This window comes from Proteus columbae (assembly GCF_002777965.1).
In the GTDB taxonomy this organism is placed as follows: Bacteria; Pseudomonadota; Gammaproteobacteria; order Enterobacterales; family Enterobacteriaceae; genus Proteus; species Proteus columbae.
On sequence record NZ_NGVR01000028.1, the window covers coordinates 1 to 115343 of the forward strand.

Consider the following 115343-nt stretch of genomic DNA (forward strand, 5'->3'; position numbering starts at 1 on the left):
TAGCGCCGATGGTAGTGTGGGGTCTCCCCATGTGAGAGTAGGGAACTGCCAGGCATTAAATAAGACGAGAAAGCCAACCCAATGGGTTGGCTTTTTTGTGTTTGGGGTTTTTAAAAGATCAAAAGTTAGTAAATTTTAAATATTACCCTAAATTCTGAATATAAAAATGCCCTAATTTAGGGCATTTTTTATGATCTTTTAACAAAAGTTATGACGGGAAAACGCGGCTAACACCGTCCTTTCTGAAATTTCTAAATAGTCTTCCATTGCTGCTGCGGCTTCTTGCGCTTTTCCATCCATCAACAGCATTAAAATCTGTTCATTTTTTTCAATATAAGGTGCGTGTAGTAATTGGGGATCATTTAGTAAGCCAAATGCTAAACGTAATTCTGCCAGAATAAGTTGGTATTGTTTAAACAATCTAGGGCTATCTGAAAGCTCAACAATCGCGGTATGAAAGTGCATATTACAGGTTCCTACACCGCTCCAATCTTGTTGTTCTTGAAAGATTTTTGCTTGATTAACACTATCTTGCATTCTAACAATAGCGGGATGCATAGGATAAGAATGTCGTAGAGCATCACATTCAATTAATCGTCTTACACGATAAATATCCATGATACTTGCCATATCTGGTACAGAAACAAAAACACCACGATTAGGTTTATAAGTCAAAAGCCCTTCTTGGGTAAGAACGCGGAAAACCTCTCTTAAAGTATTACGCGATATCTCTAGCGTTTCACTTAATGCAGTTTCTGACAATCTTTCACCAGGAGGTAATTCTCCAATAGTGATTTTTTGCCGAATAACATTTGCGACTTTTTGAGAAAGAATTTGTGGAGATGTTTTTTTCTGCATTATCTTCTGCTATTAGCTTAATAGAAGCGTCTATTCTATCAGTGTGTTTTGTAATATATAACCTCTATTATGTCACTCTGTCGTACTTCTCACTGTATCGAGTATGACTTTCTATTTATTTCCATCCAAAAAACTTAATTTTTTCTCGCCATATTTTAGTGATTAAACTTATTTTTCCTTCCATTTAGCGCACTATTTTTGTGCATCTGATCTTTTTATGCCTCATTTAAGTGCATATTCATGGCTAATTAATAGGTGATAATTGTCAATAAAATGTTAAAAATGCGATCTTCTTTGCACTTTTATCATCCCGTATTTAAATCTATTTGCTTATTTATTCATCTATTATTATTAATTGTTCAACAATCTAATATCAGGTGATTAACAATTACGTATTCATGCTCAACAATGGCACGCTAATTGCCTTAGTAATAATAATTAAAATAATGATGATAAAGGGGGTAGCTCATGGCTACACAAGATTCTGCAAATACAACATCAAGCTCGTTTATAAAAAATAGACGCTCTTCACTGATAGCTGCCATTTTTTTAATGGCAACGTCAGCAATTGGGCCAGGTTTTATTACGCAAACTGCAACTTTTACTGCCACTATGGGAGCTGCATTTGCATTTGGTATTTTGGCATCAATAATCATCGACTATGTTGTTCAGCAAAGTATTTGGCGAGTGATTACGGTTACCAATATGCGAGCTTCAGATATTGCTAACAAAGCAATACCCGGCAGTGGCTACTTACTTGCTGTATTAGTTATTTTTGGCGGTTTAGTGTTTAACGTGGGTAACATTGCAGGTGCTGGTTTAGGGCTTAATGCGATGGTTGGCCTTGATCCTAAATGGGGTGGGATCTTAAGTGCTTTACTTGCGATCTATATTTTCTCTTCACGCAAAGCCAGTAACTTTATTGATCGTATGATTATCGTTCTTGGTATCGTCATGATCTTACTAACTGTTTTTGTTATGTTTGCCTCTAATCCTCCAGTAGGCGAAGCATTAAGACAGACTGTTTTACCTGATGCGATTAACTTCGCTACGATCACTACAATTGTCGGTGGCACTGTGGGTGGCTATATTTGTTATGCGGGCGCTCACCGTCTTCTTGATAAAGGAACAACGGGTATTGAGAATATTGATGCTGTATCAAGCGCTGCAACCAAGGGAATTTTAGTGGTTGGATTAATGCGCTATATTCTGTTCCTTGCCATTTTAGGTGTGGTTGCCAGTGGCGTAACATTAGATATTTCTAGCCATGCGGCTAATCCAGCTTCTCAAGCATTTCAACATGCAGCGGGTTTAACTGGATTACGCATCTTCGGTCTTATTTTATGGGCAGCTGCATTAACGAGTGTGATTGGTGCTGCTTATACCTCAATGTCATTTATTACTGTATTTAAAAAAGGCGTTACTGAGCGTCAACGTAATATCGCAACCATTATTTTCATCGCTATTTCACTCGTCATTTATATGGTTATGGGAACTGCACCCGCTGCATTGTTAGTCTTTGCCGGTGGTTTTAATGGACTAATTTTACCTATTGGTATGACACTCTTCATTTTTGTTGCATGGCGTCGCCAAGATCTCATGAATGGTTATAAATATCCTGCATGGTTACTGTGGTCAGGTATTTTAGTCTGTGCGCTGACTTGGTACATGGGCATTATGTCCGTAGGTGCTATTTTTAACTACCTCAACATTGCTTAAGAGAATAATAACGATGATAAAAACAGTCGATTTAAACAGTGATTTAGGTGAGAGCTTCGGTCAATGGACAATGGGCAATGATGATGCAGTGCTTGAAATTGTCAGCAGTGCCAATATTGCTTGTGGCTTTCATGCGGGTTCACCTGATGGAATTTTAAAAACATTAAAAGCAGCAAAACAACACAATGTCGCGATAGGAGCACACGTTGCTTATCCTGATTTAGTGGGTTTTGGTCGTCGCAATATGGATATCTCCAGTGATGAATTAACTGCAGATATCATTTATCAAATAGGAGCTTTGCAAGGATTAGCGAAAGCAATTGGTATGAAAGTGACTTATGTTAAGCCTCACGGCGCGCTTTATAACACAATTGCCCATGATAAACGCCAAGCACTTGCTGTTATTGAGGCAATGCTGGCGATTGATCCTCAACTGATCTTAGTAGCTTTAGCCGGATCACCGCTTATCGCGCTTGCAAAAGAAAAAGGACTTCGTGTGATAGCGGAAGCCTTTGCTGATAGGGCTTATCATTCTGATGGCACGCTGGTTTCTCGACAAAAAGCGGGGGCTGTCTTACATGATCCTAAGCTTGTTGCACAACGTATGTTACGGCTTGTGCAAGATGGAGGCGTTGAGTCTATAGAAGGTATTTTTACCACGATACAGGCTGATTCTATTTGTGTTCATGGTGATAGCCCAGATGCTGTGGCTCTTGCTAAAAGTGTAAAAGAAATTTTAATTAATCATGGTGTTAGCATTAAACCTTTTGCACCTCTATCTCTTAACAGTGAGGTACAAAAATGACTAATTTAATGAAAGCAACCGCAGATGCAATTGCCAAAGCACAAGAAGCTCGATTAGCTATTCGCAATGGTTTAGCAATACCAACAGCAGGTATGGCTAAGGGAATGACACAAGCTAACATGATTAGTTTGCCTCGTGATTGGGCATTCGATTTTCTACTCTATGCTCAACGTAATCCGAAAAGTTGCCCAATATTAGATGTTTGCGGATCAGGAAGTTATCGTACTGTTCTAGCAAAAGATGCTGATCTGCGTACTGACATTCCTCTTTATCGTGTTTGGGAAAATGGCACATTAGTGGATGAAATTACGGATGCCACTGATATTTGGGCGCAACATCCTGATCTCGTTACGTTTCTTATTGGATGTAGTTTCACTTTTGAAGCACCCATGCTAGAAGCTGGCATTGAAATTCGCCATATCACAGATAACTGCAATGTACCGATGTATAAAACGAATCGCTTGTGTCGTCCTGCGGAACGATTAGAAGGCGAGTTAGTGGTTTCAATGCGTCCTATTCCTGCTGATAGAGTTGCTGATGCTGTGATGATCAGTGGTCGTTTCCCTTCTGTACATGGTGCTCCGGTTCATATTGGCTCGCCTGAAGCGCTGGGGATTAAAGATATTATGTCGCCAGATTTTGGCTCTCCAGTGAGAATTGAAGAAGGTGAGATCCCCGTATTTTGGGCTTGTGGTGTGACTCCACAAGCGGCAGTGATGCGTTCAGGTGTTCCTTTTGCACTCAGCCATGCTCCGGGGCATATGTTTATTACCGATGTGCCTGATGCAGCTTATCACGTATAAGGGAGGAAGATACTTTGCGCTTTTTACCCGTTAACTTATCTCATGTACTTGTCGAGCTTTCCTCTTTAAAAGAGACACTCGCCTTATATGAATCCGTTAAACAAGCAGATATTGCTGCTATTCAAGATATTGTGCCCGCAGCGAAAACACTCTTAATTCACTACACGCCGTGGTTAATCACGGCTGAAGAACTTGTGTTTCAGCTTCGACAATTAGAAGTCAAAGCGGTATCGGCACGTCAAACACAATCATTAACGATCCCTGTCCATTATCAAGGTGAAGATCTCAATGAGGTTGCTGAATTATTAGGGATCGCGATCAGTGAAGTGATCCGCAGACACACAGAACAAACCTATCAAGTTGCATTCACTGGTTTTGCTCCAGGTTTTGCCTATTTGATTACCGATGAAACCCAGCTTTATGTACCTCGCCGTAAAACACCTCGTACACGTATCCCAGCAGGCTCGGTCGGATTAGCTGGTGAGTTTAGTGGGATTTATCCGCAACAAAGCCCCGGTGGTTGGCAACTTATTGGTACCACAGAAATAAAAATGTGGGATCTCTCTCGTGAACAACCCGCCTTTCTCTTACCGGGTAATGAAGTGCATTTTGTCGATGCCCAAAAATCCCCAATTACAGTTTCACTACCTGAGAAAAAATCAGCAGTAGCTTCCCCGCTCTCGTTAAATGATAAAGGGTTATATGTGATTTCAGCAGGGCTACAAACTTTATTTCAAGATGAAGGGCGTATTGGTGCTGCATCAATGGGCGTATCTGCTTCTGGTGCACTTGATAAACCGGCTTTACATGCGGCTAATCGTTTAGTGGGTAATCCCACGACTTTTGTTGCACTTGAAATAACTCAAGGCGGACTGACTCTTAAAGCAAGACAAGATTGTGTGATTGCTTTAACAGGGGCGGATTGTTCTATTACGTTAAAACATGAGTTGGGTGAGAATGAATCTCTATCGGGTTATCAGCCTATAGATGTTCGCTGTGGCGATGAAATTATCTTAGGTATACCCCAAATGGGTGTACGTAGCTATCTTGCCGTGAGAGGCGGATTTAAATTACCAAAAGTGTTAGGTAGCTATGCGTTTGATACTTTGGCACAAATTGGTCCTAATGCTTTACAAGAAGGCGATGTCCTTCATCTAAATAATGAAAGCATCTCAAACGGTATTCTTGCCGATGAACAGCCAACATCAGTACTGCCAAAACAAGGTGATATCGTCACACTTGATGTCGTTTTAGGTCCTCGTACTGACTGGTTTACAACTGAAGCTATAAAGACATTAACCTCTCAATTATGGCAAGTGACACCACAGTCTAATCGTATTGGATTACGTTTATTGGGCGAAACACCTCTTACACGGGAACAACAACAAGAGTTATCGAGTGAAGGAACTTGCATTGGTGCAATACAAGTGCCGATTAATGGGCAACCTGTTTTGTTTCTTAACGATCACCCTTTAACAGGAGGATACCCTGTTATCGGCGCTGTTGCTGAATATCATTTACCACTCGCAGGGCAGATCCCTGTTAACGCTAAAATTCGCTTTAATCCAATTACCGAATTTCAAGAATATTGATAGGAGAATGCCACTCATGACAACAATTAACCAAAAACAACGAGTGAAGCATAGAGTACTGATTGCAAACCGAGGCGAAATTGCAGTTCGTATCATTCGTGCTTGTCAGGATCATGGAGCCACATCAATTGCCATTTATGCTAATGATGATATTGATGCACTGCACGTCCGTCTTGCTGATGAAGCTTATGGACTCAATGGTAATTTGCCGAAAGAGAGCTATCTAAATATTAATAAAATTATTGATATCGCCCATAAAGCCAATGCTACGATGATCCATCCCGGCTACGGTTTTCTTTCTGAGCGAGCTGATTTTGCAAAAGCGGTACAAGAGGCAGGGTTTATTTGGATTGGCCCTAACCCAGAAACGATTGAAGTGCTTGGCGACAAAGTGAAAGCTCGTAAAATTGCACAATCTGTTGGTGCTCCTCTTGTAAATGGTACGGCTGATCCCGTTAATGATGCTAAAGAGGTTCTAGATTTTGCTAAACAGTATGGTCTACCTGTTGCTATTAAAGCTGCTTTTGGTGGTGGTGGACGGGGTTTAAAGATTGCTCATAAAATGGAAGAGATTGAAGAGCTCTATCATTCTGCTGTACGAGAAGCCGTCACTGCATTTGGACGTGGTGAATGTTATGTCGAACAATTCTTAGATAAACCTCGCCATATCGAAGCGCAAATTATTGCAGATAAACTGGGTAACGTTGTGGTTGTAGGAACGCGAGACTGTTCATTACAACGTCGTAATCAAAAGCTTATTGAAGAAGCGCCAGCACCTTATTTAACTGAGGAACAACGTGAACGTATTCACCAATCAGCTAAAGATATTTGTGCTAAAGCGGGCTATGTGGGCGCAGGTACAGTTGAGTTTTTATTAAGTGAAAATGGCACTATCTCTTTTCTTGAAGTGAATACGCGTTTACAAGTAGAGCACCCAGTTACCGAAGAAACCGCGGGTATTGATTTAGTGATTGAGCAGTTACGTATTGCGGAAGGTTTACCACTAAGTATTGATAAAACCCCTGTTCCGCGCGGTCACTCTTTTGAATTTAGGATCAATGCAGAAGATCCCGCCAAAGGCTTTTTACCGACACCGGGTTTAATTACGCACTTTTCTCAGCCTTCAGGTCCAGGTGTTCGTGTAGATAGTGGTGTTGCTGAAAATAATCAGGTTTCCCGTCAATTTGATTCTATGATGGCGAAATTAATCGTCACTGGGGCAACCCGTGAACAAGCAATTTCTCGTGCTCGTCGAGCATTAGCTGAATTTAAAATTGAAGGTGTGGCAAGCGTATTGCCTTTCCATTGTGAAATGATGGAGCATACTGATTTTACTGAAAACTTTAAAGTGCATACCCGTTGGATTGAAACAGATTTTCAGGCAAAAAATACCCATTTCCCTCGTAGTACACCTGCAAAAAATGAAGAACTCGTTCGTACTTTTATTGAAATTGATGGTCGTCGCCATGAACTCGCTTTACCCGCTCAATTATTGTCACTCTCTGCGGTAATACCAGCAGCAATTAATGCCGGTCATGAGAAAGAAGAGAATGAAAAAGCAGTCACCGCGCCAATTTCTGGTGTATTACATAGCTGGATCTTATCTGATGGTGACAAAGTCAAAGAAGGTGATGTTATTGCCATTATGGAAGCAATGAAAATGGAAGTTCAGGTAGTTGCTTCTCGTGATGGTGTGTTACAGCAAAAAGCCAAAACAGGGGATTATTTCTCAGCAGAAACGGTCTTAGCTGAAATCAACTAATTGATTACTCATCAGGATCTTTATTTTTAATCTTTGTGCCTTAATATGAATAAACGTCATATTAGGGCACATTTTTATAATAACGCCATTTATATTCCTATTTGTTATATCTAATTCCTTTTGGTTATAAGTTATTTTGCCTATAATCGAAGCTTGTGAAATTTTAAGCAAAAAGGAAATAGGATGTTGCTTGTAACACAACTGCTTATTGGTGCTGCAATAGGGTTAGTTATTACAACGACGGGTGTAGGTGGTGGTGTTATTTTATTGCCTGTTCTTATTTATCTTTTTGGTATGAATGCATTAGCTGCGGTTGCAACAGCAAATTTACTCTCGATGCTAATGAAGCTCTCATCTTCTTATATTCATTTTCGGTTAGGCAATATTCCATTAAAACCCGCACTATTGATCTTAGGGATAATGTTTCCGGCAACATTCTTAGCAAGTTATGGTGTGACATGGTTGGGATCACAACCTCAATATTACGATTGTGTTGAATCTGGTATTAATATTTTAATGATCGTGGCTATCGTGTTTTCATTGATCTTGTTTTTACAGCGAATGGTAAGAAGAACAGCAATTTCAGATCCTTTAATTGCTTTACCACCTCCTTCTTCAGTGACTTTTTCTTCCTTATTTGTTCCGGGAGTAAGTGCTGGATTTGTGCTTGGTGCAACTGGAGTAGGAGGGGGATTAGTCGTGTTGCCTGTGTTAATGCGTTTTGCACAAATGGGTATTAAAGAGGCAATCGGTACTTCTATTTTTATTACTACGATCCTTTCTGGTGGATCAGCTATCGCTTATAGTGCTGGTGGTTATACCGATGTTCACACGGCACTTATTCTGTGCTTAGGCTCATTACTCTCCATTCCATTAGCCCGCTATTTACTTGTGTATTTATCAGAGCGTTTTTTCCAATATTTAACACTGTCATTTATTCTGATCAGCATCATTATGATGAGTTGGAAATTAATAAATTAACTTAATGTAATATCGAGTGAGTCAATCTTTCTCTTATTACCTTTAGTTAGACTAAACTTATTCTATCATCATTAGATTAACTATTAAGAGTAAGTAAAAACGAGATGAATATTAAAACAGGTGATGAGTTTTTAGTTTATATGGCGCTGGGTGAAGAGAGTTATATGAAAGAATATTACCGTGTAATTGAGATTGATCCAACGCTTTCTCAAGTGACAGGTAAATTACTAAGAAGAACAACGGCTGATGACAAAAATATTGGTTTAGGTCGTTGTGAGTTAGAAGGCGGTATTGAACAATTTGCGTTAGAAGATATCTATCCTGTTAAAGAGTGATCCGCTATTGAGATCACTCTTCTTACTTAATTTGTCGCTTAGGCAGCGGGCGCATTCTCCGGTAATGCCGATTTTGGCAAGCCAAACACTTTATCAAATATCCAGTTATAAACGAAGGTATAACAAGGGATGATGATGATCAGCGCAAAATCCATAACTAATGCTTGCCATAACGAAACATTAAGCCACCATGCTATTAACGGAATTAAATAGAGCACTAGCGTTAGCTGAAATCCAATCGCATGTACTAGACGGCGTCTAAAAGTTCGAATTCTTGAGACTTGCCGACTCTCCCAAAATTCAAATATGCAGTTATAAATAAAATTCCAACTCACCGCGATTGTTGTGATCACAAGTGCCAATGGGCCGGTTACTGCTGTTGAACTATCAGCTAAAAAGGCAAGCCCGACTGATGAAATAACCCAGCCAAAAATTTCATAAGCGGTCACGTAGACAATTTTTCGTTTGATACCTTGCATTGTGCTCTCTTTTTCTGTGGATCTGTGTCGTTAAGCATCGTAAGATAAATCAGTAAGAATGATAGAAAAAGTTAGCTAGTATCAATTTGACTGAAATATCAGGAGTGAACATGCAGTTCTCAAGTGAACATATTGCGATATTTTTAGCAGTGATGGATAAGGGATCTTTCTCTGCGGCTGCACGTTCATTAAAACGCGTTCCATCAGCAGTCAGTATGGCGATTGCTAATATGGAAGCTGAATTAGGTTATGCGCTTTTTGAGCGTTCATCACGCGAGCCTCAGCCAACTGAAAAAGCAAAAGCACTTGAGCCTCATGCCAGAATGATCGCAGAGCAATTAAAATTATTACAAGTGCATGCTCAAGAGCTTTCTATGGATCTCGAAAGTGTCTTAAATATTGGTGTTGCGGCTGATATTAATCCTGATTATTTATTACCTGCGTTATCTGAATTAACGCAACGTTATCCGTTACTTAATGTGAATGTGATAACCGCGGCACAAGATGACATTATTGAGATGTTGCATTCGCATAAAATTCAATTGAGCCTAGTTTATGGGGGCTTGTATGTGAATGGTGATGAGCAATTTCAATATCTTGGCTCTGAGTCATTGGTGGCAACAATATCTGCAAGTCATATTGCATTAGCACACCCTGCAAGTGTGTTTATTGAGGATCTTGTCAATGTGCGCCAAATTATGATTGCAAGTCATACCAAAGAGTTAAGAGATGAGCGCTCATTAGTGGCAACGAATTATTGGCAAACTGACAGTTTTCAAATGGCTCTGGGTATGGTTGAAGCGGGAATGGGATGGGGCAATTTACCGTATTCGTTGATTTATACTCAATTGCAAAAAGGTAAATTAAAACAGCTTCAGTTTAAAAATACGAAAAATGAGTTGCGATTGCCTATTCATGCCATGTGGCTAAAAGGAGAGTCGTTACAAAAAGGGGCAAAAGAGTTAGTTGAGCTGATGAGTACTCACCAGCCCATTGTACCTAACTTTAATTAATCGACGCGTTGTTGATGAACCCAAACAGCGACTTCAACACGAGATTTTAGCTTCATCTTTTTCAGTAGATGTTTTACATGCACTTTAACCGTACTTTCCGTGATATCAAGCTTACGCGCGATCATTTTGTTTGATAACCCTTGCGCTATCAGTTTTAAAATATCGCGTTCACGCGGGGTGAGTTGTTCAATATCACGCTCACCTTCAGAACGATCTTCACGTAATGATTCGGCTAAAATAGGGGTTAACGCAGGGCTGACGACCATTTTTCCGGCAGCCGCTTGTTTTAGAGCCGCAAGTAATTCTTCAGGCTCCATATCTTTTAAAAGATAGCCATCTGCACCACGTTTTAACGCTGTGACTAAATCATCACTATAATTTGATACGCTGAAAACAACGATCCGACCTGATAACGACTTTAATCGCAGTTGATCAAGTGTTTCAAAACCATTCATGCCTGGCATATTTAGATCGAGTAAGATTAAGTCAGGATCTAACTCTTCAGCTAGTTTCACACCTTGAATACCATCTCCCGCTTCCCCAACAACAGTGAGTGTTGTATCAAGACTTAAAAGTTGTTTTACACCATTGCGTAGCATCGGGTGATCATCAATGAGTAAAATTGTCGCTTTTTCTGTGGGGGATCCCATATTATTCATTACGACTTGCTCCAATTTAGACAGTGTCTTTATGAGTAGTTATTAATGGAAATTTAACAAACACTTGAGTACCGCCCTGTTCGCGTACTTTTATAGTATAAGAACCATTTAAGCTATTTGCGCGTTCACGCATAATAATAAGGCCATAATGATTTAGTTTTTCAGGGTTCGGGCTAATTCCTTCACCATTGTCATTAATTTTTAGTTCAATAATGCCATTATCAAGAGATAAAGAGACTTCAGCCCAATTCGCATTGGCATGTTGCAAAATATTGTTTAACGCTTCACGTACAATTTGAACGACATGAATACTTTGATGCGAATTTACGCATTTTGCAGGTAGTTGGTAGTCAAAATTAATCGTAAAACCAAGGCGCTGATTAAATTCATTCAGCGTACTTTCTAATGCGGCTAATAAGCCTGGTTCAGTGAGTTTTAAGCGAAATGTGGTTAATAATTCTCTTAGTTGGCGATAAGCGACATTAAGCTCCTCTCGCATCTCTTTGAGTAATTTTTGGCAATTTTCGGGCAAGGTTTCCGATTGCATTTGCAAATAGCTAACTTGCATTTTTAAACAAGAAAGTGATTGTGCAATGGAGTCATGTAACTCACGGGCAATTGCCGAACGCTCATCCATTAACAGTAGTTGTTGTTGTTGCTCATTTTGCTGTTCCATTGCCAGCATGGCTGAAATTTGTTTTGTCAGTAGCAACATTAAATTATTTTGCTCATCTGTTAGCGTTGTCTTTTCAGGTAATTGCATAACAAATAAGCCATAACGATGAATTTGATCCGCTAATTCCCAATGTAATAATTCATTATTTAGTGGTGTATCAATGGGGGGATTATCCTCACAACGCTCACATTGCTGATCAGGGCAATGATGGGGGCGCGATTGTGGTGCTAGGCTAACTTCATTAAACAGTGTGTGATGATTATCTTCATATAAACGTATTTGCAAATAGCTATCAGGAATAATTTGTTGAAGCTCAAATAATATCTGCCTTAATCGAGCGCAAAGAGGTGCAGGGGAGTGTAACTGTTGGCTTGAATGATAGAGATAAGAGAGCACTTTATTTTTTTGTTGTAAATCATGTGTTTTTTCAACCACTCTTTTTTCTAATTCACTATATAGCGTAGAAAGCTCTTCTGACATGGTATTGAGAGCAATTCCCAATGTGGCAATTTCATCATGGTGTGTACGTTGGTGGAAACGTGCTGAAAAATTACCATGACCAATGGAATTCGCCATCGCCATAAGTTGTTGCCAAGGGTGTAATAAACGGCGACGAAAATGCCAAACAGATCCAAACAGCAATAACAGTGTAAGTGCAGTGAAAATAAGCTGGGTATAAGCCACCAGCCTGATTTTTTGCTCTGTCAGTTGGTCGATACTTAATACGAGTTTATCGAGTTGAGAAACAAAAAAGATAACTTCTTGTTTGGCTTCATTACGCTGTTTTGCGGCTAATAATGCGGGTTTTAACGTGTTTTTCCAATAAGTATTGAGCTGGGTATATTGTGATTGTAACGAGGTATTAGTGAGCACTTGTAGCAACTCTTGACTGCCTAAGTCTTTCTCTAATTCTTGAATATAAGCACGATGTGGCTCATCAAGCGGCAAAGCAGATAATAAACGATAGCTTTGCATACGCAAAGAGCCTGATTTATTAATCGCATGGGCATTGCCTTGCACACTTAAAATAATGTGGTTAGAAATTGCCATACCCACAACACCCAATAAGGTGAAAAGTAACATTAATATTGCGATTTGATTAATAATTGAAAAACGGTAATGCCATTGGATTTTATGAGTGCTCATCGTTATTTTTCCAAATTTATTCAGGCGCTATCTTGCCTTAAAAAGGCATCAAATGTCATATACTACTAAAGTATTACCCCTAAATATCTAATGGAGGTAATTTCACTTGTAAATTATAGCGATTTTAATTTAACTTATTAATTTAAAATGAAAAAATAAGGATAATCCTATTAATACTTAGGTGTAAATTACGACTTTAGCTTAAAAATCAAACAAATCTTTGCTTGATGCAGATCATGACTAATTAACAATTCTAATCGTAAAAAGGTGCCAATCTAACCGTTAATCGAGGTTGTTATGGCACTCACTCAACACCCAGAAAAAATGAGAAAAGGGGTGATCGAAGATTGGCATCCTGAAGATAAAGTTTTTTGGGAAAAGACTGGTCAAAAGATCGCTTCACGCAATTTATGGATTTCTGTTCCTTGTTTACTTTTATCATTCTGCGTATGGATGCTCTTTAGTGCAGTTGCAGTCAATTTGAACAAAGTAGGTTTTAACTTTACCACAGATCAGCTGTTTATGCTGACTGCACTACCTTCAGTATCGGGGGCCATTTTACGCGTTCCTTATTCCTTCGTTATTCCTATTTTTGGCGGCCGTCGTTGGACAGCAATCAGTACCGTATTTCTAATCATTCCTTGTATTTGGCTTGGTTTTGCCGTGCAAGACACGACAACGTCTTACTCCACTTTTATTGTAATTTCACTGCTATGTGGTTTCGCAGGTGCAAACTTTGCTTCAAGTATGGCAAACATCAGCTTTTTCTTCCCTAAAGCACGCCAAGGCGGTGCATTAGGATTAAATGGTGGATTAGGTAATCTTGGCGTGAGCGTTATGCAATTAATTGCGCCATTAGTGATTGGTGTGGGTGTTTTTGCAATGTTTAGTGGCCCCGGTGTTGTTCAACCTGATGGTTCGCATTTATGGCTAGAAAATGCAGCATGGGTTTGGGTGCCTTTCTTATTGTTTTTTACCTTTGCTGCTTGGTTTGGTATGAACGACCTTGCCGCTAATAAAGCCTCTTTAAGCCAGCAATTACCGGTATTAAAACGAGGTCATCTCTGGCTATTAAGCATTTTATACCTGTGCTCTTTTGGTTCATTTATTGGTTTCTCTGCGGGTTTTGCCATGCTTTCTAAAACCCAATTCCCGGATATTGTCATTCTGCATTATGCCTTCTTTGGACCTTTATTAGGGGCTTTAGCTCGTCCTGTTGGTGGGGCGCTTTCTGATAAATTTGGTGGCATTCGAGTTACGCTGATTAACTTTATCATCATGGCAATATTCTCTGCATTACTCTTTTTAACGCTACCTGAAAACGGGGCTGGTGGTTCGTTTATCGCGTTCTACGGTGTCTTTATGGTGCTGTTTTTAACCGCCGGTTTAGGTAGTGGTTCTACATTCCAAATGATTGCAGTGGTGTTTAGAAAAATCACTGTTGAGCGCATGAAAGCCCAAGGCGCTACAGATGAAGCTGCTCAAAAAGAAGCGGTAACAGAAAGTGCCGCAGCGCTTGGTTTTATCTCTGCCATTGGTGCAATTGGTGGCTTCTTTATTCCTAAAGCCTTTGGTACATCGCTGGCTATGACGGGCTCTCCTGCCGGTGCCATGAAAATCTTTGTTCTATTTTATATCGCCTGCGTCTTGATCACTTGGTTGGTCTATGGACGTAAACACAATAAACAATAATGACGAATTATACGCAATGTGAGAGCGCTCACGCGCATTGGGAGAATATCTGATGAGTAAGTTTCTCGATAGATTCCGCTATTTCAAACAACTTGGTGATACCTTTTCAAAGGATCATGGCCAAGAGCTAAATGTTAACCGCGATTGGGAAGATGGTTATCGCAGTCGCTGGCAACACGATAAAATTGTTCGTTCTACTCACGGTGTAAACTGTACCGGCTCTTGTAGCTGGAAAATTTACGTCAAAAATGGGTTAGTCACATGGGAAACCCAACAAACAGACTACCCGCGTACACGTCCTGATTTACCGGATCATGAGCCTCGTGGTTGTCCTCGTGGTGCAAGCTATTCATGGTATTTATATAGCGCGAACCGCGTTAAATACCCAATGGTACGCAAACGCCTGATTAAATTATGGCGTGAAGCAAAAGCACAACATAGCGATCCCGTTGATGCATGGGCTTCTATTGTTAGCTCGCCAGAAAAAACCAAAAGCTATAAGCAAGCGCGTGGGCGTGGTGGTTTTGTTCGCTCTTCATGGTCAGAAGTGAATGAAATCATTGCAGCTTCTAACGTGTTTACAGCAAAAGAGTTTGGTCCTGATCGTATTATCGGTTTCTCGCCAATTCCTGCCATGTCGATGGTGTCATATGCGGCGGGTGCACGTTATTTATCGCTTATCGGTGGTGCGTGTTTAAGTTTCTACGATTGGTATTGTGACTTACCACCAGCTTCTCCAATGACTTGGGGCGAGCAAACAGACGTACCAGAATCAGCAGACTGGTATAACTCTTCTTACCTGATTGCATGGGGCTCTAACGTACCACAAACGCGTACTCCAGATGCTCACTTCTTCACAGAAGTTCGCTACAAAGGCACGAAAACTGTTGCGGTAACACCTGATTACGCTGAAATCGCGAAACTCTGTGACCAATGGTTAAACCCAAAACAAGGTACTGATAGCGCGATGGCAATGGCGATGGGACACGTTATTCTTAACGAATTCCATGTTAAACGCCAAACTGAATATTTTAGCAACTATGTGCGCACTTACACTGATATGCCAATGTTGGTGATGTTAGATAAACACGACTCAGGCAAGCTTGTTGCAGGTCGTATGTTGCGTGCTTCCGATTTAGTGAACAATCTCGATCAGGAGAAAAATCCAGAGTGGAAAACCATTGCCATTGATGAGAAAACACAGCAATTGGTTGCTCCTCAAGGTTCGATGGGTTTTCGTTGGGAAGGCGCAGCTAAATGGAATCTTGAGCCTAAAGACGGCAAAAGTGGCGAAGATGTCACTTTACAATTAGGCCTTTTAGATAATCACGATGATATTGTTGATGTGGCATTCCCTTACTTTGGTGGGATCAAAAGTGAATACTTTGAAGGTGTTGCTCTTGATGATGTGATTGTTCATAAACTGCCTGCTAAGCGTATTACACTTGCGAGTGGTGAAGAGAAATACATTACAACTGTCTATGATTTATTGTTAGCCAACTATGGTGTTGATCGTGGCTTAAATGATGAAAACTGTGCGTCAAACTACGATGAAATCAAAGCATATTCACCAGCATGGGCTGAAAAAGTCACTGGTGTAAGTCGTCAAGATATCGCTCGTATAGCTCGTGAATTTGCGGATAACGCAGAAAAAACACATGGTCGTTCTATGGTGATTGTGGGAGCAGGTATTAACCACTGGTATCACATGGATATGACTTATCGTGGCATTATCAATATGCTGATTTTCTGTGGTTGCGTTGGTCAAAGTGGTGGTGGTTGGGCACACTATGTTGGACAAGAAAAACTGCGTCCACAAACTGGTTGGTTGCCATTAGCCTTTGGTCTTGACTGGCAGCGCCCGCCTCGCCATATGAACAGTACGTCATTTTTCTATAACCACTCAAGTCAGTGGCGTTATGAAACCGTATCACCAACAGAGTTGTTATCGCCACTAGCGGATAAATCTCGCTTTAGCGGTAGTTTGGTCGATATGAACGTGCGTTCAGAGCGTATGGGGTGGTTACCTTCCGCACCGCAATTAAACTTAAACCCATTGTCTATTGCGAAAAAAGCGCAAGAAGCGGGTATTAGTGCCGCTGATTACACCGTTAATGCATTGAAATCAGGTGAAATCCGCTTTGCTTCAGAGCAACCTGATAACCCACAAAATTTCCCTCGTAATTTATTTATCTGGCGTTCTAATTTGTTAGGTTCGGCGGGTAAAGGACATGAATATTTACTGAAATATCTGCTGGGTACTGAAAACGGTCTGCAAGGTAAAGATTTAGGCGAGCAAGGCCAAGTTAAGCCACAAGAAGTGGAATGGCAAGATAAAGGCGGTGAGGGTAAAGTTGATTTAGTCGTAACTTTAGACTTCCGTATGTCAAGTACCTGCCTATTCTCAGATATCGTTTTACCAACAGCTACATGGTATGAAAAAGACGATATGAATACTTCGGATATGCATCCATTTATTCATCCATTAACCGCTGCGGTCGATCCTGCTTGGGAGTCCAAAACCGACTGGGAAATCTATAAAGGTATCGCTAAAACCTTCTCTAAATTGTGTGTGGGTCATTTAGGCGTTGAAACTGATTTAGTGACATTGCCTATTCAGCACGACTCCGCCGCTGAAATGGCACAACCTTTCGATGTAAAAGATTGGAAAAAAGGCGAATGTGACCTTATTCCGGGTAAAACAGCACCACACCTTATTCCTGTTGAGCGTGATTATCCTAATACTTATGCACGCTTTACCTCACTTGGCCCTCTAATGGATAAATTGGGAAATGGCGGTAAAGGGATCAGTTGGAATACACAAACTGAAGTCGATTTCCTGAAAAAACTTAATCGTGTTCGTCATGACGGTGCGGCAAAAGGGCGCCCAGCAATTGAAACGGCAATTGATGCAGCCGAAGTTATTCTTTCTTTAGCACCTGAAACTAACGGTCAAGTGGCTGTAAAAGCGTGGGATGCACTAAGCAAAGTGACAGGACGCGATCACACTCATTTAGCTAAAGTAAAAGAAGACGAAAAAATCCGTTTCCGCGATATCGTTGCTCAACCTCGTAAGATCATTTCAAGTCCTACATGGTCTGGTCTTGAAGATGAGCATGTCTCTTATAACGCTTGTTATACCAACGTTCATGAGATGATCCCTTGGCGTACTTTAAGTGGTCGTCAGCAGTTGTATCAAGATCACGAGTGGATGCGTGCTTATGGTGAAAGTTTAGTGGTCTATCGTCCACCTATTGATACTAAAGCCATTGATGCGGTTAAAGGTAAAAAACCAAATGGTTTCCCTGAGAAAGCGCTGAACTTCCTGACGCCTCACCAAAAATGGGGTATTCACTCAACATATAGCGATAACTTACTGATGTTAACGCTCGGTCGTGGTGGCCCTGTGGTTTGGTTGAGTGAAGATGATGCTAAAGAGATGGGAATTAGTGATAACGATTGGGTTGAAGCATACAACAGTAATGGCGCGCTAACGGCGAGAGCGATTGTCAGCCAACGTATTCCTGATGGCATGATTTACATGTATCACGCACAAGAACGCCAAATAAATCTGCCGGGATCTGAAATAACAGGAATGCGTGGTGGTATTCATAACTCTGTGACACGTGTTTGCCCTAAACCAACCCATATGATTGGTGGATACGCTCAGTTGGCTTATAGCTTTAACTATTACGGCACTGTTGGCTCTAACCGTGATGAGTTTGTTGTGGTGCGTAAAATGAAACAGATTGATTGGCTTGATGGTGAAGGTGATGCTTATCAACAGACCCTGAATGGACAGGAGAAGGCATAATGAAAATTCGTTCACAAGTCGGTATGGTACTGAACCTCGACAAATGTATCGGTTGCCATACCTGTTCAGTAACCTGTAAAAATGTTTGGACCAGTCGTGAAGGTGTTGAATACGCATGGTTCAATAACGTTGAAACAAAACCAGGAACAGGGTATCCACAAAATTGGGAAGACCAAGAGAAGTGGAAAGGTGGCTGGATCAAAAATATCAAAGGTAAGTTAGTACCAAGAATGGGCAACCGTGTTGGTCTATTATCTAAAATTTTTGCCAACCCAGATGTCCCTGCATTAGATGATTACTATGAGCCATTTGATTATGACTATGAGCATTTAAAAAATGCACCAGAAGGCTCTTTACCAACAGCGCGCCCTCGTTCGCTGATCACTGGTCAGCGCATGACCAAGATCGAAAAAGGCCCAAACTGGGAAGACGATTTAGGTGGCGAATTTAGCAAACGTGCTGCGGATAAAAACTTCGCCAATATGCAAAAAGAGATGTATGGGCAGTTTGAAAATACATTCATGATGTATTTACCACGTTTATGTGAACACTGCTTAAATCCTGCTTGTGTGGCGACATGCCCAAGTGGTGCAATTTATAAACGTGCTGAAGATGGCATTGTACTTATCGACCAAGATAAATGCCGTGGATGGCGCATGTGTTTAACCGGATGCCCATACAAAAAAATCTACTTCAACTGGAAAAGTGGTAAGTCAGAAAAATGTATTTTCTGTTATCCACGTATTGAAGCTGGTCAGCCAACACTGTGCTCAGAAACGTGTGTAGGACGTATTCGTTATCTGGGTGTGATGCTGTATGACGCAGATAAAATCTCACAAGCCGCCAGTGCGGATAATGAAAAAGATTTATACCAAAGCCAATTAGATATCTTCTTAGATCCGTTTGATCCTGAAGTGATTGTAGCCGCAGAAGAGCAAGGTATCCCACTAAGTGTGATTGATGCAGCGCAGCGTTCACCTGTTTACAAAATGGCGGTGGATTGGAAATTAGCATTACCACTGCACCCTGAATATCGCACCTTGCCAATGGTTTGGTATGTGCCACCTTTGTCACCTATTCAATCTGCTGCTGATGCGGGCGTGTTACCACATACAGGCGTCCTGCCTGATGTAGAAAGCTTACGTATTCCTGTTCAGTATTTAGCAAATTTACTGACAGCTGGGGATACAGCGCCTGTGTTATTAGCACTAAAACGCATGTTAGCGATGCGTCATTACAAACGTGCTGAAACCGTAGAAGGCAAAACAGACTTAAGCGCATTAGAGCAAGTGGGTTTGACTGAAGCGCAAGCACAAGAGATGTATCGTTATCTGGCTATTGCAAATTATGAAGATCGCTTTGTTATTCCATCAAGTCATCGTGAACTGGCAAGAGAAGCTTTCCCAGAACGTAATGGTTGTGGTTTTAGCTTTGGTGACGGTTGTCATGGCAGTGATAGCAAATTTAATTTGTTTAATAGCCATCGTATTGATGCGATTGATATCACATCAAGAACACCTCAGGATGAACGCCGTTCAGAGGAGAAAATATAATGATCTCTCTGAAAGTCATTTCTCACCTCTTAGATTATCCCACACAGGAGTTGTGGGATAACCGAGGCGAACTTATCGATGCATTACAGGAAGCTGATGAGCTTCCGGTGACTCAAGTTGCAAAATTAATGGCGTTTATTCATGCGTTAACGCAACAAAAGTTGTTAGATGCACAAGCCAATTACAGTGAGCTTTTTGATAGAGGTAGAGCAAGATCATTACTGTTATTTGAACACGTTCATGGTGAGTCTCGCGATCGTGGTCAGGCAATGGTTGATCTGCTCAATCAATATCAACAAGCGGGGATCACATTAAGTAGTCGTGAACTCCCTGACTATTTGCCGACTTACCTTGAGTACTTAACGCTTTTACCTACAACCGAATGTATTGAAGGGTTAAATAACATTGCGCCTATTTTGGCGCTGTTAGGTGAGCGTTTAAAACAACGAGGCAGTGATTATCACGCGCTCTTTGATGTGTTGCTCTGCCTTTCACAAAGTGGATTGGAAGCATCACAACTAACTGCTCAAGTCGAAAAAGAGCCTTTAGATGATACACCTGCTGCATTAGATGCTGTGTGGGAAGAAGAACAAGTGACGTTTCTTGGTGAAGGAACGCAATGTGGTAGTGGCAAAATCAGCCAACATCAGCGTCGTTTTGCACAAGAGACAGCAGTTCAATATCTCAACGTGGGGAATTCGTTGGATACGGGAGCACAAAAATGAATTACATCAATATGTTATTTTTTGATATCTATCCCTATATTGCTGGTGCCGTTTTTATTATCGGTAGCTGGTTACGCTACGACTATGGTCAATATACATGGCGTGCCGGCTCTAGCCAGATGTTAGACAAGAAAAACATGCGGCTTGCTTCTAACTTATTTCATGTAGGGATCCTCGGCATTTTTGCTGGTCACTTTCTGGGAATGTTAACACCACATTGGATGTATGAATCTTTCTTACCAATTGAATATAAGCAAATTATGGCGATGGTAGGTGGTGGTACTTGTGGGGTGTTAATGCTGGTTGGGGGCGTGATGTTATTAAAACGCCGTTTAACCAATCCACGGGTAAGGGCTACATCATCATTTGGTGACATCATGATCTTAACGCTTTTGGTTATTCAAGTTGCGTTAGGTTTACTGACTATTCCATTCTCTGCACAACATATGGATGGTAGCGAAATGATGAAGCTGGTGGCTTGGGCACAATCTATAGTGACCTTCCACGGCGGTGCTTCAGCAAACCTTGAAGGCGTTGCATGGGTATTTAAATTGCATATTTTCTTAGGAATGACGATTTTCTTATTGTTCCCATTCTGTCGATTAGTTCATATTTGGAGCGTGCCAGTTGAGTACTTAACACGCCGCTATCAAATTGTGCGTAACCGCCATTAATTGATACCCATCTCCTGATAGTAAGTTAGAGACCTTTTAGTTGCGCTTATCTCACCCCCGCCCGCGGGGGTTTTTTTACCTCTTTTTCTCCCCAAAACTTCAACAAATTTTTTGAATGGTTAAAACAATAATCTTTAGATTCATTTAAGAACGATCGTACTTATAATTCTTTTTAGCGAAATAAATGAATTTATATAAACCCGTGAAGAATTAATTAAATATCGTGATATTTAATTAAACTTAAACATTGAAAATATATTTCTTATTATTAATAAATATATCGAAATGTAAATCAGGCAAATATAAATATTGTAATTTGAATTTAGTGCTATGATTTAATTGAGCCTTACAATATTAAACTATTGGAGATTATTATGAGCTTTAAATACCATCGTGTTGACAAAGATAATGCCGCCGTTCTTTTGGTAGACCATCAAGCTGGATTACTCTCTTTGGTAAGAGATATCGAGCCAGATAAGTTTAATAATAATGTTCTTGCATTAGCGAATGCGGCAAAATATTTTAATTTACCTACCATTTTAACCACTTCTTTTGAAGATGGTCCTAATGGCCCTCTAATGCCTCAGCTCGTCGAAATGTTCCCAGATGCTCCTTATATTGCCCGCCCAGGTCAAATCAATGCATGGGATAACGAAGATTTCGTAAAAGCAGTTAAAGCCACAGGTAAAAAACAACTGATTATTGCGGGTGTTGTGACTGAGGTTTGTGTTGCATTCCCTGCATTATCAGCACTTGAAGAAGGTTTTGAAGTCTTTGTTGTAACCGATGCTTCAGGAACATTCAATGCTATTGCTCGTGACTCTGCGTGGGATAGAATGTCAAAAGCAGGGGCACAATTAATTAATTGGTTTGGTTTAGCTTGTGAGTTACACCGTGATTGGCGTAATGATATCGAAGGGCTAGGAACATTGTTTGCTAACCATATTCCAGACTATCGTAATTTAATGACTAGCTATAATACTTTAACAAAAAAGTAAGCGGTTAATTTAAGTTTTATCTAAAAATAGGGCTTATATTATTTTCGACAAGTATAGTTTAATTTAAATTTATTAAATTATAGATATAATCCCTTAATTAATAAATGGATCAAAAATGAAAAGCAAAATATTAAAAACAACCGCTATTGCGATGGCATTGAGCGTGGGTGTTGTACAGGCAGCTGAATATAAAGCAAGTACTGCTGAAGGCCCAATTAAAATCGTTAACTTAAAAGCCATGGAAGCACAAGTTCAAGCGAATATGGAGAAAGGCGCATTCGGCTATATTCGTGGTGGCGCTGAAGACGAAAATAATTTACGTTCAAACACGACTGCATTTGATAAAAAATATATTATGCCTCGTTCATTACAAGGCATCGAATTTTCTGACATAAATCTAAAAACAGAATTTCTAGGTATTAAATTAGATACGCCTATTATTCAGGCACCGATGGCAGCTCAAGGGCTTGCACATCAACAAGGCGAAGTTGCCACAGCAAAAGGTATGGCGAAAGCGGGTTCTATTTTTTCATTAAGTACTTATGGTAATAAAACCATTAAAGAAGTGGCTAATGCTCAACCGGGTTATCCTTTCTTCTTTCAGTTATACATGAGTAAAAATGATGCCTTTAACGAGTATATTTTATCTCAAGCAAAACAGTATGGCGCTAAAGGTATCATTATGACTATCGACTCTTCAGTGGGTGGTTATCGTGAAGATGACGTGAAAAATAATTTCCAATTCCCATTAGGTTTTGCCAATTTAGAAGCATTTGCAAAAATCAGTGATGATAAATCGAAGACAGGTAAAGGTGCAGGTATTAGCGAAATTTATGCTCAAGCTAAACAAGCCTTCACACCCGCAGATATTCAGTATGTGAAAAAAATGTCTGGCTTACCTGTGATTGTAAAAGGTATCGAATCACCTGAAGATGCAGATACTGCTATTAAAGCGGGCGCAGATGCAATTTGGGTGTCTAATCACGGTGGTCGTCAATTAGATAGCGCACCAGCAACGATTGATGTATTACCAGCCATTGCAAAAGTGGTGAACAAACGTGTACCTATCGTCTTTGACAGTGGCGTGCGTCGTGGTTCACACGTATTTAAAGCATTAGCCAGTGGTGCAGATGTTGTGGCTGTTGGTCGCCCAATTCTTTATGGATTAAATTTAGGGGGCGCTGAAGGTGTTAATTCAGTTATCCAACATTTAAATAAAGAATTAAAAATTAATATGATGTTAGGTGGCGCAAAAACTGTAAAAGATATTCAAGCAACACCTCTTTATACTGATGCAAGTTTTAATAAATAATTAAATACGTATTAAAAAATAAAATAAACCGCACTTAAATTAAATGTTAAGTGCGGTTTTTAATTCCCATTTAAACTATAACTTAAAATAATATAATGATGTTTTTAATAAAATTAATAAATTTTTATTTTTTTGACTTTTATATAAAAGAGAATTAATTTTACAGGGATATTTTATAATCAAGGAAAATTATTAATGGATAATGTAGGACAAGACTTTGGCCTTATAGAGCGTGATGAAATAAAAAATAAACATTACCCAATCGTGGATACTATAAAAGTAAATATTGCTCCTTCAGGTACTCTATATACAGATATTAAAAATCAAACGAGTAAGTCTTCATTTGGGCATGTCTGGGTAGAATTTAGGGGTGAGTCAATAGGCTGGGGTCTTGGTGATACCAAAATGGAAGGATAGCCGTCATACTGAAATTTCAGATATTGTATTTAATACTCATATTTCTTCCCAACAAAATAATACCCTACCTAATAACGGTGACTTATGGTTATCAAGCAGTAGGTACTGAATATTTTTTAGGACGTGATATACCGTTGGATTTTGAAAAAGCGAAATTTTATTATAAGAAGGCTGCTGAATTAGGATGTTATGAATGTCAATATTATATTGACAACTGGGATGGAGTTGTAAAGTTAAAAATGAAAGATTTAAAAATAGAAAAATAAAACAACATATATACTTATGATAATAAAAACCCCATGCTTGAGATTGAATTGAGCATGGGGTTTTGTCTATTGGTTATTACGAAAATTTAATTTTGGGTTGATGGTATATCACCAAAACAGAGGTTATTTTGATTATTAATGCCACCATCATGTGATGAATAACCCAAGCAACCTAACATCGAATCAAAAATATTGTGATGATAGAACGTGCGCTCTTGTTCTTGATTGCGTTTTAGATTATCAAATAATTGCTTATTTTCAGGCTCTGCTAAATAGCTATCTGACATCCACACTAAAAAAGGCACTTTAAATTGCTCTGGTGGAGCAATTTCTTTTGGTGTGCCGTGTAAGCCACCTTTTTCTGAAATAGATTCACCGTGATCGGAGGTATAAAACACTATCGCTTTTTTATCGCGTAATGTGTCAAGAATACCATCAATAAAGTAGTCGGTATAAAGAATAGAGTTATCATAAGCATTTACTAACTGCTCTTTAGTACACTCATCATCCACATTTAAACATTCAGGTTGGTATTTTTTGAATGATTCAGGGTAACGTTGTGAATACATAAAGTGAGAGCCTTTAGTATGCAAAATAACCAAATGATTTCCATTTGGATGCTGAGAAACCGTATTAGCCGTTTCAGCAATTAATAAGGTATCATCAAGCTCTTTACCAAAATTGCTATTTTTTGCAGTCATCATCTCTTTCATTGCGTAGTTATTTAAATCAAGTTTATTGTAAAACCACAACTCGCTTTGCATTGAGAACAGCTCTGATGACATACCTAGTTGGCTTAATACTGAGAAAATATTGTTCTCTTTTAATGTCCGTTGATCATTACTTTCTGTTCCGTTTTCTCGTACAAACATACATTTTAAAGAGAGCTTGGTTGCGGTATCACAAGATATACCTTTAAAGGCAACAAGATTTTTCTCTTGGCTTAATAGAGGATTTGTTTGACGTTCATATCCTAACAAGCCCATATGATCCCATCTTGCTGTTTCACCAATAATAAAGACAACATATACATCTTCATTAGCCTTTGAGGGCTGATAAGTGAAGTGATCGGCAGGATTAAAAATATTTTGGTTATTAAACGTATCGTCATACTGCGTTATTGCATATTGAAATAATGGGATAATCCAGTTTGTAGGTAAATACGCATAACTTAATCCACCACTATAGCTTGGCAGATCCAAGTTATTTTTTATTTCATAGGCTTTTTGTTTTGAATCAAGAGTTTTTAAATAGGCAAAAACGGCCAGTGCAATCACAAGCATTTTGGCGGTATTTTTTATCCAGATTTTTTTCTTTTGTTGCGTAGTTAGATTTTTCTCTGGTTTTTTACATCGCCAAATAAGAGCCAATGGCAAAATAGATAAGCCAATAATCCAAATAATCACATTTGGGCTAACTAGCTCTTTAGATAAATCTGTATCCGTGGTTAATGTTGAAATGATAATGCCGTATCCAATGACGACATCATAAAAAGAAATATAATAACTTGCACAAACACTCACGACGAGAATAAAAGAAGCCACTATTTTAAAGAATAGAGAGCCAAAGAAAGAGAGTAGTCGTAATAGAAAGAAGGTAAAGGCAATGTTAACGGCAACTTCGCCTAGAATATATAATGCATCAATGAGGGAATTGTTTGTATTCTGTGTGCCGTATCGGCCAATGTAAACGGAAAGATTAAGGAAAAAACCAAGATAGACAGCTAAAAAAAGGGCAATATTTTCTTTCGAAAACCTTAAAAACTTTAATTTTTGCATGTTCAGTTATTATCAGTTTATATGGTGTAGAGGTCTTTAAGACCGCGAAGTTGTTTTCAGGTTCAATATTATGTTCTTTTTTTATTGAAGTTTAAAAATTTTTTATTTGAATTATATTAATATCAAAATTATTAATTTTAAATAGTTCTACTAGATAGGAATATTGATAGAAATATTAGAAGGTTGTCATCATTATATACGGCAAGATCCCGATAAAGGCAGATAAGAATGTGTATTTATTATTTTGATTTTGCAGATAAAATGAATAAGTATTATTACGTTATAAGCGTTAATGTATAACGAATTTTGATAGAAATACAAATCGACATAAATATCGTCATTAGTGTCGAGCACTTCCTACTACTTTAGTTGCCATTGTTTTCTTACTCATTCAACGGATTTTATTTCTCTTTATTTTTCATTGTGTTGTAGAAAAATGAAAAAACGTGCTTATTTGGCACACTCTCTGCATAGATAGAGGAGAAGATCAGGTAATAACCTGAAAGTTGATGAACACAGGAGCAATGTTGATGAAAAAAGTCATCACGGTCTGTCCGTATTGCGCCTCAGGATGCAAAATCTACCTGAAGGTGGAAAACGGTAAAATCATTGGCGCTGAAGGAGCCAATGGTTTAACAAACCAAGGTGAGCTGTGTCTGAAAGGGTATTATGGATGGGATTTTATCCATGATACTAAGATACTGACTCCACGTCTTAAAACACCAATGATCCGTCGTGAAAGAGGCGGAAAATTAGAATCGGTTTCTTGGGAAGAAGCGATTGAGTTTGCGAGTAGCAAGCTTCTTGCTATCAAAGAGAAATACGGTGCTAAATCTATTATGACAACCGGCTCTTCACGAGGCCCGGGTAACGAAGCTAACTTCGTTATGCAGAAATTTGCTCGTGCAGTTATCGGAAATAATAATATAGACTGCTGTGCTCGTGTCTGACACGGCCCTTCGGTTGCAGGTCTGCAGCGTTCGGTCGGTAATGGTGCTATGAGCAACTCAATCGTTGAGATTGAGGATACCAAATGTCTATTTGTCTTCGGCTATAACGCCGCAGACTCGCATCCTATTGTTGCTCGCCGTATTGTTAAGGCGAAAGAAAAGGGTGCCAAAATTATTGTATGTGACCCTCGTTACATCGAAACAGCACGTTTAGCCGATTTACACTTAGGCTTAAAAAATGGCTCTAACATTGCGCTATTAAATGCAATTGCGCATGTGATTATTGAAGAAGGATTGCATGATAAATCCTTTATCGAAAATCACACCGAGCAATTTGAAGAATACTGTAAATTAGTTGAAAGCTATACACCTGAATCAGTTGAAGAAACCACAGGTTTAAGTGCTCAAATTATTCGTGAAGCTGCACGTATGTACGCGAAAGCAGAAACAGCAACAATTCTTTGGGGAATGGGTGTAACTCAATTCTACCAAGGTGTTGAAACGGTACGTTCACTGACTAGTTTGGCATTATTAACGGGTAATTTAGGTAAAAAATACGTTGGGGTTGGCCCTGTTCGTGGTCAAAATAACGTACAAGGTGCGTGTGATATGGGAGCATTACCTAACACACTGCCGGGTTATCAATACGTTACTGACGAAAAAGCGCGTGAGAAATTTGCTAAATTCTGGGGCATTGAATCCATGCCTGATGAAGTGGGCTATGCGTTAAGTGAAGTCCCACATAATATCGATCACGGCTTATTAAAAGCTCACTATGTAATGGGTGAAGATCCGCTGCAAACTGAGCCTGATTTAGCAACAATCCGTAGAACGTTTGAAAAACTAGATCTACTGATAGTGCAAGATATCTTTATGACCAAAACAGCAGCTATTGCTGACGTTATTTTCCCTGCAACATCATGGGGTGAGCATGAAGGTGTTTATACTGCGGCAGACCGTGGCTTCCAACGCTTCTATAAAGCTGTTGAACCTGTTGGCGATGTAAAAACAGACTGGCAAATTATCAGTTTGATGGCAACAGCAATGGGTTATCCAATGCATTACAATAATACCAAAGAAATTTGGGATGAGTTGCGTGAGTTATGCCCAATTTATTATGGTGCGACTTACGAAAAAATGGCGGACTTGGCTTATATTCAATGGCCTTGTCCAACAGAAGATAGCCCAGGTACACAATATCTGTACGAAGGTGGTAAATTCGATACTCCTAACGGTAAAGGTCAATTCTTTACTTGTGATTGGGCACCACCAATTGACAAACTGTCTGATGAATTCCCAATGGTACTGGCAACTGTCCGTGAAGTTGGACACTACTCTTGCCGTTCAATGACAGGTAACTGTAAAGCATTGGCGGCGTTGGCTGATGAACCGGGTTATGTTCAATTAAACACCGAAGATGCCAAACAGTTGGGTATTAAAGATCAAGAGTTAGTTTGGATACGCTCTCGTCAAGGTAAAGTCATTACGCGTGCTGCGGTCAGTGATAGACCGAATAAAGGCGCGGTATATATGACTTACCAATGGTGGATTGGTGCTTGTAACGAACTGGTTGCAGAGAACTTAAGTCCAATTACCAAAACACCTGAGTATAAGTACTGTGCAGTATGTGTTGAGCCAATCAAGGAGCAGGCTCAGGCAGAACACTATGTGAAAACGGAATATAGCAATATTAAACGTCGTTTAAGAGAAGCCGCCGAGGGTTGATCTTCGTCTGATTAATATTGTATTTCTGCCTTAGAACCGAGTTTATTGACCTTTGCGTCAGTAAGCTCGGTTTTTTCTATATAGTTCTTACTTAATTGTGATTTTCTCCCCCTTCGCCCATCGTTAAAAATGTCTTTTTATTTGTCTGAATATTCACCATGCGTTAGCTCACAATAAAAAAAGTAACATGTGACTTTTAACGTAATCCGTTTCTAAATCAAGTGGATAAATTGCTTTTTATTTAATGCCAGCGCAGGATGCTGTCATGGAAATGAGTGTAAGAAAACAACAACGAGATACCGTATGAAAAAACTCATTAATGCCCTACAAGCGTTTGGTAAATCCTTATATGGGCCAGTCTTGATATTGCCTATTGTCGGTTTATATATCGCTTTAGGTAATGTTTTTGGCAATGGCAATCTTGCGGAATATATTCCGTTTTTAAATCACCCGGTTATTCAAAGTATTGGGCAATTACTCGCAAAATCATCAGTGGCTATTTTAGTCAATTTAGCACTGATTTTTGCTGTGGGTATTCCCGTTGGTTTAGCGAAAAAAGATAAAGGCTATGCAGGCTTAATTGGTTTAGTGGTGTTTGTCATTTTCACAAATGCGATGAACATTACGCTAACACTACAAGGTAAGCTGGTTAGTACAGAAGAGATGCGAGCTGCTGGTCAAGGCATGGTGTTGGGTGTCCAAGTTCTAGAGATGGGCGTATTTGCTGGTATTTTAACTGGGGCAATCTCAGGGTGGCTTTATAACCGTTATTCGGGTCGTCAGTTTAACGGCATTATGGCTATCTATTCAGGTCACTGTTTTGTCGCCATTATTGCTATTCCATTCACCATTGCATTGGCTGTTTTAATGTGTGAAGTCTGGCCTTTTGCGCAGGCGGGTATTACTAAGATGGCGCTCGTTATTCATGATTCTGGTGCTTTTGGTGCGCTGATTTATGGATTTTTAGAACGTATTCTGATCCCAACTGGATTACATCATTTAGTTTACACTCCATTCTTGTATACCGAATTAGGCGGTGTTGCAGATGTTTGTGGCACAACTTACCAAGGTGCAAGAAATATCTACTTTGCTGAAATGGCATGCCCTGAAGTTAAACAACTCAGTAGCACAGTGATTTGGGATGCTCGTGGCATTGCTAAAATGTTTGGTTTAACTGCGGCAGCAGCAGCCATGATCTCTGTGGCTAAAAAAGAGAAAAAACAGATAGCGAAGGCGATTTTAATTCCGGCAGCCGCTACCTCTTTTTTACTAGGTGTAACAGAGCCTCTTGAATTTTCCTTTCTATTTGTCGCCCCTGTTCTGTTTTTGGTTCACGCCGTATTAACTGGTATTGGCATGATGCTGTTCTACCTATTAGGTGTTCATGCGATTGGTGCGAACGGTGTCATTGATTTCATTTTATATAACTTGCCGTTAGGTACTGAAAAATCAAATTGGCCGATGTATATCGTGGTGGGTTTGATTATGTCAGTTCTCTATTTCGTTATCTTTAGAACTTTGATTTTAAAACTCAATCTTAAAACACCCGGTCGTGAAGATGATGATGAAGAGACGCGTTTATACAGCAAAGAAGATTACAAGAAAAAATCAGAAGCAGTCACTAATGCTGAAGAAACGACTCAAACTATCAATGAGTTAGGTGAAGAAATTATTGAAGGACTCGGTGGACGTGACAATATTGAAGTGGTTGATAATTGTTATACCCGCTTAAGAGTCATTGTTAAAAATGTCGATGCAATTCATGAAGATATCTTGAAAAAAACCGGTGCTAAAGGCGTTGTGCGCCACGGTAATAACGTTCAAGTTGTTTATGGTTTGCATGTAAAAAAAATGCGTGAAGCGGTCGAAGCCGCACTTTAATAGGAGAAAGAAAGATGACTAAATCACCCTTTATCTTAAGTATTGCAGGCGGCGGAAGCACCTATACACCCGGAATTGTCAAAAGCTTAATGGTACGTTTAGAGGATTTCCCTCTGAGTGAAATTCGTTTATACGACATCGATCAAGAGCGCCAAGATACGATTGCACCCGTGGTTGAAAAAGTGATCCGTGATCATAGTGATACCATTAAATTTACGGTGACAACGGATGCAGAAACCGCGTTTGATGGCGCTCATTTTGTGTTTGCTCAAATGCGTGTGGGTCAATATAAAATGCGCGAGCAGGATGAAAAAATCCCATTGCGTCATGGTGTTGTAGGGCAAGAAACTTGTGGCCCAGGTGGGCTTGCTTATGGTTTACGTACTATTTTACCTATGGTTGAGTTAATTGATTTAGTTGAACAATATGCCTCTCCTAAAGCATGGATTGTAAACTATTCCAATCCAGCTGCGATTGTTGCTGAAGGTGTGCGTCGTTTGCGCCCTAACGCTCGCGTATTGAATATCTGTGATATGCCAGTTGCAGCGATGCGTAATATGGCTGCTGTATTAAAAGTGGATCGTCATGATTTAGATGTGGATTATTTTGGCTTAAATCACTTTGGTTGGTTTACTTCAGTGCGCGTAAAAGGTGAGGAAAAACTACCTGAATTACGTGAACATATCGCTAAATTTGGTCTTTTAACAGAAGATGCCGCTCAAACTGATCCACAACACTCTGACCCATCATGGGTAAAAACGTGGCGTCATATTCAACCATTAATGGAAGCATTTCCTGAATACATTCCAAACCCATATTTGCAGTATTACTTGATGCCAAATTATATCGTTGAACATCAAGATCCGAATTACACTCGCGCAAACGAAGTGATGGATGGTCGTGAAAAACGTCTGTTTGAAGCGGCGCGTGAATATAAAGAGACGGGTATTTTACCTGATGCTTTCCATGTCGGTGTACACGGTGCTTTTATTGTTGATGTGGCATGCTCTTTAGCCTTTGATTTACGCCAGCGTCATTTAGTGATTGTTGAGAACAAAGGTGCAATTGCTGATTTACCTTATGATGCAATGGTTGAAGTGCCTGCATATATTACCTCTCACGGGCCAGAGCCTATTCGTGTTGGTGATATTCCGCGCTTCCATCGTACTTTGTTAGAACAACAATTGGCATCAGAGCAATTGCTGGTAGAAGCAACGCTTGAAGGTAGCTACGAAAAAGCACTTGAGGCATTTACACTGAATAAAACGGTGCCAAGTGTGATCCACGCTAAGAAGATCCTTGATGATATGATTGAAGCAAATCGTGAGTATTGGCCTGAATTACGTAAAGCTTATGTCAATGGTAAGCGAGTTTGATCTCAAGACTTGCTGTTAACGAGTAATTGAATAAGAATGCTGTTCTATCACCAGAACAGCATTTTCCTTTTATGTTGGTAAGGACGATGTATCAATAAGGTAACAGGTATGTCGGCACGATTATCATCTTTACTATCAAGAGCAACAGAATTAACCCGTGCAGAATATCGCATTCTTTCCTATTTAATTGATAACCCAACACAAGTTGGCAAACTCACTATTAGAGAACTTGCACAAGCCAATTTTGTTTCAACAACAACCATCATGCGACTTTGCCAAAAATTAGGTTTTTCTGGTTATAGTGAGTTGGTTTATTACTGCAAACAGTTGTTATCCTCAGCTGAAAAATCTCATCAATTGAAATATGATGAAAACGAGGCAACAGAGCCTCTTTTTGATCAGTTTTTGGCAAATTATTTAAAAACTTTCACGTTAATTTCAGACGAACGAAGACAAGCTTTTGCTGATTTAATTAACAGTAAGAACTCATTTTTTATTTATGGTGCAGGTTTTTCTCATATATTTTCAGAATATATCAGTAAGCGATTACAGCTGATTGGTAAAGATGCTTTTCTGTCTGGGCTTAGTGACAGTAAGAATATCTTTATTAATAATGCCTCACGCTATACGGTTTTTATTGCGATATCTCGTAGTGGAGAGACAGAACAAGTCGTTGAAAAAGCGAAAATAGCAAAAAGTATTGGAATGAAGATTGTTGCATTTACTCGAGCAAGTGCCAATCCGTTGGCTGAACTTGCTGATATTCATTTCCCCATTTATGACGATGCAGTGAATTATCATTGTGACACTATCGAAAGCTCATCTTTTGAATCAAACCTTGTCTTGATTATTGATTTATTACTCAGCCGAGCTCAACGATTTTAATTTATGTGATAAGGCGTTATGACTAAGCGACTGACTGATTTAAATAAAGCGTTAAAGGCAAATCTGGATGCGGTTCCATCGAATCAAATTTATGTGATGGGTGAGAATTAACCGTTGGATAGCGAGAGAGTAAAACAATAAAATCTTGGTAAGCCTGCTTTTTATTATCATGCGTAAAAATAGGTGTACCGCTATGATTTAATTCATTATCTGCAATTAATAAAACATCAAGATATTGTGCATTATTGTGTTCATAAAGCACATTTTCAGGATCAATTTTTTGCCAAGGTGTTCCTATGGCTTCTTTCGGTGAGTGAACACGTAGAGCACCTGTATTATCTTTAACGTTATTCTTATTCATCATCACAATCATGGTGTGATCAACGCCATCTTGATGAACGCCTTCAATTGATAGTTCACTTAAAGAGTCAGGTTGGGCAATTAATCTTAAATGAAAAACCGTCGATATTGATTTTGGTGATTGTTGATCCGTTAAGTGACGGGGAGTAAACGTATTACCTTGAATTAATAACATCTTTAATTTTAATAACGCTTGATATGCTGTATTGCTCTGCCAGCGATCATCAAGTGCTCTAAAATGCCTTTGTGCGCCGCTGTCTTCACGAATAAATCCATCTTCTTCAGTGAGAACAAAAGGTTGATACTCTAGTCTGGAGATCGTTTCTATATCATTATCAAAAAGGTAGCGTCCTGTTCGAGAGTGACGAAATGAAAGCGTCGGATCTTGTGCTAAATAGTCACCATATTTCATTAGTGCATTAATATCTTTTTCTTCAGCACCTAATTGTTTTATTAAATTAATTACAATGTTTTGGGGAATAAAGACATATTTATTATTTTTGTATTCTTTTCTTATTTCACTAATTTTATTTATAAGCAGGCTATTCATATATAATATGCTCCATTGACGGTTTATATTATTAATAGTTAATAATGGGAAGTAGTTAATAAATTATAATCATTTAGATTATAGATAGAGATTAATAAGTTTCAAATGTACAAAAAAAGAGTGTAATAAAATAATTACACTCTTTTAGATAAGTAAGAAACTATTTTAGGATTAAAGTATTTCTGGAATTGAAATACCGAGACGTTGCATTCGTGATAATAACGTTGTTCGTTTTAACCCTAGTTTTAAAGCAGCACCTCTAGCGCCGGCAACCACACCATTGGTTTCTCTTAATGCTTGAATTATTCTTTCTCGCTCTTCATCATCGCTTTCTGGCGCATTCGTCTGCATGCGCTTTTCAATAGATGAAGGTTGAGTCAGTACCTGCTTTAAACGAGAGGGCTTATTAATGTGAAGCTCTTTTAACTGAAGGTTTAATGTTGAGCCTCGTGTTAAAATAACAGCTCGTTCAATAATATTTTCAAGTTCACGAACATTACCCGGCCATGGATAAAGTGTTAATTGCTCCAATGCGTTAGCAGGAATACAATCTATTTTTCTATCCATTCTACGCGCAATTTTTTGCGTAAAATGTTTAACCAAAAGTGGAATATCTTCAGGTCGTTCTCTTAGTGGTGGAATAATAATAGGAAAAACATTAAGACGATAATAAAGGTCTTCTCTAAATTCGCCCTCATCTGTTAATTCATGGAGATCTTTATTGGTTGCCGCAATTAACCTAACATCAACCGGGATCACTTTATTGCCGCCCAACCTTTCTATTTCTCGCTCTTGAAGAACGCGAAGCAATTTGGGTTGTAAGTCAATTGGCATATCACCAATTTCATCAAGAAATAGCGTACTTTTATCTGCCATTTCAAATCGGCCAATATGCGTATTGGTTGCTCCTGTAAATGCACCCTTATCATGACCAAAAAGATCACTTTCTAATAAGCCAGAAGGTACAGCGGCACAGTTCATTTTTATCATCGACTTACTTTTTCGCTGACTAAGGCGATGAATAGCGCGTGCAATTAATTCTTTACCGGTGCCTGTTTCACCTAAAATAAGTACGGTACTATCACTTTGTGCCACTAATTCAATCTGTTCGAGCACATTATGCATAGCATCGCTTTGATAAATAATCTCACTAAAACAGGCATTATTATCTATCTGTTCATTAAGCCAAATATTCTCATTCTTTAAACTGTCTTTTAGATGCGTTATCTCTTCATAAGCTGCCGCATTTTCAATGGCAATACCAATACGCGCCGCAATTTGTTGAAGTAACTGGCAAGTATCGTTAGTAAAAACGCTTCCTATTTCATGCGCTAAAATTAATAAACCGAGAGGTTTATGATTGAAAGCCAGTGGCAATAACAAAGCCGTCTGCATATTTTGCTTAACTAGACGCTTAATCAAAACATCTTCCTGATCTTCTTTACTAATATCAATTAAGACAGGTTTATTCTGATTAATAATTTCTTCTGCTTTGTTATTCGCGCTACTAAACTTACGTTGTTGGCGAATGACTGATTTTCCAGTCTGATAACGGCTAGAATAAAGAATACCTTCATGACTATTTTGTGATGAAGTACGGCATAACATTAGACTAATATGATTTAGTCCAAAAAAACGATGTATTTCTTTAGAGACTTCAGAAATAAGGCCATCCATGTCTAGATGAGCTAATACAGAATTTGTGATATCAACCAATATTCGATATTGGTTACGCTCATTACGAAGGCTTTCCATAGTTTCAGCATTGTTACTGCTTAATTTCATGACACCACCGATTGCCCTAAAAAATTAGCTATATTGTAGTAGGTTTATAATAAATTTATATCAATGACTGAATCATTTTTGATCCAACCCGCTATTTTTGTATATGTAATGAAACTTAAGAATATAAATGTATCAAAGCACTATATAATCAAATATATATCGATTTATTTTATCGTCAAATTTGTCGAATAATTTGACGAAGTGACTTATTTATTAATTAATAATCATTTTTATTTGAAAATTATTTAATTGAAAAATAAGGAATAGTTATATCAAAAATATATTGGCATGAACCGTGCTAGATTCATTCTATTGATACTCTAGTTATTACTCTTAATTAGAATAACTCGTTGCATTTATCGCCATATATAACGGCTATATATAACAGCTATATATAACAAAAAGCAGGAGAATATGATGAACCGTTTCATCATTGCAGACCCTAAAAAATGTATTGGTTGCCATACTTGTGAAGTGGCTTGTGTTGTATCACATCAGCAAGCAGACCAAGATAATTTAGCCATTGAGCAAATTAGTGAGCAGAATTTCCAACCCCGCATTCATGTGATCAAAGGATTTTCAATCAGTACGGCAGTTGTATGCCATCAATGTGAAGATGCCCCTTGTGCCAATGTGTGCCCAAATGGCGCTATCATTCATAACAAAGATTATTACTATGTCGATCAGGAAAAGTGTATCGGTTGTAAAACCTGCGTATTGGCTTGTCCTTATGGCACGATGGAAGTGGTTTCTCGTCCAGTTATGCGCAAATCAACCGCGCTTAATGCGATTGAAGCATTTAAAGCGGAAGCAAACAAATGTGACTTATGCCACCACCGTGAAGCAGGCCCTGCATGTATTGAAGTCTGCCCAACTCATGCTTTAGTGTGTATTGATAGAGATGCACTTGAAGAGATGGTTAAAGAGCGTCGTCGTAAAGCCGCTTTTGAAACCGGTGCTGAATTGTTGTTCTAAGATCAATAATAAAGCAACTATGTGCTGATACTATAGTTGCTATTATTTATCTTGCTTCAATAAGGTATCGACATGCACGAAATCACGCTTTGCCAGAGCGCATTTGAGATAATAGATTCACAAGCTAAATTAAATAATGCAAAAAGAGTAAAAAGCGTATGGATGGAAATTGGCGCACTATCTTGTGTTGAAGTTAGTGCACTTGAATTTTGCTTTGATATTGTTTGCAGAGACACCCTTGCTCAAGGCTGTGAATTACATATTGAGATTATCCCCGCGAAAGCATGGTGTTGGGATTGTCATCAAGTTGTTACTGTTTCAACCTTCAATGCAGGTTGCCCATCTTGTGGTAGCCAAAATCTGCGTGTTGAAAATGACGATGCAATGCGAATAAAGCAAATAGAGATCGAATAGAGGTTGTTATGTGTCTTGGTATTCCTGGTCAAGTTGTCGAGGTTGGAAAAACAATCACTGAAAATGCGATGGTCGATGTTTGTGGCGTTAAGCGAGAAGTGAATATTGCGTTAGTCTGTGAGGGTGAGCCTCATACGATGATTGGTAAGTGGGTACTGGTACATGTTGGTTTTGCCATGAGTATTGTTAACGAAGATGAAGCAAAAGAGACATTGGATGCTTTGATGGCAATGGGAGAAGTGGAAGATGATGTCTCTGCTTTTCTGTATGGTGAAGAGGGCGCGCCTAAGAAAAACTGAGTCAGTTTTGTACTATTGCACGATTTATTTCTTTTTCTTATACTAGAGCTTCATCTTTCGAAAGCTGGGACGACCCAGCTTTTTGTCTTTGTATTCAGGGGACGACCCCAACTTATCGAGTAGGGGAAGTTATGTCTTGGATTATTCTTTTTATCGCGGGTTTATTAGAAATCGTTTGGGCTGTCGGTCTTAAATACACACACGGTTTTACGCGTTTAACTCCCAGTATAATCACCATTAGCGCCATGGTTGTGAGCATGGGCATGTTATCTTATGCCATGAAAGGCTTGCCAGCAGGTACAGCTTATGCGATTTGGACAGGTATTGGTGCAGTCGGTACGGCAACTTTTGGTATTTTAGTTTTTGGTGAGTCTGCCAATATTTATCGTTTACTCAGTTTAGCAATGATTATTTTCGGCATTATCGGGCTGAAATTGGCGAGTTAATTGTGATAGGTTTGATTTATTAAAAAATTTTCTAATAAGATTAGCGTAATTAAAATCTTTTTACTTATGCTATTGTTCTAATGAAAATCATAAAAAATCAATTAGATAATGGTAATTAAAAGATCTTTGTTAAAATTTTGATAGTCAATAAGTGGTGATATTTAACCATAGAACCCCCCAAAATAGGCGTCCTATTTTGGGGGAGAATTTAGAGACTTTGATTTTTCTCTAATCAATTCGGTATGATATTTTCTAGCTTCTCCCATATCCTTTTTGCAGAATAAAAAAATGCAATCACCTAACTTTTTTTGTTTCTTGATTTTTAACCTAAGTGCTTAAAGAAACATTGATTGACAAAGTGGTACTGGTTACTATAGTACTCATTACTGCAGAGGGAGTGGCATGGGAATATATAAAATATCTTCTTTTAAGAGAAGTGTGAAGAAAACACCTATAACGGATAAGCAGTTATCTGTAGCTGCAAAAGAAGTTCAGCAAGGAAAATATGAAGCTGACTTGGGCGGTGGAGTAATAAAAAAACGTCTAGCAATACAAGGACAAGGTAAAAGCGGAAGTGTTAGAGTCATCATATTTTTTAAGATCAACAATCATCTTTTTTTCGCTGATGGCTGGGCGAAAAATACCGTTAATGCAAAGGGAAAAAAAGAAATAGAAGATGACGAATTGCAGGTCTATAAACATTTAGCAAATGAGTTTTTAAATTATGATGAAAGTACTATTAATCATTTAATTTCTTGCAGAATTTTAGAGGAAATAACTGATGAGTAACAAGCTAAATAACATGCTTGAATTGGCTAAAGAGCTAAATGCCGCAGGTACATCACCCGATAGCTTGGTTCAAGAAATTGAAAGTATTATTCACACTCGTGAAATTAATGACAAAATACAATGCGTATCGGCAATGAGTGGTGCTGAGATTAAAACTTTGCGCACTAAATTTGGAATGTCACAGGCTGTTCTTGCCCGAGCTTTAGGTATGTCAAAAGAGAGCGTATCTAAATGGGAAAGAGGTGAAAAGAAGCCAAGTGGACCAGCACTAAGAATGTTGCGTATTTTAGAGCGTCGGGGACCTGAAGTTCTAATAATTTAAGTGAGAGACAATGAGCCGTTAAGTGCTTTTTGTTTACTGTGGACGATATAGTTCAAATATAAAAAAGTTAATTATAGAAAATTTTTTTCATAAAAAAAGCCACTCATTGAGTGGCTTTTTATCTTACGTATTAATTAATTACAGTGTAAATACACCAATGATAGCGATAACGCTGATAATTGCTGCACCACCATAGAATACCCATTTGCTTGCAGGCACATGCACTTTAAAATCGTGCAGAGTATGGTGAATACGGTGTAATGCACACCAAACTGGCAGAACAATCATTAGCAGTAAGAAAAGACGGCCAATGATGCTTTGGCTAAATGCCATAATACGTTCATAAGTAAATGCTTCTGGCGCAATACCCATAGGGATTAGGATACCGAGCAGGATGATGATTGCTGGAGAAACAATCGCACTCCACATACCACCTGCACCAAATAATCCCCAGAAAATAGGTTCATCAGAGCGCTTAGGAAGTTGATTCTGATTCATTATTTCCTCCTGGGTTAAATTAACGCCACTGCCAGAATAGCAGCAGTAACAACGATAGTGACACCCCAGAAACCACGAACGATGGGTTCTTGTGGCATTTTTTCATCTTTAACAACGATAACCACTGCTTTTGGTGCAAGTTTGAACCAAGTCGCAGAGTGGAAGACGGTTGCAATAAGGGTCACAATGTTAATCAGCATTACAATTGGGTTGCTCAGGAATCCAACGAAACCTGCCCAACTTTCTGGTCCATTTTTCAGTGCGAATACACCAAACAGTACAACCAGACTGAACCAAAGTTGTGGAAGACAAGTCCCTTCACGGGTGATATAGAAACGATAGAATCCAAGTTTCGTCCACCAGTTTGGTTGCATGCCACGAACATAAGGCTTACGTTTTGTTGTCATGTCTTGTTTCCTCCTTAACGTGGTTTCAGCATCGCAATGACAAAGTCTTGCGCACTGGCTGCTTTACCTTGCTGAATAGCGGCAGCAGGATCCACATGTTTTGGACAGACTTCAGAACAGTAGCCAACAAAGGTACAAGACCAGACACCGTTCTCACCATTTAACTGAGGCATACGCTCTTTTGCCCCATGGTCGCGACTATCTGTGTTGTAACGTTGAGCTAATGTAATCGCTGCTGGGCCAATAAACTCTGGATTTAGACCAAACTGAGGACATGCTGCATAGCAAAGACCACAGTTAATACAACCAGAGAATTGGTGGTATTTCGCCATTTGAGCAGGAGTCTGTTTATTCGTCCCTTCTGAAGGCTTACGATCATTACCGATGATATAAGGTTTAATCGCTTCTAAGCTTTCAATAAAGTGAGTCATATCGACAACAAGGTCACGCTCAACTGGGAAGTTACCCAGTGCTTCAACTCTTACACCGTCTGGATATTCACGAATAAAGGTTTTACAAGCCAATTTAGGCACTTTGTTGACCATCATGCCGCAAGAGCCACAAATCGCCATACGGCAAGACCAACGATAAGAAAGATCAGGCGCTAAATTGTCTTTAATATAACCCAATGCGTCTAATAATGAGGTTTGCTCATCATAAGGCACATCATAAGTGACGAAATGAGGCGCTTCGTCCGTTTCTGGGTTATAGCGCATGACTTCCATTTTAATGTGCTTCATGTCATCAGCCATTCGCTTTCTCCTTATTCTGCTTGTCTTGTGCAGTCGCTTCACCACCATAGACACGTTTAGCAGGAGCAGATTTCGTGATCTTCACATCGCTATATTCTAAACGAGGGGCACCTTCTGGGTTATAGAACGCCAGAGTATGTTTCAGGAAGTTCACGTCATCACGCTCAGTACAACCTTCGTCAAGACGTTGGTGTGCACCACGAGACTCTTTACGATTGATTGCGGAATGAGCCATACATTCAGCGACATCTAAACCAAAGCCAAGCTCAATTTTGTACAGTAAATCAGTATTAAAGACGCTACTGGTGTCTTTAATTTCAACGCGTTTGAAACGTTCTTTTAATTCAGCCAGTTTATCAACGGTTTTTTGCATTAATTCAGGTGTACGGTAGATACCGCAACCTTCTTCCATTGATTCACCCATTTCATCGCGAATTTGTGACCAGTTTTCAGAACCTTTTTGGTTCATCAGCTTTTTCAGGCCATCTTCGATATCACGAGTGCGAGCATCTAATGCAGATGCGTTAGCTGGTGCGGCTTCTTGTGCACAACGAACCGCTTCTTCACCCGCAAGACGACCGAATACAACCAGCTCTGCCAATGAGTTAGAACCTAAACGGTTAGCGCCGTGTAAGCCAACAGATGAACATTCACCCACCGCAAACAGACCTTTAATACGAGTCTCAGTTTGTTGGTTAGTTTCGATACCACCCATAGTGTAGTGAGCAGTAGGACGAACAGGGATTGGTTCATTAACTGGGTCAACACCCACATACGCTTTTGCCAGTTCACAAATAAATGGCAGGCGTTCATGAAGTTTTTTCGCACCCAGATGACGTAAGTCAAGATGAACAACATCACCACGGTGAGTTTTGATGGTACGACCTGCGCGCCACTCATGCCAGAAAGCTTGAGAAACTTTATCGCGAGGACCTAATTCCATGTATTTATTTTCTGGTTTACCTAATGGTGTTTCTGGTCCTAGGCCGTAATCTTGTAGATAACGATAGCCATCTTTATTGACCAGAATACCACCTTCACCACGACAACCTTCGGTCATCAGGATACCTGAACCTGGTAGGCCAGTTGGGTGATATTGAACAAATTCCATATCACGCAGTGGAACGCCATGACGTAAAGCAATACCCATACCGTCACCAGTTACAATACCGCCATTGGTATTGTAACGATAAACACGTCCTGCACCACCTGTTGCCATAATGACAGCATTAGCACGAATTTGAACTTTCGTCCCTTCCATCATATTGATAGCAACAAGACCACGAGCGTGACCTTCATCAACCAAGATATCGAGAACAAAGTGTTCGTCGAAACGTTGAATTTGTGGATATTTTAAGGATGTTTGGAACAGGGTATGTAGCATATGGAAGCCGGTTTTATCGGCTGCGAACCAGGTCCGTTCGATCTTCATCCCACCAAAACGTCGGACGTTGACTGACCCGTCTTCTTTACGGCTCCAAGGACAGCCCCAGAGTTCTAGTTGAGTCATCTCTGTTGGACAATGCTCAACGAAGTAATCGACGACATCCTGTTCACACAACCAGTCACCGCCTGAAACGGTATCATTGAAGTGGAAATCATAGGAGTCGTGAGCCTGAGTCACTGCTGCTGATCCGCCTTCTGCTGCCACGGTGTGGCTACGCATTGGGTAAACTTTTGAGATCAGAGCAATTTTCAGTTGAGGATTCGCTTCCGCTGCAGCTATTGCTGCTCGTAAGCCTGCGCCCCCGGCTCCGATTATCGCTATATCGGCATTAAAGGTTTGCACTGCGCTTCTCCATTGTTCAAGTGAAAATTGGAATAATTGTCTAGAAATCAATTCACTGACATTATTAATTTGTAATGCTATTTTTTTAAGCTATCCGTAACGAAATTGTTTCACTGCCTTGTGACTGCGCTTGATAACATCTTTATTATCATTGACTGTAATTTTAGTATAACGAAATGTGGGGCACCGAAATTTGATATGAATGATGGTTTTCCCGTATTTCGCAAAAAAAGTGTGATCCACACCAAGAATTCTGGGTTTTGATAATAAGCCACCAGAGAAACTTGAAGATCAAATAGAATATATTTTTCTAAATTGAAAATTATAAATAGTAATAAATAACCTATTTTGAAAGTATAGATAAGTTTAATTGAAAATGACAATGATTTTTTGTTACATATTGATTTTAAAGGGTAAATGTTTTTATCTTTCTTAAGTCTAATTTAAATTAATAAAAGCCCATTCTAAAAACTAAAATAAATTTTTTACTATTTATCTAAAACAAATCGGTTTGTCTTGTTAATTGTTAATAAAATATTAATAATATTTCTAAAGGTTTTTAATACTAATCAAAATACGTAGATTTAAATAGAAAGTTAACTTTGAAGTTTAGATGAGTTTGGCTATTTAAATATAAGAACAGTGTTAGTTTATTGTTATTTGCAATTGAGAAAAAGAATTATTCCAATTAACTTTTTTTATAAAAATGGCGAAAAAACACTGAGTTTCTTACTCTAAATTGATGTTTATTTAAACAATAAAAAGTGCCCAAAAGTAGATGTTTTGTAGAATTATATTTATTTGTCTTATGTGTTTTTACTTAAAAGACGAAAAGATCAGTGGAAAAACATAAAATGATATCCCTCTTTATTAGGGAGAAATTTGTCTGTTGAAGAGGATGCGAGTAAACTGCACGCTTTGTTTTCTGTTGGAGTTTTTCGTTCATGAGTGAAATCGCGGATTGGCAGCCAAGCGCCTCAATCGCCAACTTACTAAAAAAGGCGAAAATAGTCAGTAATATTAGGCGTTTTTTCACTGATCGTGGTGTGTTAGAAGTTGAAACACCGATGATGAGTCAGGCTACCGTTACCGATGTTCATCTTTACCCATTTGAAACCCAATTTGTGGGGCCTGGTGCTTCTCAAGGGCTAAAACTTTATTTGATGACAAGCCCTGAATACCACATGAAGCGTTTATTAGCCGCAAATAGTGGACCGATTTATCAAATGGGACGTTGCTTCCGTAATGAGGAAGCCGGTAGATATCATAATCCGGAATTTACGATGCTAGAATGGTATCGCCCTTGTTTTGATATGTACCGGTTGATGAATGAAGTCGATGATTTATTGCAAGAAGTGTTAGATTGTGAGGCATCAGAATCACTCTCTTATCAACAAGCATTCTTGCGTTATCTTGATATCGATCCTTTATCTGTAGATAAAGAGAAATTGCGTGAAGTAGCGGCAAAACTGGATTTATCAAATATTGCAGATACGGAAGAAGATAAAGATACGTTACTTCAGTTGCTATTTGTTTCTGGAGTTGAACCTCATATCGGTTTAGAAAAGCCAACCTTTATCTATCATTTCCCTGCGTCACAAGCCTCATTAGCTGAAATCAGCTCTGAAGATCATCGTGTAGCAGAGCGTTTTGAAGTCTATTTTAAAGGTGTTGAGTTAGCGAACGGATTTCGCGAGCTAACGGATGCGCAAGAACAACGCCATCGCTTTGAACGTGATAATCGTCAACGTGTGGCGATGGGATTACCAGAGCAACCTATTGATGAGCGCTTTTTAGCGGCTCTTGAAGCGGGACTACCTGAGTGTTCTGGCGTGGCTTTAGGGGTTGATCGCCTTATTATGCTGGCACTGGGTGTTGAACGCCTTAGTGATGTTATTGCATTTCCTGTTTATAGGGCATAAGTGCGATATCGATAGTACTAAAATAGTGCTAAAAAAGAGAGCCTAGGCTCTCTTTTATTTTTTTTGTTTTCGGCTTTGTCTTTGTTTTTCTTCTGCTTCAAGGGCTTTTTCTTGAAACTTCGCTAACTTATTTCCTGTTACGTCTTTCATATAGCGATAATTAATAAACCAAAACGTAATACACGAAAATAAAATAACCCACCAAATTAAGAGTAGTTTTAATGCAGAGTTAACACCCAGCATTAAATGAAAGCTAATTAAGATCATTAAGCTGACAAATATCGAGCTAAATAATCCTCCTGCAATTTGTGACATATATTTTTTTAAAGGTGTGATACTTATTAATGGCAAGATAATTGCCATAGAGAACAACACGCCAAAGGTAGCAAACATAATAATCGAAATAGGTTCATCAAAGCTTAGAAACCAATCCGTTATACCAAAAAAAGAAAAAGGAATTTCTATCATGATATTGCCTCCCTACTGGGGTAAAAAAGAGGGATATCTTTAAATTTAAAAATAAACGTAAACAATATATTAGGAAAAATACGTATTTCAGTATTATAGAGAGTCACGGATTGATTGAAGAATTCTCGCCTGTCAGCTATGCATTCTTCTAATTCTTTTGCTTGCATTTGTAATAGGTGCAAATTTTTCCCACTGATAAGTTCAGGGTAATTTTCAGCAATAATGAGTGATTTTTTTATTTGTGGTAATAGCTGATTAGCTAAATTAACTTTTTGATCTAATACATCTGTATGTAAATAGTGATCTCTATTTTCAGCTAGTTTTTGAAATAAAGCTTTCTCATGATCCATTGCTTTTTGTGTAATCACGATCAGCATGGGGATCAAGTCGGCTTGTTTTTTTAATAAAACATCAATGTTTGCAAAGGCTTTATAGCAATTATTTTTCAGCATTACCATGTTGTTATAAATCATCACTAATTGGCGTATTAAAAAATAAACCAAAGTGAGAATAAAAATGATAAAAATAAGCCATTCCATATTTATCAATTACCAAGGAAGAGAAGTATTATTAAAATAAAGCGTTAGGATGCCATTTTGATAATCCATTGGTATCACTAGAATGGAAAAGATAACAAAAAGAGCAATGATAACGATGAAAGTTGCATTACGACGAAAAGGACGTGCTTTGTTCCAGCGAACAACATAATCTCGCGGTGATAAACCTAATAGATAGTGAGGAGCACTATGTGTGATAATAACTTCATCATTGATAGGCTCTGCACTACCTATCAATAAATAAGTCGTATCAGCTTCTAAGATATACTCCTTAAAACGTTTATTGTTATATTCCAGATCTTGATGAGGATTGATGCCAAGATGAACTAAAGGTTTATCTGCTGCAAGAATTTGAATTGATCCGGTATCGTCTGTCATCGTGAAATTATTGATCTTTTTTTCACAGAGTGTTTGGTGATAGCTTTTCTTGCCTTCTTTGTCTGTGGATACGTCATATTCATAATAGATGTAGCCATAGCACTCTTTTTTACCTAGACGACTCGTTAATTTTTTACCCTCAGTTATCTTACCTTCAATCTCAACAAGCCCAATAGCTAAAGAGCGAATTTTAGATGTGGCTAGAATTTTTTGAAAACGTAAAAAACGTTTTTCAGGTGTTCTTTTGACGATTTGGTAAACGAACATTAAAACGAAACTTAAAAAGAACAATCTTTGATCAATAAACAAGCTAAAGCTTAAACTTAATAATAAAAGACTAATAAATACCGTATTAATAAGTGCAGCAAACTTGGACTCACCTTCATTTTGTAATTGATGATAATTCTTTATCGCTTTTTCACCAATATTCGCAATATGATTTGAAATACCATATGCAAATAGCAAAATGACAGCAAATGCAATACAGGAGATAAGATTAACAATTGAGTCTTCACCACTAGGATAAACGTCAGTTTCTCGCGAAAAAAACAGATAGTTTCCAGCGGCAAAAGCGAACCCTAAAAAAGGAACAATACTCAAGCTGTTCTTCTTTTTTTGAGAGCGTTTGCTGCGTAAAAAATAGATTAATGCGCCTACAGCACAGCCGATAAAAAAATAAATTAACACTGCAATTTATCCTTAATGCGGTTATTTAACTTGCTGTTATTTAAAATGAATCCCTTCATATTTCATTTCTTCTTTTGGTATTTCTAGCAATTGCATACGTTCAAAGCGGAAGAGGCCAGCAATTAAGCTATCAGGAAACATCTCTATGGCAGTGTTGTAGTGAGTCGTTGCATCATTAAAGCCTTCACGACGTTGGGCAATTTTATTTTCTACATCACTAACACTTGTTTGAAGTAGTGCTAATTGTTCACCTGAAATTAACGTCGGATAATTTTCAGCGAGGGCAATCATGCCTCGTAGTGCTGTATTCATCTCATTTGTTGCGCTGATTTTTTCATTAATATTTTGTGCTTTAAAATAACGTTGTCTTGCATCACTTAATGCAATAAATACACTTTTTTCATGCTCCATTGCTTTTTCAACTACCGCCATTAATTGAGGAATTTGGTCAGCTCTTTGTTTTAAAATAACGTCAATATTCGCAAATTGATTACTGACCTGATTGCGTGTCGCAATAAGACGATTATAAATTGAAATACCCCAACCAATAATGATGATTATCAGAATAGCTAAAACAATTATGGTCATTGTCATAGTGTTCCCTTTCCTTTATAGAAAATAAATAAAATAGTAACGATAGCAATGGTGAAATTTACCCATAAATCAAAATTATTTTTATTTTGAATAACAACAGGGACTAAATTAGACAAAGATGAAGAAATATACAATCAGAATGGGCGTAAAGATCCTACCCTTTTAAAAAAGAGTAGGATACTTGTCATACTTCAGGTTACCGCGTTATTGACGGCATTTACTCGCACGAGTCATACACTTCTGTATGTCCCTAGCGATACCTTGAATTATTTAGCTTGTTTTTGTAAAAATTTAACCCCTAAATCAGGGAAGTCAGTAAAGACACCCTCAGCACCCGCTTGGTTATAAATGATGTCGTAAAGTTGATCACCATCTTTTGCGTATTTAGGCAGTTTATCAATACGAACAGTAAACGGATGGATAGTCAATTTATTCGCATGAGCATCTGCAGCCATACCCGTTAAGGTGATTTTTTCTGGCGTTGAATCTGTCTCAACTAGCATATGGTAGTCAGGGCCGATAGCATCCGCATAAGTGGCAATTTCTTTCATTGCGCCAGGCTTAAACATCCACTCATAGCTGTAGTTTGTCCATGTACCATCTGGTTGTTTTTCATAGGTCTCATTCCAGTCGGTATAAGCAATTAACTGAACAAGTTTTAGATCCATGCCCATTTTTGGCATCAATTCTGTTTTGATGCGTTTTAGGTCGTTAGCATCGAATGATTGCAGATAAACATTGTCGGTTTTTTTCGTATAACCGTACTGTTTAAGGACTTCCAATACTTTAGTGGTAATGTCTTTACCTTCTTGCTCATGGAACCAAGGTGCTTTAATTTCAGGGTAAATACCAATATCTTGGCCTGTTGATTTGTTTAGACCTTGGATAAATTCAATTTCTTCTTGGAATGTATGTACACGGAAATCCGATTTCCCCATAGGGAAACGATTTGGGTAACTTTGGACTTTTTTACCGTCAACAATGTCGAAGCCTTCAGTAAATTTCAGTCCTTTAATTTCTTCAAGCGTAAAGTCGATAGCGTAATAACGACCATCTTTTCTTGCTCTATTAGGATAACGATCAGCCACATCGGTTACACGATCAAGATAGTGGTCATGTAAAACAACTAATTCGTTGTCTTTGGTCATCACTAAGTCTTGTTCGAGATAATCTGCGCCTTGGGCATAAGCTAATGCTTTGGCAGGAAGCGTATGTTCAGGCAAATAACCACTTGCACCACGGTGAGCGATAACGACCTTATCACTTGCCGCTTGTGCGATTGCACTTAAAGATAGAGTTAAAAGAACGCCTGCAACTAACGGTTTTATTCTAAAAGATGTACTCATAAAGCTGCTCCATTTTAATTCTACGTACAACAAAGTTATGTACAGTTGGCAATAAAAAAGCCACATCAAAACAGTTGATGTGGCTTGGTTTTTAGAGATGAGATTTAACTAATTTCATAAATAATCAGTTAGCGATTATTCGTACTTCTGAAGCATTTCACGTTTGTGTTTGGTTTCTGTTACCATCACGATAAGTAATAATATAACAGACAGTGCACTACCGCCGATCATGACCATAAAGCCACCATTCCAGCCGAAGTAGTCAACGGTGTAACCTACGATAGCACTTGCCGCAACAGAACCACCTAAGTAGCCGAATAGACCGGTAAAGCCTGCTGCCGTACCTGCTGCTTTTTTCGGTGCAAGCTCAAGCGCATGCAGACCAATCAACATAACAGGACCGTAGATTAAGAAACCGATGATTAACATACACGCCATATCAACATTCGGGTTACCCGCTGGGTTCATCCAGAATACGATAGTTGCGATAGTTACTAAGGTCATGAAGAACACACCAGTTGCACCACGGTTACCTTTGAACACTTTATCCGACATCCAACCACACAGCAGTGTGCCCGGAATACCTGCGTATTCATATAAGAAGTAAGCCCATGATGATTTATCCATTGCAAAGTGTTTAACTTCACGCAGGTAAGTTGGTGACCAGTCCAGTACGCCGTAACGCAGTAAGTAAACGAACACGTTCGCAATTGCAATCATCCACAAAAGTTTGTTAGGGAACACATACTTCATGAAGATTTCTTTTGCAGTCAGTTCTTGTTCGTCAGTTTCTTTATAATCAGGTGGATAGTCGTTTTTGTACTCTTCGATTGAAGGTAAACCACATGATTGAGGGGTATCGCGCATTAATGCGAATGCAATCATAGCAACTAAGATTGCGGCAAATGCTGGCATATATAACGCTGCTTTCCAGTCGTTAAACCACGCCATACCTAATAAGAACAGTAATGGAGGTAAGCCACCGCCGACGTTATGCGCACAGTTCCAGATAGAAACGATACCGCCACGTTCTTTCTGTGACCACCAGTGCACCATGGTACGTCCACAAGGAGGCCAACCCATACCTTGGAACCAACCACAAAGGAACAACAGAACGAACATTACCATAATGCTCGAAGTTGCCCATGGCACAAAGCCCATAAATAGCATCACTGCGGATGCTAAAATAAGACCTGCAGGTAAGAAATAACGAGGGTTAGCACGGTCAGAGAATGAGCCCATGATAAACTTAGAGAAACCGTAAGCAATCGAGATCCCTGATAAAGCAAAACCTAGGTCACCTTTAGAAAACCCTTCTTCTACAAGATAAGGCATTGCTAACGCAAAGTTTTTTCTTACTAAATAATAAGCAGCGTAACCGAAGAAAATCCCCATAAAGATCTGCCAACGCAGACGACGATAGACAGGATCTATCTGCTCTTTTGGCAAACGCGCTTTATGTGGCGCAGGTCTAAACAGACTTAACATATTAGCCTCCGATGGCTTTTATTTTAATATGTTGATATTAAATAATGACAAAACGAACAGTGAAGTTATCAAAAAATTTTCTTTAACGAACTTAATAGTAAACTTATACAATCAAATTTACTGTGAGGTATTACTCAGTTGTCGAATAATTTTTCAAGATGTGCAATTTTGAGTGATATGTTAACTTTATCAAATACTTTTTGTTAAATAATTTGTGATTAGTATCACATATGTGGTTTTAATTTTTCACTCGTGAGCGTTTCTCTTTCGTTTTTGCTCATTATCAAACATTAACCACATTTTTTGTGTATCTTATACACTATAATTAACGCTAAAGAATAAATAAGCGTTTGCTGAATGTAATGTGAGAGGGCATCTCTATGATGAGCGGTTCACCAGTGACAGAAACTGATGTCATTATTATTGGCGGGGGAGCAACCGGTGCAGGCATGGCAAGAGACTGTGCGCGCCGTGGATTACGTTGCGTCCTGCTAGAAAGACATGATATTGCAACCGGTGCAACCGGTCGAAATCATGGATTGTTACACAGTGGTGCGCGTTATGCAGTAACAGACCCAGAGTCAGCGCGTGAGTGTATTGAAGAAAACATGATTTTAAAACGGGTCGCTCGTCATTGTGTTGAAAAAACGGATGGCCTTTTTATTACCCTTCCTGAAGATTCTTTAGAGTTTCAACAGACCTTTATTCAGTCTTGCCAAGCCGCAGGTATTGATGCTCAAGCTATTTCACCCGAAGAAGCTATTCGCTTAGAGCCTTCAGTTAACCCGAATTTAATCGGTGCGGTTAAAGTGCCAGATGGTACTGTCGATCCTTTCCGTTTAACTGCCGCAAATATGTTAGATGCCCGCGAACATGGCGCTCAAGTACTGACTTATCATGAAGTCGTGGGGCTTATTCGTGAAGGCGACCGTGTTAAAGGTGTGAAGGTTTACGATCACCAAGCGAAAAAACTGTATGAAATTCGCGCGCAAATAGTGGCAAATGCAGGGGGAATTTGGGGACAAAAAATCGCTGAATATGGCGAGCTAAAAGTTCGTATGTTCCCAGCCAAAGGTGCGTTGTTGATTCTGGGTCATCGTATTAACAATATGGTGATCAACCGCTGTCGTAAACCTGCGGATGCCGATATTTTAGTTCCTGGCGATACCATTTCATTGATTGGTACAACGTCAACACGGGTTCCTTACGATGAAATCGACAATATGTATGTCACCCCTGAAGAAGTCGATATTCTTATTCGTGAAGGTTCAATGTTAGCGCCAAAACTGGCTCAAACTCGAATTTTACGTGCTTATGCTGGTGTGCGTCCTTTAGTTGCAAGTGATGATGATCCATCTGGTCGTAATGTTAGCCGTGGTATTGTTTTACTCGACCATGCGCAACGTGATGGATTAGAAGGTTTTATCACTATTACTGGCGGTAAATTAATGACTTACCGTTTAATGGCTGAATGGGCAACAGATAAAATCTGCGAAAAATTAAATGTTTCTGCTAAATGTACAACCGCAGAAGAAGCCTTACCGGGTTCTCGCCAATCTGCAGAGCAAGCATTACGTAGTGTTGTTTCATTACCTGCGCCAATTCGTGGCTCTGCGGTTTATCGCCACGGTGATTTAGCTAATAAATTATTGAGTAATGAACGTAGCGATAAGAGTTTAGTTTGTGAATGTGAAGCCGTTACGGCAGGGGAAGTTCGTTATGCAGTTAACTCTTTAACTGTCAATAACTTACTTGATTTACGTCGCCGTACTCGTGTGGGTATGGGAACATGCCAAGGTGAGCTTTGTGCTTGTCGTGCTGCGGGTTTATTAAACCGTTTACAAGTTACTACTCCTCACGAATCAGAACAACAGCTTGCCCATTTCTTAAATGAGCGTTGGAAAGGTATTCGACCAATTGCTTGGGGTAATGCGTTACGTGAGAGTGAATTCACCAGTTGGGTTTACCAAGGTTTATGTGGTTTAGATGCTGATATGATTGAAAAAGCAGCTTCAGCGGAGGCAGATAATGAAATTTGACGTCATCATTATAGGTAGCGGGCTTGCAGGTTTAACCGCAGGTATTCGTCTTGCTGAAGCCGGTAAGTCTTGCGCAATTATTAGTAATGGTCAAAGCGCACTACATTTTTCATCAGGTTCGCTAGATCTATTAACTCATCTTCCTGATGGTTCGTTAGTTACTCAACCTAAAAAAGCGTTAGCAGCATTGGTTGAGCTTGCCCCGAAACACCCTTATAGCCGTATGGGTGAGGCTCAGGTTTCAACCTTAATTGAACAGGCTCAAGCACTATTATCAAGTACAAAAGGTCTTGAATATCAAGGTAATGGTGATGAAAACCATTATCGTATTACACCTGTTGGGCGTTCACGTATGAGTTGGATGAGTCCAAAACGTGTGCCAACTCATGGTGTTGATCAAGCATTGCCATGGAAAAAGCTGGCAGTTGTTGGAATCGAAGGCTTCTTAGATTTTCAGCCACAATTCGCAAGCAATACGCTGAATGAGCAAGGTGTTGAGTCTATTCCTTATCATATTCACTTACCGCTATTAGACAGATTGCGTGATAATCCAAGTGAATTTAGAGCAGTTAATATTGCGCGCTATTTAGATAAACCTGAAAACACTAAAGCGTTAGCAGAAGAGCTGAAAAAGCATATTGATGATAGTGTTGAAGCAATTATTTTACCTGCATGTATCGGACTGGATGCTGAAGAGCCAGTGACACTACTTCAACAACTTGTAGGTAAACCTATCTGTTTATTACCAACATTGCCCCCATCACTATTAGGTATTCGTTTACATCAAGCATTAAAACTGCGTTTCCAAAAAGCTGGCGGTTTAATAATGCCGGGCGACCGTGCAGAACAAGTTGATTTAGTGGGAAATAAAGTTACAGGTATTCATACTCGAAACCATACTGACATTCCTATTCGTAGTGAACATGTTGTGTTGGCAACGGGCAGTTTCTTCAATAATGGGTTAATTGCAGAGTTTGATCGTGTCTATGAACCGTTGATGGAACTTGATTTGCTAGAGACATTACCTCGCAATGAGTGGACACAAGTGAATGTCTTTGCAAAACAGCCTTATATGCGATTTGGTGTTGATACCGATAGCCAATTAAGACCGATGAAATATGGCGAAGTCTTAGAGAATGTTTACGCTGTAGGTGCTGTATTAGGTGGGTTTGACCCTCTTAACGAAGGTTGTGGCGCAGGTGTTTCAATGATCAGCGCCCTTTATGCAGCGCAACAAATTTTACAGCACAATAAATCAGAACAGACCACATCTGCGGTTGTGGAGGCAGCACAATGAGTTTACATGATAACAGTTTTGAAGCGTGCATTAAGTGTACTGTTTGTACAACTTACTGCCCAGTTGCAAAAGTAAATCCACTTTATCCTGGTCCTAAACAAGCTGGTCCTGATGGTGAGCGTTTACGTCTAAAAGATCCAATGCTTTATGATGAAGCATTGAAATATTGCACTAACTGTAAGCGTTGTGAAGTTGCTTGTCCGTCAGATGTGAAGATTGGTGACATCATTTCGCGTGCGAAACTGAACTACAATACAAAAACACCAAAACTTCGTGATGCTATTTTAAGTCATACTGATCTAATGGGTACACTATCAACGCCAATGGCGCCGATAGTCAATACCATTACAGGATTAAAACCTGTACGTAAAATCTTGGATAAAGCGCTTAAAATCGACCATCGTCGCGAATTACCAAAATACTCTTTTGGTACATTTAGAACATGGATGAAAAAACAAGTTGAAGAGCAGGCGCGTTTTAAAGATCAAGTTGCCTTTTTCCATGGTTGTTACGCTAACTATAACCACCCACAATTAGGGAAGGATTTAGTTAAAGTATTCAACAAAATGGAGATTGGTGTTCAGTTATTAAAACGCGAAAAATGCTGTGGTGTTGCATTAATTGCGAATGGTTTTGTTAAACAAGCTAAAAAACAAGCCGCGGTAAACCTTGAATCTCTGACAGAAAAAATTGTTGAAAACAATATTCCTGTCGTTGCAACATCATCAACCTGTACTTTCACTATTCGTGATGAGTATGAACATATCCTTGATGTTGATACGTCAAAAGTACGTGAAAACATTGAATTAGCGACACGTTATATTTATCGCTTATTAGAAGAAGGTCGTGAATTACCACTGAAACACACCCCGTTAAAAGTGGCGTATCACACACCTTGTCATATGGAAAAAATGGGATGGACTGCGTATTCCATTGATTTAATTAAACGTATCCCTGGTGTTGAGGTCATTGTTTTAGATTCTCAATGCTGTGGTATTGCCGGAACTTACGGTTTTAAATCTGAAAACTACGATGTCGCTCAAGGCATTGGTGCGGGCTTATTCCGCCAAATTGAAGAGAGTGGCTGTGATTTGGTAATTACAGACTGTGAAACCTGTAAATGGCAAATTGAGATGTCAACAACGAAAAAATGTGAACACCCCATTAGTTTATTGGCAAGAGCATTATAAGTATTGCCTATTAGATAATAAAAAAGTAATTGATTACTAAGATAACAAGCAGCTAGGGAATAAAGGAGGATCTTTTATTCCCTTTTTTTATTTTTAATGTGAGATATAGGTGTTTTGATAAAGCCAAATATTTTGGACTTTTTTGAGCGTTATATTTTGCCCGTCAGTCAGCGAGAGCGCTTGTTTTCCGGCTTCATTAATAATTGGAATATCTAGTGCATTGGCTAATACGGTTGTATTAGACAGAGGATTGCCGTGACTTAATAAAATTCCTTTGATCTTATTGGTATCAAGAGCCATTAATGTGGAGGGATAAAGCTGTTTTGTCACCAGAATTGCGTTTGTATAAGGAGGATGCGTGATTGGAGGAGGCGCAGAAGTTAAATAGCGTAGTAATCGAGATAAAATATCATCTAAATCACTTTCACGAGCACGCATATTATCATCATCCATTTGCACATAAGTATCTATTAAATCAATGAATGTCTGCTGTAAGGCAAATTCAGCATTACAGTGATGTTTGCTTATCATGCTACATACAGTCAGTTGTAATTCGGTATTTTCTAATAAGAAGCGGTGACTAGAAAAAATATGGGCATATTGTTCTCCGATCTTGCGGTACGCTTCTTCAGTTAACCAGTCTATATCCTTTTTGGAGCGCTCAATGGCTTTTATGAGACGTTTTTGCTCTTCAAGTAATAAGTGAGAGGATATTTCTTTACGAGGGATCACGAAACGATGGTAAGGGTATAGCCAAACAGGTGCGGTTATAGTTCTGACAGGTTCGTAATTTGTATTTTTAGGGTGAATATTAAAATTAGGCAGATTTTCACCTAATTGTAGTTTTTTAATTGTAATGGTTTTATGCGCCGCTTTTTCTGCTTCTTCAAGCGAAGCACCTAACGCAATACTATTGGCGGCAGCCAAGGTGCCTTCAACAATCGGTGCTGAACTTAACGCGACGTTAGTGGCAACGTTATGCTCAAGATTAGCGATAGCGAGTGCTGCATTTTGTGCGGAATGATAAGTATCGAGTAAAACGAGTACACCTTGTTTGCTATAACACTTTTTAATTGCTGTGAGTATAGTTTCTGGTGACACTTCATTAGCAAGATCAGAAGGTGTTTGATAGTTGGTCGCAATGGCAATTTTTACTTGGCGATCTACAGTCTGATTAACGAGCTCTTTAATACCATTGGCGAGCGTAAGGCTCTTTGAAACTAATACGATACTGACCATAAATCACCTTTTTTGTAAATGCAAACAGGGAGATAAACACTCCCTGTTTACTCAGGCTTTAATAAAGCCATTCCCGTCCTAATTGGTCGGCAGTTAAAATTGCGGCATAAACCTTATCGGAATCGACATCAAATGGCATGTTGTAAATTGTCTCACCTTCAGCACAACTTAACTCAGCAACCGCCATGATTTTTTCATTTAATTCATCGCCTGTTGCGTTGATTCCCAACTCTTCTAAAGTGACTGGCAGCCCGACTAAAATACAGAAATCAAGGAACTCTTCTAATTCTTCTAATGGACTGTTTTCTAACACTAATTGGACTAATGTACCAAAGGCGACTTTTTCACCATGGTACATATTGTGACACTCTTCTAATGCGGTAAATCCATTATGAATGGCATGGGCGGCCGCAAGACCCGCACTTTCAAAACCGATACCACTTAAGAAGGTATTAGCTTCGATAATATTTTCTACCGCGGCTGTACAAACACCTCGGCTTACTGCAAGTTTTGCTTTATAGCCATCTTCTAAGAGGGTGTTATAGCAAAGTTCAGCCAGAGCTAGGGCTGCTAGCGTTGATTTACCTCCTGCCATGGTCTGTTTTTGGGCATGACTACAGGCTCTTGCTTCGAAGTAGGTTGCTAAAGCATCCCCCATTCCTGCTACTAATAAACGTGCTGGCGCAGAAGCGATGATATTTGTGTCCATCACGACAACATCAGGGTTTGTTGGGTAGAAAAGGTAACTATCAAACGCGCCTAATTCTGTATAAACCACAGAAAGTGCGCTTGTTGGTGCATCAGTAGAAGCTATGGTTGGGGAGATGACGACAGGAAGCTGGCATTTATAAGCAACAGCTTTGGCAGTATCAAGTGTTTTACCACCACCAACGCCGATGATCACAAGAGAGGCTTGTGTTTTTGCAAGTTCAGATAACCGATTGATTTCGTTGTGTGTGCATTCACCATTAAACAGTTCAAAGTGCCCATTCACTTCATATTGAGACATGCTGTCTTTGACGGTACTTCCGACGAGCTCCATAACAAATTTATCAGCAATAATCAGTGCTCTATCGCCAAAAGGTTTTGCGTATTTACCAATATGGTATAGCGCATCTGGTCCTTGAATATATTTAGCGGGGGATTGAATAACTTTTAACATAATAGACTCCTACTATTCGCAAAAGAGAGTAAAAAATCCTTATGGTGGGGCTTGTCATCCCAATTGACACAGAATTCTATGGAGATGAACTTAAATACATTAACAGTTTAATAGATGAATAAAATATTTCATTGTAAATAATTAATCATTTTTATATTAGCATGCAAAAAACATCATAATAATGATATTTAAGTAATATTTTGTACGTTGTTTGACTAATCATGCTAATTAATTACTATAAGAAATATTTACGTAAAATAATAAATTATTTCATTCAGAACAAAGCTTCATAAAATTGACTTATGAAGCTTTATTATTTTAATTATGACATTAATGCCATTATTTTTTTGCGAGGTGAGACGGATTATGAACGAATTTCAGCATAATCTTGTTTTTGATTTTCTTGTGCGAAAAAGTGACGCAAAATAAAATTCAACAAAACACCATATGCAGGCAAGAAGAACAGCATACAAATGGTCAATTTAAACACATAGTCAACTAATGCAATTTCTACCCAATTTGCTGCCATAAATGCGTCTGTACTACGGTAGAATGCAATAAAGAAGAAGGCCAGTGTGTCGAGTAAATTACCAAAGAACATCGCTGCACTTGGTGCTACCCACCATTTTTGTTGTTGTCTTAAACGATTAAAGACAGACACATCCATTATTTGGCCCAACACATAAGCCATAAAGCTTGCCGTCGCAATTCTTGCCACCATGATATTAAAATCAGCTAATGAGGCAAAACCTTGCCAACTTCCTTGGAAAAAGAGCGTTGAGATCAGGTAAGAAATTGCTAATGCAGGGAGCATAACAGCGGTAATAATGCGTCTGGCAAGTGGTGCGCCATAAATACGAACCGTTAAATCTGTTGCCAGAAAAATAAACGGAAAGGTAAAGGCACCCCAAGTGGTGTGGAAACCAAAAATGGAAATAGGCAATTGCACAAGATAGTTACTAGAAGTAATTATCAGAATGTGGAATAGAGAAAGCCATAACAGCGCCACCGCTTTTTGGCGGGGAGTAAACGTATACATAAATTGTACCTTTTTAGTGATTGGGGTGAGGGAACCCAATAAAACAGTGATTTCTCTCTTAAACGAGAGGATGCGCATAATACGCCTGTTGCGCAACAAAAGCAAAGGTTAGGGGGAATTACCTTTGTGCTTAATGTGCCGTGATGTGAACACAAAAGCGAGATATAATGACGCAATCTGTCAGTGTAAGAAAAATGGTTAATAGAATGAATGCTCAATTTGATGATGCAACTAAGACATTAGATACGCTAGGCCTACGTTGCCCTGAGCCTGTGATGTTAGTGCGTAAAACCATAAGAAATATGGCATTAGGTGAGACACTTTTAGTGATTGCAGATGATCCTGCCACAGTGCGTGATATTCCCGGATTTTGCCGTTTTATGGAACATGATTTATTAAATCAAGAGACTGAATCTGCACCTTATCGTTATCTTATCCGTAAAAAAGAGAGCAATCTTTAATTTATCATTGTGCTAAAAAATAACCCAAACCTCGTGTGACTGAGGTTTGGGTTTCTTTAGATACTTTATTCTTCGCTAGATGATTTCAGTTTTACTCGTAACAGTCTGACGGCATTGGCTGTGACAAGTGCGGTTGCCCCTGAATCTGCAAGCACTGCAACCCAAAGCCCAGTTATTCCTAATAAGCTGGTTACTAAGAACACGGCTTTTAAGCCTAGCGCGATAGTGATGTTTTCACGAATAATTTTGCGTGTTGCACGAGATAGCTGAATAATTTCAGGTAAACCGGTTAAACGGTTATGCGTTAATGCTGCATCTGCGGTTTCAAGCGCAACATCAGTACCACTCCCCATTGCAACACCAATGGTGGCCGCCTTCATTGCTGGCGCATCATTGATACCATCGCCCACCATCATGGTGTTATGCGTTTTACTGATTTCCATTACTGACGTGACTTTATCTTCAGGGAGTAATCCCGCACGGAAATCCATGCCAAGTTTTTTCGCAATCGCTGCTGCGGCTCTTGGGTTATCTCCTGTTAGCATCACGGCATTGATGTTCATCTCTTTCAATAATTTCATTGATTCGAGGGCATCACTGCGTAAGGTATCTTGCATAGCAATAACACCGATAAGCTGACTCTCTTTTAATACGACAACAACGGTTTTACCTTCATCTTCGAGGCGTGCAACTTCTTGTTGCCATTGAGATGATAATGTTGTTGTTTCTGATAATTGAGAAGGAGCACTTACTAGAATATGTTGGCTATTTAAATAACCTTCAATTCCTTTACCCGCCAGCGCTTTGCGATCTTCTGCTTCAACAACAAGTACGCCTTGTTCTTGTGCCTTATTGATAATGGCTTTTGCTAATGGGTGATGAGAGCCAATTTCTACGGATGAAGCAAAAGTCAGGACTTCTTTTTCATTAAAATCCGTTTCAGCCACAACATCAGTAACTTGAGGTTTCCCTTCAGTCAATGTACCTGTTTTATCTAATGCGATGGTATTAACAGTGCCTAATTGCTCTAACGCTGCGCCTCCTTTAATTAACGCACCACGTTTTGTAGCAGCGGCTAATGCTGAGGTAATTGCGGCAGGTGTTGAGATAACCAACGCACAAGGACAACCAATCAATAACAGCGTTAAGCCGCGATAGAACCATGTTTCCCAAGGCTGAGCAAAGAACAGTGGCGGTATAATAATCACTAATGCGGAGAACAGCATAATGGCAGGGGTATAGTAGCGACTAAAGCGGTCAACAAAACGCTCAATTGGTGCTCTACGCTCTTCAGCTTCTTCAATCAATTGCAAAATACGGTCGATAGCATTTTGCCCTTGTTCAGATACCACTTTCATCTGTACAGATCTATCCACAGATAAACAACCAGCTGCCACTTTTTCGCCTTGTAGACGTTCTACTGGCACAGACTCACCTGTTAATGCACTTTCATCAAAGCTTGCAAATGCGCTGACTAATTCCGCATCTGTGGGTAAGCGTGAACCCGGTGCAATTTCGATGATGTCACCTGGACGTAATTGCGCAACAGGGATCGTTTGTTTTTTACCATCTTTAACTAATGTTGCTTCTTCTGGTACTAATGCCATTAATGCGCTCACACCACGACGAGCACGTCCTGCGGCGTAAGATTCCAGCATTTCACCAATCATAAACAGCAAAATAACCATTGCTGCTTCTTCGGTTGCATTAATAAATAGAGCCCCAATTGCGGCAACACTCATCAACGTTTCTATGGCGAATGGTGTACCACTGCGAATAAGTTGTAAGGACTTTTTCACAATGGGGAATAAACCAATCAAGGTAGTTGCAATAAAGGCGGCACGACCGGCTTGAGGATCAATAAACTCGGCACCCCAGCTAATTACCATTAAAAGTGCCAAGACAATAACAAATGAGCTCTCTTTTAAGAGGCTCTGCTTAGCGATTTTTTTAGATTGAGGTGATGAGAGAGCAAAAAGCTCAAAACCAGCACTATTAATTGCCGCAATCACATCAGCCCGTAGATCGCTATCAGCATCAACGACTAATTTTTCGGTAGCAAAAAGGACTTTCGCTTGTTTCACTCCCGCAACTTTGAGCGCGGCTGTTTCAATTTTTTGAGCACAACTCGGGCAATCCATACCTTGTACTTTCCAACTAAAGCGTTGCTGTGCAATCTTTTCTGGCTCAATGTTAGAAACAGGGGCGTTGATATCACAGCTTCCATGATCATGATTGTGCCCATCATGGCTATGATCGTGACCATCATGATCATGTTGGTGGGAATGCTCGTGGGAGTGCCCGTGGTGATGCTCATCCTCGCATTCAGGATCACTTTTATCTATCTTAGTATGAGAATGTCCGCTTTCAGTATGTGAGTGCGTACTATTCTCTGAGTGACCTGAACAGCATTGAGAGCTTGAGCAGCAAGCATCGGTATGTTTATGATTATCGTGTTGATGAGCATGTTTAGTCATAACTGGCTCTCCTTGTTCAACAAAGTAAAGTTTAAATTCATTTATCTGATAAGTACTTTACAGCTTGGAGTAGAGTCCAGAGTCAAGATACTGAAGGCATATTCATTGGCAAAAAGTGCGAATTAGGTCAAAAAATTAACCCCTTATTCTATTTTGTAAAAACAAGGGGTTAATGGATGCTAAAGGAATAAAGCTCTAACGATGAAGAAATGCCCAATAAAATAACAGGCACTGACAAGCCCTTTAGAAGCCGAAAATGAGAAGCGGAAGCGGTTGATTAGCCATATAGAGTAAGCGATCACTAACAATAATGAACCTATCATCACTGATAAGTTGTAATCATTGCTTAAGTAGAAAAATTTTTCACCAGCAATCCAAAACATAGCAAATGCGGCTAATAAAGTGAGAGAGGCTGGAATGGCTAATTTATCGAGCTTAGTCCAAACAATGGCTAAAATGATAATGAAAGCAAGAATAACGAATCCAAGTAAAGGAAGATAGAAAGAGAGTTGCAGTGGTAATAAAAAGCTGACCAGATAAAGTATGTAGCTTAGAAAAACCAAGGCAAGGGATGGTAGTAAATACTTACCATCAAACATTCTTAAGATATCAGAAAGTAGAGTTGCTAATAATGCACCTACAATAAGGTAGCTATTAATACTGTGTTCGGGAATTTGCCATGCCCAAAGTAATAAAAGAAGTAGCGTGATAGGACGGAACAACCATCGTTGCCAATTAGGGCCTCGATATGCGGCATCGATATAAAGCCATCCGGAGAATAATACGGCGAGAAAAGGCCAACTCATAATATCTTCCTTATATTCAAAACGGTTTTATTATTCATAACAGAAAGATTAATTTAAGAATAGCGGTTAATGACGAAACTGATGGACTTATTAAAATAATATAAAGCACACTGTTTTTTAATCCATATAACGATAGGAATTAATGTAATGAATAAAGCGGCTATTATAGGAATTGCGGTACTGATCATTATTATAGCGTCAGCAACTTATCGTTTCTTTGAACAAAGAAAACAGCGGATAAGTGATGATAATGCACCCGTTAAACTCTATATGGTGGAAGTGGTTGATAAAAAAGAAGTTGCGGCAAATGAACGGCGCTCAAGAGAAAATGATATCACTGGCCCAGAAATAACACATTATTATCAAGTGACATTTCGTTTAACTACTGACTCTCGTAAAGATTTAGTGTTAAAGATTGATAAATCAGCTTATCAAAATATTGAATCCGAAATGAAAGGGCGCTTATTTATGCAGGGCAGTCGTTTTATAAAGTTTGAAACAGATATGCCAAGTAATGAGCAAAATAATAAATAAAATAATATATTCATAAAGTTGGCAACCTCTGGGGTTGATATCGACCCCAGATAATTGCGAGGATATAACAATATTTACGGCTATTGTTTGGTCTTATTTTTCTGTTTGTCTTCGTACTCTTTTCGTAGCTCTTTTTGTATTTTTAATAGCTCAAAAATACCAAAGAAGAAAATACGAAATTGTAGTGCCGTTGATGGTTTTTGATCTTTTGGTTGTCCTGCTTTATACATGACAATTTGTAAACCATGCATAATCACCATAAAAATCATAGCGATATCCATAAAATATTTTAAAGGCTTAGGAAACGGGGAAATAATATTTAAAAATAGAAAGCCCCAAACACCGACCATTAAAAATCGGCCAAAAAAGATTAACATAGCAGCTCCATAAAAAATTAAGCAGATAGACTGCGAATATAAAGACGATACGCGACTTGTCCTGCGATCTTCTCTCTATGCAATGTCCAATGAGTCGGAATTGTATAAGTCTGTGCTTTAACTTCTTCCTCAATATAAATATAGCAATCTTGCGCTAACCAACCGTTATTTTCTAATAATTGGATAGTGTCTGACAACATGCCTTTATGAAAAGGAGGATCTAAAAAAACGACATTATAAGGTGAACCTTGTTTGGCGAGATATGATAATGCACTGTCTTGAATGACATGCCCATTCTCTGCCTTTAGTAAGGTTAAATTTGTGGTAATTTGTTGGGCAACTGCACGTTCATATTCGATAAACGTGGTTTCACGAGCATAGCGAGAAAGGGCTTCAATACCTAAACCACCGCTTCCTGCAAAACAATCGAGGCAACGGGCATCTTGGATAACAGGCATTAGCCAATTAAAGAGCGTTTCTTTCACTCTATCCGTTGTTGGTCGTAATCCTTGGCTATCGAGAACAGGAAGTTTACGACCACGCCATTTTCCCCCAATTATTCTGATTTGTCCCATTGGGGCTTTTTGTGGTTTTTTGGCCATATTATTTTGATTTATATCGTTTAAACGTGAGTTTTGGAGTGTCTTTTGGAATAGGGAATTCGTGTCTATTGTTATCTCGATGACTTCCCTTGATTTAATCCGCAATAATTTACCATAAAATTCGTATAAAAGATGCGTTTATCCATGATCAAATGATAGACTTCATTATTATTTTCAATATCGTCAATGTATTCGCGCCATGATTTAGTGCGAGGAGTTTAGTAGCTAATGGCAAAAGAAAAAAAAGGTTTTTTCTCGTGGCTCGGTTTTGGGCGTAACAAAGAAGAAAATATTGAGCAAGAGAAAGAACAACAACGCTTAGAAGAAGAGCGTTTAGGACAAGAACGTTTGGCAAAAGAGGCGCAAGAAGAAGCGGCTCGCCAAGCGCAATTAGAAGCAGAACAAGAACGTTTAGAAGCAGAGCGCCAAGAAGCGCAACGTGTTGTGCAAGATAGATTGGAACAAGAAGCTGAAAAACAACGTTTAGAACAAGAAAAAGCCCAGCGCCAAGCAGAAATAGAGGCGGAGCAAGCGCGTTTAGAGGCAGAGCATGCAGAACAAGCACGACTGGCTCAAGAAGCCGAAGCACAACGTTTAGCGCAAGAAGAAGCCCAGCGCCAAGCGGAGCTAAAAGCGGAACAAGAACGTTTAGAAGCACAACGTCAAGAAGCAGTACGTTTAGAACAAGAACGACTGGCTCAAGAAGCCGAAGCACAACGTTTAGCGCAAGAAGAAGCCCAGCGCCAAGCGGAGCTAAAAGCGGAACAAGAACGTTTAGAAGCACAACGTCAAGAAGCAGTACGTTTAGAACAAGAACGACTGGCTCAAGAAGCCGAAGCTCAACGCCTTGCGCAAGAAGAAGCCCAGCGCCAAGCGGAGCTAAAAGCGGAACAAGCGCGTTTAGAAGAAGCGCAACGCCAAGAAGCGGCGAGTTTAGAACAAGAGCGTTTGGCTCAAGAAGCCGAAGCTCAACGTTTAGCGCAAGAAGAGGAAAACGAACGTCTCGCTATTGCGCAAGCGGAAGCGGAAGATATTGAATCTTTACGCGAAGAAGTATTGGCAGATAAAGTTGTTGAACAAGAGAAACCTAAGAAAGAAGGTTTTTTTAGCCGACTGAAAAAAGGTTTACTGAAAACTCGCCAGAACTTAGGTTCAGGGTTCCTTGGTCTATTTCGTGGTAAGAAAATTGATGATGAGCTTTTTGAAGAGTTAGAAGAACAACTCTTAATTGCTGATGTGGGTATGGAAACCACCACTAAAATTATCACTAGCCTGACCAAACACGCCACTCATAAAGATCTTAAAGATGCTGAAGCACTTTACGGAAAATTACGTGAAGAGATGGGCGATATTTTAAGTAAAGTTGATAAGCCATTAAATATTGAAGGTAAAAAACCTTTTGTTATTTTAATGGTTGGTGTTAACGGTGTTGGTAAAACAACCACAATCGGAAAATTAGCGCGACAATACCAAGCTGAAGGTAAATCTGTCATGTTAGCTGCGGGTGATACATTCCGAGCGGCGGCTGTTGAACAGTTACAAGTTTGGGGTGAGCGCAATAATATCCCTGTTGTGGCACAACATACTGGCGCTGATCCTGCATCTGTTATTTTTGATGCAATTCAATCAGCTCAAGCAAAAGGTGTCGATGTTCTTATTGCTGATACCGCAGGACGGTTGCAGAATAAATCCCATTTAATGGAAGAGCTGAAAAAAATCGTTCGTGTTATGAAGAAATTAGACGAAGAAGCACCACACGAAGTGATGCTGACGTTAGATGCAAGTACCGGACAAAATGCAGTTAGTCAGGCAAAACTCTTTAATGAAACAGTTGGGCTAACTGGCTTAACATTGACTAAACTCGATGGTACAGCAAAAGGGGGCGTTATCTTCTCTATTGCTGATCAGTTTAGTATTCCTATCCGTTATATCGGGGTAGGTGAAGGTATTGAAGATCTACGTCCGTTTAAGGCCGACGATTTTATTGAGGCTCTGTTTGCCCGCGAGGAGTAGTTTTAATGATCCGCTTCGAACACGTCAGCAAGGCTTATTTAGGTGGAAGACAAGCATTACAGGGGGTTGATTTTCATCTTCGCCCTGGTGAAATGGCTTTTTTAACGGGTCACTCTGGCGCCGGTAAAAGTACATTGCTTAAGTTAATTTGTGGAATAGAACGCCCAAGTGATGGCGCTATTTGGTTTGCTGGTCATGATATCAGTAGACTAAAAAATAGTGAGATCCCTTTTTTGCGTCGTCAAATTGGGATGATCTTCCAAGATCACCACTTATTGATGGACAGAACGGTTTATGACAATGTTTCTCTTCCCCTGATTATTGCTGGCGCGAGTGAAGAGGATATTCGGAGAAGAGTTTCAGCCGCTTTAGATAAAGTAGGGCTATTAGATAAAGCCAAAAATTACCCTATTCAACTTTCTGGCGGTGAACAACAGCGTGTCGGTATTGCGCGCGCTGTTGTGAATAAACCGACGGTTTTACTCGCAGATGAACCAACAGGTAACCTTGATGGTGAGCTTTCAGAAGGTATCATGCGCCTTTTTGAAGAGTTCAACCGTGTTGGTGTCACAGTGTTAATGGCGACGCACGATATGTCTCTGATAGAACGCAGAAACTATCGCATTCTTACATTAGGGCAAGGCAGAATGGTGGGAGGACAAAATGGCTAAAGCAAAAAGTTCCCGTAAATCAATGCCAACGCCAGGTGCAAAAACCAAGGCGCTAAAAGGGGGAAGACGAGAACAGTGGCGCTATGCATGGCGTAACACAATGGCTGATTTTTTACGCCAACCGCTCTCCTCTTTTTTAACGGTAATGGTTGTCGCTATCTCTCTCACCTTGCCTAGTATCTTTTATATTGTCTGGAAGAATGTCTCAACTGCGGCAGAACAATGGTATCCAACACCACAATTAACGGTTTATCTTGATAAATCTCTTGATGATTCATTAGCTGAAGCCACGATCAAAAAAATAGAAGCCTTAGAAAAAGTCGAAGATGTTAACTATCTGTCACGACAAGATTCGCTAGTGGAATTTCGTTCTTGGGCTGGCTTTAGTAGTGCGTTAGATATGTTAGAAGAGAATCCATTACCTGCGGTTGCAATTGTGACACCCGTTATGGAGCCTAGCGATCAACAATTAATGGTGAATTTACGTGATACCGTGGCGAAAATACCCGGTGTTGACGAAGTAAGAATGGATGATAGCTGGTTTACTCGGCTTTCAACGTTAACTTCATTAGTCGGGCAAATCGCTTTGGTGATTGGTACACTGATGGTTGTTGCCCTGTTATTGGTGATTGGTAACAGTGTACGCCTCAATATTTTCAGTCGCCGTGACACTATTAATGTGATGAAGCTAATTGGTGCAACCGACGGTTTTATTATGCGTCCTTTCCTTAATTGGGGATTGATCCTCGGCTTTATTGGTGCTGTATTTGCTCTGATCTTTTCAGCTTTACTGGTGTGGAAACTCTCTGATGTGGTGACTCAAGCCGCAACTGTGTTTGGGACTTCATTTTCCATTTCAGGACTGGGTTTTGATGAATCCATCATTCTTATTCTAGTTGCTATGACAATTGGCTGGCTTGCTGCATGGTTGACGACAATGCAGCATTTGCGTCAATTCACACCGGAATAATGAATTAGAGCGTTTTTATACTTATCCTCTAAATAATGAGAAGATATTTTTTTTATCAAGCTGGGTTACGTTAATATCGTCACCCAGCCATTTTATCAACGCCCCGTCTCTGGCATAATAATGCACTCACTCTTTTCTACGATAAGGCAACAGTCATATTTGCTTCTGTGATAGAAAAGTACAAAGATATGTAAACATAGATGCGAGATGAACCTTTAGTCTTTATGCTGGTCAAATAGTCGTTATGATAAAAACACATCGTGAAAAACCTTAACTGACTTCCTATTTAAGCTATATTTAAAAGGCTCATCTACTTTCCCTTACAGCGATAATTTTAATTATTTATTTGATTTTCATGAGGATTTGAATGACAAAAGAAATGCAATCCTTAGCATTGGTTCCGCAAGGCAGCATCGAAGCGTATATACGTGCAGCCAATTCCTATCCGATGTTAACCGCAGAGGAAGAAAAGGAACTCGCTGAACGGCTGCATTACGATGGTGACTTGGATGCAGCAAGAACGCTTATCCTTTCACATCTGCGCTTCGTTATTCATGTTGCTCGCAGCTATTCAGGTTATGGCTTACCACAAGCTGATCTTATCCAAGAAGGTAATATTGGTTTGATGAAAGCGGTTCGTCGTTTTAACCCAGAAGTGGGTGTTCGACTTGTCTCTTTTGCGGTGCATTGGATCAAAGCTGAAATTCACGAATATGTGCTACGCAACTGGCGTATCGTGAAAGTCGCAACCACAAAATCACAACGTAAACTATTTTTTAATCTGCGAAAAAATAAAAAGCGTTTAGGGTGGTTTAATCAAGACGAAGTAGAGCTTGTTGCAAGAGAATTAGGTGTATCAGAAAGTGATGTCCGAGAAATGGAATCACGAATGTCAGCACAAGATATGGCATTTGATATGACCGCTGATGATAGTGATGACTCACATCCTATTGCTCCTGTACTCTTCTTAGAAGATAAGTCTTCTGACTTTGCCGACGGCATTGAAGAAGATAACTGGGATAATCATGCAACAGATAAACTGACGTCAGCAATTGAAACTCTTGATGAACGTAGCCAAGATATTATTCGTGCTCGTTGGTTAGATGATGATAACAAATCGACATTGCAAGACTTGGCGACAAAATACGGTGTTTCTGCCGAGCGTGTTCGTCAATTAGAAAAAAATGCGATGAAGAAATTGCGTTTAGCGATTGAAGATTAATCACATTTCAAACTAAGCACACGCTCCCATAAAGTAGAGTATGTTATAAAAGCGATATGAAAATATCGCTTTTTTTATGACTTGGAGAAAAGAACGTGAAAATAGTTATCGCCCCTGATTCTTTTAAAGAAAGTTTAAGTGCGAAAGAAGTTGCTATGGCAATAAAACAGGGTTTTTCACGTTATTTACCCAATGCGCAATATTGTTGCATTCCCATGGCAGATGGTGGTGAAGGAACGGTGACATCGCTGGTGGATGCAACACAAGGCCGTTTTATCTCGACACAAGTATGTTCGCCTTTAGGTAAACAAGTGACCGCAACTTGGGGACTTTTAGGTGATAACACCACGGCTGTGATTGAAATGGCACAAGCTTCTGGTCTTCATCTTATTCCTTCATCTCAACGTGATCCCAATTTAACGACCAGTTATGGTACGGGTGAATTAATTAATGCCGCACTAGAAATGGGTGTTAAAAAAATTATTTTAGGATTAGGTGGAAGTGCCACTAATGATGCTGGTGCAGGAATGATGCAAGCACTCGGTCTTGGCCTTAAAGATAAGTTTGGTACATCTTTGCCCTTTGGTGGACTCTCATTAGCTCAACTTTACTCTGTTGATATCACGAAGCTTAATCCTAAGCTAAAACATGTTGAAATTGAGATTGCTTGCGATGTCACTAATCCATTGTGTGGCGAAAAAGGAGCATCCGCTATTTTTGGCCCCCAAAAAGGAGCGACCAAAGACGATATTGCGCAACTTGATAATGCATTACACCATTTTGGTACTTATCTTGAGAAAATGACGCAACGCAGTCTTATCCATATTGCAGGAAGTGGTGCGGCGGGAGGATTGGCTCTGCCTTTGCTTGCATTTACGCAAGCAACACTTTCGCAAGGTGTCGAATTGGTAGCAAAAGCTGTTGAATTAGAAAGACATCTTGCGGATGCGGATTTAGTCATAACGGGTGAAGGGAGAATGGATAGCCAATCGGCACAAGGTAAAACACCGACAGGCGTTGCTAAATTGGCAAAAAAATACCACCTTCCTGTGATTGCGTTAGTCGGTGGTTATTTACCGGATTACGATGTTGTGCATCAGCAGGGTATTGATGCCGTTTTCTCTATTGTACCGGGTGTTTCTACACTGGCTGATGCACTTCATCATGCGCAAAGGAATCTTAGTGAGACAGCTTATAATGTGGCGAGGCTTTACTCGTCATACTTCAAGTCGTAGCGTTGTTGACTGCGTTCATTCGCACTAGTCACATACTTATGTATGCTCCTAGCGACTCATTCATTTGTCGCCTAGCTACACCTTGAATTATTTAGAGTAAGAACATTATGAATTATTTAGAGTAAGCACATTATGAATTATTTAGAGTAAGAACATAATGAATTATTTAGAGTAAGCACATTATGAATTGTTTAGAGTAAGAACATTATGGATTATTTAGGATATAGAGATCAGATTGTGGTGATGGACTAAATTGATGGTGTATTAAAAAAGCATGCGCAATATCATACCCATTTTCTTCGGCGGATAGGCTTATTGCTTGCCAATGGGTAATATCAGGATATGCAGATAAACATTGTGTCAGTAAATAATGCCCAACACCGCGACGGCGTGTTACTTCTCTGACCATAAAATCGGTGATAACAGCTTTCTTATCCGATAATTTAACCCAGCAAGCGGCTAATAATCGTTCATTAAATCTTGCCACAAAGAGGACATTCTCGTTATTGATCTCGTTTTTTAAGGCTGATTGATAACGAATATCTTGCCAAATTTTACCTAGATCAATACGGTCTTGTGCTGAAGGCTGTGTCAGTTTTTCAATGGTCAGTTTCATTAAATATCCTGTTAGTTTGCAGTGTGTCTTTTTTCTTTTAATGATGACATTAAGGTCTTAATGGTGAAACACAATGCCAAACTCGTGAAGATCACACAAGAATAAAAGACATACTCATAGTGATTGTCAGTCACGAAATAGACCGAAATCATAGGGCCTGCCGCCATGCCACAATAACGAATAAAGTTATAAACTCCCATTGCCGTGGCTCTTGTTGAACTAAAATAACCTGCCAATAATGTGGTATGTGTTGGCATGGTTAATCCTAAAGAAAGCCCATATAACACGGTTAAGCCAAGCATGATAGGTAATGAGAGTTGCCAAAAGAGCGCAAATAATGTCAGCATAATCAGGTTAATGCCAGAGGTAATAATCACACCATATTCCGCACTAAATAGGTGGCAAATTCTACGGTAAAGATAGCTACCTAAGATAAGCGCAATCGACATAGGTATATATAATCCACCTATTTCAGTGCTGTTAAGCTGATAGAGATGAAAGGCTATTAAGGGTAAGAACACTAATAGACAAAAATAGTTATAAAACACCATAAAACTCATAACAAATACAGATTTACCCGCAGGAGCCATAAGCACTTGTCGCATTGCGGACACGCTTTTAAAGGCTTCTTTCTGTTCTGGACGTGTTTCAGGTAAATAAAAGAGATGAGTAATAACTAATATGACACCGACAACGGCCAAGAAAATAAAAATGCCTTGATATTGATAATGTTGAGCTAAATATCCACCTAATAAAGGGCCACAGGCAGGGGCTAACGCTAATAACATTTGATACGATCCCATCGCTTTAGCGCGCTCGTTTCCTTGATAAAGATCGCCAATAATAGTTGCTGCAACCACGGGAATAGCCGCAATACCGACAGCTTGGATCACACGCCAAAAAATCAATACGCCAATAGAATCAGACCAAACACAACCCAAAGCACCCACAGTTGAAATGGCTAACCCACTGAGCAAAATAGGTTTTCTTCCCCATTTATCAATCAATGAGCCGTAAAATAGTTGCATAACAGCCATAGCAAAAGTAAATGCAGATACCGTTAAATTAACCAATGATAACGTGGTATTAAATAGCTGCTGGATCAAGGGAAGTACAGGGGTATAGATATTTTGTGCCAAAGAGCCTAGTAGTGCGCTAAAACAAATGAGATAAAACAGACTGCGGATTGATAATTTCATTATATTGCCTTCGTTATTTTGTTTCCATAGAAACAAAATAGATAATAGCGATATTTTGATTGTTGTAAATACTTTTGATACTATTTTTAAAAATATTTTTTCCAAGGAAACAAAATGGCAAAAGAGAATGTGACAACACAAGACTTGTTAAAAGGGTTAAGTGATTTTTTGCATCTTAAAGATGAACGAGCTGATAGCGATCATAAAAAAGTATTAGAAGAGAATGGGTTAGATAATTATTCACTTACAGAACTGCATGTGATCCATTGTATTGGTGAAGAGAGTATGAGAAATCTCACAACCATCAGTGAATATATGTCTATGACTCGAGGCGCAGTTTCAAAAATATGCAGTCGATTACAAAAGAAAGGTGCGATCGAAAAAATAAAATTGGCGGGCAATCAAAAAGAGATCTTTTTTATCTTAACAACTGAGGGGGAGCGTCTTTTTCATGCGCATGAGGTGTTGCATCAACAATCTCAAGCAAAATGGTCTGCATTATTTGAACAATATGATCAGAGTGAAAAACAAGCGATCCAACGTTTTTTGGCTGATGTGACAAACAGTTTTCGCCAGTCGTAAAAAGGGTAAACCTGAAAATAAAACCCCCATATCATGGGATATAGGGGCAAGATAATTATTTCTTATCTTCAGCAATGCGATTACGGATATTATCTGCACGCTCTTTTGATGGTGGATGAGAGTCAAACATACTTGAATCACCGCCACCTAATTTAGCTAATTTCTCAAAACCTGTGACTAAACCTGCGGTGCTTACCCCACGTTTTTTCAGCAGATCATAAGAGAAGTTATCCGCTTCTGATTCTTGGTGTTGAGAGAATTGAGCATTAACCAGTTTTTCTCCCATTTCAGCTAACTGAGAGCTGCTTAATTGCGCAGCTACACCACCAGCAGATGCTGCCGCTGTACGTGCTGCAACTGTTGCGTGAGCAACTTGAATGGCTTTACGAGTATGACCTAGAGCAACGTGGCCCATTTCATGACCTAAGACGCCTTCAACTTCGTTATCTGTCATCATGTCCATTAAGCCGCTATAAACACGTACACAGCCGTTAGCCATTGCCCACGCATTTACATCTTTGGTCATATAAACTTTGTAGTTTACTGGCGTGCCATTAACTTCATTACCTAACGCTTTAGCGATATTATTTAAACGTTTAGTGTAGGTGCTATTTGCAGGTGCAACTTTATTTTGAGCATCCATCTCTTTACAAGCATCATTCGTTAGCGCTTTGATATCATCGTCGCTTAATGTCGCTGCTTGAAAAAGTTGGGTTCCTGATTTGGTCAGCATATCTGTATTGAGGTTTTGACAACCAGAGAGTAGTGCTGCTGATACCATCACTGTAGCAAGTAATTTAATTTTCATTTTTTAATTAAGTCCTTTTCTGCTTGGCAGTTTATATAATTGCAGATCAAATTCGAGCAGAAGAATAGCAGTGCTTATCTATCGGTGCAATATAGGCATTTTATGTGAGAAATATTATCTCAATATATATTTTTCTCTTTTTTCAGCATAAGTGTATTATTTTCTCTTTTCTTAATCGAGCGTAATACAAATGGAGAAATATATTTAACTTCTTTAAATTTAAGCGAATTAATTGATAATTTAATCTTGGGTGAAGTAAGTTTTATTAGTATGAATATTATATGAATCATTTAATTACACTTACTTTAAGTGTGAGCGAGGCTGCTTTGTATTTATTTGGAATAATATCAAAGGAACGCTGTTTTTAGATGTGGGTTTTATTTGTTTAATTCTGACAAATTTTATATTTTTAATATTTATTGCTTAGTGATAAATAAATAGCGACGTTTAAAACATCGCTATTCAGATTAAACTGAAAATGAATAAAATGATATCAAAGCCTTATGAAACCATTAATTCACTGATGAGCATAAAAGGGCGATTAATACGTTTCCCTGATTGTTCATTAAAGAAATGAAGATTTTCTGGGTGAATGGTAAGGCCGACTTTACTACCAATTTTCACACCATGATCGTTTGGTGCACGAATAACGAGAGGTTGTTTCTGCTTATCGCAAGTCGTGGCATAAATTAAAACATCGGCACCGAGTGCTTCAATAAACTCAACATCAACATGAAAAAGAGGATGTTGATGGCTAATCATTAAATGTTCAGGACGTAAACCCAACTTAATGGCTTGATAAGGAAAATGCTGAGATGAAGTAGCAATATGTCCATCAGCGATTTCAATCACACCATGATTAATTGGAACATCTAAGATATTCATTGCCGGCGAGCCCATAAAAGTTGCCACAAACACGGAAGCTGGTCTTTCATAAATATCTAACGGTGTACCTACTTGCTCTATATTTCCTTGATTTAAAACTACCAGTTTATCGGCTAATGTCATTGCTTCTACCTGATCGTGCGTCACATAAATCGAGGTTGTGGAGAGTTTTCGTTGTAATTTTTTGATCTCCAGGCGCATCTGAACCCGTAATTTAGCATCAAGGTTAGAAAGTGGCTCATCAAATAAAAAGACTTTAGGATCACGAACAATGGCTCTTCCCATTGCGACACGTTGACGTTGTCCACCTGAAAGTTCTTTGGGTTTTCTATCAAGTAAATGGCTGATTTCCAGCAGTTGGGCGGCGTTTGTTACGAGTTCTTCAATTTTGGCTTTTGGTGTTTTTCGATTACGTAAGCCATATGCCATATTATTATAAACTGACATATGAGGATAAAGGGCATAGTTTTGAAACACCATGGCAATATCACGTTCACTAGGTTCATGCTCATTAACCCGTAAATTATCAATAAACAAATCACCTTGTGTAATGGTTTCTAACCCTGCAATCATTCGTAGTAAAGTTGATTTACCACAACCGCTTGGGCCAACTAGCACCACCATTTCACCTTGCTCAATAGAAAGGTTTAATTTCGAAATAGCTTGATGACCATTTGGGTAACACTTTTCTAAATTTGTGAGAGTGACAGTTGTCATGTTATTTCTCCGTATCAATAAAGCCTTTAACGAAGGCTCTTTGCATCAAAATGACAATAAGGACGGGAGGCAACATTGCAATTAATGTGGTCGCCATGATCTTATTCCATTCAACGACACCATCAGAAACTGCAACCATCTGTTTAATACCCATCACAATGGTGTAGTAGTGAGTATCTGTTGTAATCAGCATTGGCCAAAGGTATTGGTTCCAGCCATAAATAAAAGTGATAACAAATAGGGCGGCGATATTAGTGCGAGAAAGAGGAAGTAAGATAGTGAAAAAGAACTTAATAGGATCTGCACCATCAATTTTAGCGGCTTCAATTAATTCAGGAGTAATGGTAAGAAAAAATTGGCGAAATAAAAAAGTGGCAGTGGCGCTGGCAATTAATGGAATGGTTAAACCTGCATAAGAGTTCAACATATTGAGGTTAGTGACCACCTCAAATGTAGGCATAATGCGGACTTCAACAGGTAACATTAACGTAAAAAAGATAATCCAAAAGGCGAGCATTCTTCCCGGAAAGCGAAAGAAAACGACGGCGTAGGCTGATAAAATAGAGATTGTTAATTTCCCTATGGTGATCACTAACGCCATAATCAATGAATTCAATAACATACTGTTAATTGAGATAGCGCTATTTTGCGTGGTGCCTGCCTGTGAAAATATCGATTTGAAAATATTAATGCCTTCAGTACCAAACCAAAGAGGAGAGCCTGTAGCAAATTCGGTGTTTTGATGTGTTGTTGCCACAAGTGCAATCCAGACAGGGAACGCAACAGAAAGTATGCCGACAATAAGAATAAAGTGGCAGAAAGCATGAAATAAAGGTCTACGTTCAACCATCAGTAAGCCACCTTTTTCTCAACATAACGAAATTGAATAATGGTTAATATCGCGACAATAAACATCAAAATAACGGATTGCGCGGCGGAAGAGCCTAAATCTAATCCCACAAACCCATCGTTATAGACCTTATAAACCAGTGTTGATGTACTACTACCGGGGCCACCTTGCGTCATCGCGTGGATAATGGCGAATGTATCAAAAAAGGCATAAGCAAAATTAACCACAAGTAAGAAAAAGGTTGTGGGAGAAATTAAAGGAAAACTGATAGTAATAAAGCGCTTAATAGGACCACTACCATCGATGGCCGCCGCTTCTAATAAGGACTTAGGTACAGATTGCAAGGCGGCGAGGAAAAACAGAAAGTTATAACTCACTTGTTTCCATGTCGCCGTTAAAATCACCATCCACATAGCGTGATGTGTATTAAGTACGGGATCCCAATGAATGCCTATTTTCTTTAATTGTTGGCTTAATACGCCAATTGTGGGATCAAGCATAAATAGCCAAAGAAAACCCGCAATAACGGGCGCAATGGCATAGGGTGAAATTAAAATGGTGCGATAAAAAAGTTTACCTCGCAAAATTTGCTCGGCAATGCCTGCCAAAACAAGTGCTGATAACATAGATAAAAATACGACACTGGTACTGAAAATAAGCGTTGTAACCAAACTATCAAAGTAATAACGGTTGCTAAAAAGTCGCTGAAAATTTTCAAAACCAACAAATTCCCGACTAAGCCCAAATGCATCTTCTAACTGGAATGATTGAAAAAAAGCTTGCCCAGCAGGCACAATGAAAAAGATAAGCGTGATAGCTAATTGAGGAAAAATTAGCGCTAGAGGTAACCATTTTTGTTTAAAATAAATGGATTGAGAAGCCATACAATATCCAATAAATCGATAAAAACAGAAGGCGAGCTACTTTGCTCGCCTAATCTAAGTGACTATTGTTGAGTACGTTCAAAACGGCGTAGCTGATCATTTCCACGCGTAACCGCATTATCTAACGCAACTTGAGCACTCTGTTTTCCTGACCACACTTTTTCTAACTCTTCATCAATGATTTCTCGAGTTTGCAGGAAATTACCAAAGCGTAGTCCTTTTGAATTTGCGGTAGGCTCTGAGGTTGTCATTTGTAATATTGCAGTGTCAGCCCCTGGGTTTTTCTGATAAAAACCTTGCTGCTGTGTTAACGCATAAGCCGCTTTAGTTACTGGCAAATAACCTGTTGCTTGATGCCAATCGGCTTGAACTTCAGGGCTTGAAAGATAGGTGAAGAATTTGGCAACACCGTTATATTCGGCATCTGGGCGACCTGACATAACCCATAATGATGCTCCCCCAATAATGGTATTTGCTGGTTTTTGTACAAGAGTATCGTCGTAAGGCAATTGGCTAACACCAATATCAAGACCTTTCATATTCTCTTTAATACCAGCAAAACCCGCAGATGATTCCATCACCATGGCACATTCTTGGGTATAAAATAGAGGCATTGCATCCGATTGGCGTCCGCCATATTTGAAAATACCGGATTTCGACCAATCTGCCATTTGTTGAATATGAGCCACGAAAGGCGCTTTGTTAAATAGGAAGGTAGTATCAAACCCATCGAAACCGTTATTTTTTGTCGCAATAGGCAAATTATTGCGTGCACCAAAGTTTTCGATTTGTGTCCATGATTGCCATGTAGTGGTAAATCCACATTTAACACCAGAATTGAGCAATTTTTGAGATACTACTTCCATCTCTTTCCATGTCTTTGGTGGTTGTTCTACCCCAGCCTTTTTAAATAGCGTTTTGTTGTAGTAAAGCACCGGTGTTGAACTATTAAAAGGTAATGACATCATTTTGCCGTCGCTGGTGGTGTAATAACCCGTGACGGTTGATAAATAACTATTAGGATCAAAAGGTTCGTTGGTTTTTTCCATTAATTGGTAAACAGGAAAAACAGCTTTTTTAGCGCCCATCATACTGGCTGTACCCACTTCAAATACTTGCACAATAGCCGGTTGGTTTTTAGCGCGAAATGAAGCCACTGCACTAGTCATCGTTTCAGCGTAAGTACCTTTATAAACAGGCTTTATCTCATATTCAGATTGGCTGGCGTTAAAATCAGAGGCGATTTGATTTACTTTCTGACCGAGCGCACCTCCCATTGCATGCCACCATTCAATTTGTGTTTTTGCGTGTGTAGGAGAGGTAAATAACGCCATAACAACAGCAAGACCTGTTATTGATTTTATCGACATGCAGAATTTCCTTTTTAATCGAAAGTTAAAGGTGCAATCTAATCTGCGAATTACCCTAAATGTTGTTTATGACAAAAGGGTGACAATTAAATGAAGATATATTGATGGTATGACTGTCAAATTGCTGTCATAAATGGTTGTCATGATGTCGGCACAAATGAAAAGGAGAGAGAAATGAAGATAGCTGCTCACCGAGGTTTTTCTGGAAAAGCCCCTGAGAATACATTGGCTGCGTTTAAAATGGCGATTGATTTCGGGTGCGAATGGATTGAAACGGATGTGCAATTAACCGCGGATCATGTTCCTGTGCTTATTCATGATAAAACAGTTAATCGTTGCACAAATGGGCAAGGTGCTGTGCGTTTTCATACCTTAGATGATTTACATCGCCTTGATGCGGGAAGTTGGTTTAGTTCACTCTATCAAGGTGAGAAAATCCCGTCTTTAAGACAAGGATTGCAGCTAATTAAGCGCTCAGGAACAAAGCTCAATATTGAGCTGAAGACATGGCCTGATGACGATGTTGAGCGTTTATGTTTAGCGGTTTCTGACATGATAAAAAGTGCAGATATTCCGAATGAGCAAATTCTATTTTCCTCTTTTGATACGCATGCACTTATTGTGATGAAACGATACCTGCCTTTTATTCGCAGAGGCCAATTATGGGATGAGATCCCTGATAATGCGTTAGAAACACTAAAAGCGATTGATGGTTTTAGTGTGCATTGTAATTACAAATATCTTACACAAGAACAAGCACAATTGTTAAAACAAGCAGGCTATGAAATTTATTGTTATACCCCGAATGATCCTGAAGAAGTAAAAGATTTTGAGCAATGGGGTGTTGATATGTTGATTACTGATATGCCTGATGTCTATCAACCTGATGTTGACCAAATAGTAAAATGAAAAAGCACTAACAATCCCGCTGACTTGTATTGAATAAGGTGTTATTGATGTATTTGATGACGCCTTTTATCCTTTTCCTTTCGTATTCTATTTCCAGAAATTAAATAAGAGAAACGTTGAGTAATAGATGTTTTCTTTACATTCTCTGCTATTATCCTGCGCAATTAATGAATAGATATTGTTCAACACGATAATGTTTATCTCATTAAAAATAAAAATGGGGAAAATGATTAGCGAATATGGCGATCTTATCAACCCAACCTCTAAGAGTAGAGCTGCGTGATTTCTACTTTAATTGCCAATAATATAATTGAGAGTGAAATATGAAAGAACTCGTTGTTGTTGCCATTGGGGGCAACAGTATTATTAAAGACAATGCTAGCCAGTCTATCGCTCATCAAGAACAAGCAGTACAAGAGGTTGCAGCCCATATTAGTGATATGGTGGCTGAAGGATATAATATTGTTTTAACTCATGGTAACGGGCCACAAGTAGGGCTTGATTTACGTCGCGCTGAAGTAGCGCATGTGCAAGAAGGTTTACCATTAACACCATTAGCCAACTGTGTTGCAGATACACAAGGCGGTATTGGTTATTTAATACAACAAGCGTTAACGAATAAGCTTCGTGTTCAACAAAATAAACAAGCAATTACCCTTATCACACAGGTTGAAGTAGATAAAAACGATCCCAATTTTGTTTCTCCAACAAAACCTATTGGTGCATTTTTCTCTGCACAAGAGATGCTGCAATTAAAGCAAGAAAATCCTCAATGGCATTTTGTTGAAGACTCTGGTCGTGGTTATCGTCGTGTTGTTGCGTCTCCAACTCCACAACATGTTATTGAATCTAAAGCAATTAAGTCACTATCAGAATGCGGCTATGTCGTGATTGCAGTGGGCGGCGGTGGTATTCCAGTGATCAAAAATGAACATGGTAATTACCAAAGTGTTGATGCGGTTATTGATAAAGATCTGTCATCAACATTGCTCGCAAAAGAATTACATGCAGATATTCTTATCATTACCACTGGTGTTGAAAAAGTCTGTATTCATTTTGGCAAACCAGAACAAAAAGCATTGGGTGAAACGTCGGTTAAAGAAATGACACAATATATGCATGAAGGGCATTTTCCACCGGGCAGTATGCTTCCTAAAATTGAAGCCAGCCTCTCATTTTTAGCCGCGGGTGGAAAAAGAGTGATTATCACAACGCCAGAAAAACTGGCTTCGGCCTTAAAAGGCGAAACAGGAACGCATATCGTTGCTTAATCATTTCCATAAGTAGTATTCGATTATATTTATTAATAAGCGCCTTATTTGTAAAAAGTAAGGCGCTTATTTTGTGTGAGTCTTAAATATAGGGAGCTATTTAGTAGGATGATTTGCGGGATAGGCTTTTGCATAATGACGAGGATTTAATCGTGCAAATAATCCTATAGTCACAATCACTTCAACATTGCGACTAAAAGCCCTTTGCGAACTTGAATATAAGGCTGTAAAAAAGGAACGATTAACGCACCAATCCCCATTAAAAGCATAGGCAATAAAGTGAGTAATGAGACTTGGCTATAACTCATTCCTGTTGAGGTAATAATATTATCAATAACAGGACCAGGGCCAGTTAAGAAAGGGCGTAAATTTATCCCAACTAAAATAATAGTGAGGACAATCTGCCATGTTTTTTTTCTTGGTAAGGCAGTCATTGTAATTCCCTGACAAACATAAATATTGTCTATTGTATAGACAATGTCTGTATAAACAAATGGCTATGTTGGATATTTAAGTTTTTATGTACAGTGAATGATGGCGAGTTATCTGCATTATTAGGGCAGAGAATAAGGTATTTTTTTATTTAATAACAAAGTAAGGTAATGGACAGATTTAAAATTTGCTCATTACCTTAATAGAAGATGAAAGAATAATACTTATTATAAAAGGCAACTAAATTCACGAATAAGTTGCGCTATTTTCTCTGCGCCTTTATTCGATTGAGTCAGAGTGATCGTATATATTTCATTATTCTTATCTGTAATCACAATCTCTTTAGATATTTTTCCTTTTAAAATTACATTCTCGATATCATCATAACAAAGGTAAAAAGAGTCATACAATTTACTTAGAACGCAATAAATGCCTTCTTCTGTTAAGACAACACCATGATCCCCTTTACCAAAAACAGTTTCATCAAAATAATAGCGAATATCTTGCTTATTGAATAATGGTTCACCTAATACATGCATTGCTTTTTGGTAGAAGTGCGTTATTTTTTTATTATCTAAATCACTATGATGATAAAAATGTTGATCTTTATTTGTCTCAAATTCGGTAACTTTAGCAAGAGACATATAGGTTATTTCAGGTAACTCTTGTGAGGTGGTAGTTTGTTGTTTTGGGGTAAGGTTTCCTGCAACAGAGGCTGTAACTGCACCCGCTCCAGGTAATATTGAGGTAGTTGTCGTGGTGATTGTTCGGGATACTTCACGCGTGTAATTACTGACAATAGTGTCACCGCGTACATACCCAGAGACATTTTGAGTCACGCGAATAGGCGATGTAGTTGTACTGATCACGGTTCTAAAGGCCGAACGTACTGCTGAAACAATGGTAATAATTAATATGGCGATAAGTGGAGCAGAGATCCACATTAATGAGAGTTTAAACAGTTGATCTTTGGTTGATGATGCTTGTTTTTTCAAGCGGTTATTATAGTTAAATGCAACAACTACATAAATAAGCCCTGCGATTATGCGAGGAATATAATTGTCTTCATAGCGACTGGCTAAACGATCTATTAAAGGGTAAGCCAAACATGCATAGAGAATAATGCTAAAAACGGCTTCAGGGAAAAGACTTTTTATACTGTCTACCGCTTTGGCAATATTATAAATTATCCAACCAATAAGAATAATAGGACCAATAATGGGAATAATGCTGGCAACAATAATGATCAAAAAGCCTTTTAGTATTCCCCAAACAATCTCTGATGCATGCCCTTCAGAAATAAGAAAATAGAGGAAATATGCAATAGATGAAAACATGATAATAGGTAGCGTAAAGAATGAGAGTTCTGGTAAGAGAAAACTAGGAGCTCCTATTAATAACATGATATAAAAGCAAATATTTTTTGATTCATTATTGAAATAGTCAGTTTCCGAATTGTTGGACATTATAGTACCTAAGGAGAAGATAGTAATAGGATGTATAATACATGATATTGACTTTTAATAGATATAGTTTGATTGCGTATTTCACAATCTATGATTTAAATAGTAAATATCTAATATAAACAAAATATAATTTTTATTATTTGAAAAATAGAGATAATAAATAGCTTAAAAAGTATAAGAGAGTGTGGCGTAAGAATTGTTTGGTGTTAATAAGCATTTTTTTTCTATTTTATAAAACGATAATGTTCATTATAGTTAACTGATAAAGATAAACATTACCTATTATTAAAGAAATGTTTATCTAAATAGATCTTGATACTGATACTAAGAATAGATAATTTTACGGATAAGTTTTACCGATATAACTTAGCTTCCACTGTTTAATCTGACTTTGGGGATTAATTAATGCAAACTCATAATGCTCAAAATGAGAAAGTACCTTCTTAAACTCCAGTGCTGCTTTATCTAAATCCCACGATTTAGGGAAATAAAAGCCATCAAAAGGAATGTTTTCAAGTTGTGCACTGAATTGATGAATAAACTCATCAAACCCTGCATAAAAGAGTGCGATTTTTCCAGACCAATTAATGTGATAAGTATTATCTTGTTGACGTTGGAAGTGAATTTGATGATTTTTACATTCATCATGACCTAATAAATAAATACTGAAAGCTGGAACTTCTGCACTTTCTTCATCCTCATCTGTATCACTATTGATTTGAGGGGCAATATCAACAGTAAATTGATGAGTAATAAAGTTATCAAAATCGAACGGCGTATTTCCTGTACTAAGTAAAATACCTTGGTCGTCAGACCAATAAGTTGAGGAGAGCGTACAACAATGATAATTATCCCAAACAATGGGAGCTTGCCAGTGAGCTAGGCTGGTATATTCTTCATCATCTGATTCATCTTCGTCGATATCATCCAGATAGTCCTCACCCTCACTTAAATAGTAATCGGCACTTCTAAGATGAAGATCAAACCAAAGTTGACCATGTTTATCTAATCGACCTGACCAGACAAATTCTGTAATTTTATGAGATTTTGGATAAGCACTATCAATAAAAGTAATGGTACGTACTGGTGTGGTCATGGTTTATTTTCTTTTTAATATAGGTTTGTTTATTAGGATAATAGAGTGATAACTATCAGCATGGTTATGATAAAAGTGATACTCGCTCTAAAATACCATACATTACACGGTGTAATAGAACTCAAATAAGTGAGAAAGTGATGTTAACAGCATTAAATCAGCAACTACCTATTCCTTTTGCAATATATGAAAATGGAAAAGAAGAGATATGGCCATTAATTGATAACAAATATGCCTTTCCCAAAGATTATATTGCGTTTATTACGCAATATGGATCAGGTCGGGTAGCTGATTTTATAACGTTATTTAATCCCTTTAGCAAAAATGAGTACATTAATTTTTTCCAGCAAAAAGAGCAGATCCTTGAAGACTTCGGCTCATTAATCAATGATGATCCTAATTACTATCGTTTTGTTCTATATCCAAAATGTAATGGACTTTTACCCATTGGTGTTACTGATAATGGTGACACTCTTTTTTGGGTTGTTTTATCAGAAAATAGTGAGCTTTGGACAATGGCAATTATCCCCTCTAGAGGATCAGAGGTAGAATTTATTGCAGAGGATCTGACAGGATTTTTAGAGGGTGTTTTATCAAAACGAATACGTTGCCAATCATTCCCTGAGGGATTCCCATCAGAAAAAATAATATTTAGCCCAGAAGTTTGATGAGCTATTTTCCTATGGGAAGTTGGGTTACAAAAAAGGAAGTAGCAAGTCCAATAAAGATAGATATGCTAAAGCTAATCAGTGTACCTAACATGACATATTCTGTTAGCTTTTTATCTTGATCATTTTGTAATTCACCAAATCTAAATATTGATTTAGCTGCTAATAAAAAACCGATTGCTGCAAATTGATTCAAAAGAATAAAAGTTAAGATTAGGGTTCTTTCTAAATAACCAATAGATTGACCCGCAGAAACGAGAGTTGAGCCTTCTACTGCAACAGGTGTCCATTTCTTTAGTAACATATAAATAAGGCTAGAAATAGGCTTTAAAATAATGATGTAGGCAAGAACAACAATAAGATATTTATAGTTAACATTTTTAAAACTAAGATCATGGAATATTTGAGTATTCTGATCAACAAGCATTATCCATAAAAAGGTAATCACGAACAAATGAAGGGCTTGATCAGTAATAAACCATCTTAAAGAGTTATCAGTATAAGATTTACCAAGATCAAAAAAATAATGTGTTATTAATATAATTACACTGTAAATGAAAATAAAACTAAAACTTATCTCAGACATTAAAACTAGAATAATAAAGGTTATTCCAGCGTGCAGTAGTGAGTGTAAGTAAAGCTCTTTAGATTTGTAATGTAGAGCATTCCGCGCTTCTATCCATGCTTTAGGTTGTAAATAAAAATCAAAAGCAATATGAGCAATATAGAGAGAAATAAGAAGCGTAAAATTATACATATCAATAAGCCTTGTTAATTAAATAATTAAAGTATTGAATATATTCATCTATTAATTGGTAATGACAGGCATTCAATAATCGTGTGATATTACTTCTCGATTTTTTTAATTTATTAGCAATAGCATAATGAGATTTATCTTCATTAACCATATATTTAAGTAAAACTTGCGCTTGTGCTCGAGTTATTTCTTTAAGTTGTATATCTAAATATTTAGTCACTAAAGTAATGTTTTTTTGAAATTCTTTATCTGATGCAGATATTGTTAATATTTCACTTTTCATCTTATCCAATCCTTCGCCTGATAAGATAAAGGCTTCACCCGTTGATGTTCTAATATCATTACGTAATGAATTAATTTGACCGATACCAATACTTTGGCGAGCACTGATGCCTAGCTCTGACGTTTTCAATGCTAATTGAACGACAATAGCAACTTTAATGGCATCACAAGCATGTAAGCAAACAAGTTGGAAGGAGTCACCACGATATCTGTCATATTTAAGTGGTAGTTGTTCTGAGAGTAATTGAACCGTCTGCTCCAAGGTATAGAGCATAACATCATAGTTTTCAGGTGTGATGCTTCTAGAGTCTATGATATCACCTGTAATCACACTTACGATGTCTTTATTCATTAGCTTGCTCTTATCATTTTGTGAGAGAAATAGAATGAGTATAGTGATCTTTTGCTCAGTTATTTAATTGAAATACTAAAGAGAATGTTACTATATTTGGTAACATGGCTAGATGTTACCATATTTGGTAACTTAATAATTTATGTTATAGAGCAAGCATGAAAAATAAGCAACAAAAAAGCCTTTTCTGGAACCCAGAAAAGGCTTTTTATAAAAATAGACCTAACTGACTAGGATCAGTTCATGCCGTATTTTTATTCTTTTAGCTTTTATGCTATCTGGTGTTATTTTAATATTTAATAAAATCAAATGGATAATTAAAATATATACTGTATATTGTTCCAGTGTTTATTGACGTTTTCGTATTTGTACATCACACTATGTATAAACATTTGTATAAACATTTGTATAAACAATCTGGACTATCAATGGCAAATGAACTAAATAAATTGAGCGATAAAAAGGTTAAAGCCCTTTATGGCAAGCCTGTATCTAAAATTGAGTTCGTAGCTGATGGGGCAGGGCTTAGCGCTAAGGTATCTGTTGCTGGTGGTGTGAGTTGGGTTTTTACTTATAGACTAGATGGGAAAAAGTTAAATCGCCTAACACTAGGGCGATATCCTGATATGAGTTTAAAAGAAGCCAGAGAACTCCGTGATAAGTGTCGTAACTGGCTGGCATTAGGCAAAGATCCAAAGCTACAACTAAATATAGAGGTTCAATCCTCATTAAAGCCTGTCACTGTGAGAGATGCTTTAGAGTATTGGGTTGAAAATTACGGGAAAGATAACCGAGTTAATATAGTTAGGCATGTGGCTCAATTAGAAAAGCATATTTACCCTTATATTGGTGAAATGGCTTTAAGTGATTGTGAAACCCGCTATTGGTTAAATTGCTTTGATAGAGCACGACAAGAATCACCCGTTGCAACTGGCTATGTATTTCAGATGTGCAAACAAGCTTTAAAATTTTGTAGAGTTAGGCGATATGCTGTTAGTAGTGCTCTTGATGATTTAACTATTCCTGATGTTGGTAAGAAACAAAATAAAAAGGATCGGGTACTTACTGATAAAGAACTAGGGGAATTATGGCAATCACTCAATGAGAATAAACATATTCCTTATTATAAGCATTTAATTAAAATTCTTATTATTTTTGGGTGTCGTTCGCATGAAGCTAGATTATCAGAGTGGAAAGAATGGGACTTTGATAATTGGATTTGGACTGTACCGAAAGAGCATACAAAAACAAATGAGAAAATTATTCGTCCAATACCTATTTATATACGAGATTTTGTTAAAGAATTATATTCATCAAATAAAAAGAGAGGTTATTTATTAGGTGAATTAAAAAAAACTGAGGCGGTCTCTCAATATGGACGTAATTTATGGGTGAAATTCAATCACTCTGAGCCTTGGACATTACATGATTTAAGGCGGACATTTGCAACAAAGCTAAATGATATGGGCGTATTTCCTCATATTGTAGAGCAATTACTAGGTCATGCTCTACCAGGAGTAATGGCTATTTATAATAGAAGCCAATATTTACCTGAGAAATTAGATACACTTAACAAATGGTGCGAAAGGTTGGATCTACTTATGTCTAATCATGAAAATATAATTATTTTAGAGATAAAAAAGGAATCAGTTGTATGACAAGTTTTAGAAGATTAGGTGTATTTGAAAGAGAGGCCAAGGCACCAACATTAAATGTAAAGCAGCTTGCTTTATTATTATGTGGTTTATATCCAGAGTTAAGAGTCGATGAAATTCCAGAAGAAAGAAAAGAAGATTATGATATTTATTATAGACAAATAAAAAAATGGTTTAATTCATCTGGTTTGTTTAGTGGCTCTGTTGCTGTTGAACAGGATGCGGATTATATGTTCGCTCTTGCATATGAATTGATTGATGATGAAATAACTCCAGAGCCAATTAAGGAGAGATGTTTGTTAGCTGTAACCCAAATTGCTTCACAGCAAAAAGGGAAGGATATTTTAAAAAGATTAGGAGGGGCTGATTTAGTATCTACAGGTGTAGAATTAAGTAAAAACAAAAGAGGTTTACATAGAAAAGAAGATGAAGAAGTAAATACATATAAATTGTTAGGTCTTACCATTACCTTACTAGCTAATAAGGTAGGGGGATCATTCTATGATGGAAATAAAATAACAGTCTCATCAATAAGAAATGCAATTATGAAATTATCAGAAGATATAAACTTATCAAAAAAAGGTTTATCTAGAGCTACTCTTGATAAAAAAATACAAGAAGCTTTGGCAATACTAGAATATGAAAAAGATGAATAAAAAATAGAGGTTTAAAGGAGTTAGAAGGGTTTCGTTACTATATTCGAAATATGCCTCAACCACCTTTGGACTATGAAGGTACTTCATTGTGTCTATAACCAGTTATAGGTGGTATAGCGTTTCAATACATACCAATGAGTGTCAATGAATGTCATTGAGTTTCAATGACTGACTATACATGACAATGAGTGACTGTTTGATTATCTTTCTATTATTTACCTTATTTCATAATTCTACTGTTTGTTCAAACAGTGCCGATTTTACATAAACTGATGATTTTGTTAAAAATGTTTATTTTTCGCTATTGTCTCCTATTGTCGTCTATTGTCTCCTAACGTCTATTGTTAAAATAGTACCTCAAATATCAAATAAAAAATAATTCTTATTAATCAATTGATTATATTCCACCCTATGTGTATGCGATTTTTTAATTAAAATATATTTTCTTTCTAGAAATTGTAATGTTTCACTAGAAATATGTATGATATTAAAAGATTCTTAACTTACTAGAAAATGTTTTTTTACAGCTCATAATGTGTACATCAACATCTATACAGTAGGTTTAATATGCAAAATCAATTTTCAACACCAACACCAGAATTGCGTCGTTCTATACTTGCTGAGTATGGCGAACAGTATGATCGCCTCATTCGCGAGAAAGAACGCCAACGCATCACATCTATTTCACGCACAACAGCTTACACACTCGAAAAAGAAGGGCGTTTCCCTGCACGTAAAGCATTAGGGCGTAATTCTTGTGCATGGCTATTAAGTGATTTATTGCTATGGGTTCGTAACCCTCCAGCCGTGGAAAATATTAATAATCCATATAGCCGTAAAGTGAACTAATAGAAGTAAGTCGCAATTGCAAGCAATTAACCAAAATACGAATTTGCGAGCTTTTGCAACTTATTTCATTCAAGCTAAATATGTTGTCGCGACAACTCTTATTAATTAAATAAAAAGAGTAGAAATATATGAAATTGGAAAAAAACAGCTTAATCGCTGATGGATTCGCTCACCCTAAAATCAGTCAAGAGCATATTTTGAATATTAATTCAGATGATATTTCTGTTATTCGCTTTGAAGGCATTCAGGTGCGGATAGTTAAAATTAATAATGAACCGTGGTTTATTGCTGCGGATATTTGTAAAGCTTTAGAAATTAAAAACGTAACGAATGCGATTAAAATATTAGACAGTGATGAGAATACCCTATGTTCAATAAAGGGTATTAAATCCAGTGCAGGACTTCCCCTGTTTAACCTTGTGGCTGAATCTGGTTTTTATAAGTTAATTACTCGTAGCCGTAAAGCCACTAAGGAAGGGGCTTTTGCACACCGTTTCAGTAACTGGGTATTTCGTGATGTTATCCCGTCAATCCGTAAGACTGGAGCCTATGGTGTTCCGTTTGGATTATTGAATGACTTTACCCGGCGTAGCAATGAGTATCTGAAAATTTCGTCACAGCGTGGGCGGGATCTTCAATCTTGCAAAGCAGAGAAAATCAGTTTAAAAAAAGAGGAAAATCGACTCTGGGATGAATATCAGCCTCAGTTGCCAGCTATGGCAGAGGAGGAGCCACAATGAGTGGCATCACAGAATTTAACTCAGCCATTGGCTGGATTAAAAACTATACAAAAATTATCTACCATAATCGAGGGGTTGAAAACCTGATTACCCTAACACCAGATCAGGAGTATCACTCTACTGGAAGTTTTTTGAGGTCACCAATATGGGGACGCTTAAATAACAGGCAAGTTATAATCGCCACCGGAAATCTGATACAGGAACAAAATCAAATAGGTGGGAATAGCGAGAAATACCGATGCTCATATCTGAGCAATAAGCAACAGATCTGCAATGCGCTAACCAATAAAAAAGGTAGCACTGCGAATGCTACCTCTTTAAAAAACAACTTTATAAATCATTGTGTAAATGACAATGGTGATAATAACGCAAAATTATTCAACAACCTAGTTCAGCAACTATTGATTGTTAATTATTCACCTGATTGTTTAGGTTTCCGTTTCTCTAATTTTAGTTTTGCCTCACAAGCATCGATAACCCATGATGAGAAATTAGATTTTTCGCGTTCTACACTTGAATTAATTTCTTCAAGTAATTCATGTGGAAAGCGGATGTTTTTCTTTTCCGATTTGTTATTTATATTGCCGGTTGCCATGAATACCAAGTCCTTATCAAGATTATTTGTACACACACCTTACTATAAAAAATCTTTAATAAATAGCGTTGACATGTATACCCACTTTATCTTATGGTGGGTGTACACCATATATTCATGCGGCTGTAAAAATAACAACGCCCCGAAGTGCTGGAACACTTTCGAGGCGTTTAACCACAATGTTATACGAGGTAACACTATGGCTATGTATAAGTCTACCCAAACTCACCCTAAATTCCTATGGCGTTTTTTCTCATGCCAGCAATCTAAATACTTTTCTGTTGAAGCGAATAACGAACAGGAAGCCCGTTCACTACTTCCAGATTCCCCTTGCCTTTTCTCTGCTCGTATTCGTCAGGGGGTAAATCGTGCGTAATCCCCAAGTTAATGAGTTTTATACTCATAAAAATGGTGAAACCATCAAAGTATTATCAGTTAGGTTTAATCGAGTAACGTTTATTCGTGATGGTTTTAATAGCCCAGTAATTATGTCTCTTAGCCAATTTAGTAAAGAATACACCTATGTTGGGAGGGCTTAATTATGGAGTCTAAAGTATTAAACAAAACGGTTTATGAGTTATTAACCCATGCCATCTCAACGGGTGATTTAGTTAATTTAATTAAAGAAATTGCATGTAATGGCGATCCTGAGTTAGTTCGATTTATTCCCATGCTATCTATTATCGCTTCTGAGCATTGCGGGCAATTAATTACAGATCTTAATTTGATAGAAATTAATTCTAACAATGAGGGAGCTTAGGCATGGCTGATATCTATGATGTTGTTATCCGTCACGATTTAAATCGAATGACGACTCAAGAGTTAAAGAATGTTATTCGTGACTCAGAAGATGCTTGTGCCGGTTTAGCGTTAGGTATGAGAACGGTAGGTCAATTAGCGGCTCATTCCTTAAATAGTGATGAATACACAGACAAGAATGCGAGAGATCATCTCAATGGTATGAGTGATTTATTGATTTATTTACCAAGAATAATTAACGCAATACAGCAAAATCTATTGACGGCTCAATACGAAATTCAGCGTAGAGAGGTAAAACATGATCAGTAAATTACAATTTAACCAATTAGCTGAGCAAGTTCGCCAGTATGAATCACGCTTAGTTGAGTTAGAACAAGTAATTGCTGTTATGCAGCGTAAACATTCTATACCTGAGGGCATGAGTCCATTAACCACATTAGCGTCTGAAATGGGTTTATCCACCAGCAAAGCGGAATTATTAGCTAAAAATTGTGGTGTGCTGGTGGTTCGTCAGGGTAGTCAATTGATTGTTAATGAGTCAAAGTTTAAAGAAGCTGCGACAATCATTATTAAAGGTGCAAAAAGAAAGGTAGGTAGCAAATATTGGTTTCACCCGTTGATCGGTAAATTCATTATGGCTGGTGGGGTGAAAAAATGAGTATAGCAGGACATAAAAAATTACCAGAGTGGTCTGACTCTTTATTCGCTACAGTTTATTTGTGGGTAAAAAGAGGAACACCACCTCAAAAGGCAGATACTGACGCATCCATTTTACGTTACCCGCAAGATCATCGTTTAAATGCGCTGGCCATTCGTATGCGCTCATTGGTTATGGAGGGGGAAATTACTCCTGATTGGTTTATTGAACAAGGATACCATTCTTCAAAGGAGCCTGATAAAGCCGAAAGTAAACGTAAATCTTTAGTTTTAGAATTTATAGACGAAAGTGAATTACGGCAGGTTTTATCTGATGTTGCTAGGGCTGATTATTTGTGGCCTCGTGACTATGAGAAAACAGCAGATGTGATTGCTATTAACCGGTTAGGTGATGGAACACGTATTACTGCTGAGGATGTTGATATGTTGGATGAAGTCAACAAAACCTATACGCATGTTTATGCTTTTGGCGATCACCATGTTGTTAGTATGCGTCCTAATCCAGTTACTGGGGAAACACATTGCTTTCAAACATTGAACTCATTCAGAAATAATTTTCTTGATCAAGGTAGGGTTGTTGGTCGTCGATTGGGTGAAGCATGGTTAAATTGGCCTGGTCATTCAAAGCAATTAGGAGGTGTCGGCTTTTATCCAAATCCTGAAAATTGCCCTAAAGAAGTTTATAACCTGTACACAGGATTAAGTATTGAACCTGTAGCGGGTGATGTTATTCCCTACCTTGAGCATTTAGAAAAGGTAATTTGCGCGGGCGACAATGAAACTTATCAATATCTTGTTGGTTGGCTAGCTCATTTATTTCAGAAGCCCGAAGAAAAACCCTCTGTTGCCATTGTGATGAAATCCATAGAGGGTACAGGTAAGGGGTCTATGGTTCGTCCATTGTTAGAGATATTAGGCATGTATGCTATTCAAGTGAATGGTTCTGGTCAAATAGCCGGACGTTTTAATAGCACCATAGCAAATAAGCTATTTGTATTTGTGGATGAAGCTGATTTAACTGATGGGCGTACAGCAGAAAAGTTAAAGGCAATTATTAGCGAGGACACGGTTAACTTAGAGCGAAAAGGTAAAGATCCCGAAATCATGCCGAACTATGCCCGTTTTATTTTTGCAAGTAACCGTGACAGGGTGATTAATGCGGGGTTACGGGAAAGGCGTTACCTTGTGTTAGAACCAGATGTGATTTATGCACAAAACAAAGGTTATTTTGACCGTTTACATCAATGGATAAATGATAACGGCGCACAAAAGTTATTGGCGTGGTTATTGTCGTATGACCTAACACACTTTGATCCAAGACGTGCGCCAGTTACTGCTGCATTAGTTGAAGAGAAGTTAGCCAGTATGCCACCTGTCTATCAATTTTTTTATAGTGAACTATGGAGCCAACAACCGTTTAAATCTCAAACTCGAATTTACACTACGGAGCTAGTGGACTCTTTTATGCTTTGGAGTGAAGCCAATGGCGAAAATATTAAACCTCCTGCCGCACGTTCTACGGTTGGTCGTATCATGAGGACATTGGGAATCCAAGTAGCAGGGCGTTCAGATAGAGGTAATGGGCGTTATTATGACCTCCCTGCTATTGACGAAATAAAATCTTCGTTTGCAGCAATATTAGGGGAAAAGACTGAAAAACTTTTCTCATAACACATGCACGAGAGATTTGCTGTACCACCTAACCCAATATCAAGGATGTTCAGATAAACAAAGGCTTTAAGGGTGGTATAGCAAAAGGTACAGATAAAATTATACCTATACCACCTATGCCAAAAATCGGTACAGGTGGTTTAGGTTAAAAAATAATCAAGCCATATTAAAAGCCATCATAATTATTTGTTTTAAAATGAATTTTAACTAAGTGGTACAGGTGGTTTAGCAAAAACCATGATTTTACTAGAAAGCGTTATTTAGACTAAATGATAGACAGTATAGGATTGATAATATGAATGATATGACAACGTTACGTAATGAATATTTAGATGATCGTCAGATTGATGATTTAGAAACTATGTCCCTTGAGGAATACAAATATCATGTGACAATGGATCATTTTTTGTTTGTTGAAGGGCATGGCATTTTAGTTGATGACTTCACAGGTCGTCGTTTTGCAGCAAGTAAGGAGCAATTGGATATACTCATTGCTTATTTACAGGAAGAGCGAGAAAAAATGCCAAAGCATGATAAACGCTATCTTTAAAAGTAAAGTTATGTAAATTAATATTACTCATGTTTTTGTATGTTTACTGTGTAATAACTTAGGTGTTTTCTTTAAGTTTTTCAGATATATATTAAGAAGTGGCACTCAGACGTGAGCCGCCACTTGACCGTTTAATCCTTGCTCATCAGACAGGTATCTCCAGTTAAACGGTCTCCCCTATTTCCGAGCTGGTTTCACGTCTTAACATTTTATTGTTTACGGAAACCACTTCATGAAAAAACTACTCGAATTACGCCAACAAAAGGCAACTCTCACCGAGCAAATGCGCTCACTGCTCACTAAAGCAGAAACAGAAAAACGCTCACTCACCGAAGATGAAGCGAAAAACTTTGATGAATTGCGTAGTCAGTCGGAATCTCTGAATACTGAAATTGCCCGTTATGAAGCGATTGCAGAGGAAGAACGCAGTCATGCAGGTAAGCATGTATTAGGTGATAAAGCCGTCAGTAATGATGAATTACGTCATTATATCCTGACAGGGGAAACCCGTACTTTATCGACAGGGGTTCCGGCTGACGGTGGCTATACCGTTATTCCTGAACTGAATAAACAAATTATGCAGCAATTAACCAATGATTCGGTGATGCGTAAAATTTGTACCATCAAAACGACTCACAGCAACGAATATAAACAATTGGTTTCTGTGGGTGGAGCAAAGGTCAATCACGGTGAAGAGGGGCAAGCCCGCACCGAGACTGGTACACCAAAGTTAGAAGAAGTCAGTATCAAATTATTCCCTATCTACGCCTATCCCAAAACCACGCAAGAAATTATTGATTTTAGTGATGTGGATATTCTTAGCTGGTTAACCACTGAAATTGGCGACACGTTTGTTGATACCGAAGAAACCGATCTTGTCACGGGTGATGGTACGAAAAAAGCAAAAGGTTTCTTGGCTTATCCTCGTGAAGCCAAAGCCGATAAAGTGCGCACGTTTGGTACATTAGAAAAACTTGACGTTGCCAGCATTGAAGCCGATAGCCTGATTGACCTGAAATTTAAATTGCGTGCGAAATATCGCAAAAATGCCGTTTGGGTGATGAACTCCAATACTGCTGCTAAAGTACAGAAGCTGAAAAATGGCAATGGGGATTATATCTGGCGTGACCGTTTACAGTCTGGCGATCCTGATACCTTATTAGGCTTACCGGTTCATTATCTCGAAAACATGGCTGATGATGTGATTGCATTAGGTGACTTTAAACGCGGTTACTTCATTGTGGATCATGAAACGGGTACACGTACTCGTCCTGACAACATTACTGAACCCGGCTTTATCAAAGTTCACACCGATAAATATTTAGGCGGTGGGCTGGTGGATTCTAACGCCATTAAAGTGTTGGAAGTTAAAGTCGCGGGTAAATAACTCAAGGGGCGTTCCTGTGATCTCAGGAGCGCTCTTTTTGTCAGGAATACACTATGAAAAAGACCGAGTTAGAAATTCGTACCGCAACACTATCAGCCAGTGATAAAAAACTTATCGGTTATGTGATTAAGTGGGGCTCGCGCTCTCATGTACTTTGGGATGAATTTGTCGAACAATTTGCCCAAAATGCATTTAGTAACAGCTTATCAAAGGGGAATGATGTCAGGGCGTTATACGAACATGATTACACTAACTTATTGGGGCGCACGACTTCTGGCACATTACAACTTACCGAAGATGAAACAGGGTTACGTTTTGAACTCACTCCGCCTGATACGCAACTAGGGCGTGATGTTCTCACCTTGGTTGAACGAGGTGATATTGACGGTATGAGTTTTGGTTTCCGAGCGATTAAAGATCAGTGGGATATTGGTCAAGAGCCGTATGTCAGAACCGTATTAGAAGCTGAACTCCATGAAATCACCATCACCAGTTTACCTGCTTATCCTGATAGTGGCGTAGAAATTGCCAAACGCTCCTTAACACTCAGTAAACCGCAAGCGGTAAAAGATTTTGACCGCTGGTTACAATTGGTTGAGGTGGAATAATGTGGCCATTCAAACGTAAAGCCTCCGAATCCCGCAGTCTAAGTATTGATGAGTTTCTTTCTCTGGCAGGGATATCGAACACAAACGCAGGGGAACACGTTAGCTCATCAACAGCGGAGGGCTTACCTGCCGTGATGAATGCGGTGACGGTCATTAGTGAAGCTATTGCCTCCATGCCCTGTTTTCTGTATCGGGTACACAATGATAAAGGGCGAGAATCAAGAGAGTGGTTAAGTGATCACCCTGTTGATTATCTTCTCAATGAAAACCCGAATGACTGCCAGACCGCTTTTCAATTTAAGCGCACGTTAATGCGTCATTGTTTGCTCAATGGTAACGCCTATGCGGTGATTACGTGGGGTAAAGATGGACAGCCTAAATCAATACATCCTTATCCCCCTAGTGCGGTAGTGATTAATCGACTTGGGGATCATCGATACAGTTATACCGTGACTGAACCGTATAGCGGTAAGGTGAAAACCTATCTACAAGAAGAAATCTTGCATTTACGTTATGCGACTGATGACGGTTTTTTAGGACGCTCACCCGTCACGATTTGCCGTGAAACATTGGGCTTAGGATTAGCTCAACAACGACACGGCGCGAGTATCATGAAAGACGGCATGATGGCATCTGGCATTATTAAATCGGGTGAATGGCTCGATAGCCTCAAAGGAACTAAGGCATTAGAAGCCCTAGAACGCTACAAAGGGGCACGTAATGCAGGGAAAACCCCCATTCTTGAGGGGGGCATGGAATATGAACAATTAGGCATGAGTAACCAAGATGCGGAGTGGTTAGCCTCAAGGCGTTTTACCATTGAAGATATTGCCCGTATGTTCAACATTAGCCCCATCTTTTTACAAGAGTATTCCAACAGTACTTACAGCAACTTTAGTGAGGCAAGTCGCGCCTTACTCACAATTACTATGCGTCCGTGGTTAGCCAACTTTGAGCAACAAATTAAATCAGCGTTGTTACTGACCTCACCTACACCGAATATTCGCTATCAAGTGGAATTTGATACGGCAGATTTACTCCGCGCTAATCCTACGGAGCGTTTCCGCAGTTATGAAACCGCGATTAAGTCGGGAGTCATGTGTCCGAACGAAGCCCGTGAGCGTGAGGGATTGCCTCCTCGTGAAGGCGGTGATGAGTTTAGTCAGGCATGGAAACAGACCGTTGAAGTTAAAAAAGAGTCTGACAAGGTGGATGAATGAAAGCAGGACGCCTAAGACATCATATTACAATTCAAAAAGCAGAAAAAAAGCGAACTCCATCAGGATCAGTTGTTACTGAATGGGTAAATATTGCTGCTGTTGCTGCAGAGGTAAAGGCTATTAGTGGTCGTGAATTAATGGCTTCAGGGATGATAATGAGTGAAGCAACTATACGTATTTGGTTACGTTACCGTGCGGATATCACCACCTCTCATCGTGTCGTTTATCACAAGCTAAATACGGTTGGCGATAAATTCGGCATTGTGGCGGTTATTCCTGATACAAAAAATAGCCTGTTAGAGTTGCTTTGTAAGGGAGGCGTATTTAATGACTAAGCCCGAAATCACGTTAGATGAAGTGAAGTTGCATTGCCGTATTGATGATGATTATGACGATGCCATATTAGCTATCTATATTGATGCCGCATTAGAAGTTTGCCAACAACATATCGGTAAACGATTTGATGATGGATTGTCGTTCACTCCTGCGATCAAGGTGGGCTGTTTAATGTATATCAGTTTGCTTTATGAGAACCGAGAGATGGTAGGCAGTGATGGATTAAAAGAAGTTCCGCTGACTATTCATTCTCTGTGGTCAACCTATCGAGATGTGGGAGTGTACTAGATGCCATGGCAACCCCTAAAGCGTTGTAGTTATCAAGGCTGTAATAAGCGGGTGAAGTCTGGACGGTGTGAAGAACATAAACAAGAAGCCAGACGACAACAGGATAGCCAGCGAGGAACACGAACCGAACGAGGTTATAGCAATCAGTGGGGTAAGTACCGCTTACAGTATCTTAAGTTAAATCCGTTATGTGTGCATTGCCTCAATGAAGGGATATACACCCCTGCAACCATTGTTGACCACATTATCCCTATTAACGGTGATAGTGATGTGTTGTTTTGGGTGGATTTTAACCATCAAGCGTTATGTCACAGTTGTCATAACACCAAAACCTTTAAGCATGATCCACTCACTAAGCAAAAGCGTAAAAATGGGGAGTATCGAGAGTTAGAAGCAAAAGCAACACGGCATAATGATTGGCGAGATGAGTATAACCGTAATGCGTGAAAATGAAATAAATCAGTTGGTTAAAGGACTCTTAAAGCACAGTGAGCCGTATAGGCAACGACAATTAAAAACGCCTACAAAGCCCATTGCAGCACGCAATATTCAACGTGATAGGGAGCTAATGGAATGTTTCAGAAATCGTTAGAGAAGCATATAGAAAGGGTAGGGGTATCAAAAATGACAAACGCCCTCGTCTCAGGAACCGCCCCCCTCCTCGAATTTTTACGCACGGTAATTTTTTTGAAAATAATTTACTAGGAAATAGAAATAGTTATGGCAAGAGCACCTAAACCCCCCGTTTATCTTAATGAGATAGCGACGAAAGAGTGGAAAACAAAAGCTAAAATATTGGCAGAACGTGAAGATCTGACGTTAGCCGATTGGAACAATTTAGAATTGTATTGCGTCAATTATGCGATGTACCGTAAAGCGGTTGAAGACTTAGATAATCGAGGGTTTAGCATTATCAATAGTCAAGGCAGTGAGAGCCGTAATCCCTCATTGAGTGCCAAGGCTGATGCTGAAAAAATCATGATTAAAATGTCTTCCTTACTGGGGTTCGATCCCGTTTCTCGTCGTAAAAATCCAATTGACACCGAGGAAGAGGACGAATTAGATCGCCTATGAACGCATGGGAGCAGTACGCAAGCGATATTAAAACAGGTAAAATCCCCGCCTGTCAGCGGTTAAAACAAGCCGTTGAACGTTACTATAATGACTTAAATAATCCGCTTTACACCTTTGATAATGAGGTCGTAGAGCGTTTTATCGGGTTCTCCCGTGTTTGTCCGCATGTTAAAGGGCACTTGCGAGGTAAGCCGATAGAGCTTGAGCCGTGGCAACAATTTGCCTTTGCGAATCTCCTTGGTTTCAAGGTGACCTCAACGGGGCGAAGAAAATACCGCAGTGCTTATATTCAGGTTCCCCGCAAAAATGCAAAATCTACCGTTGCAGCAATACTGGCTAATTGGTTCTTGGTGATGGAAAACGGGCAGCAAGATATTTATACCGCTGCAGTAAGCCGAGATCAGGCGCGTATTGTCTTTGATGATGCCCGTCAAATGTGTGTACTGTCTAAACCACTTAAAAAACGGGTGGCCATACAGCAACATAAAGTTATTAATCCGAAACGTAATAGCTTATTGAAACCTCTTGCCGCTAAAGCCGCCACGATTGAGGGAACGAATCCCAGTTTAGCCATTGTTGATGAATATCACTTACACCCTGATAATGCGGTTTATTCTGCTCTTGAGTTAGGGATGGGGGCACGTCCTGAGGGTATTTTATTTGCGATCACAACGTCAGGGAGTAATGTTATTTCAGCCTGTAAGCAACATTATGATTATTGTTGTCAAATCCTCGCCGGTGAAGAACAAAATGAATCGTTATTTGCTTTGATTTATGAACTCGATGACGAAAAAGAAATTGACGATGAACGCTTGTGGATAAAGGCGAATCCCAATCTTAATGTGTCGGTTGATGGTGATGCTTTGTATGACACGATACAAAAGGCGCGAGGTATTCCCTCACAATGGACAGAAATGTTAACCAAACGCTTTAATATCTGGTGTCAGGGGGAAACGCCTTGGATGGGTGAGGGTGCATGGTTAGCGTGTAAAATGGACTATACCGAAATAGACCTTAAAGGATTAGCGTGTTATGCAGGAATGGATTTATCCTCTACGGGGGATATTACCAGTGTCTGCTATACCTTTCCCGTTGATAATGAATTGTTATTATTGACTCGTCACTATATCCCCGAAGCACAGTTACAGAACCCCGCCAATAAGAACAGGGCGATTTACCGTCAATGGGTTAAGTCAGGTTGGCTTCGTACCACTCCTGGTGATTGTATTGATTATGATCGCATTCGTGATGATGTGCTTAGAGACAGCCAACAATTTAATATCAAATTGACAGGTTTTGATACATGGAACGCTACCCATTTAAGGACACAGCTACAAGGTGCGGGGTTAGATGTTGAGCCATTCCCTCAAACTTACATGAAGTTTAGCCCTGTGGCGAAATCAGCCGAGGTATTCGTTAATCGTAAAATCATTCGTCACAATGGTGATCCCGTGCTTGCGTGGGCAATGGCTAATGTCGTCATGGAAACGGACGCAAACGCGAATATCAAGCCCAATAAAAAAAAATCGGCTAACAAGATTGACCCTGCTATCGCTTTCCTAATGAGTTTTGGTACATGGCAGATTGAGCATGAAGATTTTGCTTTTAGCTTAACCAAGGAGCAAAAGGAAAAGCTAAATAATTTTAAAGGAATTTAACTTCTTGAAATTTAAATTCTTTTTTTTGTTTTGTTGGTTTCGTTTTCATATGTAGCCCATGATTCAAAATATAGATAATATAATTAAATATTATTTAATATACTAATTTTAGGGGGTTCCATGGATGAAGAAATAGCCAAAGAAATAGCGAAACAAGTTACAAATGCTATTTTGTCTTTAAAATCAGAATCAAATTATGTAAAAGACTATCTAGTCCCTATTTTAACTCCTTTTTTATCTGCTATTTTAGGTTATTTGGTTGCTAGATTTTCATTTGGAAGAAGTGAAAAAATCAAACAAACAGCTCTAAATATAGAGAATGGTAATAAAATTTTTTTAAAGGTAGCGGATATTCAGGATTCATTGGTTGCTGTGAAACTTAATTATTATAATAAAATAAATGATGACCCTCATAATAGAATTATAGGTTATCACTATATAGTTTCTAACATGGAAATGATTAAGGTTGATATCAGTACAATTTCATTTTTGATCAATAGGTTCGATCCAAGTGATGAAGCTAAGTCATGGTATAATATTCGCAGAATCAATATGCTTTTTGATAATTATAATGCTTTTGTCATGTTGTTTAATGAAAAAAATGAACTTTCAAATGAATTTCAAAATAGGATAAATTCCAATAAAGGAAATGGCAAAATTACATCCGAGGAAATATGGAAATATGGTGGTAATGATTTAATTCCTAAATTAATTTCACTTAATGAGAAAGCGATATATTTTCTTGATGATTTATTAAAGGAATCAATAGACTTTTTAGAGTCATATGAAAAAATAGTAAAGTCAAGCGTCGATTATAAGCTTGTGTATAAACAGGCTAGAATATTTGGTTATGTGAGTCCTGATAAAGAACAGAAAATATATAAAAGAGTTATCGATGTGAATTATTCTGCTTTAGCAGAGATTTCAGGAATAGATGAGGAATTTTGGAGAAAAGAGTTAGATTTTGGTTATGAAAGATAGTATTTAGATAAATCAGCCAAATTAAAATAAAAATAGTAGAATTTGGCTGATTTAATTCATTCTAATGATTATATACAGTCAATTTCAGTCAATTTTTTTAAACTCGTCCTCAATATAATTACGTCCATCATCTTCATATTTAACTAGTCTGCAATGCTCAGGTAATCCATATCTGCTTACTATGCAGTTAACTCTAGGAGAATCACCAAAGCCTTGAATTCGATTTTGCCGACGTTCATAACTTGATACTTTCTCTAGCAGCCCATCAGAAACCATACTAGCTAGCGTTCTATATGCTGATTCAACAATGCTTTTCTTATCAAAAGAATCCATACCATTGAGTATATAAGCAACTCCAGCAACGTCAAAAGGCGGTGAGCCTATTTCGCTAGTCACTCATTCAAAGTTATCACTAGCAAACAAGTTCATTATCTTTTTTTTACGTTTAGTTATTCTCATTTGTGTAATTTCTTATTGTGGGTATCTTCTATCCTACATTAAGAGGTTTGAGGAAAGTATGCCTCAATAAACTATTAGGGCTTGTTTTGCTATTCAAACAAGGGGTGGTAGAGAAGGGAGATCTACATACTTACGGTTTGTATCTATCTTATAAAGTGTTTGTGTGGCTGTTCGGATTTCTATGTATAAACAATTGTATAAACATAAACAAAAAAGCACTCCTTGAAAAACAAGAAGTGCCTTTTAAAACAGCCTGTTAACTGACTAGGATCAGTTCATGCCGTATTTTTTCAGTTTCTTACGCAGTGTGCCGCGGTTAATGCCCATCATTTGCGCTGCACGCGTTTGGTTGCCACGGGTGTACTGCATTACCATGTCCAACAATGGCTGTTCAACTTCAGCCAATACTAGCTCATATAAGTCATTAACATCTTGACCATTTAATTGAGCAAAATAGTTCTTCAGTGCTTGTTTAACTGAGTCACGTAAAGGTTTTTGGGTCACCTGATCTTGTGAATTTACGGTGGCAACTGTTAGTACGTCTGAATTTACGCGTTGTTCGAACATAGTTCTGTCAGCTCTTTTATTTATTTACGCAAAAAATTTTCGAAATATGCTTCCAACGCCTCCAGCTGTTCGCTGGCATCCTCTATGGCGTTGAAGGAGCGCCGAAACTGGTCATCAGGGGCATGTTCCTTGAGATACCAAGAGACATGCTTGCGTGCAATGCGAGTTCCTTTGCCTTGACCGTAAAAGTCGTGCAACTCACGCACATGCTTTTGCATTATTTGTTGTACCTCTGCAATCGGCAGAGGGGGCAACAGTTCACCTGTGTCCAGATAGTGCTGGATTTCCCGAAAGATCCAGGGTCTTCCCTGAGCAGCGCGACCGATCATCAAAGCATCGGCTCCAGTGTAGTCTAATACTGCTCTGGCTTTTAGCGGGTCTGTTATGTCTCCATTCGCAATAATGGGAATAGAAACATTCTGCTTAACTGTCCGAATACTGTCGTATTCGGCTTCCCCTTTGAACAAACACTCGCGTGTACGCCCATGAATAGTGAGAGCCTGAATACCACAACGTTCAGCCAATTTGGCAATCTCTACACAGTTACGTTCATCAGGTGACCAGCCAGTACGGATCTTGAGAGTAACAGGAACATCTACCGCGTTAACCACAGCAGAGAGGATCTCTGCGACAAGGTCGGGATGACGAAGTAGTGCTGAACCCGCTAGCTTTTTATTCACCTTTTTTGCAGGGCAACCCATGTTAATGTCGATAATTTGAGCGCCACTATCTGCGTTTATTTTCGCAGCGGCCGCCATATCAACGGGATCACTTCCTGCAATTTGTACGGAGCGGATCCCCAATTCATCACTATGTACCATTCGTAACCGAGACTTGTCTGTCTGCCAAACCTGAGGATTGGAAGAAAGCATTTCAGAAACTGTCATACCCGCACCCATATCATAGCAAAGCGACCGAAAAGGTCGGTCTGTAACGCCAGCCATGGGAGCCGCGATAAGGCAATTTTTTAACTGATACTGTCCGATTCGCATAGATGAAAAGAGGGCCAAACTGTGACTGCAAGGGCGCGTATATTACGCATTTTTTGCCAGATATGAAAGGACAAAGTTTAACCAAATTGCGAAAAAAAGTTACTTTTTTATACTTGATTTTTTATGAATTGATTATTTAATTAATAAAAACATAATGTTGCGTATTTTTAAAAAATTAAAAATTGATGATATAGAATTGATAAACAAGTGGAACTAAGTAGAGTTTATCAGGCAAAAATGTGATTAATGCCTGATAAACAATAATTAAGTGAAATTTTAACGTAATGAGATTATCTCATTTTGGTTAATATTTGTTCGGTGTTATTTTTTTACACCGGTAATACGGCACCACTCTTCTTTTTCGGCAACAGGATCTAAGTTAAATAGTCCTTCATAGGCAGCTACTACACCTTCTGCTTGTGTCGCTAACACACCAGAAAGGCCTAGGTGTCCACCTTGACGCGGCAGTGTACTGATAACAGGTGCAAGTTCACGCAATGGACCTGCTAAAATATTAGCGACGACAACATCAGCACTGAGATTATCAGGCTGGTCTTTTGCAAGATACAGTGTGAGCGCGTCAGAAACGCCATTACGTTGTGCATTATCACGGCTTGCTTGAATGGCTTGGGGATCGATATCAATGCCAATCGCTTTTGCTGCACCCAGTTTTAATGCCGCAATAGCTAAAATGCCAGAACCACAACCGAAGTCGATAACCGTTTTACCCGCTAAATCTAAACCATCAAGCCACTGAAGGCACAATGAGGTAGTAGGGTGGGTACCTGTACCAAACGCAAGTCCAGGGTCTAGCATGACGTTCACGGCGTTAGGATCAGGCACTTCACGCCAGCTTGGGCAAATCCATAAACGCTCTCCGAAACGCATCGGGTGGAAGTTATCCATCCATTCACGTTCCCAATCTTTATCTTCAAGTTGTTCAACTTTGTGCAGGAAGCCTTGACCGAGTAATGGCGTATTTTCTAACATCGCCACAACGATTTTCATGTCAGTTTCTGCATCATATAAACCGATAACGTCAGTATCACCCCAAAGACGAGTTTCACCCGGTAAAGGTTCAAAAATAGGGGTATCGTGACTATCTTGGAAAGTCACTGAAACGGCACCGCTTTCAACCAATTCATCACCAATAGCTTCTGCATTAGTGGCGGTTGCATTAAGTCTTAATTGTATCCAAGGCATAATTAGTCTCTTTAAAAACGAATTCACTGTAATGATGCTGATTGAGGCAGAGTATGCTCTCCAAATCGATTAGCCACAAGAAACGCGACTAAGCTCAATAACAGTGATGGAACAATGGGGTGAAATCCAGCTATCTGGATATTAAATGTCGCAAGGGTGGCATAGAGTGTGGCACCTGTGATCATGCCCGCAATAGCACCATAACGGTTAGCTTTTTCCCAATAAAGCCCTAGAACTAAAGGCCATAAGAAAACAGCTTGTAGGCCACCAAAAGCAAGTAAGTTAAGCCAAATAATCATTGATGGTGGGTTCCATGCTGCAAATAGCAGTAACACACCTAAAATTAAAGACGAAAGGCTCGATAAACGAGAGATACGTTTCTCATTAGTTATCGCATGCGGGGCGATATTGAGATAGAGATCTTTGACCAAAGTTGCTGACGACTGTAACAGTTGTGCATTTATTGTAGACATAATGGCAGCCATAGGTGCCGCAAGGAAAATACCTGCTGCAATAGGCGGTAATACTTCAACCATTAATGTTGGAATAACTTGATCAGGAACGGTCAGATCAGGAATGATCGCCCGACCTAATGCGCCAGCAAAGTGCATACCAAACATCAATAATGACATCACGATTGTGCCAATAATGATCCCTTTATGCATAGCTTTGCTGTCTTTGTAAGAGATGCAACGTACCGCAGTATGTGGCAAACCAATAACACCAAAACAGACAAGTACCCAGAATGATGCCATAAACGGGCCACTTAAAATCCCATCAGCCCCTTGAGGAGAGGTTAATGCAGGATCGATGGTATTGAGTTTTTGTATCGCAACATCTAATCCGCCTGCTTTATAGATAATGGCAAACAGGAGAATAAATGTACCAAGCAGCATCACCAAACCTTGTAAAGCATCGTTTAATACGCTGGCTCTAAACCCGCCAATGGCAGTATACAGCGCAATGGAGATCCCAAAGATCAGCAAACCGAATTCATAAGGAATGCCTGCTGCGGTTTCTAATAAGCGAGCTCCACCAATAAATTGCACTGTCATTGCGCCGACAAAAGCGACTAACAGGCTTAAACTGGCAAACCAGACTAAGAAACGGCTTTTGTAACGAGCATAGAGCATGTCGTTTAAGGTAACAGCATTATAACGACGCGCTAAAATAGCAAATTTTTTCCCTAGAACACCCAGAGAGAGCCAAATAGCAGGAAGTTGGATCATCGAAAGTAATACCCAACCAATACCGTATTTATAGGCAGCGCCCGGCCCGCCAATAAAGGAACTTGCACTGACATAAGTTGCAGTGATAGTCATGGCGAGTACGAAGCCACCCATTGAGCGGTTACCCAGAAAATATTCGTTAAGAAACTCGCCTTTTTCGCGCTTACGATAAGCATAAGCCGACAGCAGAAAGACCAGCAGAAGGTAGCCAATCAGTGGCACTATGACCTCAGTTTGCATCGTCATGCTCATCTCCTAACGGCATATCTTTGAAAAAGTAGCGCACCATCAGATAGCACAACAGAAAAAACAAAACAGGTAAGAATAAGCATGAAAGCTCAAACCAAAGAGGTAAACCAGTAATGCCTAGTGTGTTATCAGGTAAATAGGCGGTAATTAACCAACCCAACAAATACATAAAAGTTAAAATTAGGGCCCAAAGGGCTTCTTTGTGGGCCTGAACAAAACGTTTGTCCATCTGTTCTCCCAATCTTAATAGGGTTAAAAATGAATGGGAGGATTGTACGGGAAAGTGAGTATTGATTCAGTGAAAATTAATCACAAAGTCATGAGGGAATATTAAAAATAGATTATCTTATTGTTTTAAAAGGATTAGTATTAAATTTCTATTTAATAGAATAATAAAAATAGAGATAGGTTTGGATATTAATCAAGAAATGAAATGCCGAAATAATCGTCATAAATAGGGTGTTTAAGACAATAGAAATAGGAAAAAAGAAGAGCATACACTGAAATAAATTGATCAAATGTAGTGCTCTTCTTTGTTTTACTCATCTCATAAATTAAAAACTAAAGGGCATTTTTTATTCTTTCTAAGCCTTCTTTGATAATGGCACGAGGGCAAGCAAGATTAATACGAATATAGTTATCTCCATTACTCACAAACATATTTCCACCTTCTAATAAAATGCCTGTTTTATTAGCAAAATAGAGTGAAAGTTGTTGGTTATCGACATCGTTAGGTAAGTAATCTGCCAAATTAATCCATGCTAAATAGGTCGAATCAGGTATTTTAAAATTTGCTTTTGGAAAATGAGTCTGGGTAAATTCTTGTACTAATTTAAAATTATCATCGAGATAGTTTCTTAGTGCTTTTAACCATTCATCACATTGAGAATAAGCAGCTTTTGTTGCAACTAAACTTAATGGCGAAATAAAGTCATCATAAAGGCGGAGCCACTCTTTTTTTACTTCTTCATTCTTAATAAAGATATGAGACATCAGATTACCTGCAAGATTAAATGTCTTACTAGGCGCCATACAGGTTACAATTTTCTCATAATCAGGGAAGAGTTTATCAATAGGTGTATGTGTAACGCCATTACGTAATAAATCACAATGTATTTCATCTGATATCATCCAAATATCATTTTCAACACAGAGTTTCCCCATCTTAATTAGCTCTTCATCTGTCCACACTTTACCTGTTGGATTTTGAGGGTTACATAAAATAAAGAGCTTAATATTAAGTGAGTTATCTTTGATTTTGCGTTCCATATCGGCAAAATCAACAGCATATTCACCGTCTTTTTCTAATAAATCAGAATAGATCACTTGGCGAGAATTATAATCTCCCGCTTGCTTAAATGGCGTATAAGAAGGTGTTTGAATAAGGATGCTTTCATCTTCTTTTATTAATAAAGGTACTAGGCGATTTAATGCAGGAATAATGCCCGGTGATAATACGATTTCACGGGGATCAATTTCCCAATCATAATGTCTTTGGCACCAATCTTTAAATATCTGATAATACTCTTCATCATACACTTTGGTATAACCTAATATTTTTCTATCAAGACGTGCTTTAATGGCATCAAGGACTTCAGGCGGAGTAGAGAAGTCCATATCTGCTACCCACATTCTAATAAATTCATTATCAGCAAAGGCAAATTGCGCATTTTTATCTGCTTTAAAAATATACTGTCGCCAACCATCATAATTTAAAGCATCAGTATCTTTTCTATCTATAATTTCGTCAAAGTTATATTTCATAGTTAAACCTTTAATACATCTAATTTAATTAAATAAATTTTAAGAAAGGGGAAATACAAAGCAGGATGCCCGTAAAGATAATTAAATACAGTGATCCACCTTTATAACGGTGCAATGAAGGTACTTTGTAAACTAAATAAGCAGGAATAAGACACCCCACAATCCCGAAAATAGGGCTACATATTGAAGTGAACATTAATACTGGAAGATTAAGAACAATCGCGCACCATGCAATAACCACAGTGAAAATGACAATACAGAGTGAGAGAATTTTCTGATTAATTTTTTCTGCAGGAATAATACGAGTAAGGGCATTCATGACTAAGCCTTGTACTGCTTCTTTAAAGCCTAGATAAACGCCAAAGAATGCAGTCATTAACGCAAAGATATTGAGCGCAACGCCAACGGGTGTCACGTATTTAGCCGCATCGCCTTCAATAAATTGTGCCGCAATCGCCAGTGCAGAAATATTTTGCTCATAAGCTTTAACCGCTTCATCATGTCCAATGGCAAAGGTAAAAGAAACGGCATAAAAGAAGACAACACAAAATAGTGTACCGAAAGAGATGTTCATGGCTCTTAAAGCTTTGTAGCGAGCGACTTCAATCGATTTATTTTTAGCACGATAAGAAATTACCATCGGGCTAAGGGATTGAATAAAGAGTATAGAAGTGAGCGTAAAAGGTAAGGTAATAATAGTGTTTTTAATTAATAGACTAAAAGGCGGGAAGGTATCGATATTTTTCGACAGATCCCACATGCTGATCATCATGACACCTAACGCAAATACAACCAATAATTTAGATAACACCATAAAGCTTGAGATTTTAAATTCTTGTCATAATATCTCAGGGCGATATGACTATATGTTGCAACTGGTCGTTAAAGATATGGAAGATTTTCACAACGTTTCAATGATGAAAGTGCGTGCAATTGGCAATATCAAAGAGATGAACACCAGTTTTAGTATTCGAGAAATAAAACCTTTTAAAGGATTTCCCATTAAATAAATATCTATCAGAAAATCAGCAATAAAAAAGGCATAGTAAATAAACTATGCCTTTTCTTGTTAAGCGAGAAAGATTATTTCTCAGCTAAACCTAAACGTTTTTCAAGGTAGTGAATGTTTGTACCACCTTTTTGGAAATTCTCATCATTCATAATGAACTGGTGCAGTTCAATATTGGTTTTAATACCATCAATGATAAGTTCCGCCAACGCATTTTTCATGCGAGAGATCGCGATTTCGCGTGTTTCACCGTAAGTGATCAATTTACCAATCATTGAATCATAGTGAGGTGGAACAGTATAACCTGCGTAAATATGCGATTCCCAACGCACGCCAAATCCACCCGGTGAGTGGAAACGAGTAATTGTACCCGGACTTGGCATGAAGGTTTTTGGATCTTCTGCGTTGATACGACATTCAATTGCATGACCATGAACGTTAACTTGATCTTGCGTTACTGATAAAGGTAAGCCAGATGCAATGCGTAACTGTTCTTTGATTAAGTCGATGCCAGTGATCATTTCTGTTACTGGATGTTCAACCTGAATACGGGTGTTCATCTCAATAAAGTAGAATTCACCATTTTCATACAGGAATTCGAATGTACCTGCACCACGATAGCCGATTTCAATACATGCGTTCGCACAGCGTTCGCCAATATTTTTACGGATTTCAGGGGTAATACCCGGTGCTGGTGCTTCTTCAACTACTTTTTGGTGACGGCGTTGCATTGAGCAATCACGTTCAGCCAAATAGATTGCATTACCTTGACCATCAGCCATTACTTGAATTTCAACATGGCGTGGGTTTTCAAGGTATTTTTCCATGTATACCATGTCGTTGCTAAATGCCGCTTTTGCTTCTGCACGCGTCATTGTAATGGATTGCTCTAGATCTTTTTCAGAACGAACAACACGCATACCGCGTCCACCACCGCCACCAGAGGCTTTGATGATAACTGGGTAGCCAATACGTTTAGCAATTTCAATATTTTTCGCAGTGTCGTTACCTAAAGGACCGTCTGATCCTGGTACGCAAGGAACACCTGCTTTTTTCATCGCTTCAATAGCAGAAACTTTATCACCCATTAGGCGGATGGTTTCAGCTTTTGGGCCGATAAAAATAAAGCCGGAGCGTTCAACTTGCTCTGCGAAATCAGCATTTTCAGACAGGAAACCGTATCCTGGATGAATGGCTTGTGCGCCACTGATCTCGGCCGCTGCAATAATTGCAGGGATATTTAGGTAACTTTTTGCTGAAGCAGCGGGACCAATACAGATAGTCTCGTCTGCCAGCAGAACGTGTTTTAAATCACGGTCTGCCGTGGAGTGAACAGCAACTGCTTTGATCCCAAGCTCTTTACATGCTCTTAGGATACGCAGTGCAATCTCACCACGGTTGGCAATGAGGATTTTTTCTAGCATGGACCTGCCTCGTTATTCGATAACAAAGAGTGGAGCGTCAAACTCAACGTTGTCGCCATCTTGGCAAAGGATAGATTTAACAACACCCGCTTTGTCAGATTCAATCTGGTTCATCATTTTCATTGCTTCAACGATGCACAGAGTATCGCCTACATTGACTTGCTGACCGACTTCAACAAATTTCTTGGCTTCAGGGCTTGGTGAGCGGTAGAACGTTCCGACCATTGGTGAACGAACAACGTGACCGCTGATTTCTTGCGTTGGTGTAGCCGCTGGTGTTTCTGGCGCTACAGGCGCAACTGCATTTGCCAATGCAGGTTGAGGTGCCACTGGTGCCGCAAAATATTGCTGAGGAGCCATTTGACCCTGAAGACCAGAGTTACGACTAATACGTACTGACTCTTCACCTTCAGAGATTTCCAGTTCAGAAATGCCAGACTCTTCGACTAGCTCGATCAGTTTTTTAATTTTACGAATATCCATGAGTTGATTCCGTACTCTTTTTGATGTTTTTTATTAAGACAAGCGGCTGACCGCTGCCTGTAAAGCAAACCGATAACCTTCTGCACCTAATCCACAGATTACGCCTGTTGCGATATCAGAGAGATATGAATGGTGACGGAAAGGCTCCCGACTGTAGACATTGGACAGGTGAATTTCAATAAATGGAATGTTCACCCCTAATAATGCATCACGCAGTGCAACACTGGTATGCGTGAAAGCCGCAGGATTGATTAATATATAATCGACATTACCCCGAGCTGCATGAATTTTATTTATCAGCTCAAATTCAGCGTTAGACTGAAAATGACTGAGTTTCACATTTAATGCCTGAGCATCTGCTGACAAACTTTGAACGATATCATCCAGAGTTAAGTGTCCGTAGGTTTCCGGCTCTCTTGTTCCAAGCAGGTTTAGATTCGGACCATTCAGGAGCAAAATATGAAAATTTTCCGACATTATGCTTCTATCTCCGTCAATTCGTCAACGAAATGACAAAATAACCTGTGCTTTTCGTTTTGTCATCTTTTATTGCATCTAATGCTACGATACATATCACAAAGTCCGACATTATAGACATTTCACAGAAGATAACAGCAAAATACTGGTCTAATCAGGGAATGAAGGGTTTATTTTGATGAAAAGTGAAAAGTTTTTACAAGATTGTAAATGCGATAAAGCAAAATAAACAGGTGCTTAAAAAATAATCATAACACCACGTTATTTATTGATGTCACTGGAAATCTGAACTTCTTTGAGATCAATCATCAATATATATCATAAATGTGATCTGAATCACAATTCAATGTCCATTTCACACACAAAGAAGCTTATTCTGGCACTAAATAAGGTGAATTAATGCCAGAAATAAGCGGATAAAAACGAAGAATTAGAGTTTTACTAAGGTTCTGCCTGTCACTTGATTATCCATAATCATCTGAGCATAACGAGGAACTTCATCAAGTGTAATTTCTGTTGTCGCTTGCTGATAGAACGTTTCTGGTAGTAATTTTAATAAACGTTGCCAAACCTGAGCGCGTTTTTCTGCTGGGTAATAAACAGAATCGACACCTTGTAAGCGAACATTACGTAAAATAAAAGGCATGACGGTTGTTGGCAAAGAGAAACCGCCGGCTAATCCACAAGCTGCTACAGTGCCGTTATAATTTGTCTGTGACAGAATATTGGCAAGGATTTGCCCACCTACGGTATCAATTGCACCCGCCCAGCGTTGTTTATCTAAAGCTCTGCCCGCAGGTTCAAACTCTTCACGAGTGATAATATTTTTGGCACCGAGTTTGCGTAAATAGTCATGGTTACTCGCTCTGCCACTTAATGCGGTAACTTGATAGCCTAATGCTGTTAGCAAACTAATGGCGGTACTTCCAACACCACCGCTGGCTCCAGTAACTAAAATATCACCACTTTCAGGTGTGATACCGCCTTGTTCTAATGCCATCACACAAAGCATAGCAGTAAAACCCGCGGTCCCAATTATCATGGCATTTTTTAAAGAGAGTCCTTCTGGCACGACGGTTAACCAATCACCTTTTACACCTGCCTTTTGTGCAAGGCCACCCCAGTGATTTTCACCTACCCCCCAGCCAGTTAATAAGACATGTTGACCAATGTGGAAACGAGGATCTTCGGTGTGATGAACAACACCCGAAAAATCGATACCCGGTACCATTGGGAATTGACGCAGTATTTTTCCTTTGCCTGTGATAGCGAGTCCGTCTTTATAGTTAAGCGTTGAGTAATGAATGTCGACAATAACCTCATGAATAGGCAGTGTTTTTTCATCAATGTCTTGTACGTTGGTACTGAGTTTGTTGTCATTTTGTTCTACTAATAATGCTTTCATTTTGACCCCTCATCGATTTCTATTTGTGTCATGATAGGTGATTTTTTAGATCTCGTCGTGATTGTGCACAATATCTATTGTAATAATGAGACAAATAATCCTTTTTTAGTGTATAAACGGGGGTTCTACGTTTATTGGTGCAGAGATTATTCTGAGTTTTATCTCTTGGTAATTAGATAACACCGTTAATGGTTTACGATTGGATAAAAATTAGCATTTCTCTTTATTGCTCGAAATAAAGATAATGCGTTGCCTGAGAAGTATTCGAGGTGGGTACGTTGGTCGTTATCTCAGTCAAATTTTGCCGGTGAAATACCATTTAATATCAATAGAATAATTGTGCTTATTTAAATGAATAAATTTTATTTGAACTTGCAATGAGACTTTTGAGTCACAGTTTGGCAACGAAGTGAGATTTTTCTTTATTGATATGAGCGTTGTTTGTATTGTTACATAAGCTAAATATGAATGGCGTAGGATCGAAATTATGCGTTAATCGTTCTAATTAGCCCATTTTTATGCAGTTTTTTTCTGCTCCAATTGGGAAAAGTAACGTAGAATATTGTGCCTTTAAGATTATTTACGTGTCCACTTTAATCTAAGTAGTGAATCGCGCCTTGTCGCTGCTTATTGTGGTTGATAGAGTAGACGGATTTCTCCGTCCCGGCTTGCAGGATTATCCTTTCGTATGTTTAAAAAATTTCGTGGCATGTTTTCCAACGATTTGTCTATTGACTTGGGTACCGCCAATACCCTTATTTATGTCAAAGGACAGGGTATTGTTCTCGATGAACCCTCCGTTGTCGCTATTCGTCAAGATCGCGCTGGCACATCAAAAAGTGTTGCTGCTGTAGGGCATGAAGCCAAACAGATGTTAGGGCGTACACCTGGGAATATCGCTGCTATCCGTCCAATGAAAGACGGTGTGATTGCTGATTTTTATGTAACCGAAAAAATGCTTCAGCACTTCATAAAACAGGTTCATAACAATAGCTTTATGCGTCCAAGCCCTCGTGTATTAGTTTGTGTACCAGTTGGCGCCACTCAAGTAGAACGCAGAGCTATCCGTGAATCAGCATTAAGTGCGGGCGCTCGCGAAGTGTTCTTAATTGAAGAACCTATGTCTGCGGCAATCGGTGCAGGCTTACCTGTTTCTGAAGCAACAGGCTCAATGGTGGTCGATATTGGTGGTGGTACAACAGAAGTTGCCGTGATTTCATTAAACGGTGTAGTTTACTCTTCTTCTGTTCGTATCGGTGGTGACCGTTTTGATGAAGCTATCATTAACTATGTGCGCCGTAACTACGGCTCACTGATTGGTGAAGCAACTGCAGAACGTATCAAACACGATATCGGTTCGGCTTATCCTTCTGATGAAGTCAATGAGATTGAAGTTCGTGGTCGTAACCTTGCAGAAGGTGTGCCTCGTAGCTTTACTTTAAACTCTAATGAAATTCTTGAAGCTTTGCAGGAACCATTAACAGGTATCGTCAGTGCTGTTATGGTTGCATTAGAGCAATGCCCACCAGAATTAGCTTCTGATATTTCAGAGCGCGGCATGGTATTAACCGGTGGTGGTGCGTTATTACGCAACCTAGACCGTTTATTAATGGAAGAGACAGGTATTCCTGTGATTGTTGCTGAAGATCCACTGACTTGTGTTGCTCGTGGCGGTGGTAAAGCATTAGAAATGATCGATATGCACGGTGGCGATCTGTTTAGCGAAGATTGAGATTAATTCTAACAAGGGAGAATGGATTCCCCCTTGGTGAGAATATTAACGCCTGTTCTTTTACTTCTCCGTGTGAGTGATCTTAGAGTTTATGAAGCCAATTTTTAGTCGGGGCCCTTCCCTGCAACTAAGATTAATAATCGCCGTGGTTGTCGCTATCTCTTTATTGATTGCCGATAACCGTATTGGTGCATTTTCTAAAGTCCGCCAGTATCTTGATACTGCTGTTAGTCCCTTCTATTTTCTTGCAAATGGCCCACGCCGTTTCCTTGATCAAATTTCAGAAACATTTGCCACGCGTGAGCGTTTACAATTTGAGAATCAAGCATTAAGAAAAGAGTTGTTAGTTCGTAGCGGAGAAAGCCAATTACTGGAGCAATTTAAGCAAGAGAATGCCCGTTTACGAGAATTACTTGGTTCACCACTGCGCCAAAATGAACAAATGACAGTAACGCAAGTACTGTCTGGTAATAGTACGCCTTATCGAGATCAAGTGGTTATTGATAAAGGAACCAACGATGGCGTCTATGAAGGGCAACCTGTTATTAGTGATAAAGGTGTTGTAGGACAAGTTATTGCCGTAAGTGAGCTTACGAGTCGTGTACTGTTAATATGTGACACTTCTCATGCATTACCTGTACAAGTTTTACGTAACGATATTCGTGTTATAGCTTCTGGTGCCGGCTGTGCCGATGATTTACTGTTAGAAGCTTTACCAGCCAATATTGATATTCGTGTAGGCGATGTTTTAGTGACATCAGGATTGGGGGGGCGTTTCCCAGAAGGGTATCCTGTTGGTGTGGTATCTTCAGTTAAAGTGGATAATCAACGGGCTTATTCCGTAATTAATGTTCGACCTTCAGCTGAGCTACAACGTTTACGCTATTTGCTTTTATTATGGAATGCATCAGATAAAATGGGAGAACCTCCTCTGCCTTCAGAGGTTTATCACGCGGCTAATGAGCGTTTAATGCAACTGATGCCTCAAGTTTTACCTAATTATGAACAAGCAGGGCCACCACTTCCTCGTTCTATGTCTCAAGAGCCGTTAGACAGTTCGACGGAAGGTACTAACGGAACCACGCCACCAGCAACAACGCCTGCTGCAACAAATACACCTGCTAATACAAATAGAAGTAGGTAGACACGATGAATCCATATCAAAGTCGTGGGCGTTGGGTTGTTTGGCTCTCTTTTCTTGTCGCATTAGTTTTACAAATTATGCCGTGGCCAGAACAGTTAGAGGTGTATCGACCTATTTGGCCGATGTTATTTCTTATTTATTGGATAACAGCCATTCCTCATCGTGTCAGTGTCGGAACCGCGTTTGTCTTAGGTATGATTATGGATCTAGTCCAAGGAACTACCTTAGGTGTCAATGCATTGGCCTATACTTTAGTGAGTTATGTTATCGCCTTTAAATATCAGCTTTTTTGTAATTTAGCGTTATGGCAACAAGCCTTAGTGGTGATGTTAAGTGTTGTCGTTGTTGATCTCGCTGTATTTTGGGCAGAATTTTTACTTTCACCTGTGACTTTTCACCCACAAGTATTCTGGAATAGCCCAGTCAGTGGTATTCTTTGGCCATGGCTTTATTTTTTACTTCGCAAAATCCGTCACCAGTTTTTAGTTCACTAAGTTATTGGATCATGGCGGTCACTTTTGCGTTACCGTCATGAGGACATTATTTGTGACCACACTTTACCTTGCTTCCAGCTCACCAAGAAGACGTGAACTTCTCGCGTTATTAGATGTTGAATTTAGTATTATCACACCAGCAATTGATGAAATTTGGCAACAAGGTGAAAAGCCAGAAGAGTATGTTCTTCGTTTGGCAAAAGAAAAATCACAAGAAGGTGTAAGACAAGCTCCTCATGATTATCCCGTTTTGGGCTCTGATACTATTGTGGTTCATGATGGTCATATTCTTGAAAAACCTCATGATAAAACCCATGCCGCGCAAATCCTACGTTCACTCTCAGGCGCAACACATCAAGTGATGACAGCAATTGCTATCTCTAATAGAACACACACATTGAGTCAATTAGTCATCACACACGTCACTTTTAGAGAGATGACAGAGAGTGAGATTAGCGCGTATATTGAGTCAGGGGAGCCAATGGATAAAGCTGGCGCTTACGGTATTCAAGGAAAGGGAGGCCGTTTTGTTCAACGGATTGAGGGGAGTTATCATGCTGTTGTCGGATTGCCTCTTGTTGAAACCGAAGCATTGATAGCTCAATTTTCGTCTCTAGCTAATGAGAAGGAGATTTCATGACAGCTGAGTTATTAGTGAATGTGACGCCATCTGAAACTCGTGTTGCCTATATTCGCGGAGGCATACTTCAAGAAATTCATGTCGAAAGAGAAGCTAAACGAGGTATCGTCGGAAACATCTACAAAGGTCGGGTAAGTCGTGTATTACCCGGGATGCAAGCTGCATTTATTGACATCGGGCTGGATAAAGCCGCTTTTCTACATGCTTCTG

The 115343-nt window shown here is 38.9% G+C and carries 114 protein-coding genes and 2 pseudogenes (1 of these 116 running past the window's edge); 67 read left to right on the forward strand and 49 right to left on the reverse strand.

Features of this window, described 5'->3' with window-relative positions; translation table 11 throughout:
* Window positions 1-198: 198 nt before the first annotated feature.
* Window positions 199-858 (reverse strand): GntR family transcriptional regulator, encoded by a 660-nt coding sequence (locus CBE70_RS14480; protein WP_100159871.1) that lies wholly within the window; start codon window positions 856-858, stop codon window positions 199-201.
* A 468-nt stretch (window positions 859-1326) separates the two neighbouring features.
* On the opposite strand from CBE70_RS14480, the gene CBE70_RS14485 reads away from it, so the two are divergent.
* From CBE70_RS14485 to CBE70_RS14515, 7 genes are all read left to right on the forward strand, one after another.
* Window positions 1327-2577 carry an NRAMP family divalent metal transporter gene (locus tag CBE70_RS14485; protein ID WP_100159872.1) on the forward strand — a complete coding sequence of 417 codons (1251 nt, stop codon included), beginning with the start codon at window positions 1327-1329 and terminating at the stop codon, window positions 2575-2577.
* A 13-nt stretch (window positions 2578-2590) separates the two neighbouring features.
* A complete protein-coding gene (locus tag CBE70_RS14490) occupies window positions 2591-3382 on the forward strand; it encodes a LamB/YcsF family protein (protein WP_100159873.1) in 792 nt (263 codons plus the stop codon).
* Window positions 3379-4185, forward strand: coding sequence for a putative hydro-lyase (locus tag CBE70_RS14495; protein ID WP_100159874.1), 807 nt, complete (start codon window positions 3379-3381; stop codon window positions 4183-4185). The genes CBE70_RS14490 and CBE70_RS14495 overlap by 4 nt, the downstream gene beginning before the upstream one ends.
* A 14-nt stretch (window positions 4186-4199) precedes the next feature.
* Window positions 4200-5777 (forward strand): 5-oxoprolinase subunit B/C family protein, encoded by a 1578-nt coding sequence (locus tag CBE70_RS14500; RefSeq protein WP_100159875.1) that lies wholly within the window; start codon window positions 4200-4202, stop codon window positions 5775-5777.
* 16 nt (window positions 5778-5793) lie between these two features.
* On the forward strand, window positions 5794-7539 hold the full coding sequence (locus CBE70_RS14505; protein WP_100159876.1) for an acetyl/propionyl/methylcrotonyl-CoA carboxylase subunit alpha: 1746 nt from the start codon (window positions 5794-5796) through the stop codon (window positions 7537-7539).
* A 183-nt stretch (window positions 7540-7722) separates the two neighbouring features.
* Window positions 7723-8520 carry a sulfite exporter TauE/SafE family protein gene (locus tag CBE70_RS14510; protein ID WP_100159877.1) on the forward strand — a complete coding sequence of 266 codons (798 nt, stop codon included), beginning with the start codon at window positions 7723-7725 and terminating at the stop codon, window positions 8518-8520.
* A 104-nt stretch (window positions 8521-8624) separates the two neighbouring features.
* The gene (locus tag CBE70_RS14515; RefSeq protein ID WP_100159878.1) at window positions 8625-8855 is read left to right on the forward strand and encodes a hypothetical protein; all 231 of its coding nucleotides are present in this window, start codon (window positions 8625-8627) and stop codon (window positions 8853-8855) included.
* A gap of 38 nt (window positions 8856-8893) precedes the next feature.
* On the opposite strand, the gene CBE70_RS14520 is transcribed toward CBE70_RS14515, so the two are convergent.
* On the reverse strand, window positions 8894-9334 hold the full coding sequence (locus CBE70_RS14520) for a PACE efflux transporter (protein WP_100159879.1): 441 nt from the start codon (window positions 9332-9334) through the stop codon (window positions 8894-8896).
* 110 nt (window positions 9335-9444) lie between these two features.
* Here CBE70_RS14520 and CBE70_RS14525 point away from each other — a divergent pair, with 110 nt between their 5' ends.
* The gene (locus CBE70_RS14525) at window positions 9445-10347 is read left to right on the forward strand and encodes a LysR family transcriptional regulator (protein ID WP_023583674.1); all 903 of its coding nucleotides are present in this window, start codon (window positions 9445-9447) and stop codon (window positions 10345-10347) included.
* Here CBE70_RS14525 and narL read toward each other — a convergent pair.
* Complete coding sequence (narL, locus tag CBE70_RS14530) at window positions 10344-10997, reverse strand: two-component system response regulator NarL (RefSeq protein ID WP_082239485.1); 654 nt, start codon at window positions 10995-10997, stop codon at window positions 10344-10346. The two genes, CBE70_RS14525 and narL, sit on opposite strands and share 4 nt — an antisense overlap.
* 25 nt (window positions 10998-11022) lie before the next feature.
* The gene (gene narX / locus CBE70_RS14535) at window positions 11023-12828 is read right to left on the reverse strand and encodes a nitrate/nitrite two-component system sensor histidine kinase NarX (RefSeq protein WP_100159880.1); all 1806 of its coding nucleotides are present in this window, start codon (window positions 12826-12828) and stop codon (window positions 11023-11025) included.
* Window positions 12829-13125: 297 nt separating this feature from the next.
* Between narX and CBE70_RS14540 the strand changes: the two genes are divergently transcribed.
* The 8 genes from CBE70_RS14540 (at window position 13126) to CBE70_RS14575 (ending at window position 24013) form a co-directional block, all read left to right on the forward strand.
* A complete protein-coding gene (locus tag CBE70_RS14540) occupies window positions 13126-14520 on the forward strand; it encodes a NarK family nitrate/nitrite MFS transporter (RefSeq protein WP_100159881.1) in 1395 nt (464 codons plus the stop codon).
* Between the two features lie 52 nt (window positions 14521-14572).
* Window positions 14573-18334, forward strand: a complete 3762-nt coding sequence (locus CBE70_RS14545; protein WP_100159882.1) for a nitrate reductase subunit alpha — start codon at window positions 14573-14575, stop codon at window positions 18332-18334.
* Window positions 18334-19887: a nitrate reductase subunit beta gene (gene narH / locus CBE70_RS14550; protein ID WP_100159883.1), complete on the forward strand. Its 1554-nt coding sequence runs from the start codon at window positions 18334-18336 to the stop codon at window positions 19885-19887. The genes CBE70_RS14545 and narH overlap by 1 nt, the downstream gene beginning before the upstream one ends.
* Complete coding sequence (narJ, locus tag CBE70_RS14555; protein ID WP_198585727.1) at window positions 19887-20612, forward strand: nitrate reductase molybdenum cofactor assembly chaperone; 726 nt, start codon at window positions 19887-19889, stop codon at window positions 20610-20612. Before narH ends, narJ begins: the two co-directional genes overlap by 1 nt.
* Window positions 20609-21286, forward strand: a complete 678-nt coding sequence (narI, locus tag CBE70_RS14560; protein ID WP_100159885.1) for a respiratory nitrate reductase subunit gamma — start codon at window positions 20609-20611, stop codon at window positions 21284-21286. Before narJ ends, narI begins: the two co-directional genes overlap by 4 nt.
* Before the next feature lie 374 nt (window positions 21287-21660).
* Window positions 21661-22284 (forward strand): isochorismate family cysteine hydrolase YcaC, encoded by a 624-nt coding sequence (gene ycaC / locus CBE70_RS14565; RefSeq protein ID WP_100159886.1) that lies wholly within the window; start codon window positions 21661-21663, stop codon window positions 22282-22284.
* Between the two features lie 115 nt (window positions 22285-22399).
* On the forward strand, window positions 22400-23596 hold the full coding sequence (locus CBE70_RS14570) for a lactate oxidase (RefSeq protein ID WP_100159887.1): 1197 nt from the start codon (window positions 22400-22402) through the stop codon (window positions 23594-23596).
* A 195-nt stretch (window positions 23597-23791) separates the two neighbouring features.
* Window positions 23792-24013, forward strand: coding sequence for a hypothetical protein (locus CBE70_RS14575; protein ID WP_100159888.1), 222 nt, complete (start codon window positions 23792-23794; stop codon window positions 24011-24013).
* A 352-nt stretch (window positions 24014-24365) separates the two neighbouring features.
* On the opposite strand, the gene eptB is transcribed toward CBE70_RS14575, so the two are convergent.
* Window positions 24366-26057, reverse strand: coding sequence for a kdo(2)-lipid A phosphoethanolamine 7''-transferase (eptB, locus tag CBE70_RS14585; RefSeq protein ID WP_100159890.1), 1692 nt, complete (start codon window positions 26055-26057; stop codon window positions 24366-24368).
* Window positions 26058-26587: 530 nt separating this feature from the next.
* Between eptB and fdhF the strand changes: the two genes are divergently transcribed.
* From fdhF to CBE70_RS14605, 4 genes are all read left to right on the forward strand, one after another.
* Entirely contained in the window at window positions 26588-28732 is a 2145-nt protein-coding gene (fdhF, locus tag CBE70_RS14590; RefSeq protein WP_100159891.1) for a formate dehydrogenase subunit alpha, read from the forward strand.
* A gap of 303 nt (window positions 28733-29035) precedes the next feature.
* Entirely contained in the window at window positions 29036-30613 is a 1578-nt protein-coding gene (locus tag CBE70_RS14595; RefSeq protein WP_100159892.1) for a PTS transporter subunit EIIC, read from the forward strand.
* A gap of 14 nt (window positions 30614-30627) precedes the next feature.
* Complete coding sequence (locus CBE70_RS14600) at window positions 30628-31989, forward strand: 6-phospho-alpha-glucosidase (RefSeq protein ID WP_100159893.1); 1362 nt, start codon at window positions 30628-30630, stop codon at window positions 31987-31989.
* A 108-nt stretch (window positions 31990-32097) separates the two neighbouring features.
* Window positions 32098-32874: a MurR/RpiR family transcriptional regulator gene (locus tag CBE70_RS14605; protein ID WP_100159894.1), complete on the forward strand. Its 777-nt coding sequence runs from the start codon at window positions 32098-32100 to the stop codon at window positions 32872-32874.
* 22 nt (window positions 32875-32896) lie between these two features.
* Here the strand turns inward: CBE70_RS14605 and CBE70_RS14610 are convergent, their stop codons facing one another.
* Both CBE70_RS14610 and CBE70_RS14615 read right to left on the reverse strand, forming a co-directional pair.
* Window positions 32897-33784, reverse strand: coding sequence for a 2OG-Fe dioxygenase family protein (locus CBE70_RS14610; protein WP_100159895.1), 888 nt, complete (start codon window positions 33782-33784; stop codon window positions 32897-32899).
* A 171-nt stretch (window positions 33785-33955) separates the two neighbouring features.
* Entirely contained in the window at window positions 33956-35569 is a 1614-nt protein-coding gene (locus CBE70_RS14615; protein WP_100159896.1) for a sigma 54-interacting transcriptional regulator, read from the reverse strand.
* Between the two features lie 417 nt (window positions 35570-35986).
* On the opposite strand from CBE70_RS14615, the gene hydN reads away from it, so the two are divergent.
* The 6 genes from hydN (at window position 35987) to CBE70_RS14645 (ending at window position 38814) form a co-directional block, all read left to right on the forward strand.
* The gene (gene hydN, locus CBE70_RS14620) at window positions 35987-36544 is read left to right on the forward strand and encodes an electron transport protein HydN (protein WP_100159897.1); all 558 of its coding nucleotides are present in this window, start codon (window positions 35987-35989) and stop codon (window positions 36542-36544) included.
* Between the two features lie 72 nt (window positions 36545-36616).
* Window positions 36617-36958 carry a hydrogenase maturation nickel metallochaperone HypA gene (hypA, locus tag CBE70_RS14625; RefSeq protein ID WP_100159898.1) on the forward strand — a complete coding sequence of 114 codons (342 nt, stop codon included), beginning with the start codon at window positions 36617-36619 and terminating at the stop codon, window positions 36956-36958.
* A gap of 8 nt (window positions 36959-36966) precedes the next feature.
* On the forward strand, window positions 36967-37257 hold the full coding sequence (gene hybG / locus CBE70_RS14630; RefSeq protein ID WP_100159899.1) for a hydrogenase maturation factor HybG: 291 nt from the start codon (window positions 36967-36969) through the stop codon (window positions 37255-37257).
* A gap of 131 nt (window positions 37258-37388) precedes the next feature.
* The gene (sugE, locus tag CBE70_RS14635; RefSeq protein ID WP_100159900.1) at window positions 37389-37703 is read left to right on the forward strand and encodes a quaternary ammonium compound efflux SMR transporter SugE; all 315 of its coding nucleotides are present in this window, start codon (window positions 37389-37391) and stop codon (window positions 37701-37703) included.
* A 402-nt stretch (window positions 37704-38105) separates the two neighbouring features.
* Window positions 38106-38492, forward strand: a complete 387-nt coding sequence (locus tag CBE70_RS14640) for a type II toxin-antitoxin system RelE/ParE family toxin (protein WP_100159901.1) — start codon at window positions 38106-38108, stop codon at window positions 38490-38492.
* Complete coding sequence (locus tag CBE70_RS14645; RefSeq protein ID WP_100159902.1) at window positions 38485-38814, forward strand: helix-turn-helix domain-containing protein; 330 nt, start codon at window positions 38485-38487, stop codon at window positions 38812-38814. Before CBE70_RS14640 ends, CBE70_RS14645 begins: the two co-directional genes overlap by 8 nt.
* A gap of 138 nt (window positions 38815-38952) precedes the next feature.
* On the opposite strand, the gene frdD is transcribed toward CBE70_RS14645, so the two are convergent.
* Genes frdD through frdA form a run of 4 tightly spaced genes read right to left on the reverse strand, consistent with a single transcriptional unit; the run spans window position 38953 to window position 42260 of the window.
* On the reverse strand, window positions 38953-39312 hold the full coding sequence (gene frdD / locus CBE70_RS14650; protein ID WP_088493867.1) for a fumarate reductase subunit FrdD: 360 nt from the start codon (window positions 39310-39312) through the stop codon (window positions 38953-38955).
* 14 nt (window positions 39313-39326) lie between these two features.
* Complete coding sequence (frdC, locus tag CBE70_RS14655) at window positions 39327-39719, reverse strand: fumarate reductase subunit FrdC (protein WP_088493866.1); 393 nt, start codon at window positions 39717-39719, stop codon at window positions 39327-39329.
* Between the two features lie 14 nt (window positions 39720-39733).
* A complete protein-coding gene (locus CBE70_RS14660) occupies window positions 39734-40471 on the reverse strand; it encodes a succinate dehydrogenase/fumarate reductase iron-sulfur subunit (RefSeq protein WP_075672948.1) in 738 nt (245 codons plus the stop codon).
* Window positions 40464-42260, reverse strand: a complete 1797-nt coding sequence (gene frdA / locus CBE70_RS14665) for a fumarate reductase (quinol) flavoprotein subunit (protein ID WP_100159903.1) — start codon at window positions 42258-42260, stop codon at window positions 40464-40466. Before frdA ends, CBE70_RS14660 begins: the two co-directional genes overlap by 8 nt.
* Before the next feature lie 944 nt (window positions 42261-43204).
* On the opposite strand from frdA, the gene epmA reads away from it, so the two are divergent.
* Window positions 43205-44182 carry an elongation factor P--(R)-beta-lysine ligase gene (epmA, locus tag CBE70_RS14670; protein WP_023583702.1) on the forward strand — a complete coding sequence of 326 codons (978 nt, stop codon included), beginning with the start codon at window positions 43205-43207 and terminating at the stop codon, window positions 44180-44182.
* A 54-nt stretch (window positions 44183-44236) separates the two neighbouring features.
* Here the strand turns inward: epmA and CBE70_RS14675 are convergent, their stop codons facing one another.
* The 6 genes from CBE70_RS14675 to glpT all read right to left on the reverse strand — a co-directional run bounded on the left by CBE70_RS14675 (window position 44237) and on the right by glpT (window position 49700).
* The gene (locus CBE70_RS14675; protein ID WP_100159904.1) at window positions 44237-44650 is read right to left on the reverse strand and encodes a hypothetical protein; all 414 of its coding nucleotides are present in this window, start codon (window positions 44648-44650) and stop codon (window positions 44237-44239) included.
* A complete protein-coding gene (locus CBE70_RS14680) occupies window positions 44647-45189 on the reverse strand; it encodes a LemA family protein (RefSeq protein ID WP_100159905.1) in 543 nt (180 codons plus the stop codon). Before CBE70_RS14680 ends, CBE70_RS14675 begins: the two co-directional genes overlap by 4 nt.
* A gap of 9 nt (window positions 45190-45198) precedes the next feature.
* Complete coding sequence (locus CBE70_RS14685) at window positions 45199-46272, reverse strand: hypothetical protein (RefSeq protein WP_100159906.1); 1074 nt, start codon at window positions 46270-46272, stop codon at window positions 45199-45201.
* A 36-nt stretch (window positions 46273-46308) separates the two neighbouring features.
* Complete coding sequence (locus CBE70_RS14690) at window positions 46309-46866, reverse strand: LemA family protein (protein WP_100159907.1); 558 nt, start codon at window positions 46864-46866, stop codon at window positions 46309-46311.
* Window positions 46867-47132: 266 nt separating this feature from the next.
* Window positions 47133-48212: a glycerophosphodiester phosphodiesterase gene (gene glpQ / locus CBE70_RS14695; RefSeq protein WP_100159908.1), complete on the reverse strand. Its 1080-nt coding sequence runs from the start codon at window positions 48210-48212 to the stop codon at window positions 47133-47135.
* 135 nt (window positions 48213-48347) lie between these two features.
* A complete protein-coding gene (glpT, locus tag CBE70_RS14700) occupies window positions 48348-49700 on the reverse strand; it encodes a glycerol-3-phosphate transporter (RefSeq protein ID WP_100159909.1) in 1353 nt (450 codons plus the stop codon).
* A gap of 380 nt (window positions 49701-50080) precedes the next feature.
* Between glpT and glpA the strand changes: the two genes are divergently transcribed.
* Genes glpA through glpC form a run of 3 tightly spaced genes read left to right on the forward strand, consistent with a single transcriptional unit; the run spans window position 50081 to window position 54226 of the window.
* Window positions 50081-51739 carry an anaerobic glycerol-3-phosphate dehydrogenase subunit A gene (gene glpA / locus CBE70_RS14705; protein WP_198585728.1) on the forward strand — a complete coding sequence of 553 codons (1659 nt, stop codon included), beginning with the start codon at window positions 50081-50083 and terminating at the stop codon, window positions 51737-51739.
* Entirely contained in the window at window positions 51729-53036 is a 1308-nt protein-coding gene (glpB, locus tag CBE70_RS14710) for a glycerol-3-phosphate dehydrogenase subunit GlpB (protein ID WP_100159910.1), read from the forward strand. Before glpA ends, glpB begins: the two co-directional genes overlap by 11 nt.
* Window positions 53033-54226, forward strand: coding sequence for an anaerobic glycerol-3-phosphate dehydrogenase subunit GlpC (glpC, locus tag CBE70_RS14715; RefSeq protein ID WP_088493856.1), 1194 nt, complete (start codon window positions 53033-53035; stop codon window positions 54224-54226). Before glpB ends, glpC begins: the two co-directional genes overlap by 4 nt.
* Before the next feature lie 93 nt (window positions 54227-54319).
* On the opposite strand, the gene CBE70_RS14720 is transcribed toward glpC, so the two are convergent.
* From CBE70_RS14720 to CBE70_RS14730, 3 genes are all read right to left on the reverse strand, one after another.
* A complete protein-coding gene (locus tag CBE70_RS14720; protein WP_100159911.1) occupies window positions 54320-55465 on the reverse strand; it encodes a phosphoenolpyruvate-utilizing N-terminal domain-containing protein in 1146 nt (381 codons plus the stop codon).
* Between the two features lie 58 nt (window positions 55466-55523).
* Window positions 55524-56627: a glycerol dehydrogenase gene (locus CBE70_RS14725; RefSeq protein ID WP_100159912.1), complete on the reverse strand. Its 1104-nt coding sequence runs from the start codon at window positions 56625-56627 to the stop codon at window positions 55524-55526.
* Window positions 56628-56991: 364 nt separating this feature from the next.
* Window positions 56992-57666, reverse strand: a complete 675-nt coding sequence (locus CBE70_RS14730; protein WP_100159913.1) for a 7-cyano-7-deazaguanine/7-aminomethyl-7-deazaguanine transporter — start codon at window positions 57664-57666, stop codon at window positions 56992-56994.
* Between the two features lie 206 nt (window positions 57667-57872).
* On the opposite strand from CBE70_RS14730, the gene tusA reads away from it, so the two are divergent.
* Window positions 57873-58127: a sulfurtransferase TusA gene (gene tusA, locus CBE70_RS14735; RefSeq protein ID WP_069368408.1), complete on the forward strand. Its 255-nt coding sequence runs from the start codon at window positions 57873-57875 to the stop codon at window positions 58125-58127.
* A gap of 65 nt (window positions 58128-58192) precedes the next feature.
* On the opposite strand, the gene CBE70_RS14740 is transcribed toward tusA, so the two are convergent.
* Both CBE70_RS14740 and CBE70_RS14745 read right to left on the reverse strand, forming a co-directional pair.
* Entirely contained in the window at window positions 58193-60604 is a 2412-nt protein-coding gene (locus CBE70_RS14740) for a zinc/cadmium/mercury/lead-transporting ATPase (RefSeq protein WP_100159914.1), read from the reverse strand.
* Window positions 60605-60783: 179 nt separating this feature from the next.
* Window positions 60784-61410, reverse strand: a complete 627-nt coding sequence (locus CBE70_RS14745; protein ID WP_100159915.1) for a lysoplasmalogenase — start codon at window positions 61408-61410, stop codon at window positions 60784-60786.
* A gap of 147 nt (window positions 61411-61557) precedes the next feature.
* Between CBE70_RS14745 and CBE70_RS14750 the strand changes: the two genes are divergently transcribed.
* A complete protein-coding gene (locus tag CBE70_RS14750) occupies window positions 61558-61944 on the forward strand; it encodes a DUF2500 family protein (RefSeq protein WP_198585729.1) in 387 nt (128 codons plus the stop codon).
* Window positions 61945-62024: 80 nt separating this feature from the next.
* Here CBE70_RS14750 and CBE70_RS14755 read toward each other — a convergent pair whose 3' ends face one another.
* Window positions 62025-62321, reverse strand: a complete 297-nt coding sequence (locus tag CBE70_RS14755; protein WP_100159917.1) for a DUF1145 family protein — start codon at window positions 62319-62321, stop codon at window positions 62025-62027.
* 17 nt (window positions 62322-62338) lie between these two features.
* Complete coding sequence (gene rsmD, locus CBE70_RS14760; protein WP_100159918.1) at window positions 62339-62923, reverse strand: 16S rRNA (guanine(966)-N(2))-methyltransferase; 585 nt, start codon at window positions 62921-62923, stop codon at window positions 62339-62341.
* 228 nt (window positions 62924-63151) lie between these two features.
* Between rsmD and ftsY the strand changes: the two genes are divergently transcribed.
* The 5 genes from ftsY to CBE70_RS14785 all read left to right on the forward strand — a co-directional run bounded on the left by ftsY (window position 63152) and on the right by CBE70_RS14785 (window position 69034).
* A complete protein-coding gene (ftsY, locus tag CBE70_RS14765; protein ID WP_100159919.1) occupies window positions 63152-64936 on the forward strand; it encodes a signal recognition particle-docking protein FtsY in 1785 nt (594 codons plus the stop codon).
* Window positions 64937-64941: 5 nt separating this feature from the next.
* The gene (gene ftsE / locus CBE70_RS14770; protein ID WP_023583735.1) at window positions 64942-65607 is read left to right on the forward strand and encodes a cell division ATP-binding protein FtsE; all 666 of its coding nucleotides are present in this window, start codon (window positions 64942-64944) and stop codon (window positions 65605-65607) included.
* Complete coding sequence (gene ftsX, locus CBE70_RS14775; RefSeq protein WP_100159920.1) at window positions 65600-66577, forward strand: permease-like cell division protein FtsX; 978 nt, start codon at window positions 65600-65602, stop codon at window positions 66575-66577. The genes ftsE and ftsX overlap by 8 nt, the downstream gene beginning before the upstream one ends.
* Window positions 66578-66944: 367 nt before the next feature.
* Window positions 66945-67799 carry an RNA polymerase sigma factor RpoH gene (gene rpoH, locus CBE70_RS14780; RefSeq protein WP_023583733.1) on the forward strand — a complete coding sequence of 285 codons (855 nt, stop codon included), beginning with the start codon at window positions 66945-66947 and terminating at the stop codon, window positions 67797-67799.
* 95 nt (window positions 67800-67894) lie between these two features.
* Window positions 67895-69034: a glycerate kinase gene (locus tag CBE70_RS14785; RefSeq protein ID WP_100159921.1), complete on the forward strand. Its 1140-nt coding sequence runs from the start codon at window positions 67895-67897 to the stop codon at window positions 69032-69034.
* A 205-nt stretch (window positions 69035-69239) separates the two neighbouring features.
* Here CBE70_RS14785 and panM read toward each other — a convergent pair whose 3' ends face one another.
* Entirely contained in the window at window positions 69240-69650 is a 411-nt protein-coding gene (panM, locus tag CBE70_RS14790; RefSeq protein ID WP_100159922.1) for an aspartate 1-decarboxylase autocleavage activator PanM, read from the reverse strand.
* Window positions 69651-69661: 11 nt separating this feature from the next.
* On the reverse strand, window positions 69662-70849 hold the full coding sequence (locus tag CBE70_RS14795) for an MFS transporter (protein WP_100159923.1): 1188 nt from the start codon (window positions 70847-70849) through the stop codon (window positions 69662-69664).
* A 114-nt stretch (window positions 70850-70963) separates the two neighbouring features.
* On the opposite strand from CBE70_RS14795, the gene CBE70_RS14800 reads away from it, so the two are divergent.
* Window positions 70964-71431, forward strand: coding sequence for a MarR family winged helix-turn-helix transcriptional regulator (locus CBE70_RS14800; protein ID WP_100159924.1), 468 nt, complete (start codon window positions 70964-70966; stop codon window positions 71429-71431).
* A gap of 55 nt (window positions 71432-71486) precedes the next feature.
* On the opposite strand, the gene loiP is transcribed toward CBE70_RS14800, so the two are convergent.
* The 5 genes from loiP to ugpB form a co-directional block, all read right to left on the reverse strand.
* A complete protein-coding gene (gene loiP, locus CBE70_RS14805) occupies window positions 71487-72239 on the reverse strand; it encodes a metalloprotease LoiP (protein WP_100159925.1) in 753 nt (250 codons plus the stop codon).
* 501 nt (window positions 72240-72740) lie between these two features.
* Window positions 72741-73841: a sn-glycerol-3-phosphate import ATP-binding protein UgpC gene (locus CBE70_RS14810; protein WP_100159926.1), complete on the reverse strand. Its 1101-nt coding sequence runs from the start codon at window positions 73839-73841 to the stop codon at window positions 72741-72743.
* Between the two features lies 1 nt (window position 73842).
* A complete protein-coding gene (gene ugpE, locus CBE70_RS14815) occupies window positions 73843-74691 on the reverse strand; it encodes a sn-glycerol-3-phosphate ABC transporter permease UgpE (RefSeq protein WP_100159927.1) in 849 nt (282 codons plus the stop codon).
* Window positions 74691-75575: a sn-glycerol-3-phosphate ABC transporter permease UgpA gene (ugpA, locus tag CBE70_RS14820; protein WP_100159928.1), complete on the reverse strand. Its 885-nt coding sequence runs from the start codon at window positions 75573-75575 to the stop codon at window positions 74691-74693. The genes ugpE and ugpA overlap by 1 nt, the downstream gene beginning before the upstream one ends.
* A 62-nt stretch (window positions 75576-75637) precedes the next feature.
* Entirely contained in the window at window positions 75638-76945 is a 1308-nt protein-coding gene (gene ugpB, locus CBE70_RS14825; RefSeq protein ID WP_100159929.1) for a sn-glycerol-3-phosphate ABC transporter substrate-binding protein UgpB, read from the reverse strand.
* Between the two features lie 174 nt (window positions 76946-77119).
* Here ugpB and CBE70_RS14830 point away from each other — a divergent pair, with 174 nt between their 5' ends.
* Both CBE70_RS14830 and CBE70_RS14835 read left to right on the forward strand, forming a co-directional pair.
* Window positions 77120-77854, forward strand: a complete 735-nt coding sequence (locus CBE70_RS14830; RefSeq protein WP_100159930.1) for a glycerophosphoryl diester phosphodiesterase — start codon at window positions 77120-77122, stop codon at window positions 77852-77854.
* 323 nt (window positions 77855-78177) lie between these two features.
* Entirely contained in the window at window positions 78178-79125 is a 948-nt protein-coding gene (locus CBE70_RS14835; protein WP_100159931.1) for a carbamate kinase family protein, read from the forward strand.
* 182 nt (window positions 79126-79307) lie between these two features.
* Here the strand turns inward: CBE70_RS14835 and CBE70_RS14840 are convergent.
* From CBE70_RS14840 to CBE70_RS14850, 3 genes and pseudogenes are all read right to left on the reverse strand, one after another.
* Window positions 79308-79559 (reverse strand): annotated as a pseudogene (locus tag CBE70_RS14840) (MFS transporter); the annotation flags it as partial.
* A gap of 225 nt (window positions 79560-79784) precedes the next feature.
* Window positions 79785-81023: a hypothetical protein gene (locus tag CBE70_RS14845; protein WP_100159932.1), complete on the reverse strand. Its 1239-nt coding sequence runs from the start codon at window positions 81021-81023 to the stop codon at window positions 79785-79787.
* Window positions 81024-81363: 340 nt separating this feature from the next.
* Window positions 81364-82119 carry a hypothetical protein gene (locus CBE70_RS14850; protein ID WP_100159933.1) on the reverse strand — a complete coding sequence of 252 codons (756 nt, stop codon included), beginning with the start codon at window positions 82117-82119 and terminating at the stop codon, window positions 81364-81366.
* A 140-nt stretch (window positions 82120-82259) separates the two neighbouring features.
* Here CBE70_RS14850 and CBE70_RS14855 point away from each other — a divergent pair, with 140 nt between their 5' ends.
* Entirely contained in the window at window positions 82260-82787 is a 528-nt protein-coding gene (locus CBE70_RS14855; protein WP_100159934.1) for an SMI1/KNR4 family protein, read from the forward strand.
* Window positions 82788-82791: 4 nt separating this feature from the next.
* Here CBE70_RS14855 and CBE70_RS14860 read toward each other — a convergent pair whose 3' ends face one another.
* Window positions 82792-83544 (reverse strand): DUF3307 domain-containing protein, encoded by a 753-nt coding sequence (locus CBE70_RS14860; protein WP_100159935.1) that lies wholly within the window; start codon window positions 83542-83544, stop codon window positions 82792-82794.
* Between the two features lies 1 nt (window position 83545).
* A complete protein-coding gene (locus tag CBE70_RS14865; protein WP_100159936.1) occupies window positions 83546-84178 on the reverse strand; it encodes a hypothetical protein in 633 nt (210 codons plus the stop codon).
* 428 nt (window positions 84179-84606) lie between these two features.
* Between CBE70_RS14865 and CBE70_RS14870 the strand changes: the two genes are divergently transcribed.
* The 4 genes from CBE70_RS14870 to CBE70_RS14885 all read left to right on the forward strand — a co-directional run bounded on the left by CBE70_RS14870 (window position 84607) and on the right by CBE70_RS14885 (window position 88078).
* Window positions 84607-85836, forward strand: a complete 1230-nt coding sequence (locus CBE70_RS14870; RefSeq protein ID WP_100159937.1) for a tyrosine-type recombinase/integrase — start codon at window positions 84607-84609, stop codon at window positions 85834-85836.
* Complete coding sequence (locus CBE70_RS14875; protein WP_100159938.1) at window positions 85833-86489, forward strand: hypothetical protein; 657 nt, start codon at window positions 85833-85835, stop codon at window positions 86487-86489. Before CBE70_RS14870 ends, CBE70_RS14875 begins: the two co-directional genes overlap by 4 nt.
* A gap of 567 nt (window positions 86490-87056) precedes the next feature.
* Window positions 87057-87338, forward strand: coding sequence for a helix-turn-helix transcriptional regulator (locus tag CBE70_RS14880; protein WP_100159939.1), 282 nt, complete (start codon window positions 87057-87059; stop codon window positions 87336-87338).
* A 128-nt stretch (window positions 87339-87466) separates the two neighbouring features.
* Window positions 87467-88078 carry a BRO-N domain-containing protein gene (locus CBE70_RS14885; RefSeq protein ID WP_100159940.1) on the forward strand — a complete coding sequence of 204 codons (612 nt, stop codon included), beginning with the start codon at window positions 87467-87469 and terminating at the stop codon, window positions 88076-88078.
* Window positions 88079-88490: 412 nt separating this feature from the next.
* On the opposite strand, the gene CBE70_RS14890 is transcribed toward CBE70_RS14885, so the two are convergent.
* The gene (locus CBE70_RS14890; protein WP_100159941.1) at window positions 88491-88673 is read right to left on the reverse strand and encodes a YlcI/YnfO family protein; all 183 of its coding nucleotides are present in this window, start codon (window positions 88671-88673) and stop codon (window positions 88491-88493) included.
* A 199-nt stretch (window positions 88674-88872) separates the two neighbouring features.
* Between CBE70_RS14890 and CBE70_RS14895 the strand changes: the two genes are divergently transcribed.
* The 16 genes from CBE70_RS14895 (at window position 88873) to CBE70_RS14975 (ending at window position 99862) form a co-directional block, all read left to right on the forward strand.
* On the forward strand, window positions 88873-89049 hold the full coding sequence (locus CBE70_RS14895; RefSeq protein ID WP_157926015.1) for a host cell division inhibitor Icd-like protein: 177 nt from the start codon (window positions 88873-88875) through the stop codon (window positions 89047-89049).
* Window positions 89042-89212, forward strand: coding sequence for a DUF4222 domain-containing protein (locus CBE70_RS14900; RefSeq protein ID WP_100159942.1), 171 nt, complete (start codon window positions 89042-89044; stop codon window positions 89210-89212). The genes CBE70_RS14895 and CBE70_RS14900 overlap by 8 nt, the downstream gene beginning before the upstream one ends.
* A gap of 2 nt (window positions 89213-89214) precedes the next feature.
* Window positions 89215-89433, forward strand: a complete 219-nt coding sequence (locus CBE70_RS14905) for a hypothetical protein (RefSeq protein ID WP_100159943.1) — start codon at window positions 89215-89217, stop codon at window positions 89431-89433.
* A 2-nt stretch (window positions 89434-89435) separates the two neighbouring features.
* The gene (locus CBE70_RS14910) at window positions 89436-89741 is read left to right on the forward strand and encodes a hypothetical protein (protein ID WP_100159944.1); all 306 of its coding nucleotides are present in this window, start codon (window positions 89436-89438) and stop codon (window positions 89739-89741) included.
* A complete protein-coding gene (locus CBE70_RS14915) occupies window positions 89731-90090 on the forward strand; it encodes a hypothetical protein (protein ID WP_100159945.1) in 360 nt (119 codons plus the stop codon). Before CBE70_RS14910 ends, CBE70_RS14915 begins: the two co-directional genes overlap by 11 nt.
* Entirely contained in the window at window positions 90087-91760 is a 1674-nt protein-coding gene (locus CBE70_RS14920; RefSeq protein ID WP_100159946.1) for a DUF5906 domain-containing protein, read from the forward strand. The genes CBE70_RS14915 and CBE70_RS14920 overlap by 4 nt, the downstream gene beginning before the upstream one ends.
* Window positions 91761-92055: 295 nt before the next feature.
* Window positions 92056-92310 (forward strand): hypothetical protein, encoded by a 255-nt coding sequence (locus tag CBE70_RS14925; RefSeq protein ID WP_100159947.1) that lies wholly within the window; start codon window positions 92056-92058, stop codon window positions 92308-92310.
* 232 nt (window positions 92311-92542) lie between these two features.
* Window positions 92543-93697, forward strand: coding sequence for a phage major capsid protein (locus CBE70_RS14930; protein ID WP_100159948.1), 1155 nt, complete (start codon window positions 92543-92545; stop codon window positions 93695-93697).
* A 53-nt stretch (window positions 93698-93750) separates the two neighbouring features.
* Window positions 93751-94305 carry an HK97 family phage prohead protease gene (locus tag CBE70_RS14935; RefSeq protein WP_100159949.1) on the forward strand — a complete coding sequence of 185 codons (555 nt, stop codon included), beginning with the start codon at window positions 93751-93753 and terminating at the stop codon, window positions 94303-94305.
* Window positions 94305-95525 carry a phage portal protein gene (locus CBE70_RS14940; protein ID WP_100159950.1) on the forward strand — a complete coding sequence of 407 codons (1221 nt, stop codon included), beginning with the start codon at window positions 94305-94307 and terminating at the stop codon, window positions 95523-95525. Before CBE70_RS14935 ends, CBE70_RS14940 begins: the two co-directional genes overlap by 1 nt.
* A complete protein-coding gene (locus CBE70_RS14945; protein WP_100159951.1) occupies window positions 95522-95860 on the forward strand; it encodes a phage head closure protein in 339 nt (112 codons plus the stop codon). Before CBE70_RS14940 ends, CBE70_RS14945 begins: the two co-directional genes overlap by 4 nt.
* A complete protein-coding gene (locus tag CBE70_RS14950) occupies window positions 95853-96149 on the forward strand; it encodes a head-tail connector protein (RefSeq protein WP_100159952.1) in 297 nt (98 codons plus the stop codon). The genes CBE70_RS14945 and CBE70_RS14950 overlap by 8 nt, the downstream gene beginning before the upstream one ends.
* Window positions 96150-96596, forward strand: coding sequence for an HNH endonuclease (locus CBE70_RS14955; RefSeq protein ID WP_100159953.1), 447 nt, complete (start codon window positions 96150-96152; stop codon window positions 96594-96596).
* A 273-nt stretch (window positions 96597-96869) separates the two neighbouring features.
* Window positions 96870-97223, forward strand: coding sequence for a phage terminase small subunit P27 family (locus CBE70_RS14965; RefSeq protein ID WP_100159955.1), 354 nt, complete (start codon window positions 96870-96872; stop codon window positions 97221-97223).
* Window positions 97220-98881 (forward strand): terminase large subunit, encoded by a 1662-nt coding sequence (locus tag CBE70_RS14970; protein ID WP_100159956.1) that lies wholly within the window; start codon window positions 97220-97222, stop codon window positions 98879-98881. The genes CBE70_RS14965 and CBE70_RS14970 overlap by 4 nt, the downstream gene beginning before the upstream one ends.
* A gap of 120 nt (window positions 98882-99001) precedes the next feature.
* On the forward strand, window positions 99002-99862 hold the full coding sequence (locus tag CBE70_RS14975) for a hypothetical protein (RefSeq protein ID WP_100159957.1): 861 nt from the start codon (window positions 99002-99004) through the stop codon (window positions 99860-99862).
* Window positions 99863-99946: 84 nt separating this feature from the next.
* Here CBE70_RS14975 and CBE70_RS14980 read toward each other — a convergent pair whose 3' ends face one another.
* The 8 genes and pseudogenes from CBE70_RS14980 to CBE70_RS15015 all read right to left on the reverse strand — a co-directional run.
* A complete protein-coding gene (locus tag CBE70_RS14980) occupies window positions 99947-100258 on the reverse strand; it encodes a hypothetical protein (protein ID WP_373274635.1) in 312 nt (103 codons plus the stop codon).
* A gap of 333 nt (window positions 100259-100591) precedes the next feature.
* Window positions 100592-100888, reverse strand: coding sequence for a DNA-binding transcriptional regulator Fis (fis, locus tag CBE70_RS14985; RefSeq protein WP_004245342.1), 297 nt, complete (start codon window positions 100886-100888; stop codon window positions 100592-100594).
* Between the two features lie 20 nt (window positions 100889-100908).
* Window positions 100909-101880 carry a tRNA dihydrouridine synthase DusB gene (gene dusB / locus CBE70_RS14990; protein ID WP_072063792.1) on the reverse strand — a complete coding sequence of 324 codons (972 nt, stop codon included), beginning with the start codon at window positions 101878-101880 and terminating at the stop codon, window positions 100909-100911.
* Between the two features lie 321 nt (window positions 101881-102201).
* Window positions 102202-103083: a 50S ribosomal protein L11 methyltransferase gene (prmA, locus tag CBE70_RS14995; protein WP_100159958.1), complete on the reverse strand. Its 882-nt coding sequence runs from the start codon at window positions 103081-103083 to the stop codon at window positions 102202-102204.
* A 23-nt stretch (window positions 103084-103106) separates the two neighbouring features.
* On the reverse strand, window positions 103107-104552 hold the full coding sequence (gene panF, locus CBE70_RS15000; protein ID WP_100160017.1) for a sodium/pantothenate symporter: 1446 nt from the start codon (window positions 104550-104552) through the stop codon (window positions 103107-103109).
* On the reverse strand, window positions 104542-104790 hold the full coding sequence (locus CBE70_RS15005) for a YhdT family protein (protein WP_023582900.1): 249 nt from the start codon (window positions 104788-104790) through the stop codon (window positions 104542-104544). Before CBE70_RS15005 ends, panF begins: the two co-directional genes overlap by 11 nt.
* 332 nt (window positions 104791-105122) lie before the next feature.
* Complete coding sequence (locus CBE70_RS15010; RefSeq protein WP_100159959.1) at window positions 105123-106325, reverse strand: MalY/PatB family protein; 1203 nt, start codon at window positions 106323-106325, stop codon at window positions 105123-105125.
* Between the two features lie 28 nt (window positions 106326-106353).
* A pseudogene (locus CBE70_RS15015) lies at window positions 106354-107157 on the reverse strand (hypothetical protein); the annotation flags it as partial.
* On the opposite strand from CBE70_RS15015, the gene CBE70_RS18715 reads away from it, so the two are divergent.
* A complete protein-coding gene (locus CBE70_RS18715; protein WP_198585731.1) occupies window positions 107096-107335 on the forward strand; it encodes an Lrp/AsnC ligand binding domain-containing protein in 240 nt (79 codons plus the stop codon). The pseudogene CBE70_RS15015 and the gene CBE70_RS18715 sit on opposite strands and share 62 nt — an antisense overlap.
* Before the next feature lie 73 nt (window positions 107336-107408).
* Here the strand turns inward: CBE70_RS18715 and accC are convergent, their stop codons facing one another.
* From accC to acuI, 4 genes are all read right to left on the reverse strand, one after another.
* Window positions 107409-108758, reverse strand: coding sequence for an acetyl-CoA carboxylase biotin carboxylase subunit (accC, locus tag CBE70_RS15025; protein ID WP_088493822.1), 1350 nt, complete (start codon window positions 108756-108758; stop codon window positions 107409-107411).
* A gap of 12 nt (window positions 108759-108770) precedes the next feature.
* On the reverse strand, window positions 108771-109241 hold the full coding sequence (gene accB, locus CBE70_RS15030; protein ID WP_023582895.1) for an acetyl-CoA carboxylase biotin carboxyl carrier protein: 471 nt from the start codon (window positions 109239-109241) through the stop codon (window positions 108771-108773).
* Window positions 109242-109274: 33 nt separating this feature from the next.
* Entirely contained in the window at window positions 109275-109718 is a 444-nt protein-coding gene (aroQ, locus tag CBE70_RS15035; RefSeq protein ID WP_006535378.1) for a type II 3-dehydroquinate dehydratase, read from the reverse strand.
* A 430-nt stretch (window positions 109719-110148) separates the two neighbouring features.
* Window positions 110149-111123, reverse strand: coding sequence for an acrylyl-CoA reductase (NADPH) (gene acuI / locus CBE70_RS15040; RefSeq protein WP_100159961.1), 975 nt, complete (start codon window positions 111121-111123; stop codon window positions 110149-110151).
* Between the two features lie 688 nt (window positions 111124-111811).
* Here acuI and mreB point away from each other — a divergent pair.
* From mreB to rng, 5 genes are all read left to right on the forward strand, one after another.
* Window positions 111812-112855 (forward strand): rod shape-determining protein MreB, encoded by a 1044-nt coding sequence (mreB, locus tag CBE70_RS15045; protein WP_023582893.1) that lies wholly within the window; start codon window positions 111812-111814, stop codon window positions 112853-112855.
* 91 nt (window positions 112856-112946) lie between these two features.
* Complete coding sequence (gene mreC / locus CBE70_RS15050) at window positions 112947-113999, forward strand: rod shape-determining protein MreC (protein WP_100159962.1); 1053 nt, start codon at window positions 112947-112949, stop codon at window positions 113997-113999.
* 5 nt (window positions 114000-114004) lie between these two features.
* On the forward strand, window positions 114005-114493 hold the full coding sequence (mreD, locus tag CBE70_RS15055; RefSeq protein ID WP_100159963.1) for a rod shape-determining protein MreD: 489 nt from the start codon (window positions 114005-114007) through the stop codon (window positions 114491-114493).
* A gap of 52 nt (window positions 114494-114545) precedes the next feature.
* Window positions 114546-115133 carry a Maf family protein gene (locus CBE70_RS15060; protein WP_100159964.1) on the forward strand — a complete coding sequence of 196 codons (588 nt, stop codon included), beginning with the start codon at window positions 114546-114548 and terminating at the stop codon, window positions 115131-115133.
* Window positions 115130-115343: the 5' portion of a ribonuclease G gene (rng, locus tag CBE70_RS15065; protein WP_100159965.1), read on the forward strand. The gene runs 1256 nt beyond the window's last position; 214 of the gene's 1470 nt are visible here — the first part of the coding sequence; the start codon lies at window positions 115130-115132; its stop codon lies beyond the right edge, outside the window. The genes CBE70_RS15060 and rng overlap by 4 nt, the downstream gene beginning before the upstream one ends.

What these genes read in the sequence shown, in the direction of transcription:
- glpQ (WP_100159908.1), bottom strand. Translation starts at nt 48,212, where the DNA reads ATGAGTACATCTTTTAGAATAAAACCGTTAGTTGCAGGCGTTCTTTTA.
- hybG (WP_100159899.1), top strand. Translation starts at nt 36,967, where the DNA reads ATGTGTCTTGGTATTCCTGGTCAAGTTGTCGAGGTTGGAAAAACAATC.
- CBE70_RS14865 (WP_100159936.1), bottom strand. Translation starts at nt 84,178, where the DNA reads ATGAATAAAGACATCGTAAGTGTGATTACAGGTGATATCATAGACTCT.
- CBE70_RS14520 (WP_100159879.1), bottom strand. Translation starts at nt 9,334, where the DNA reads ATGCAAGGTATCAAACGAAAAATTGTCTACGTGACCGCTTATGAAATT.
- CBE70_RS14680 (WP_100159905.1), bottom strand. Translation starts at nt 45,189, where the DNA reads ATGGAATGGCTTATTTTTATCATTTTTATTCTCACTTTGGTTTATTTT.
- CBE70_RS14945 (WP_100159951.1), top strand. Translation starts at nt 95,522, where the DNA reads ATGAAAGCAGGACGCCTAAGACATCATATTACAATTCAAAAAGCAGAA.
- CBE70_RS14925 (WP_100159947.1), top strand. Translation starts at nt 92,056, where the DNA reads ATGAATGATATGACAACGTTACGTAATGAATATTTAGATGATCGTCAG.
- CBE70_RS14750 (WP_198585729.1), top strand. Translation starts at nt 61,558, where the DNA reads ATGAATAAAGCGGCTATTATAGGAATTGCGGTACTGATCATTATTATA.
- narH (WP_100159883.1), top strand. Translation starts at nt 18,334, where the DNA reads ATGAAAATTCGTTCACAAGTCGGTATGGTACTGAACCTCGACAAATGT.
- CBE70_RS14610 (WP_100159895.1), bottom strand. Translation starts at nt 33,784, where the DNA reads ATGAATAGCCTGCTTATAAATAAAATTAGTGAAATAAGAAAAGAATAC.
- eptB (WP_100159890.1), bottom strand. Translation starts at nt 26,057, where the DNA reads ATGCAAAAATTAAAGTTTTTAAGGTTTTCGAAAGAAAATATTGCCCTT.
- ugpA (WP_100159928.1), bottom strand. Translation starts at nt 75,575, where the DNA reads ATGGCTTCTCAATCCATTTATTTTAAACAAAAATGGTTACCTCTAGCG.
- CBE70_RS14910 (WP_100159944.1), top strand. Translation starts at nt 89,436, where the DNA reads ATGGCTGATATCTATGATGTTGTTATCCGTCACGATTTAAATCGAATG.
- mreD (WP_100159963.1), top strand. Translation starts at nt 114,005, where the DNA reads ATGAATCCATATCAAAGTCGTGGGCGTTGGGTTGTTTGGCTCTCTTTT.
- ugpB (WP_100159929.1), bottom strand. Translation starts at nt 76,945, where the DNA reads ATGTCGATAAAATCAATAACAGGTCTTGCTGTTGTTATGGCGTTATTT.
- CBE70_RS14870 (WP_100159937.1), top strand. Translation starts at nt 84,607, where the DNA reads ATGGCAAATGAACTAAATAAATTGAGCGATAAAAAGGTTAAAGCCCTT.
- CBE70_RS14800 (WP_100159924.1), top strand. Translation starts at nt 70,964, where the DNA reads ATGGCAAAAGAGAATGTGACAACACAAGACTTGTTAAAAGGGTTAAGT.
- prmA (WP_100159958.1), bottom strand. Translation starts at nt 103,083, where the DNA reads ATGCCTTGGATACAATTAAGACTTAATGCAACCGCCACTAATGCAGAA.
- glpA (WP_198585728.1), top strand. Translation starts at nt 50,081, where the DNA reads ATGATGAGCGGTTCACCAGTGACAGAAACTGATGTCATTATTATTGGC.
- CBE70_RS14935 (WP_100159949.1), top strand. Translation starts at nt 93,751, where the DNA reads ATGAAAAAGACCGAGTTAGAAATTCGTACCGCAACACTATCAGCCAGT.
- CBE70_RS14480 (WP_100159871.1), bottom strand. Translation starts at nt 858, where the DNA reads ATGCAGAAAAAAACATCTCCACAAATTCTTTCTCAAAAAGTCGCAAAT.
- glpB (WP_100159910.1), top strand. Translation starts at nt 51,729, where the DNA reads ATGAAATTTGACGTCATCATTATAGGTAGCGGGCTTGCAGGTTTAACC.
- CBE70_RS14850 (WP_100159933.1), bottom strand. Translation starts at nt 82,119, where the DNA reads ATGACCACACCAGTACGTACCATTACTTTTATTGATAGTGCTTATCCA.
- CBE70_RS14880 (WP_100159939.1), top strand. Translation starts at nt 87,057, where the DNA reads ATGCAAAATCAATTTTCAACACCAACACCAGAATTGCGTCGTTCTATA.
- CBE70_RS14495 (WP_100159874.1), top strand. Translation starts at nt 3,379, where the DNA reads ATGACTAATTTAATGAAAGCAACCGCAGATGCAATTGCCAAAGCACAA.
- CBE70_RS14510 (WP_100159877.1), top strand. Translation starts at nt 7,723, where the DNA reads ATGTTGCTTGTAACACAACTGCTTATTGGTGCTGCAATAGGGTTAGTT.
- ftsX (WP_100159920.1), top strand. Translation starts at nt 65,600, where the DNA reads ATGGCTAAAGCAAAAAGTTCCCGTAAATCAATGCCAACGCCAGGTGCA.
- hypA (WP_100159898.1), top strand. Translation starts at nt 36,617, where the DNA reads ATGCACGAAATCACGCTTTGCCAGAGCGCATTTGAGATAATAGATTCA.
- CBE70_RS14745 (WP_100159915.1), bottom strand. Translation starts at nt 61,410, where the DNA reads ATGAGTTGGCCTTTTCTCGCCGTATTATTCTCCGGATGGCTTTATATC.
- CBE70_RS14595 (WP_100159892.1), top strand. Translation starts at nt 29,036, where the DNA reads ATGAAAAAACTCATTAATGCCCTACAAGCGTTTGGTAAATCCTTATAT.
- CBE70_RS14970 (WP_100159956.1), top strand. Translation starts at nt 97,220, where the DNA reads ATGAACGCATGGGAGCAGTACGCAAGCGATATTAAAACAGGTAAAATC.
- dusB (WP_072063792.1), bottom strand. Translation starts at nt 101,880, where the DNA reads ATGCGAATCGGACAGTATCAGTTAAAAAATTGCCTTATCGCGGCTCCC.
- CBE70_RS14615 (WP_100159896.1), bottom strand. Translation starts at nt 35,569, where the DNA reads ATGAAATTAAGCAGTAACAATGCTGAAACTATGGAAAGCCTTCGTAAT.
- fis (WP_004245342.1), bottom strand. Translation starts at nt 100,888, where the DNA reads ATGTTCGAACAACGCGTAAATTCAGACGTACTAACAGTTGCCACCGTA.
- mreB (WP_023582893.1), top strand. Translation starts at nt 111,812, where the DNA reads ATGTTTAAAAAATTTCGTGGCATGTTTTCCAACGATTTGTCTATTGAC.
- CBE70_RS14860 (WP_100159935.1), bottom strand. Translation starts at nt 83,544, where the DNA reads ATGTATAATTTTACGCTTCTTATTTCTCTCTATATTGCTCATATTGCT.
- CBE70_RS18715 (WP_198585731.1), top strand. Translation starts at nt 107,096, where the DNA reads ATGACACCTAACGCAAATACAACCAATAATTTAGATAACACCATAAAG.
- CBE70_RS15005 (WP_023582900.1), bottom strand. Translation starts at nt 104,790, where the DNA reads ATGGACAAACGTTTTGTTCAGGCCCACAAAGAAGCCCTTTGGGCCCTA.
- CBE70_RS14835 (WP_100159931.1), top strand. Translation starts at nt 78,178, where the DNA reads ATGAAAGAACTCGTTGTTGTTGCCATTGGGGGCAACAGTATTATTAAA.
- CBE70_RS14905 (WP_100159943.1), top strand. Translation starts at nt 89,215, where the DNA reads ATGGAGTCTAAAGTATTAAACAAAACGGTTTATGAGTTATTAACCCAT.
- CBE70_RS14875 (WP_100159938.1), top strand. Translation starts at nt 85,833, where the DNA reads ATGACAAGTTTTAGAAGATTAGGTGTATTTGAAAGAGAGGCCAAGGCA.
- CBE70_RS14940 (WP_100159950.1), top strand. Translation starts at nt 94,305, where the DNA reads ATGTGGCCATTCAAACGTAAAGCCTCCGAATCCCGCAGTCTAAGTATT.
- CBE70_RS14725 (WP_100159912.1), bottom strand. Translation starts at nt 56,627, where the DNA reads ATGTTAAAAGTTATTCAATCCCCCGCTAAATATATTCAAGGACCAGAT.
- CBE70_RS14540 (WP_100159881.1), top strand. Translation starts at nt 13,126, where the DNA reads ATGGCACTCACTCAACACCCAGAAAAAATGAGAAAAGGGGTGATCGAA.
- ftsE (WP_023583735.1), top strand. Translation starts at nt 64,942, where the DNA reads ATGATCCGCTTCGAACACGTCAGCAAGGCTTATTTAGGTGGAAGACAA.
- CBE70_RS14660 (WP_075672948.1), bottom strand. Translation starts at nt 40,471, where the DNA reads ATGGCTGATGACATGAAGCACATTAAAATGGAAGTCATGCGCTATAAC.
- CBE70_RS14885 (WP_100159940.1), top strand. Translation starts at nt 87,467, where the DNA reads ATGAAATTGGAAAAAAACAGCTTAATCGCTGATGGATTCGCTCACCCT.
- CBE70_RS14640 (WP_100159901.1), top strand. Translation starts at nt 38,106, where the DNA reads ATGGGAATATATAAAATATCTTCTTTTAAGAGAAGTGTGAAGAAAACA.
- accB (WP_023582895.1), bottom strand. Translation starts at nt 109,241, where the DNA reads ATGGATATTCGTAAAATTAAAAAACTGATCGAGCTAGTCGAAGAGTCT.
- CBE70_RS14515 (WP_100159878.1), top strand. Translation starts at nt 8,625, where the DNA reads ATGAATATTAAAACAGGTGATGAGTTTTTAGTTTATATGGCGCTGGGT.
- panF (WP_100160017.1), bottom strand. Translation starts at nt 104,552, where the DNA reads ATGCAAACTGAGGTCATAGTGCCACTGATTGGCTACCTTCTGCTGGTC.
- CBE70_RS14855 (WP_100159934.1), top strand. Translation starts at nt 82,260, where the DNA reads ATGTTAACAGCATTAAATCAGCAACTACCTATTCCTTTTGCAATATAT.
- CBE70_RS14950 (WP_100159952.1), top strand. Translation starts at nt 95,853, where the DNA reads ATGACTAAGCCCGAAATCACGTTAGATGAAGTGAAGTTGCATTGCCGT.
- hydN (WP_100159897.1), top strand. Translation starts at nt 35,987, where the DNA reads ATGAACCGTTTCATCATTGCAGACCCTAAAAAATGTATTGGTTGCCAT.
- CBE70_RS14605 (WP_100159894.1), top strand. Translation starts at nt 32,098, where the DNA reads ATGTCGGCACGATTATCATCTTTACTATCAAGAGCAACAGAATTAACC.
- CBE70_RS14975 (WP_100159957.1), top strand. Translation starts at nt 99,002, where the DNA reads ATGGATGAAGAAATAGCCAAAGAAATAGCGAAACAAGTTACAAATGCT.
- CBE70_RS14570 (WP_100159887.1), top strand. Translation starts at nt 22,400, where the DNA reads ATGAAAAGCAAAATATTAAAAACAACCGCTATTGCGATGGCATTGAGC.
- CBE70_RS14600 (WP_100159893.1), top strand. Translation starts at nt 30,628, where the DNA reads ATGACTAAATCACCCTTTATCTTAAGTATTGCAGGCGGCGGAAGCACC.
- panM (WP_100159922.1), bottom strand. Translation starts at nt 69,650, where the DNA reads ATGAAACTGACCATTGAAAAACTGACACAGCCTTCAGCACAAGACCGT.
- CBE70_RS14895 (WP_157926015.1), top strand. Translation starts at nt 88,873, where the DNA reads ATGGCTATGTATAAGTCTACCCAAACTCACCCTAAATTCCTATGGCGT.
- narL (WP_082239485.1), bottom strand. Translation starts at nt 10,997, where the DNA reads ATGGGATCCCCCACAGAAAAAGCGACAATTTTACTCATTGATGATCAC.
- CBE70_RS14955 (WP_100159953.1), top strand. Translation starts at nt 96,150, where the DNA reads ATGCCATGGCAACCCCTAAAGCGTTGTAGTTATCAAGGCTGTAATAAG.
- CBE70_RS14490 (WP_100159873.1), top strand. Translation starts at nt 2,591, where the DNA reads ATGATAAAAACAGTCGATTTAAACAGTGATTTAGGTGAGAGCTTCGGT.
- glpT (WP_100159909.1), bottom strand. Translation starts at nt 49,700, where the DNA reads ATGTTAAGTCTGTTTAGACCTGCGCCACATAAAGCGCGTTTGCCAAAA.
- CBE70_RS14890 (WP_100159941.1), bottom strand. Translation starts at nt 88,673, where the DNA reads ATGGCAACCGGCAATATAAATAACAAATCGGAAAAGAAAAACATCCGC.
- CBE70_RS14755 (WP_100159917.1), bottom strand. Translation starts at nt 62,321, where the DNA reads ATGTTAATCTTTTTTGGCCGATTTTTAATGGTCGGTGTTTGGGGCTTT.
- CBE70_RS14730 (WP_100159913.1), bottom strand. Translation starts at nt 57,666, where the DNA reads ATGTATACGTTTACTCCCCGCCAAAAAGCGGTGGCGCTGTTATGGCTT.
- CBE70_RS14720 (WP_100159911.1), bottom strand. Translation starts at nt 55,465, where the DNA reads ATGGTCAGTATCGTATTAGTTTCAAAGAGCCTTACGCTCGCCAATGGT.
- CBE70_RS14525 (WP_023583674.1), top strand. Translation starts at nt 9,445, where the DNA reads ATGCAGTTCTCAAGTGAACATATTGCGATATTTTTAGCAGTGATGGAT.
- CBE70_RS14575 (WP_100159888.1), top strand. Translation starts at nt 23,792, where the DNA reads ATGGATAATGTAGGACAAGACTTTGGCCTTATAGAGCGTGATGAAATA.
- rpoH (WP_023583733.1), top strand. Translation starts at nt 66,945, where the DNA reads ATGACAAAAGAAATGCAATCCTTAGCATTGGTTCCGCAAGGCAGCATC.
- ugpE (WP_100159927.1), bottom strand. Translation starts at nt 74,691, where the DNA reads ATGGTTGAACGTAGACCTTTATTTCATGCTTTCTGCCACTTTATTCTT.
- tusA (WP_069368408.1), top strand. Translation starts at nt 57,873, where the DNA reads ATGAATGCTCAATTTGATGATGCAACTAAGACATTAGATACGCTAGGC.
- CBE70_RS14645 (WP_100159902.1), top strand. Translation starts at nt 38,485, where the DNA reads ATGAGTAACAAGCTAAATAACATGCTTGAATTGGCTAAAGAGCTAAAT.
- epmA (WP_023583702.1), top strand. Translation starts at nt 43,205, where the DNA reads ATGAGTGAAATCGCGGATTGGCAGCCAAGCGCCTCAATCGCCAACTTA.
- CBE70_RS14505 (WP_100159876.1), top strand. Translation starts at nt 5,794, where the DNA reads ATGACAACAATTAACCAAAAACAACGAGTGAAGCATAGAGTACTGATT.
- CBE70_RS14845 (WP_100159932.1), bottom strand. Translation starts at nt 81,023, where the DNA reads ATGTCCAACAATTCGGAAACTGACTATTTCAATAATGAATCAAAAAAT.
- glpC (WP_088493856.1), top strand. Translation starts at nt 53,033, where the DNA reads ATGAGTTTACATGATAACAGTTTTGAAGCGTGCATTAAGTGTACTGTT.
- ycaC (WP_100159886.1), top strand. Translation starts at nt 21,661, where the DNA reads ATGAGCTTTAAATACCATCGTGTTGACAAAGATAATGCCGCCGTTCTT.
- mreC (WP_100159962.1), top strand. Translation starts at nt 112,947, where the DNA reads ATGAAGCCAATTTTTAGTCGGGGCCCTTCCCTGCAACTAAGATTAATA.
- CBE70_RS14675 (WP_100159904.1), bottom strand. Translation starts at nt 44,650, where the DNA reads ATGATAGAAATTCCTTTTTCTTTTTTTGGTATAACGGATTGGTTTCTA.
- rsmD (WP_100159918.1), bottom strand. Translation starts at nt 62,923, where the DNA reads ATGGCCAAAAAACCACAAAAAGCCCCAATGGGACAAATCAGAATAATT.
- narI (WP_100159885.1), top strand. Translation starts at nt 20,609, where the DNA reads ATGAATTACATCAATATGTTATTTTTTGATATCTATCCCTATATTGCT.
- CBE70_RS14830 (WP_100159930.1), top strand. Translation starts at nt 77,120, where the DNA reads ATGAAGATAGCTGCTCACCGAGGTTTTTCTGGAAAAGCCCCTGAGAAT.
- frdC (WP_088493866.1), bottom strand. Translation starts at nt 39,719, where the DNA reads ATGACAACAAAACGTAAGCCTTATGTTCGTGGCATGCAACCAAACTGG.
- CBE70_RS14485 (WP_100159872.1), top strand. Translation starts at nt 1,327, where the DNA reads ATGGCTACACAAGATTCTGCAAATACAACATCAAGCTCGTTTATAAAA.
- CBE70_RS14690 (WP_100159907.1), bottom strand. Translation starts at nt 46,866, where the DNA reads ATGACAATGACCATAATTGTTTTAGCTATTCTGATAATCATCATTATT.
- frdD (WP_088493867.1), bottom strand. Translation starts at nt 39,312, where the DNA reads ATGAATCAGAATCAACTTCCTAAGCGCTCTGATGAACCTATTTTCTGG.
- CBE70_RS14810 (WP_100159926.1), bottom strand. Translation starts at nt 73,841, where the DNA reads ATGACAACTGTCACTCTCACAAATTTAGAAAAGTGTTACCCAAATGGT.
- CBE70_RS14545 (WP_100159882.1), top strand. Translation starts at nt 14,573, where the DNA reads ATGAGTAAGTTTCTCGATAGATTCCGCTATTTCAAACAACTTGGTGAT.
- loiP (WP_100159925.1), bottom strand. Translation starts at nt 72,239, where the DNA reads ATGAAAATTAAATTACTTGCTACAGTGATGGTATCAGCAGCACTACTC.
- narX (WP_100159880.1), bottom strand. Translation starts at nt 12,828, where the DNA reads ATGAGCACTCATAAAATCCAATGGCATTACCGTTTTTCAATTATTAAT.
- CBE70_RS14740 (WP_100159914.1), bottom strand. Translation starts at nt 60,604, where the DNA reads ATGACTAAACATGCTCATCAACACGATAATCATAAACATACCGATGCT.
- CBE70_RS14795 (WP_100159923.1), bottom strand. Translation starts at nt 70,849, where the DNA reads ATGAAATTATCAATCCGCAGTCTGTTTTATCTCATTTGTTTTAGCGCA.
- CBE70_RS15010 (WP_100159959.1), bottom strand. Translation starts at nt 106,325, where the DNA reads ATGAAATATAACTTTGACGAAATTATAGATAGAAAAGATACTGATGCT.
- accC (WP_088493822.1), bottom strand. Translation starts at nt 108,758, where the DNA reads ATGCTAGAAAAAATCCTCATTGCCAACCGTGGTGAGATTGCACTGCGT.
- narJ (WP_198585727.1), top strand. Translation starts at nt 19,887, where the DNA reads ATGATCTCTCTGAAAGTCATTTCTCACCTCTTAGATTATCCCACACAG.
- CBE70_RS14915 (WP_100159945.1), top strand. Translation starts at nt 89,731, where the DNA reads ATGATCAGTAAATTACAATTTAACCAATTAGCTGAGCAAGTTCGCCAG.
- CBE70_RS14965 (WP_100159955.1), top strand. Translation starts at nt 96,870, where the DNA reads ATGGCAAGAGCACCTAAACCCCCCGTTTATCTTAATGAGATAGCGACG.
- sugE (WP_100159900.1), top strand. Translation starts at nt 37,389, where the DNA reads ATGTCTTGGATTATTCTTTTTATCGCGGGTTTATTAGAAATCGTTTGG.
- aroQ (WP_006535378.1), bottom strand. Translation starts at nt 109,718, where the DNA reads ATGTCGGAAAATTTTCATATTTTGCTCCTGAATGGTCCGAATCTAAAC.
- CBE70_RS14920 (WP_100159946.1), top strand. Translation starts at nt 90,087, where the DNA reads ATGAGTATAGCAGGACATAAAAAATTACCAGAGTGGTCTGACTCTTTA.
- CBE70_RS14930 (WP_100159948.1), top strand. Translation starts at nt 92,543, where the DNA reads ATGAAAAAACTACTCGAATTACGCCAACAAAAGGCAACTCTCACCGAG.
- ftsY (WP_100159919.1), top strand. Translation starts at nt 63,152, where the DNA reads ATGGCAAAAGAAAAAAAAGGTTTTTTCTCGTGGCTCGGTTTTGGGCGT.
- acuI (WP_100159961.1), bottom strand. Translation starts at nt 111,123, where the DNA reads ATGAAAGCATTATTAGTAGAACAAAATGACAACAAACTCAGTACCAAC.